The sequence below is a fragment of the Neobacillus sp. 204 genome (assembly GCF_046562815.1).
Classification (GTDB): Bacteria; Bacillota; Bacilli; order Bacillales; family Cytobacillaceae; genus Neobacillus.
Genome location: NZ_JBJORY010000002.1, coordinates 461373 through 576715 on the forward strand (window position 1 = coordinate 461373; position 115343 = coordinate 576715).

Consider the following 115343-nt stretch of genomic DNA (forward strand, 5'->3'; position numbering starts at 1 on the left):
ACCCAACAAGTCTCTCGGCACAACCAAGGGAAGGCTCTGGCTCGACATCAGAATATACACTAACAGCCAATTCTTCTTTCAATGGTCCTAAGAATTTATCGACCAAACCAATATTAACAAGGGTTTGATCAGTTACAATCAGTATCTTTTTTAAGTTCCAATTCCGTACCTCTACAAAGAGTTTTTCAATCGAACCCAAACCTGTATGCGATCGTATTGGAAATCGTAAAGTAGAAATCATCCTAAATAATCCCCCTTTTCCTTTATTCCCTCAAAAAAAAATGTAAATTTCGTAAAAGAACTTAGACGGTACAAATCTATACATATTTATTTTTCTTTTTCTAATTAAGAATCCCTTCTTAAAAAGGAAAGAAAAGAAATGACAATATCCAGGGGCCTGACACCAATTTTGACACGAATTTGTAATAAAATCTGGTATTTGTCGAATATTTTTCCAAATAGTTTGAAGGAGATTGTCGAAAAAGAGAGAATCAAGTTAAAGAGAGTAAATAAAGGAGGAGAAACGATGAAGAAATTATTAACTGTCTTAGCTGGAGTAGTTATTGCATTATCATTGTTTTTGACTACTGGGAATACAGTGAAGGCTGAAGAGCCAGATGAATGTGGTTGCATAGTTTCACCAGTTTTAGGAGCTGAAAAGAATAAAATTGTTGCTAATTTATTAAGTAGTCAAGAATTTAAGAACGTAAAACATTCTCTTAAAGGCAAAGGATATAGCTATAGAGGGGCAAAAAACATTGAAGTAGTTATCAATCATTCTCAGGGTGATATTACAATGGTCGCAGTACCATTTTATAATCAGGATGGCTTTATAGAGATGGCAGTTTTTTTTGAAGGACAATATATGGGCCAGGTCCCTATGTAATAATAAAGAAAACAAAAAAATCCTTCCCAGCGCGGAAGGATCTTTATTTATCACTAATATTCTTTTCACCCAAACTGCCAAACACTATGACTTAAATTTCCATAACGGAAACTACGATACAGTAACTTTGCTTTTTGGCTATCATCAGCTGCCCCCATCGCATAGAAAATCGGGATGAAGTGTTCATTGCCATAACGGGGTACAGCATATTCCGCATTTGGAGCCAGTGATTCATACTGAAATAAGGAATCCAGATCCCAAGCATTTAAGTGCTGAGCTAACCAATCGTCAAACTCTAGTGCCCATTGGTCGACGTCGTTATCTGTCCATTTCACTGCCCGGAGGTTATGAACAGTTCCACCGCTTCCAATAATTAAAATATCATTAGCTCGTAATGATGATAAGCCTTTCCCAACTTTATACTGCTCTTCTGGCTTAAGTTTTGGATTAACTGACATCGAAATGACCGGGATATCTGCATTCGGATACAGTAGTCGTAGAACGACCCATGCCCCATGATCAAGGCCGCGTTTCGATTCAACTTCGAAGGGAACACCATTTTTCGTGAACAAATCTTTAATTTCTTCTGAAATCTGCTCGTTCCCTTGAGCCGGATACTTAATCCTGTATAATTCTGGATCGAATCCACCAAAATCATAAATAGTTTCATAGGTGTCGACCTGGCTTACTTTTTGCATTGATGATTCCCAATGAGCTGAAAACAAGATAATTGCCTTTGGCCGGGGCAATGTTTGCTCGAGCTGAGTTAGAAACTGAGTATATTCATTTTTCTCAATTGCTAATAACGGTGCTCCATGAGCAATAAAAAAAGATGGCAGCATTGTTTCTTCCCCCAATTTAGTTAGATTAAATTCTTGAAAATGATGTTGTTTCTTCCTGCTTGCCTTTGAAAATGAGTTGATCGAGTGCAAACATTTTACTACCATTAATCGCAATAAACACAGCCATAGCTAGTAAGGCCAAATCCAATTCGTACCCAGCCATTTGTCCGTTTCCTAAAAATCCTCCAGCTAGTTTCACTTTGACGATCGCACCAATCATTAACAATGATAATATAATGGAGACAATTCGGCTGCCTAAACCAAGAATTAATGCAGCACCACCAATCATTTCTACTGTAGCAACACCATACGCTAAGAATCCTGGTAAACCGATACTGTCAAACCAGCCAACGATATTTTCAATTCCGCCTTGAAATTTAACTAACCCATGAACAAAGAACGTCATACCTAACATGACTCTTATAATTAATGTACTAGCTTCGAATTTTTTTAACATGATTATTTTCCCCTTTTTAAAAATTTATTGGTCAACATTATCCATTAACCAGTTCATAAAATCCTGATGGTTTTCCATCGAAACGGTATGTCCCTCTTGATAGGTTTTAAAGGTCACATTTGCTCCTAATCCACGAAAATACTCATTATTTGCCAATCCCCAATCAAAGGGAAGAACCTGATCCATCTCCCCATGGGAAATAAATAACGACAGTTTATCAACTGGCTGTATCTTGTACTCTTCTTTTACGAAAGCAGGAACGTAGCCACTTAGTGCAATAATCCCCTTTATTCGGCTGCCCAGTGTTAACCCAAGCGTCATCGACAAAATTGCACCTTGACTAAATCCGAGTAAGAACAATTGACTCACATCTATTGGATATTCATCGCAGGCATAATCAATAAAGCTTGTCAGTTTACGGATCCCTTCATCGAACACTTCCCGATGCGGTTTCCCGTATCCTTGAATAGAAAAAAACGCAAAGCCTGGTGGCTGTGGAAGATGGCCACGAATACTAAAAATGTAAAAACGGTCTTCTAATCCGTTTACTAGTGACAGCATATTCTGTTCATTACTGCCAATCCCGTGCATTAAAAACAACGCAGGATAGGTTCTTCCTTGTTCAATCTGTGCTGGTCGACGAAACTCATAGATCATCGGTGAATTCATTTCCATCATCCTTTCTTTTGATCCCGTTACCAATAGGGTGGCTGGTTATATGGTTACTAAACCTAAAAAGTAACTAATTATTAAGATTATAAATCTAAATAAATAAAAATTATTCATATAAGGAAACTACAGGACAAAAAACAAATTCACATGTTTCTTAATATGAATATTTGTTGTTTATAGAATACCAAGCAACTAGTTTAATTGTCAATAATTATTTTCCAATATATAAATATGTTTTATATTAGAATACTCCTATTAAAAAAATAGGAACCTAATCGGTTCCTATTTTCCACCTTATAACGACGCTAAAAATCCTTGTATCTCTGAAATAAGTTCCAAGGGATTTTCAAACATACTCATATGGCCGGATTTTTTAATTAATGAATGCTTAATATTGGACTTGTTGACCGAAAATGTTTTTTCTGCTGGGATGATTTGGTCTTGTTCTCCGGCAACTAATAGCACGGGCAATGTTGAAGATTCTAATACTTGATTCCGATCTGGCCGGTCCTTCATCGCATGGAGGGCATCGATCGCACCTTGCGCAGAGGTTGAATAGCCTATTTCCATGGCTGTACCTACATAATTCTCATCTTGGTTTTCTGGCGAGAATAGTTTCGGTACCAAGCCATCAATTAGCGAATAAATCCCGGACTGGTTTATTTTTTCAATATTTGTTAATCTACCTTTTTTCGCTTCCTCCGAATCAGGAAAGGCAGTGGAGTGGATTAGAGAATATCCTTTTAATTGGCTGCTGTACTTTTCAGCGAAAGCTAATGTGATGTAACCGCCTAATGAGTGACCAAACATCGTGACATCTGATAAATTTAATGCATCTAAAAGTTTTTTCACTTGATCCGCTTTATCCTCAATCGAACTATTGCCTTTTAATGGTTCTGACTGCCCATGTCCAGGAAGATCTAGTGCAATCACCCGGAAGTCAGCGGACAATGTTGGGATAACAAACTCCCAATAACTTGAACTCCCACAAAAGCCATGTAGAAGAACGATTGGTCTCCCTTCCCCACTATCTATGTACGCCACTGTTGAATCTTGTAAAATGAGTTTCTTCATGTCCATACAGGTATCACCCCAGAGTTTGTTCAGCTAATTTGCTCTTCACTATTTTCGTTGCTAAGTAACATTCTTTTATTTGGGATTAGCGTTAAGTTAGATTTTTTCAATAAATAGTTTAAATGATCAATTGGCATGGAACCATGACCTTTACTATCTGCAAGAGTAAATTGAACTGTAACTCCATTATAACTTTTGACTGTTAAGGATTCAGCAGAATTGAAAAAACTTTTAATCCCTTGAGATATTTGATATTTTGTACCTTCTTCAATTAGCATTACATTGCTCCTTTATAGATGTTCTACAAATGTAGTATGCCAAGTATGGTTTTATACATACATAATTTTCCCAATTGTAATCTTTGTAACAAAAAAGAGAGATATGGATTCATCCCTCTCCGACCGCGTTATTTATTCTTCCATTCCCTCTTCTTCATCCATCATTTCATCAAACGCTGCAGAAACCTTGTCGAACTCTTCATCACTTTCGATAGCGGCTAAATCACCGTCTTCATCTACTTTCATAAAAAAGATATCAATATCTTCATCTGATTCTTGCCTAATCTCATCCGCAAATCCAACCGCAACATAGTCTGTTCCTTCTATAGTCATGACTCCTAACACTTCAACTTCTTGTTCCTCACCGTTATCATCAGTAATAGTAAAAATTTCTTGGACTTCTACTTTACTCATTATTTGTTCCCCTTTCTAAAAAAAGTCTTTTCTTAACACAGTATCCCTAAATCGAAGGAGTTTCATTCGAAAACATGTATTTCCACTATATATTCGCCAAAAATCTTATATAATTAGTTCATAATGCTTTCTAAGGAGAATCCCTAATGAATCAAAAACAGTTAGAAGAAAAGATAATCGAAAACTATCGTGGCGAGGAGAAAATGATGATTCTGATTTTTGCTCAATGGTGCGTGAATCATGATCTAAATCCAGAAGAGTTATATTTGCGAGCCTATCCGAATCAATCCTCAAATCCTGCTTTAAAGGAAGCCATTGAGCTAACCGTACCTAAAGAAGAAGCTGGAGAAGTCGATAACCAAACATTGCTTGGTGTGTTATCGTTGTTTGGCAACGATGATCTTGCATTTGTTGTTACGGAAGAGATCAACAAACTGAAAAAATAAGTTTTGTACGATTTTGGAGAGGTTTTGTGCAGATTTCGGGTCATTTTGTACGATTTTTTGAAGTTAAGTACAAGTACCAATTAGTTTTGTACAAATTTTAAAGTGTTTTGTACAATTAGACATTTTCTTCCAATATTTTCTCAAAAAGGAGACATAGTCTACGAGCTATGTCTGCTTATTTTCATTAATAATGATACTCCCTATTAACCGGCGAAGGCTTCATTAAGAAGTCTTTTAAAGCCTCTCTATTTTCCTCCAAATTAATTTCAAGGACAGCCCCAGAATGCGGGTAGGTTTTATTTACATAACTATTTTGGACCGGGATCCGTAAACTATCGATATTCTTAATCGGATAAAAGACCAGTTTAGATAGGACTGATAATATCTCCCCTTTATCCATATCAGAATCCACATGATTTAAACTTTCCTCCACAAAATCTGGCAGCGCTGCTAACGACTCCATATGACTAAATTATTTTTTAATTGTTCCTTTACCTTGACGATGACTTCCTGTTGTCGTTTGACACGGCCAAAATCACTTTCGGCATCATGTCTAAACCGGACATATTTTAACAATTCTCTGCCTTTTAACGCATTTTCCCCGGGCTTCGCGTTCATTTTGAAATCGTCAATCATCCTTTGACTAACATTGACAGTAATTCCTTCCGGTGCAATAAGGTCAATAAAGTTAGCAAACCCTTCAAAATCAATTGAAATGGAGTGATCGACTTCCATTCCGAAATTTTGATAAATCGTCTTTTTTAATAATTCATTTCCACCGATAAAATAGGCCTTATTAAGCTTGTCGTACCCTTTAGAATAGCCTGGAATTTTGACATAACTGTCTCTCATCAAACTAATTAACTTAATATTACCTTCTTTTGGAACATATTGAGCAATAATGATTGCATCTGAGAAAGATTGCGGTTCGCCTCTTGAGTCATTCCCTATTAAAAGAAAGTTCATGGTTCCTTTTTTATCTTTATGATTTTTATGATCTTCTATTTTGGATGGTGAAGAAGGTTTGACTTGATTTAGATCGCTTAAATTTCCAGCTGAACAGCCTCCTATTAAAATAGACAATAAAATGATCATGAATATTCTCAAGCTTTTCACCAACTTTCAATAATATTCGCTCAAAGAAATAAATTGCTGTCTACTTAATTTCTCATTTTTCACTTTTGTTTATTCTTCAATACCATTATCTTTCCTATTTTCTATCCTTACATTTGTAAAAGAACATTGGATAATTTGCATAAAAATTCCTATTCTACAAATAATGAGAAAAAATATTCTGAGGGATACCAATGACACCTAAGGCAGAACAACCTGACAAGGAAGCAGGCACACAAAAATCTGAAGATCAAAATTGGCTCCAAAGACTATCTAAATCAAATGACTTCGTTCATGAGCACACTTCCATTAAAAAGGAGATTCCTTTTTGGCTTTCGTACTATCGGACACTGATTTCATCTGACATCCTCCATCAGGATGTTTTGCCTTTTTTGCAGGAGCAGCTATCATTACAGGAATTAAAAAGTATCATTCCTGTCCAAGAAATTATTTTTACTAAAGAACCAAAGGAAATCATTCAAAACCTAATGCGGGGATTCTTGGCTCTTCAAAAGGATGAACAAGATGAAGAATGTCTATTAATTAATATTGCTAACAGTAAATTCCGTGATGTTAGCATATCAATGATGGAATCCTCGGCTGTTGGACCACAAGTTGGTTTTATTGAAGAATTAGACACCAATATTAATCTTATTAGAAAGAGATTACCTGTACCTGAACTGCTTGTCATTGAAATGAAAGTCGGCGAACTCTCAAAAACAAATGTTGCAGTTATCTATATGGATGGGATTGCTGATCCGGAAAATGTGAACACGGTTGTTCAAAGAATAAACGATGTTCAGTATGACCATATCCAGGACAGTTCTTATCTTTCTTCAATGATAGAGGACAATACGAATTCCTTGTTCCCTCAATCCATATCAACTGAGCGAGTCGATCGTGTGGCTGCAGGGTTAACGGAAGGCAAAATAATCATTGCAGTGGATGGATCACCAAATCTAGTCCTTGTTCCAGTTACCATAATTGAATCGTTGATTGCGATGGAAGATTATAGTTATTCCTGGATTATTGGAAATTTCTTTCGACTCTTACGCATTGTTGCTTTGTACATTTCTTGTTTTGCTAGTCCATTGTATGTGGCGATCATGACGTATCATTATGAATTGATTCCTGCCCCTTTGCTCGAAACTCTAGTTGGTTCAAGAGTAAATGTTCCCTTTCCTCCTTTTTTAGAGGCTTTAATATTAGAAATCATGATTGAAATGGTAAAAGAGGCAGGTATTCGGTTACCATATAAAATCGGACAATCTCTTGGGGTTGTGGGTGGTATTGTTATCGGACAGGCAGTGGTTGAAGCGGGATTAACTAGTAATGTATTGCTTATTTTAGTAGGGCTCGGTACCTTAGCTTCCTATACGGCGCCGGTTTATAAATTTAGCAACACTGTTCGGTTTATTAAGTTTCCAGTTATTTTTCTTTCCCTATGGTTTGGATTGTTTGGGGTGTATTTAGGATACCAATTTACAATCGTTCATTTATTACGGTTAACGTCTCTCGGACGTCCTTACTTAAGCATGTTCCCAATTCGAACAACATCATTTCAAGATCTTTGGTTCAGACTTCCTTTTTCAAAGCAGCAAGAAAACCCGACCTCCCTTAGACCACAAAAGAAAAGAAAAGCAACTGGGAATCGAGAAAACCCAGAACCAGTGAACGATTTTTATGAATAAATCGTAAAGGGGTATTCATTTGCAAGTGAATAAGAGGCATCAAGTTTCTCCCTATTTAGTTTTCTTTATTATTTACAATTCACAGGTTGGAGTTGGTATTTTAGGATTCCAAAGGACTATTGCTGCGAAAGCAGGTTATGATGCATGGATTGGTGTTATCGTGGCAGGGTCGTTCGTTCAAGTGTTCATATGGATTATGTATAAGCTGCTTGAAAAAGCGGATGATGATATTGTTGATGTCCATTCAAAGGTGTTTGGGAACATTCTCGGAAGTGTTTTGAGCTTTATCATTATGATTTATTATTGGCTGGCAAGCGTCTCAGTCTTACTGGGATTTATTGAGATTATTCAAGTATGGATGTTCCCTACCTTACCTTCATGGATCATTTGTTCATTAATCCTAGGATTAGTTTATTATTGTGTGTCTGGAGGATTTCGGAATGTAGTCGGTGTTTCTTTTTTATCATTTATTTTTCCACAAATTATACTAATCGTCCTTTATATTTTCCCATTAAGGGAAGCACATTTTACCAATTTGCTGCCAATCATGAATCATTCTATTAAGGACATGTTTGATGCAGTGAAAAGCTCAATGTATACATTAGCTGGAACAGAAGCGTTACTCATGTTTTATCCATTTATTAGAGATGCTAAATCTTCAAAAAAATTCGCACACTTAGCTGTCCTGTTTACTACCCTACTTTATACGGTTTCTGCGATTGTTTCATTTACGTTTTATAGTGAAAGTCAGTTAAAAGAAACAATTTGGCCAGAATTATCTTTAATAAAAATTATTCGACTTTCTTATTTGGAGCGCTTTGAGTACTTATATATATCAATGTATCTCATCATTGTTTCATCATTACTTGCCCTTCTATTATGGTGTTCTACCAGAGGTTTAAAGAGAATTTTTAATAAGAAACAAAAGTACTTTTTAATCATATTAAGCCTACTTAGTGTGGTTATATCACAATTAATAAACGAACAATTGAAAGAAACACTGGATAAATACGTAACCCAAATGAATTTATGGATCTTTTATGGATATATTCCAATCCTCCTGATTATTTTCACTTTGCTAAAGAGGAGTAAACAAAATGGATAATCGAAACACAATAGGATTATTAGTCATTATTTTCTTATTATCCGGTTGTTCTATGATACCCACCAATATCGTCAATCAAATAAACATGACCCAGGGTGTAGGTTATGATTGGGCAGGAAAGAAAATGATAAAAGGATCCGTTACCTATCCAATTTATAAGAAGGATCAGCCTTCTACCACGGAAGTCAAAATAGCCATAGCTGAAACGAGTAAAGAAATGCGGAGCAAGGTAAATAATGAGTCACGGTATCCATTAGTCAGCGGTCAATTACGGGTTGCACTATTTGGAAAATTACTAGCAAAAAAAGGGATTACTGATGTGGTTGACACCCTAAACCGTGACCCTTCCATTGGCAGTGTTATTCAAATGGCTGTCGTCGATGGGGATGCCAGTGAGCTACTTAAAATAGAGAAATACAAAACAGAAAATGTTTCGTTGTTTGTACAAGAAATGCTGGATCAATCCATGAAATCAGATAATCTTCCTGAATCAAATTTGCAAACATATTTATTTCAATTTAACCAAAATGGACAGGATCCCTACTTGCCATTAATCAAACAGATAGAAGAAAATATTAAAATTATTGGTATTGCGATATTAAAAGATGATCGATATGTCTTTCCTATTTTTATGGAGGATGCATTCACTTTTAAATGTTTAGTTGATAAATATAAACAAGGCTTACAGCGTTTCACTTTAGAAAATGGTGAAAAGGCCGTTCTAGATAATCTTCATTCAAAAGCACATTATCAAGTAAAAATAAAAAAAGGCCGACCGGAATTTACGATTAATCTTAAGATAAAAACAAGGCTTCAAGAATTCACATCTCCAAAGAAAAAAAGGGTAGCATTGGATAAAAAATATCTCCAAAAAGAAATTGCCGAGCAATTAGAAGAAAACTCATTAAAACTGATCAAAAAGTTTCAAAAACATGGCGTGGACCCTTTAGGTCTAGGTGAAAGATATAGAGAGCATGATCGCAGTTTTAATGAAAAAAAATGGAAGAGATTCTATCCAACAGCAAAAGTTCATGTACATGTAAAGGTGAATATCAAACAAACTGGGACTGTAGATTAATTTATTAAAAAGAACCGGATAATTTAATGGAACATGGTTAAAATAAAATCAGGGCTTGTAGCTCAAGTGGTAGAGCAACCTGTAGTCCTTCTTGTTGACTGCAGTGTGTCTTGTGGGTTCAAATCCCACCAAGCCCCTTTCTAAATTGACCAATAAAAAAGGTAAGCCAGTTAAAAATCACTGACTTACCTTTTTTCTGTTTGGATACTTTTTATTTAGTTTCCGATGTTTACAGCTTTGCTTGGGTCCATTGACTTCATGCCCCTCGTTTATAACTTTACCACGATAGAATCATGACTAGTAAACTGTGGCAGCCAATCTCCGTGTGCCTCGATTAAGTCATCGCACATGGATATAATGTTATCAATCGATAGTTCTGAAGCTGTATGTGGATCGAGTAACGCTGCCTGATAGATATATTCCTTCTTGCGTGTCACCGCTGCCTCAATCGTAAGTAGCTGTGTATTAATATTGGTTCGATTCAGTGCGGCCAGCTGCTCCGGCAGGTCACCAACGTATGTTGGAATAATTCCACTTCTGTCGGCAATACATGGTACCTCTACACAAGCTTTCTCTGGCAGATTACTAATCAGCCTTCCTGTGTTCAAAACATTGCCCCCAAATTTGAAGGGGATATTGGTCTCCATCGCTTCGATTATCCGTGATCCATATTCTTTGGAACGCACATGTACCAAGGATTTATTATTGACCAGGTCCTCCCTCATCGTTTCCCAGTCCTTGATTTGCTTTTCACATCGACGTAGGTATTCATCAAGGGGAATATTATACTTTTCAATCAGTTCAGGGTATCTTGATTTAATAAAATAGGGATGGTACTCGGCATTATGTTCCGATGATTCTGTAACGTAATATCCAAACTTATCCATTAGTTCAAATCTAACCATGTCCTTATGCTTCGTCTTTTGTAATTCTCTTGCTCTTCTCTTAATCTCAGGATATAAATCTTCACCATTTCTCTTGACTTCTAATAACCATGCCATATGGTTAATACCTGCAATCTTTTCTTGAACACCTTCTGGATCCATCCCAAGTGCTTTAAATAAATTTTTTGTACACACTTGGACACTGTGGCATAAGCCCACTGTATTAATAGACGTGAAACGGTTCATAACTCCAGTAAGAACAGCCATTGGATTTGTATAATTTAAGAAAAGTGCATCAGGGCAGACTTCATCCATATCGTGCGCAAACTCAATCATCACAGGAATAGTTCTAAGATTCCGGAAAATCCCGCCAATGCCAATCGTATCAGCGATTGTTTGTCGTAACCCATATTTTTTAGGAATTTCGAAATCAATGACAGTACTAGGTTTATACCCGCCTACTTGAATAGCATTAATCACGTATTTTGCGTCTCTCAACGCTTCCTTTCTATTTAAATATGCTTTTATCTCGATTTTTTTGTTTAAACTTTCTTTTAAATTAATGAGCATTCTCTCTGAATCTCTTAATCGTTGTTCGTCAATATCAAATAAAGCAAATTCAAAGCCTTCAAGTGCAGGGACAAGCATACAGTCACCAAGAACATTTTTTGCAAAAACCGTACTTCCAGCTCCTAAAAACGTAATTTTGGACATTATTATTCCCTCCTAAACCAAAGGAAGCAGTTCTTGAAGAATTATTTCGTAAGAACTGCCTCTAGTTATTTTTTCTTTCTATTGAACCCTTTTTTCTTCCACAAAGCGATTTGTTAATGCACCTAATTTCTCGATTTCTACAGTGACCACATCACCAGGTTTTAAATACACTTGTTCAGCTTCAGGTAGTCCTAATACAACTCCTTCAGGTGTTCCTGTTAAAATAAGGTCGCCCGGTACCAATGTCATATGTTGAGATATGTAGCTAACTATTTCAGCACAAGTAAAAATCATATCGGACGTATTGGAGTTTTGTCTTACTTCGCCATTAACGATTGTTTTTAACTGCAATTTCTGAGGATCGCCTACTTCATCTGCAGTAACTAAATAAGGACCAATTGGACTGAAATCATCACATGTTTTTCCAAGCAGCCACTGATGGGTACGAAGTTGTAAGTCTCTAGCAGATAGATCATTTACCGTACAATACCCAAATACATGATCGAGCGCTTCCTCTATCGTCACATATTTTGCCGTTTTGCCAATGACAATCCCTAACTCGACTTCATAATCCAGCTTATCGGTTACTTTCGGAACTGCAATCGTACGGTTATGAGCCGTAATTGTATTATGAAACTTGTTAAATAGGATCGGCACTTCTGGGTACGGTGCATTCGTCTCATCCGCATGTTTGCGGTAATTAAGGCCAACACAAATGATTTTCTTCGGTTCTGTCACACATGGTCCCCATTGTACATCCTTTTCATTAATAACATAGACAGGATTAGCAAGGTCTAGCTCATTTAGATATGACTCTAATTGGGAAATTACTGTTGGACCAGCTTCAATTACTTCCATGATACCCGTTGGAATGTTTGTGCCCGAAGTTGCTGATAGTGCTGCAGCTATATCCACAATACCATTATCAGTTTTAACCCCTAAAGTTGGTTTTTCATTTTTAAATATTGTTACTAGCTTCATAGATTTCAAACACTCCACTTCTTATAAAATTAAAAATCTTTTCAAAGTTTGTTTCTTAATTCAATAAAACTTAACCATTTCCCTTCTTGGAAATTTAGTTTTTTCTTAATAAGTTCGGACACCCCTATTTGTTATTATCTAATGAAAATCGAACGTAACAAAGGGACTGACCCAAATGTGTCAGTCCCTTTGTTCATTGAATTATAATAAGCCAAAATATCTCACAGTTTGTGTAATAATGAGTGGTACAATAATCGCGATAACCGTCGGGATCAAAAAGGCAAGGAAGGTCCATTTCTTACTCTTTGTTTCTTTATAAATATTAAGCAAGGTCGTGCCGCACGGATAATGAAGTAGCGAAAACAGCATCATATTTAAAGCTGTAAGCCACGTCCAACCGTGATCAAGAAAGATTTTCTTCAAATCTACCATGCTATCAACTTCGGTTAAAGAACCTGTTGATAAATAACCCATTAAAAGAATCGGAAGTACAATTTCGTTAGCCGGTAACCCTAAAATAAATGCCAACATGATGTAACCGTCAAGACCAAGCATTTTACCAAATGGGTCCAAGAACTCAACCATGTACATCAAAATACTTGTATCACCAATGTAAATATTAGCGATGACCCAAGTTAAGATTGCTGCAGGTGCTGCAACTTTGACTGCACGCATTAATACCGACCATGATTTAGATATAGACGAACGAATCACGGTATCAAATATCTTCGGTTTACGGTAAGGCGGCAGTTCTAATGTGTAGTGAGTTGGGACTCCTTTAAGGGCCGTTTTCGACAGAACCCAAGAAACAAAAAAGGTAACCACTATACCAAATAATACAATTCCGACAACGACCCCTGTGGTAACAAGTGATGCTGCCCCACCTGTAAAATTGGCAGCCATGAATAAAGAAGCTAAAACAATTAAGGTTCCCCACCGGCCATTACATGGAACAAAGTTGTTTGTAAGGATGGCCAGCATCCGCTCTCTTGGCGATTCAATAATCCTTGTTGAAATAACAGCAGCAGCATTGCAGCCAAATCCCATGGCCATTGTTAACGACTGCTTACCATGTGCCCCAACCCTTTTAAACAGACGATCCATATTAAACGCTACGCGTGGGAGATAACCATAATTTTCAAGGAGTGCAAAAGTTGGAAAAAAGATGGCCATCGGCGGTAGCATGACGCTGATAACCCAAGTCGTTCCCCTATATAAACCGAGAACAAGAACTCCATGAAGCCAATCTGGAGCATGAAGGAAGCCAAAAAATGATGTTAAATACCCTTCTAAGAAACCAAAAAACTCAGCTAACATGGAGGATGGGATATTTGCCCCAGCGATTGTTAAATAAAATAGGACTCCTAACAAGGCGATCATGATGGGAAAACCAAATATAGGTGAAGTAAAAATCGCGTCCAGTTTTTCCGTCCTTGTGTCCCTTTTCGATTTTGTATAGGAAATTCCTTCATGACACAATTTTTGACTGCGATCGTAAAGGTTTTGAACAATATCATCTCTCAGCTTTGGTGTCGACAGCTCCTGAGCTTCAGCATAAAGCTTTTGAATACTCATTCTCAATACCACCTCCTGCAACCAATCGGTTACTAATTTCATTCAGTAATGTTTCGTCTCCATCTAGCAATCTCAAAGAAACCCAACGAGCGGATAATTGATCTCCAACAAATTCACGGACTTTAGGTTCAATTTTTTTAATCTTGTCTTCGATCTCAGCAGGATAGGACACTTGAACTGGGTTGCATTCAATGGCCCCCGTTATAATCCGGTCAATCGTATCGAGGAGCATTGGAAACCCTGTTTTGTTCCGAGCTGAAATTTTGATGACTGGAACCCCTAAGCGATTAGTTAATATCCGCTCATTAATGTGGATCCCTTGTTCTTCTGCCACATCAATTAAGTTAATACAAATAATAACGTTTGTTGTCATCTCTAATACCTGTAAAGCTAAATTGAAATTCCGCTCTAATGATGTCGCATCAAGCACGACAATGGTTAAATCTGGTTTTTCAAAGACAATATAATTTCGCGCAACTTCTTCATCCGTTGAATTCGAAAAAAGCGAATAGGTTCCAGGTAAGTCAATAAAATGAAAAGTTTTATCTTTAAATTCAACACTCCCCTGTGCCATGGAAACAGTTTTACCTGCCCAATTCCCTGTATGCTGCCTAAGACCGGTTAAGGCGTTGAACAAGGTGCTTTTCCCCGTATTCGGATTTCCTGCTAAGGCGATTCTATATTCAGTCCCCATTAGCTATCAGCTCCCCCTCTATTTTTGAACTTTCTTCTCTTCTTAGTGCGATAGTTGTTTGACTGACACGAAAAGCAATTGGATCTCCCAATGGACTTTTCCGGATAACCTCTACGAGCGCTCCGTTCACAAACCCCAAATCTAATAATCTTCTTCTCATGACACCCTCAAGATTTAAATCAGTTATTTTTATCAAATTTCCTTTTTGACCATTCACCAGTTTAATAATATTAGGTTTATCCATCTCTCTTTCCCCACCTTCAAAGTTTTTACCGTGTGCAACTTTTGTTTAATTATATGTAAAAATTCTAAAAATGTCTCCTATTTTGCAAAAATAAATATTATTTGTGTGTTGGAAACTTGACTTTTAGATAAAAAAAGGAAAAACACCCATTTTTTATTAGTGAAATAATGTGTATCACTTGAATTTTTATCAAATTATGGAAATCTAAAATTAATTTTTATAATATTCAGTCTTTTAGAAAGATATTGATTGGGGTGGGTAAAATGTTTAATCCTCCAGGAGGATCTTACGAGGTAGTCAACACGAATATTTGTCAGAGTTGTGGGAGCGTTACTTTTCAGCAGGAGGCATCTTCCTCTTCTAAAAAGTTTTTTATTTAATAACCACAAAACCCTTATGGAAAGGATTCCATAAGGGTTTTTAAATGTTTCTCCCTATCATCAATGTTTTTGGGGAGAACCAACCGTATACAGCTTCCATTCAAGCGGAAGGAGTTGTTGATACTGACGCTGTAAAAATCGATCATCGATTAATACGATCGTTCCATGATCTTCTTCCGAGCGAATTAACCGCCCTCCTGCTTGAAGTACCTTATTCATGCCAGGATACACATAGGCATAGTCATAACCATTTTTGTTTTTTTGATTAAAATGATCTTTAATGAGATTCCGTTCAAAACAAAGCTGCGGCAAGCCGACACCGACAACCACCACCCCGTTTAACCGATCGCCAATTAAATCGACACCCTCAGAAAAAATGCCGCCGAGGACAGCAAAACCCAGTAAGGTTTCTGATTGATTGGGCTGAAAGGCTTCCAGAAAGGCTTCTCTTTCTGTTTCGGTCATTCCTGTTGCTTGGATGATCGTATGTGTATCTTCGTCTTTTTGTTTGAACTGATCATAAACTGCCAGTAAATACTGATAGGATGGGAAAAAAATCAAGTAATTCCCGGGCCGCCTTTTAATCAATGTTTGAATGACCGATACGATGGACTCCTTCGTACGGTCTCGATCCCGGAAGCGAGTGGACAATGGATGGATATGGACGTCGACCTGATCACTGGAAAATGGCGAAGGGATCGAGAGCGCATAATCATCCTCCTGCCCACCGAGAATATCTTGATAATAGGATAAAGGCGAAAGAGTTGCTGAAAAAAAGATTTTGGATCGATATCCCTTTCCCATTTGTTGGAGAAGCTTAGCAGGATCCATACAAAAAAGCTTTACAATAAAATCATTTTTCACTTTTTCCACATAAATGACATAGTCTTCATCGAGTAATTCAGTAACTTTCAAAAAATTATTGACCATAAAGTACGCTTCCAAAAGAGTCTGGGACGTTTCCGTGAGAAGAACTTGTTCTGTGATTTCAACAAACTGCATCAGGTGTTCCATCAATTCTTCATCAAGATGATCAAGCGTGAACTCATGTTTATCCTGATGTTTTTTCTTCAATATCAGAAACCATGCATTTACCTTATTTGCCGCATCAAATAAGGATTTATTAACACCTTTAAATTCCTTTTTCAATTGCACAAATATATCTTTGTTTAGGGAGGATGAAAACATCTCCCGGCCACGGTCCACAAGATTGTGGGCCTCGTCAACCAATAAAGCAGTAGACTTCTTTTGTTCTTCAAACAAACGCTTTAAGGAAACGCGCGGGTCAAAAACATAATTGTAATCACAGATGATGGAATCAACTGCATAGGCAAGGTCAAGTGAAAATTCAAACGGGCAGACAGTATGTTTCTTTGCATAAAATTCAATTACTTCTCGGGTCATTCCCTCTTCATTCGTTAAGATATCAAGAATCGCATCATTGATTCGATCATAATAGCCGTTGGCGAACTCACAATAATCCTTTTGGCAATTGGTTTCATCCTTTAAGCAAATTTTATCTTTAGCCGTTATCGTAACGGTACTCATACAAAGCCCGCAAGCACGCATTTTCTTAAAAGCCTCTTCAGCTGTTGTACGAGTGATCGTTTTAGCCGTAAGGTAGAATACTTTGTCCAAATGACCTTCTCCGATTGCTTTTACCGAAGGAAAGAGTGTCGATATCGTCTTCCCTATTCCTGTAGGGGCTTTAGCGAATAGATTTTTTTTATCTAAAATTGACTTATACACCACTCCAGCTAATTTCCGTTGTCCCGCACGGTAGGAATCAAATGGGAAGGCAAGCTCTTTACAGCTTTCATTCCGGCTTCTTCGATGTTCATGGAGAAGATTTGCATAAGGGGAATAGTCCTCGATTACCTTTCCAAGAAAGACCTCGAGTTCTGTGAAGCAGCAGATTTCTTTAAAATATGTCTTTTCAAGTGTATCAACCTGAACATAGGTAAGTTGAACAGCGATTTTCTCTAAATCATTTTCCTTCGCATACATATAGGCATACAGCTTAGCTTGTGCCCAGTGGACAGGATATCCTCCTTGTTGGATCTGCTCTGATGGCTGGGAATACGATTTAATTTCGTCGATGACCACTACGTCATCACGAAACAACAATCCATCACACCTTCCATCAATAATGAAGGAAAGATCCTTAACTTTCATTTCAGTCCGGAGGTATACTTCTTTTCGATCGGATTCTTGATACGTTTTCTGGATCAGTTGATGAATCCTTGTTCCATCTAGCAGCGTTGATTGTGAACGGAAGCGTGAATCAATACTGCCGCTTCGAAATACATGTTCAACGAGCGTTCTTACTGATATATAAATAGCGTCAAACACTAGACCACCAACTTACTAAATAATCAATCACGAGAATATATGTTTGCTTTTTATATTATAGCAAATTTTCCTCTTGATTGGATAGTCTTCACCCCTGAATTGAAAAAACAAGTAAAGATGACTACCACCCTTACTTGTTTTCTAGTTTTGGAAACACTATGAGCGAATTTGTCCAGAGCCTCGCACAATCGCCTTGGTCGTGGTTAGTGCACGGAGTCCCATTGGTCCGCGGGCATGAAGCTTTTGTGTACTAATTCCGATTTCTGCCCCGTAGCCAAACTGCTCGCCATCCGTAAATCGGGTGGAGGCATTATGGTATAATACCGCGGCATCGATTGCCTGGAAGAACAAACGAACGTTGTCAGGATTTTCACTGATAATCGCCTCAGAATGTTTTGTTCCATATTGATCAATATGGTCAATCGCTTCCTTTACGTCACTCACCATTTTTACTGCCATTATCGGAGCTAAAAATTCACTGTACCAATCTTCTTCCGTTGCCTGCTTAACAAACGGATGGGCAGATGCTAATTCTTCATCCCCACGCAGTTCCACTCCCTGGTCATGAAGCGCATGTAAAATTTCGGCTGCATGCGGCCATGTTTTGTGAATTAGTAGGCTTTCGGCTGCATTACATACGGATGGACGATGTAATTTTGCATTAATCGCGATATCGATGGCCATGTTTTCTTGGGCAGTTTCATCAATAAACACATGACAATTGCCTACACCTGTCTCCAAGACTGGAACCGTAGCATTTTGGATAACGGATTGAATTAACCCTGCCCCCCCTCGAGGGATGAGGACATCGAGGTATTGATTCAACTTAAACATTTCGGACGCCGTTTCACGGCTCGTGTCTTCTAAAAGTTGAACAGCATCGGCAGGAATGGCGGTTTGAGCCAGTGCCTTGCGCATGACATGAACGAGCGCTTTATTGGAATGAATCGCCGATGAACTCCCTCTTAGGAGAACAGCATTTCCAGCTTTTAAACATAGACTTCCTGCATCCACAGTAACATTGGGACGTGCTTCGTACACCATTCCAATCACGCCAAGTGGGACTCGGATGGTTTCGATTTGTAACCCATTCGGACGCTCCCATGCTTCGATGGTTTCGCCAATTGGATCCTGCAATTCAATCAACTGACGAACTCCATCGACAATCTGTTCGATTCTTTCCTCCGTTAAAAGCAGGCGATCCAACAGTGAAACGGATAACCCATTTTCTTTTCCCGCTTCAATATCCTTGGCATTTTCAGCGATTAACCATTCTTTTTCATTTAATAAATGGTCTGCTATTATCAACAACGCCTTGTTCTTTTCCTCTGCTGAAAGCATTCCCAATTGTTTGGCAGCTTGCTTTAATTTACTAGCTTTTTCTACTAATTCACTCATTCGTTATCACTCCTTTGGTATTGTCACCCAATTATCTCGATGAATCACTTCTGCTTTTTTATTAATCGAATAATCCTTTGACTGATCACTTGGCTTCCCTTTTACCTCTAGTAGATTCTTAGATGAATAGTAACTTTGTCCTTTTCCAACAATTTTTCCTTTTTGATTACGGACTACGACAACATCTAAAGCGTTAAACTCTCCTATCACATTAGTCACTCCAACAGGCAGTAAACTTTTCCCCTGGAACAAAATCGCCTTTTCCGCCCCGTCATCAATCTCGATTACACCACCGACTTGTGAATGGTAAGCAATCCATTGCTTCCTCATTTGCATTTGCGTTTGAAATGGTCCGCCAATATACGTCCCATCCCCTTTCCCAGCTAAAATATCGACTAGTTTTTCCTTTCCCTTTCCAGTACCGACAAAAACGCTAACACCAAGGGAAAGAGCTTTCTTTGAAGCTAGTAACTTTGATTTCATTCCGCCCGTTCCTACTGCAGAAACGCTTTCTCCTGCCACTCCTAGCAGGCTATCGGATATTTCAGAAATAAAATGATATTTTTTAGCTTCTTTTTGGTGTTTCGGATTGCCATCATATAAGCCATTGACATCCGTTAAAATCATCAGTGCGTTCGCGTGCAAAAAGCCACTTACCAATGCTGATAACATATCATTGTCGCCAAATGTCAATTCGTCTATGGCTACCGAATCATTTTCATTTATGATCGGTATGACATCTTTTTGCAGTAACTCATGAATGGTATTAAAGAGGTTATGAAAGCGGACTTGGCTATAAAAATCTTCACGAGTTAATAGGATCTGGGCTGGTACTATCGAAAACTCGTTAAACAACTGAATATAATTTTGCATCAACAGCCCTTGCCCCACAGCTGCGGCTGCCTGTTTCCCTGCCACAGTTTTTGGACGAGTGGGATAACCAAGTAAGCCAAATCCTGCTGCAACCGCTCCAGAAGAAATAAGGATGACATCATGCCCCTGCTTTTTTAGAAAAGCAAGCGACTCTACATGGTCACGGATCTTTTCTCCCGAAATTGTCCCTGAGGCATTCGTGAGTGAACTGCTCCCAATCTTTACAACCACCAACTGTTTTTTCATTTCCCTCGAACCCTTCTTTTAAAAAATAAAAAAAACGACTCTTCTGTCCTTAAAAAAAGGACGGAAAGTCGTTTCCGCGGTACCACCTTTATTGATGCCATGCACCCACTTTGAACCCGTAACGAGGGTGACGGCTTATGTTTGCATAAGCAGCGTTTGTCTAGGGCAGGTTCAAACTTTTTTCCGTGAGAAACCTTTCAGCCAGGCGGGTTTCACTCTCTAACACGTTCCAAAGATTTACTAATCCCAAACTGTTTTTGATTTATAATTTCTTTGATTATCCTTAGAAAATGATAAAAAGTCAATAGAATATTTTAAATTTTACATAAAAAGTGGAGCGCCCATATAGCGGCACACCCACTTATGTGATTACTATCTTTAACAAAATACCTAGGGTAATTCCTAGAAACATCGAAGTTAGTGTTCCCAGTAAAAAATATTCTGCCCAGTCCCGGTCATCCATTTGTTTAAAGCGAGCAATGGATTTGGCAGCCACAATAAACCCAATCGCTGGGTATGCACTATAAAATGTTAACAATAATACTAACAATCTCTCAATATAGCCGATTAATTTCCCGCGTGAGAGATCATGTTTACTAAAAACAGTATAATTGTATTCTTCAATTAATCCTTTTTTACCCTTTTGTATAAACTCAGCTTCTTTTCGTTCATTTTTAAACGAATATTTTCCCTCAAAGGTTAATAGTTGATTCGGCAGGGAACCGAGGAGAATCTTGATCATATGCCCGCTTACAGTCGTTGCCAGGATAACAATGATAATGAAAAACAGAACTGAATCAATAAAGCTTAATCCCCCTTCACTTTGAAAAAAACCTTTGATTTCAAACTGAAAGCAGTACATACAGACTAACGTAATCATACCTAGATGCAGGACTTGGTCCAAAACAAAGTAACCTAGCCGCTTCATGTTTTCTTCGTTCGTCAGCTTCATTTTTTCAAGCAGCTTAATCTTCATCCAGTCCACGATTAGATGTGACAACACTATAACGATTAATGGGATAAACAGGTTTTTAAGAATATTTTCAAAATTATCCTCGAGGATCCAGAATCCGATTAAAACCAGTGCAGTCATGAATAAATGGTGAATGACATGTTTCCAAAAGTACTTGCGTTTTTCAACGACCATGTCATCTGTTTGTAAATAAAAATCAGCAATGAAGTGTGCCAGAACTAGACTGAAAAATAACATGGTTTCTCCTCTCTCTATTCTGGAATCTAAGAATTAAGTAATGTTTTCAAAATCGACTTCAAATGATTACGGATGCTCTTTGTTAGGTTCTCATTTGTATCTTGGGGATGGATTGTTCGTTTTGGATACGCTTTTACTTGTAATGAATGCAGTATACTAATAATTTTTGAAAAAGTATCTAGGATTTCTTCACTATTTCCCTTTTTAAAATGGCTCGATATCGTGGGAGCCGTTCTGCCAAGGAGAGTAGCAATCTCCTTTTGTTGTTTCAAAATAAGGAAGAGCGAACAGACGAGCTCCTGAATATCTGTTTGATTTTGAATAAATTTCAGCTGTAAATGTAATAATGCATTGATTAGTGTCTCAAATTCATTTCTGAATTGATGATAGGGTAATGATGGATTGCCATCACTTGGGTAGAACTGATCCAGCTCGAACTTAAAGAGCATTCTATTTTTTTCTTGTTTGATTAAATCATTCGCATATCTTGCTTGTTTGATTAAAGGATGGATCCATTTTTCAAGATCCACTTCCTTTAATTCCTTTTCAATATCACCAAAGGCCAAACCAAAATAAGGCATATGATCTTTGTATTTCCACACCCTGCTGACAAAAAAGGCAATCGTATAAGCGGTTGAATAGCCAGGACCCACAAAAATAATTTCATCACCCGCACGATGCTTTATTTGGATTGGACCAATATTCTTTGTCCAATAAGTAATCCAGTCGACTACTTCATCCAAATAAACGGTAAGTTCCTCTCCCATTTTTTCAGTGGAGGAATTGCTTACATCTAGAATAAAAATCGAAATAGGATCCTTCATTTTTTATCCCCTTCAACTAAAATTATTAGATTATATAATCTAATTTTATTTAAATTAGATTATTATGTCAAACTATCATCTAATTAGTCCATTTAGCAAAACTATCTCCTACAACTCTACCAAATACTACTTCCTATCTCGAACTGTCCGATAAAATACTCACATACCCTCTCCGAATCGAGTCTAGCCGCAATATAGGGTGGGTGGACACCTTTTGCCGCCTCTAATGGTAAACCAAGCCACAAAAGCTGCTCATCGATGATGATAAATGGAAAGGACATGTTGAGGTTTATTATTTGATTTGGTTGCAGTTGTTCCCATGCTTCCCCTGCCAATATCGTTAATTTTACAAACTGGCTCCTTTGTTGAAGGTAATTCTTCCATTGTTCAGATAGGATTGTTTGCTCGGGTAAAGAAAGAATGATGGATTTTTTAGCTGTTTCAATGTCCTGGAATACTTTCTCTAACTTACGTGCATGCATCCATTGTAATCTTGGGTGCTGATCCTTGATCCATTTTCCAATATCCTTTGTTCCGATTGTTTGCTGTTTACTAACCTGATGTTCCACCAGCTGTCGAAGGGTTTTACGATTATAGACATGTTTGCGAATAAAAGATTGATTGCTGACATGAATGAATTTTCCTTTCGTTCTGGTGATAGCGACATTGATCAATCGTTCACTATCCTTACCGGTTAAAAGCATTCCTGCCCTTGTCTGCGGTTCACTATCCACGGTATCAAAAACCATGACATCTCGCTCACTGCCTTGAAATCGATGCACGGTCGCAGCGATAATATCCGCCGCTGTAAGTTCTTTTTCATATAAATCCGTAAGTAGTAAATCCATTAAATTAGCTTGCGCGCGATATGGTGTCACATAACCAATCGATCGTGCCCCTGCTAGGTACGATTCATGAATTAATTGAAAAGACAATATCGCCTGCCAAATATTCATGCGTGAATTAGACGCCTTTTCTGTCATTCCATGTGCACCAGTGAAGCTTGTATCAAGCAGCACTGCTGCCTTACCTGGAAAGGGTGCACGATCGACAATTGTTTTTCTATTTTTTAAAACACTCTTATGATCACCGACAAGCGAATGATAGATATACTGATTCGTAAAAGCGGATATATCCGGATGCATTCTCCGTTGCTCTCTTAATAAAAAAAGATGGGGATGCAGCATCCCATCATTAACCCAATCGACAACACCGGCGCGATGGAAGATGTCCTCTTTTAACCACAAGGTAACTAATGGATCTCGAGAAGATGCAATCGGTGGTAATTGTTTAAAATCCCCGCAAATAATGACGCGCTTTCCGAGTGTCGCAGCGAAAGCAGCTTGAGGAACATAAGCCATACTGGCTTCATCAAGGATAACCAGATCAAATTCTTTTTCATAGATTGCCGCATCACCTGCAGCTTTGGCTAGTGTTGTCCCCACAATATACGCATCTTTGATAAATTCAAGTTCCTTTTGGCGGATTTTTTCAAGGACCCTGGCAATTTTGGTCTCTAGTTCTAGCAACTGATTTGTATCCCGTTTGCTAAAGGAGCGGGCAATATCTTGCTTTAGGTTCCGTCGTTCCTCTTGTAACAGTTCTTTCTCTTCTGCAAGCTGAGGATCATCTTTTTGAAGGAGTTGACTGGTGGTAACCGCTTCATGATTGGCGAGCGGCTCTCCCGTATTAAATCCATAGCGGAGCACATCCCCTTCACGGAAACGGTCTTTCTTTTTTATAAAGGTGGATATTTCATGAATGAGAACATCAACCGCTTGATTACTGTGGGATAATATCAGCACTTTCTTTTCCTGAAAATACTTATTAGCTGCTACGCGCGCCAAGGTATAGGTTTTCCCCGTTCCAGGCGGTCCCCAAACGAAGGTAACTGGGTTGTATTTGGAACGTAAAACAAGCTCATGAATATTGCTTTTACTTTTTTCAACCGGATGCTGCGCAGGCATGGATGGGTCCATCAACCTTTTGACTCTGATTCGCTTTTGCTTACTTTTTTTCATCTCATCGAGGCGTTCAATGAGCTGTTCGAGCAGTTCCCATGGGTCATGAAAAAGATGCGCTTCATGGATTAAATCTCCGAATGATTGTTCCATAGCGAGCATCACGCCTTTACCTTCTGAAGAAAGAACCCGTCCATTTTGTTTCATGCTTCCCCACTCGAGTCGAACCTGAGAACCGATGGGTACACGGATAGATGTAAAAGTATCGAAATAATATGTATAAGATCCTTCTGTGGATAATATCCTGCCATTGGAAACAAGAAATTTATTACTGCCATATTTTTTTAAATGGAGGATTTCATTTTGTAGAGCCCGCTGCCATTCTTTAATAAAATTTATCACTTTCATAAAAATAATCCCTTCTATATGCATATTATGTACATATCATTAATAAAAAAGGAGAATTGCGCTGATTCCAAACATTATACATTAATTATATATGGAGGGATATTTCTAATGAGTAAATTAGAGTTCCTAGAAATAAGCCGGAATTTTAAGAGTTATTATCGAACACTACGGGACATCCATTATTATCTGAGTAATGATTCTGAATTAAACCAGGAAGAATTACAAGCAGTTTCCAAGGTATTGAGTAAATTAATTTACGGATTTATTCGGATCAAAGGAACCTTTTTCCGAGAAATGGACCGCGAACAATTCGAGCAAGAATTTAATCTATTTCATCAGGATTTTCTAAATGTCATCCAAAACAGCGGTGAAAATAATGTGGATTTCGATCAATTTACTGCCCTAGTTGATGAACTAATTGGAATTGCATATAAGAGGACAAATACTCTTGGAAAAATTAAAAAAGTAAAACAAGTATGGTCATTCGATGATGACGAAATCGCTGAAATAACTGATGATGAATCTCAATCAGGTAATGAAGATGAGGACAATTTTACCTTTGATAAAGTGGTTGATGAGGTTGTCGTTGATGTAAGCGAGGTAAATGATGAAATAAAAGAGGTAGTCGTTGATGTGAACGAGGTAAATGATGAAATAAAAGAGGTAGTGCCGGAAGTTAAAACCATTAGTAATGAGGTTAAAACTTTTAGTACTAATCTTAAAACATTTGATTCTAATTTTAAAACTTTTAGTACGGATGTTAAAATTTTTAGTACTGATGTTGAAACTCTAAGTAATGAAGTTGAAGTTGTCCTAGATCAAATTACAAATGCTGAGGCCAAACAGCCAAAACCGGAGAATAAAGTTGTAGTTTCCGATGTGGCTAATAAGGTTGAAGAGGCGCCTAAAACGCCTAAAAAAGTGAAACATAATTTTGTTGATGCTGCTCCAATTGTTAATAAATATAATGATTATGAAAGTAGCGATAATTTCCGATTTAGACCTAGAAGGAAAAAAAACAGATAACATAACAAAAAATCGCCTGCCACGGCGATTTTTTGTTGAAATTAATTAAATAGACACGTCACCAATCGAGAAGGAGCAATTCAAGACATCAGATATCTTTGCTAACGTGGAAACCTGGACATCGAGTTCGCCCTCTTCAATCGCTGTTATCGTTCCAGCACTTAATCCTGAAAGAAAAGCTAGTTTTTCTATATCAATTTCACGATTTAATCTCATTTTTTTGAGTTGATGTCCAATATGGTTCATAGTAAGCCTCCTCATAATGTAAGCGATTTCATTTTGCTGATTTTAATATTAAACTATTTTAAATTTTACAATCCTTTAATAGTAGAGGAAAAAAGAAATCTGAGAATTCCATGCCGCGAAAATCGCAACATGAAATGCCCAAATTCCCACTAAATGATATCCTATTAATAACCAGTGCCTTGACCGCCGGTAATAATCGCAATACTAGAACTTGCACCGATTCTTGTTGCACCGGCTTGAATTAATTTTCGGGCTGTATCTAAATCTCTCACACAAGCAGAAGCTTTCACACCCATGTCTGGACCAACTGCTTCACGCATTAGTTTGATATCCTCAGCCGTGGCACAGCCAGGGCCAAACCCAGTTGAAGTTTTCACGAAGGTCGCACCAGCCATTTTTGCTAGAATACAGGCTTTTTTCTTTTCTTCGAATTCAAGAAGGCCCGTTTCAATAATGACTTTTACAGGTGCATGACCATTTGCCGCTAATACCACACCTTCAATGTCTTTTTTCACTGTCTCAAAGTCGCCAGTCTTAAGAGCACCAATGTTCATGACCATGTCGATTTCCGTTGCCCCGTTGGCAATGGCGTCACGAGTTTCCGCACTTTTCACAAATGTGCTAGTTGCACCAAGCGGAAAACCAACAACCGTGGTAATGCCTACTCCAGAACCTTTTAATTCCTTGGCAGCCGTTGCAACCCAATATGGATTCACACAAACAGTCGCAAACTTATGTTCTTTTGCTTCTTCACAAAGCTTTACAATTTGGTCTTTGGATGCTTCAGGCTTCAATAACGTATGGTCAATCATCCGCGCAACCGATGGCCCGGTAATAATATTAGATGATGATCCTTCTTTATAGGTCACGTTTCCAGAAGTTTGTGGCTTCACTTCGTTCAACATTTCTTTATTCGTTAATTGCTGCATAATTTGATTCGTAATTTGTTCTACCAATGCTTCCATTTGCATCGTGCTCACCTCACATTAATGTAATCGATCAACGATTCCGGCAATGACGGCATCAAAAGAACCGTTCGGGTCTTCTAAAATGTCTCTTGCCGATCCACCTTCTTCTAGGATCAGGACATAATCGCCAACCCCTGCAGAAAAACGATCGAAAGCAATCATGGCATCACCGCATTCATTACCTAAAGTATCCACAGGAATGACAACCATAAGCTTTTTATTTTGATGACTCGGTGTTTTGATCGTTGATACGACATTTCCAACCACTTTTGCTAGTTTCATTATTTTGCAACAGGAAGAATTTTCTCGATATCTGAGTGTGGTCTTGGAATAACGTGAACCGATAAGAATTCACCCACACGCTGGGCTGCATCCGCACCTGCTTCAGTTGCTGCCTTTACAGCCCCAACGTCACCGCGAACCATTACACAAACTAACCCACCGCCAACATTCACTTTCCCAAGTAATGTCACGTTTGCTGCTTTTGTCATGGCGTCCGCTGCTTCAATTGCCCCTACTAAACCTTTAGTTTCGATCATTCCTAATGCGTTGCTCATTTATATTTCCTCCATTCGATTAATCACATTATAGTAGTCGATAATCCCTAAGATTCCAGCATCTGAAGGAACCAAATCTTTATTAAGCGGTAAGGAAGATTCCCTGCTTTTTGCTAAGTAAACAAGATCTCCTTCTCCTGATTGTCCAATCGTATCTATAGCCACAAGTGGTTTACCTTTATGCTTCAATTGATCATCTACTGGTTGGACAATCAGCAGCTTTAAACCTATGAGATTCTCATTTTTATGAGTACAGACCATTTTTCCAATCACTTTGGCTACAAACATTTTTTAAACCTGCTTTCTATTCTATAAATCTCTGTATTAGACACTCCTATTTTTCTTTCAAAACTGTTTATCAGCGAATTGAACCTTTTATCAGCGGTAATTCACTTATATCAGCGATAAATCACTTTTATCAGCGATACTGAAGGTTTTATCAGCGAATCTATATTTCAGACCTAATTACGTCCTATAAAACGACTTTCGATTTCCATAATTTTCGTCACTCGACGATCATGTCGGCCGCCGGCAAATTCTGTTGCCAACCATGTTTTTACTAATTGCTTGGCAAGGCCTTCGCCAATAAATTGACCGCCGATCGATAATACGTTTGCATTATTATGTTCTTTACTGTTAATAACAGAGGACAGATCCCAACAGACGGCTCCACGTACACCTGGAATTTTATTCAATACCATCCCGCTTCCAATTCCGACACCATCAATCATAATACCAACATAGTTATCATTCGTTGCCACCGTCTCACCAACAAGAAAGGCGATATCGGGATAATCAACGGATTCATTTGCTTTACAGCCAAAATCTAAATATTCGTAACCTAATTCTGTTAAATAGGCTTTTAAGGTTTCTTTTAGTTCGTATCCACCATGGTCGCAACCGATCGCAACTTTTTTCATGAATTCTGTTCTCCTTTGGCAAATACATTGATAATTGCATCAAAGACTTTGGCGTCTAAGCTCGCACCACCAACCAGTACACCATCAATATCTGGCATCGCATGGTATTCAGCTGCATTGTTTTCATTAGCCGATCCACCATATAAAATTGAAACATTTTCTGCTTTTTGACCCAGTATTTGTTTTAAAACGGAACGAATGTATGCGTGTGTTTCTTGAGCAAGTTCAGCTGTTGCTGATTGTCCTGTTCCTATCGCCCATACCGGTTCATAAGCAAGAATAAATTGGCTTGAATCAATATCCGTCAACGCTCCAAAAAGTTGTTTGGATAAAACCTGTTCTGTTTGCATGGCGTTCTTTTGTCCTAATGTTTCGCCGATACAGATGATCGGGGTAAGCCCAGACTTGAGCGCCTGCTTAACCTTTTTGTTTACTAACTCGTCATCTTCAAAAGAATATTGTCTTCTTTCAGAGTGACCAATAATCACATATTCACAGCCAACATCCATCAACATCCTAGCTGATGTTTCTCCAGTGAACGCACCTTTGTCCGTCCAGTGAACATTTTGCCCACCCAGACCAATCGGCTTTCCCGATTGTTTAATAAATAAATGAGCTGGGTACAGCAGTTGGGCTGGCGGACATATAACAACTGACACGTCCTGGCTGCTGCTTATGTTTTGAAAAAATTCAGCGGTCTCATTAAGGGTTTTATTCATTTTCCAATTAGCAATCACATAGGTTTGCCGATCACTTTGGAGCTGAAGTTCTCCTAGAGTTTGACCAATAACATCTCTGACAAGATTTTTGATATAGCGTTCAATGGATTGTTCCATTTACATTCACCTTATTCTGCTTTCGGTAAAATACCTTCTACATCGCCGTTAGGACGTGGAATGACGTGTACAGATAGAAGAGTGCCTACACGCTGGGCTGCTTCCGCACCAGCTTCAGTAGCTGCTTTCACTGCGCCTACATCCCCACGGACCATAACAGTCACAATCCCTGCACCCACTAATTCTCTGCCAACTAATGCTACGTTTGCTGCTTTAACCATCGCATCTGCTGCTTCAATTGCACCTACTAAACCTTTTGTTTCAATCATCCCTAATGCTTCTTGACCCATTTTATTTCCTCCTCTAGTTCCCTCTAATTTTGGTTTTTCTTTATTTTTCAGTTGTTCTTCTTGTGAAGTGACTGTTTTTTCTTCTATTGCTTTCGCCATATCCCTAACACCTCACTATATGATTCTTAATCCATCTACTAAAACGCAGCGGCGCTGACGTGTAAATGTTTTCGCACTTGTTAACCCTTCTCCTGTCGGTCCGGCAATTGTCAGTGTGGTAAATCCTTCACTTTCAAAGCCTAACCCTGATACAGATGGACCATTTTTCACAAAAATGGTTGCTTGAATTTCTTGAGCCATCTTCGTTAGATTCGTAATATTTTGTGAGTGCATTATCGCGGTGTGTCGGTTTCCCTTCTCAGCGATCACAGCAAGTTCAATGGCCTGATCCACGTTAGAAACTCTGACGATGGGCAGAATTGGCATTAACATCTCGGTCATAACCAATGGGTGATCTTTGGTGGTTTCAGCGATAATTAACTTCACTTTTGGGCTCGCCTGAATGCCGGCTGCTTGCAAAATTACAGAAGCGTCTTTCCCGATGAAGTCTCTGTTTGGATAAAACTTATCGTTTTTCTTCACAAGTACTTTCTCAAGCAGCTTTTCGAATTGGAAACCTTTAAGCTCGATCGCACCGTTTTTAACCATTTCTGCTTTCAGGGCATTGGCTACCTTTTCAACCACGAACACTTCTTTTTCAGCCGTGCATAATACGTTGTTGTCAAAGCTGGCGCCCTTGACGATATCAGCTGCGGCTCTTGGTAAAATCGCCGTCTCATCAACTACAACTGGTGGATTTCCTGGACCAGCTGCAATGACCTTTTTACCAACAGCCATCGCTGCTTTTACAACAGGTCCGCCTCCAGTCACCACGAGCGCATTCACCTGCGGATGATTCATTACTTGAGCGGATGTTTCAAGATTTGGTGCCGCTACAGATGTAAGTGTGTTTTCGGGACCGCCAGCATCGACAATCGCTTGGTTTAGAAGTTGAAGCGTTTGAATTGAAACCCGTTTCGCACTTGGATGCGGATTGTAAACAACCGTATTTCCAGCTGCTAATAGAGATATCGAATTATTGATGACCGTCGCTGCCGGGTTTGTGGAAGGTGTGATGGAACCCAAAACGCCAATCGGGGCAAACTCAACCAGTGTCAACCCGTCATCACCTGAATAAGCGGTACTGACTAAATCTTCAATACCTGGTGTTTTATTCGTTGCCAAAAGAATTTTTGCAATTTTATCTTCCACTCTTCCTAAACCTGTTTCTTCGACTGCAAGTTGTGCTAACTCTTCGGCATGCACACGGGAAACAGCTCGCATATTCTCAATCATTTTTTCTCTGATGGATAGTGGGAGCTTGCGAAGCTTTTCCCAGGCCACTTTTGCTGCAGCGGCAGCTTCATCAACCGTCGAAAACACGCCATTGCCTAATTTGATATCCTTTTGTGCTGTGATTGTTTCAGCGTCGATTGCTGTTTGGTTCTGCCCTATTTGACTGAGAACCTGTTCAACCATTTTTTTGATATCGGTTTCATTTATTTGCAAGGTTAGTTACCTCCTTTATTAAAGGTTAAGGTCCCTTGGATTTCTATTTGATCAACAATCCCTACGATTGCTGCGTCAACGGGAACACCGTTTGTGATTTCTGTTTGTCTTGCCGAACTTCCACTGACAAGTAAAACCACTTCGCCCACTCCTGAGCCAACTGTATCAATTGCAACAAGCGGTTTCCCATCTTCCTCGATGCTTTTCATATCAAGCGGCTGAACAATCATGAGTTTTTTCCCTTTTAATTTCTCTGCTTTAGTGGTGGAAACAATCGAACCGACCACTTTACAAATGATCATACCGTCCCTCCTTTCGAGGAATCGAACGCTTTAATTTGAATCTTTAATTCTCTTGCCAAATCTTTTGCAGAAGGTGTAACCCGGCTTTTTTCAGGTACCTCAATTTCCCTGAGTCCTTCCTGAAAGGCTCTTTCTACATGTTTTGCTAGAATGAGAGACTGCTTATCATGGTATGCGGCATATTGTTCATCAACTGTTTTAACCAACTTGCTTAGCGGCACCCATTTGACCTGATCTGCCCGGATCCTCCTTATATAGGACTGGATCCGTTCCTGGACAGGATGCGGTGCATGGATTTGTTGATAGACATTTGGTTCAACACCGTTATTGGCGATTACAATCGGTTTACCAAGAAATTGATATTGAATAGCCACCCACACTGCTGTCTCATCATCCATCGTTAAGGCTAGTTTTGACAGCAAACTATACGATGCTTGTGGAATAACGAGAACGGATGATTGATCGATCAATTCTGTTAATTCCTGCTGTGACATATCTTCTATCAACACAGAAAAAAGCCCTTTCATTTTTTCTTGTATAGGGAGCCATTCTTTTGTAAAAAGCAACGTGACGTTATAAGTATCCAACAACGGAGTAACCGCTTCCAAAACTGCGGTTGGATTGGGAGATTGATAACCTAATAGAATAGCAATCGGAACATCCTTCTTCGGGACCATCTTCTCTTTTAAATAGGTTTCAACTGCCTGCTGGACAAGCATTTTAACCTGTGTTTTAACATCCACCAACATTATACCCCACCTACTTGGTTTGGATTTTGGTGGGCTATAATTTCACCTAATTGGCCATTTTTAATCCCAGCTGCATTGGCTTCATCCAGATCAATATGCATTTCAAGCTTGTATTTAGGTGAAACGCGGATTAAAACATTTGAGAAAATAACCCCGCGGACACCATCCGCTTTAACTTGAACAAGGTCTCCACCCTGGACACCAAATGATTCTCCATCACTTGTGTGCATATGAATGTGGCGGGCAGCGCAGATCAAACCTTCATGAATCGTAATTTGCCCCCGCGGCCCTTGAATAGTAATCGATTCTGAACCCTTGATATCCCCCGAGTTACGAATAGGAGGTTTGACACCTAAGGTAAAACCATCAAACAATGATACTTCTACCTGCGTGCTGCCCCTGGCAGGTCCAAGCACACGGACATTTTGAATTTTCCCTTTTGGACCGATAAGTGATACCGTTTCCTTAGCAGCATATTGGTTCGGCTGTGACAAGTCTTTTAACTTAGTAAGCTCATAGCCTCGACCAAACAGTCGTTCAACATGTTCAGGGGATAAATGAATATGACGATTAGATGCAGCAATCGGAACCATCTTAGATTTCTGAAGAGAATTTTTAACAATCTCTTCGACGATCTCTCGAATTTTGTCTTTATTCATTAAGGTGTTCACCCCCCAAATCGAGTAGTGCTTTGGCTGTATATTCATCGGTTATGAGGACATTGGCATGACGCCCCTTAAGAGCACCATATATTCCTTCAACTTTTGAATTTCCACCAGCAATGAGGATGCCGTAATCTTTTTCCGATAAATGTGAGAGTTCGATTCCTATCGTCCGATCGTTTAAGGATTGATGACTAATATTCCCATTGATGTCAATAAATCTGGAACATATATCGCCAACCGTATGATTTGCCCTTAGTATTTCAATGTCGCTGTCTAAAAAATATCCTGCATGCATGAGTGTAGATTGTTCACCAGGATCTCCAACAGTAAATATCGCAATATTCGCCTGTTTGCCTAATTCCAATATTTTCTTGACGTGCCGGTCTGCGATAATCGCCTGCTTGACGACAATGTGGTCAACGACCGCAGGTACCTGCAGGAAATGTGGAATCGTATGAAAGGCATTAGCAAGACCATTAATGATTTCTGAAGCATACGTATTTGATTCTGAATAACTCACCCCACCATTTAGTTGGACAATTGTTACATCCTTTACATTCTTAGGCTGAATTTGTTTCACTAGTTGATACAACGTTGTTCCCCAGGTAATCCCAATCGTATCGCCGCTTTGAACAATCTTATATAAATAATCTGCGGAAACCTCCCCCAGCTTCACCTTGATTAACTCATCCTTATATTCGGGAATAGATGCGACAATGCAATGCTTTAAGTGAAACTTTTCCTTTAATCGCAATGCCAATTCCTGAACATCTTCTGAGGGATCGCAAATTTTAATATGGACTATTCCTTCTTCCACAGCTTGGACTAGTAGCCTAGAGACGGTGGGGCGGGAAATACCTAATTTTTTCGCGATTTCCTGCTGACTGTAGTCTAATTGATAGTACATTTTAGCCACTTCCACCAGGCGCGAAATCCTTTCATCCGCCATAGTTTTATTCACCTAATTTTTAAAGTTATGAAACTCATTTTTCACAAAAAGTAAACGGTTACAACTTTTTGTAAAAACAGAATTTAGCATTTGTTCAATAAGTATTTTTGTGTAGTGAAATTATGTAAAGTCGAAATGAACATTTGCTAATATTATTATAACCGACGTAAAGCATCTGTCAATCATTCTTTCAAAAGATTTCGACATTTATTCACTTGATTCTTAGCACTATGAACTTATTGATCTTTACCCATGAAAAAAAAGAACCTATGTCATTTACAATTGTAAATAAATAGGTTCTTTTAATAGTGGTCATCTAATTTTCTGTAGCGACTCCACAAGTGTTTTCACAAGGAAGGTTAAATCAACCTGTTTAATCGTTAACGGCGGTGCCAGTGTTAAGACATTATTATATCCCGCTACAGTTGCCCCATTTTTCCCGATAATAATCCCTTCCTGCTTACAGTTAGCGATGACTTGATTGACAAGAACATTTCCCAACGGTTCCTTGGTATGCTTATCCTTTACTAATTCAATTCCAATCAGTAAGCCCTTCCCACGAACATCACCCACATATGGGTGGTCTTGCAAAAGATTCCTTAAATCATTTAATAGCTGTGCACCTAAATCACGTGAACGATCAAATAATTTCTCGGTTTCCATAATCTCGAGATTTTTTAAAGCGAGGGCACAGGCTGCTGGATTCCCTCCAAAAGTATTGACATGACGGAAGTAATCATATTCCTCACTGCCTTTAAATGCTTCGTAAATATCTTTGCGAACCGCCGTGGCAGAAAGAGGCAAATAGGCGCTGGTAATTCCTTTTGCCATGGTAATGATATCAGGTTTGACACCGTAGTTCATATAACCGAATGGCTTACCTGTACGGCCAAAACCGCAAATGACTTCATCAACAATGAGCAGGGCCCCGTGTTTTTCACAAACCTCTTTTGCGGCTTTCATATAATCATCCGGTGGAATGAGGACACCGCCCCCAGTAATAATTGGTTCCATAATCATTGCAGCAATGGTTTCACTTAACTCCCAAGTCATCGTCCGGTCAATTTCTTTTACTGAAGACAGTTCCTTTGGATCTGTCACATTTGTTTCATCCCTGTAAGAATCAGGTGGAGAGACATGAATAAAACCTGGTGCAAGCGGTTCGTACTTGTATTTTCGTTGGGCCTGCCCAGTTGCAGCGAGTGCTCCCATTGAATTCCCGTGATATGCCCGGTAGCGTGAGACGATTTTATATCGGCTATGCTCACCCTTTTGCTGGTGGTACTGTCTAACTATTTTAAAAGCGGCTTCATTGGCTTCAGAACCGCTGTTAGAGAAAAAGATGACATACTCATCACCTATTATCTCATTCAACTTTTCTGCCAGTTTTATTGCAGGAATATGGCTTTGTGAAAGTGGAAAATAGGCCATTTCCTTCAGTTGCTCATAGGCTGCTTCGGCAAGCTCAGTCCTGCCATAACCAATATTCACACACCAAAGGCCGGCCATCGCATCTAAATACCGTTTTCCATCAGCATCTGTTACCCAAGAACCTTCTGCCTTTGCTGCGACTAACGTCGCGTTTGGATTATAAGGCTTCATCGAGTGCCATACATACTTATCATCCTGTTCTAACAAAGTTTCCTGGGATCGACTTGTTTGAACCATCCTCTTCCCTCCATTTCTTACCATTGGTGCCTGACACCAATGGTACTCAGGCACTTTTGCTTTTCTATTTTCTACTTATCAAATCTCGAAGTAATCATTTTCTTCCGTGTATAGAAATTCAGACCATCTTTTCCGTTTACATGCATGTCACCGTAGAAAGAATCCTTCCAGCCTGAGAATGGGAAGAATGCCATTGTTGCCGGTACGCCTACATTAATTCCAAGCATCCCTGCATCTGCTTCTTCACGGAATTGACGTACAGCCTTAGCATTGTTGGTATAAATGGTTGCGCCATTTCCATACCTGGATTTTCGGATATATTCCAATCCTTCATCTAAATCATTGGCACGAAGCAGACTCAATACTGGTGCGAAGATTTCCTCTTTCGCAATCGTCATGTCCGGTGTGACGTGATCAAAAATAGTTGGCCCTAAGAAATTTCCTTCAGGTAGATCATCCATTTCTCTGCGTCCATCCCTAATTAAGTCCGCACCTTCTTCAAGTCCTTTTTCAATATACCCAAGAACTTTTTCACGATGTTCCCTGCGGATAATTGGTGTTAATAGCACCTCATCATCCATTCCATTGCCAATAATTAATTCATCTGCCTTTTTCTTTAGCGCAGTTACAAATGGCTCGTTATCACCGACAACTATAACTGCACTACATGCCATACAACGTTGTCCTGCACTTCCGAACGTGGAACTGATAACATGTTGGACCGCTTTATCCATATCGGCATCTGGCATAACAATATGATGATTTTTTGCACCAGATAGAGCTTGAACCCGCTTTCCTTCAGCAGCAGCTCGTTGATAAACATACTTGGCAACTGGTTGTGAACCTACAAATGAAATCGCCGCAATGTCTTTATGCTCGAGTAAACCATTGACAACATCATGGGCACCGTGGACCACATTCAACACACCTTTTGGTGCTCCAGCTTCTGCGAACAACTCAGCTAATCGATTGGCTAATATTGGTGTGCGTTCAGAAGGTTTTAGTACAAATGTGTTTCCACAAGCGATAGCAAGCGGGAACATCCAAAGCGGCACCATCATCGGGAAGTTGAACGGAGTGATCCCGCCGACAACGCCTACAGGATAACGAAACATTTCAGAATCAATATCTTCAGCAATTCCTGATAACGTTTCACCCATCATTAACGTTGGCGCACCAGAAGCAAATTCTACACACTCAATTCCACGCTGGACCTCTCCAAATGCTTCTTTGTATGCCTTTCCATTTTCTAAAACAATTAATCTTGCTAATTCTTCATGGTTTGCAGTTAACAAGTGATGATACTTAAATAGAATTCTTGCTCTTTTTGGGACTGGGACGTTTTTCCACTCTTTAAATGCTGTTTTTGCTGCTATAACTGCTAGATCTACATCCTCTTTTGATGAAACAGGAACTTTGGTTAACAGCTCGTTCGTGGCTGGGTTTGGAACATCTAGTGTTTGGACACTATTGGAATCCACCCATTCTCCATTAATGTAATTTTTTAAAACCGCCGTATCCTTTTTTGTTACACTCATATATTCAACCTCCTAATATTTATCTACTGTTTAGAATTTTCTAACTTTATTTGCCTTATAAACTCATTATCTCGTATCTAACCCCCGCTTTCATTAGACACTTTGTAAGATGAAGCGGGGTATTTCTTTGACGATATGAGTAACCGTCCATCATTATTCCAGTTTTCGGAATCTATTTTTGCTTGTCGGGGATTGGGATGATTCTAAATAATCTTGGACCAGCAGCATAAATTCAATAGCCACTCGTTTTTCATGTTCCATAAAATCATCACCAAGGATGTTTTCAAGCTTTTGCAAGCGATGGTACAGTGTTTGCCTGACGATATAAAGCCTGCTCGCGGCTTCCTGTTTTGAACCATTACACTCTAAATAGACTTTTAACGTCTCTAGCAACTTGCCATTATATTTCTGATCATAGTGAATCACTGGCTGTAAATACTCTTCTGCAAACTCTTGTAGATTGATATGTTTACTCATTTGAGAAATCAGACGATATAAATGCAAATCTTCATAAAAATAATAGTCAGCTTTGTTAGACATTTTTTGCTGGATTCGCTGCGTTTCCTTTGCTGATTGATAACTTTTATGTACGTCATTTAAATTCCCGATAAAACTTCCAGCTGCAATCATTATTTTCGCTGAACATTGTTTTCTAATAAACTCAGATTCGATTATGGATTCGATTGCCGTTTTAATTCGTTCCTTTACATTTTTCTTCGTCCGGTTGTTAACAAGAATAAACGTGATTTCATTTCTTTTTTCAACCGAAAACACTGTAAAGCCATTTTGTTCAAGTACAGAACGAAATAATAATTTTAGATACGTAACATCTTGAGTTATTTTCTCTTTTAGGGGAATAAGCTTGGTAATTAAGACCACGGCTTCATTGGTTTTTGTTTTGATCCCATTCTGGACAAAATATTCACCAATGCCTTCGAGTGAATGCTCACCTTCAAGCCAGCCATACAGCCACTCAAACTCCTCCACGCGCTTTTTTTCTTCGACATACATTTCCCTTAATAAATGCTGGGCAAGCGCTGTAGCGGTTCGATCTAAAATTAATGAATCGTATTCACTAATTGGAAGATCTTTAGAATAAATAAATAACTCAGCGCATTCTTGCCCAAACAAGAAAATTGGGTGTGAGGCAATATGTTCACATGGGTATGTTTTATATGCTTTGAGTCGGTTAATCAATGTTTTTTGTTCAAGTTGATTGATTTCTGGAACAAATTCATATTCTTGACTTTTTAAACGGAAAATAATTTGTAAATCCAAAGTGGAATACATACAGTGCAGAATATCTTCATAACTTTCAATCGTTAGCAGTCGTTTATTTAAGCTTTGGGAGTAATTCTCTAAATCAGATATCTTCTGGTATTGCTGGTTAATGATTATTGAGTGGATGTCTTGAGTGATTTGTACAAACGGAACTTCTTCAGAAAAAACGATGATGGGAAAATGATGATCATTAGCAATTTCAATGACTTCGACTGGTATCTCTGTCATGTAAGTTCCCATTTCAATACATAAGCCTGCAGCTTGGTTTTCAAGAAATTCCTTCACCATCGATACAAATAAATCAGTATTTTCCCTCCAGGCAACACCAGTAGAGAGAATAAGTTCATTTCCGTTGAGGAGATTTCGAATACTCGTGACCTCGACAACATGAACCCATTTGACAAATCGATGAATTCCTTTTTCCCCGGCAATAACCTGTGCATTTTCAAAATTCTTTCGCTTTAAGATATCGGCCACTGTTAAATGAAAATGGTCTTTGATCATTTGACTCTCCTTGGAAAAATAGGATCAGAAAAAATGGTTGAAAAAGGATTGGTCTTGCAACCAATCCTTTCATTTATATCTAGTGAATGATCGGGAAGTATACTTTTATTACACTAAGCATTGACTCAAATGCGTCACGATCGAGAAAATCCTCAGAGTGCCAATTTTCCATGATCCATGCCACTAATTCCTTTGCAGTGTTAAAGTACTCACCGCTCGAGTCAGATTTTCGAATCGTATAACGGCCATTGTCTTCATCAATTGTAACTTCACAAGGATAGGCATTATCTTTGGATCTTAAATAAAATTCCATCCTTCCCACCCCTTTATTACTTTTTCAAACATGTTCATCTTGTATGGTTCTGCTTTAATAGTAGACTTGTAAAATACTTACGGGCATTTGCTGTTCCGATCTTTAGTATTTCGGTGACATTTCCTTTTGGATGTGCAAACTCAACAGTTGCTCCGTTTAGATGTTCATTCACACCACTGATCCGATACCCTTTTTGGATTAGAAAATCAATTTTATCTCTTTCATCTAAAAATTGCTGATAATCTGACATCAAATCCCCCCTTTTTTGAATTCATTTTATTTCTTATCGTATTTAGGCCATTTACTAGAATTATTAAATGGATAATGTCTCGCTTTGATTTACGAGAGCATTTTTATTATATTTCGCACGCTTTAAATATTGGCCAGATCCTGGTTTACCCACAAACTGCTTGTCGCGGACAACAAATTCACCACGGGATAACACGGAAACAGGCTCGCCAGTTATTTTCATTCCTTCAAACGCATTGTAATCGACAGCCATATGGTGTGTTTCAGCCGAGATCACACGTTCTATGTTTGGATCAAAGATAACAAGGTCTGCATCTGCACCAATAGCGATTGTCCCTTTATTCGGGAATAAACCAAAAAGCTTTGCGCTGCGCGTAGAGGTAATATCGACAAATTGATTTAGACTAATCCGTCCTTTCTTCACCCCTTCAGAGAATAAAACAGACAAACGATCTTCAATAATTGGGCCGCCATTCGGAATTTTGGTGAAATCATCTTTACCTAAGTCCTTTTGCCCTTTAAAATCAAAGGAGCACTGATCGGAGCCGATGGTTTGCAGTAGACCGCTCTTTAAAGCATTCCATAAAACGTCTTGATTCCACTTTTCTCTTAGTGGTGGAGACCAAACATATTTTGCTCCTTCGAAATTAGGTTTTTCTAAATAGCTTTGGTCCAGAACTAAGTATTGCGGGCATGTTTCACCCCAAACATCAAAGCCCTTGCTGCGTGCTTTAGCAATTTGTTCAACAGCATCCGCACAGGAAACATGGACTACATATAACTGTGAATTAGCAAGGCCCGTGAAATTTGCGGCACGGCCTGTAGCTTCTCCCTCTAACTCCTGCGGTCTTGTTAAGGCGTGGTAAATTGGGGCTGTATTTCCTTCATCAAGGGCTTTCTTTGTTAAGAAATCGATGACATCCCCATTTTCAGCATGGACCATAACTAAGGCACCATGTTCTTTTGCAGAGATTAGTGTCTTAAACAATGTTTCATCATCGGCTTGAAACACATTTTTGTACGCCATAAACACCTTGAAGGAGGTAATTCCTTCTTCACTAATCACTTGTGGAAGTTCACCCAGGACCTCCTCGTTGATTTCAGAAATCATTAAGTGGAAGCCATAATCTATAACGGCTTTTTCTTTTGATTTATCATGCCAGGTTTGAATGGCATTTTTCAGTGGCTCACCCTTATTGGTTAAGCAAAAATCGATCACTGTTGTTGTGCCGCCAAAGGCAGCAGCGATAGTTCCTGATTCGAAATCATCCTTCGTTACCGTCCCTCCAAAAGGCATATCGAGATGGGTGTGTGGATCAATCCCTCCTGGAAATACAAAACAGCCCTTCGCGTCAATGACCTCCGCTCCAATCGCTGATAGATTTGTCCCAATTTGTGTGATCTTGCCATCCTCAATTAATATTTCTCCTTGATACGTGTCAGCAGCAGTGACGATCGTGCCGTTTTTAATAATTTTTTTCATTTTATTTTCCTCCAATCTATTTACTTAGTAATATCTGCTTTACATTCGACGACTCCACTAAGTGCAGCCTGACGCTCATTCCAGGTCATCGGTGAAAATTCGCTTGGGACTTCCACCATGTCAATTGCTCCATCAACTGGACAAACAATCGAGCATAAATTACAGCCGACACAATCCTCTTCTCTCACTTTAAGGATACTCTTTCCATTTTCGTCCGTTAACATATCAATACATTGGTGCGAGGTATCTTCGCAGGCAATATGGCACTTGTTGCAATTAATGCAAACATCTGTATTGATTTTTGCAACGATATTGTAGTTCAAATCCAAGTTGCCCCAATCCGAGTATCTAGGGACCGATTTCCCGATGATTTCAGAAACGGAGGCAATTCCTTTACTATCGAGGTAATTGCTTAATCCCTCAATCATGTCCTCAACAATGCGGAATCCATGGTGCATGGCGGCGGTACAAACTTGAACACCTGTTGCACCCATCAACATAAATTCAACGGCATCCTTCCAGTTGGAAATACCGCCAATTCCTGAAATTGGGACGTTAATATGTGGATGTCTTGCACATTCCGCGACCATATTTAAGGCAATCGGCTTTACTGCAGGTCCACAATACCCGCCGTGTGCCCCTTTTCCGGCAACATGAGGAATCGTATTCCATGAATCAAGGTCAACGCCCATCAGGCTATTAATCGTATTGATCATACTAATCGCATCCGCACCGCCATTGCAGGCAGCTTCGGCCGTAGCCGTAATATCGGTTATATTTGGCGTTAATTTTACAATAACGGGTGTTTTGGCAACTTCCTTCGCCCAATAGGTTTGCCGTTCAACAAGGGCAGGTACCTGCCCGGAAGCCGCACCCATACCACGTTCAGCCATCCCGTGCGGACAGCCGAAATTTAACTCGAGTCCATCAACCCCTACATCCTCGACACGTTTTACAATCTCATGCCACTTTTCTTGCTTTGGTTCCACCATCAGAGAAGCAATAATGGCATGGTTTGGAAACCGCTTTTTCGTTTCATAGATTTCTTTTAAATTGACATCCAACGGTCTGTCGGTAATAAGTTCAATATTATTGAAACCTGCCACCCTATGTCCGTTGAAACTTACCGCAGCAAATCTTGAAGATACATTCAAAATAGGATCGCCCAACGTTTTCCAAACTGCCCCACCCCATCCTGCTTCAAAGGCTCTCTGCACTTGATAGCCAGAGTTGGTTGGCGGTGCCGATGCCAGCCAGAACGGGTTAGGAGATTTAATCCCTGCAAGATCGATACGTAAATCAGCCATCTATTTTTCTCCCCTTTATCAAATAAGAAGTTAGTTTACCGTTCCTACAACAGATAATTGCTTATGAATCGCATAGGCAACATCTTTTCCTTGTTGCGCAGCTGTTACGACCATGGCGTCTCCATTTCCTTTGCCAAACACGACATCACCACATGCGAACACGTTAGGATTGGAGGTTTGGAACGTTTCTGAATCTACCTTGACAACCCCACTAATATGCTGAAGACCAAATTCTTCAATCAGTTTTATGTGTCTCGTTTGTCCAATGGCTTTTACCACGGCATCAACTGGAAGCACATATTCAGACCCTTCAATAGCTATAGGGCGTCGACGTCCATCTTTTTCAGGCTCGCCAAGTTCCATTTTGATACACTCAATGCCCGTTACCTTTCCAGTTTCATCACCGATAATCCGTTTGGGTGCTGTTAACCACCGGAATTCCACACCGTCTTGTTTGGCGAATTCATATTCAAAGTCATAGGCGGTCATTTCTTCTTCCGTTCTTCGATATAAGATTTTGACATTTTCAGCTCCTAAGCGGACGGAACAGGTTGCACCATCAATCGCGGTATTCCCAGCGCCGATAACAACCACTCGTTTTCCAACAAAGTCTTCGGATAACTGTCCGCTTTTTGTTGCCTTAACAAATTCAATGGCATCATAGACACCCGCTAGGTTTTCACCTTCTACACCAAGATTTGGTACATGTGCCATTCCAACTGCCAAGACTACATAATCGAAATTTTCAGTAATTTCTTCTGCTGAAATATCCCTGCCGACTAAAGTGTTTGTTCTAATTTCTACATTCAGTTTCTCCACTTGATCTACTTCCCAGAAAGATACCCTTTGAGGTAACCGGAAAGAGACAATTCCATACGTATTTAAACCGCCCGCTTTCTCGGCCCCTTCAAAGATCGTAACCGCGTAACCTAATCTAGCCAGCTCCCTTGCTGCTGATAGTCCAGCTGGACCACCACCGATGATCGCCACTGTCCTTCCGTTGGGTTGGCCTGTTTGAAACAGTGTTTGACCATTTGCCATTGCCCAGTCAGTAGCATATCTTTGTAAATTACCAATCATAATTGGCTGGGTTGAGTGATTTAGGACGCAAGCCCCTTCACATAGTTCTTCTGTTGGACAAACCCTCGAACAACTTGCTCCGACAGGGTTGGATGACATAATTGTTTTTGCGGATCCTAATAAGTTTCCTGAGGCAATTTTTTTAATAAAGGTAGGAATATCAATACCTGTCGGACAGGCTTTAATACACGGAGCATCATAGCAATAGAGGCAACGATTGGATTCTTCAACAGCTTCTTGGTTTGTCAGCGCCTTTTCCACTTCTAGAAAGTTCTTTTCCAGATGTGATAAGGAAATGCGCTGCATTTTTTCATTCGCCATAGAGAAACCCTCCTTTTTTTATATGGTTTTTTCAAAACTTTTGGTTTAATTAAAGTTGTCCTTTTTTCTGAATTCACTAATGTAAGCGCTTTAATAATTGGATATTATCAAAAAGGGACCAACTCCTTTAGTGCAATTATTAATTTAGCAGAAAATTCTGCATCTTATACTAATTTTACAGATAGTAAATAAGCTTTTCACCTGACAATCTGTAAAATGATGCATGCAATAATTTAACCATTATGTAAAAAAGAAAGTTGTTTTCTAAGTATGTTGAATCCTAGAGGAGTATAGCTGTAAGTAAGTATTGATAGGGAATTGGGACAAAGTGTTAAAAGAGGGCTAGCTTTTCTTGTACTCTTTTCTGAATACTTTTTCAATTTAACATAATAATACCAAAAATAATGTAATAATATATCGATTTGTCAAATTTTCTTACATATTTTATTTGTCCGCATTGTAAGGCTTTTTCACCCTGATTATCTCTTGTATAACTGGACTTCTGCACGCTTACAAAAACATAATTCTCAACGAGACCCTAGTAAATACTTCTCGACAAATTCTTCCATGGGGATACCACCCTTTCGATAAAAAAAGTGTACTAACCGTAAAGTTAGTACACTGGAACTTGTTTAACTGAGATAATATTTAGCTAATTCGATAACCATTGCACCCATTCTTTCATTTTCAGGAACAACGACTCTCTCAATTCCTTCTTCCTTAATAGCTGCCTCAGTCACTTTGCCTACCGCAACAGCAACCACCTTTTCCTTGAAAGCGGCCATGATTTCTGGATAGATATTATTTTCTCGTGCATACTCAAAAAGCGAGTGTACCTGGGTAGCTGTGGTAAAGCACACTGCGTCACACTTACCGAACTGCAGTTCATGTATTAACCGTTCAACTGTCTCATTATCAGGTGCAATATGCTGATAAGGAAGGATTTTTTTTACAGTTGCTCCGCGCTCTTCTAAGAATTTTGTTAATTCCGGTGCTGTTTCACCATGCAGTTGTACCATAACTCTCGTTCCAGAGAAATCTACGTTTTCGAGTGCTAGTGCTAATCCCTTTGTTGTGCCATCCACATCGACCAAAAGTGGTTTCAGTTCATATTTTTTCAAAGCAGAGAGTGTCTTGTATCCTCTCGAGGCGATCTTGGCTTCACGAATAATCTTTAAAAATGAATCTTGTAAACCAAGTTTTGCTGCTAACTCCACAAGCGTCTCAAAGCCAATACCAGTGGTGAAAATCACCCAATCGGCCCCATTTTCCACGAATTCACGTATATCTGGTTCTACTTCTTTCTCTGCTAAAAATACTGTCCCTTGAAGGGGTCGAACGAGAGGAACGCCTCCCTGCTTTTCAATTAATGTACTTATTTCTTCTATCTTTCGCGAACCACAGATAACGACTTGCTTTCCGGTCAAACCCTTTTCCATCGTACTTACCTCTCAGACTAAAGTATAATATTTTTTTCTTTTGCAATTTGATCAATCTTATGCGAAGGATAAATATTCATCCCGCTGTTACCAACTTCGGCTACCGCTGCCATTGCCGTTGCGACGTTTTTAGCTTCAATAGCTTTATATGGGTGTAATGGACCCACCATGAGTATATTGATAAAAGAACTTGCTTTTGCGGCAATTTTTTCACTGAAACGAAATTCTTCTCTTTCCCCTAATAAAAGTGATGGCCTAAAAATATGTACAGATGGTAAACTTAACTTACCTAAAGATTCCTCAACTTCACCCTTCACTTGATTATAAAAAATACTTGATTTAGCATTTGATCCCATGGCGGTTATAATTAGAAATTTCTCTACCCCACTTACATTCGCTATTTTAGCGGCCTCGACTGGGTATTCATAGTCCACTTTTCGAAAAGCTTCTTTGCTTTTTGCTTTTTTAATAGTGGTTCCTAAACAGCAAAAGACGTCCGTTACCTGAAATAATTCTTGGTATGTATGAAGTTGCTCAAAATCAACAACATGCACTTCACATGCAGGATCATGACTTACAATTGGTCTTCGCACTAACAAATGGATTTTTTCATAATTTTTTTGTTGGATGAGGATTTTTACCAATTCATTTCCTACTAGTCCAGTAGCACCTAAAATCAGGGCTGTTTTTTTTCTGTTTTTCACATCTAGTCCCCTTTCAGTCCAACAATTTAAATCAATTTCGATAATAATCAGTCTGCTTGATTAAGATTATTGCACAATCCCCAGGAATAATGAAGAATATTTATCCTCCTAAGAATAATTTTACCTATATGTATTAACCTAAAAAGTGATGATATAAAATTCATGAGATACATGTGGAAAATCTCGAAAAAATTATCAATATACTAGAATAAAAATTAAATTTGTTTTTATGTTCAATTATTTTCTCATTGGACATACTGAAGAATGTGAAATTTTTATATAGGAGGAACATAGATGCCTAACGATTTCCAATTCAGTAATTTTATTAATGATGTTTCACTGCAAACGAAAATGGAAAATGTTTTTAGCTATACTTGTGGGTCATGGCAAAATTGCAATGAAGAAACAATCCAATCTTTCTTAGCCCAGTGTCTCGATTATAATATCGACCCACAGTACTGTATGAGTTGGGTCGAACAACATAAGGAAGAAATACCAAATTGGACGAATGTTTCGGAAACCTCATTAGGATGGGTGAACGAACACACCTCAACGGGATCAGCGATTTCGATTTCAGAACAGGATCTAAGTTGATAAATGGGGAGGGGAAACCCTCCCGGTTCATTTACCCATGAACAATAAAAAAAGCTTTGTTATCATTGATCTCCATGGATTAACTCTACTAACCTCTCTAATCCATCAAGAAGTCGTGGGGAAGGTCTGCAATATAACTCTTCCTCAAGAATCAGAATTCGGTCATCATTATTAAATCCTAGCTGGTTAAATCCAGACCGCTTTTTAACGATGCTTTTTTGAATCTTTTCCTTCCTCACTCCAACCCAAGCAAGACAAATAAAATCGGGCTTACGACTTATTACATCCTCCCAATCTGTCTGAACACTTGCTAGATCAACATCCTGAAAGATATTCCCTGCACCAGCTGCCTCGGAAATCTCAGTGAGCCAGTTTATTTTTCCGGGTGTAAAGATCGGTTTTGGCCACCATTCCCAATATAACCTAGGTTGGTAACTTAAATTCGCACACTGATGTTTTACTTTTTCAAGCCGGAAACGAAATTCCCGGGTCGCTTCTACTCCCCGTTCAACTTCCCCTAAAGCTTCAGCGGTTGCCTTTAAATCATTTTCAATATCAGTCAGTGATTGCGGATTTAAAATAAGATGTGGAATTCCTCGTTCTAGTAAAGCTTCCACGTTTTTCTCCATTCCTGGAACACTTAAAGAAGCAAGGACCAAATCAGGCTGCAATTGTTCAACTAAATCCATATTAATGGACAAATCTGGACCTAACTTTGGGAGCCCTTCGATTGTGGCTGGCCAATCGGAGAAGTCGTCCACACCTACTAATAAGTGTGTTAACCCCAGGTACTCCATAAGTTCTGTATTACTTGGGCACAAAGAAATCACTCGCATCATTTAGCCTCTCCCCTATTTACAGATAAAACGCATGGATGAAAACATTATCCATGCGTTTTGGTCGTTTTTATTTCCGTTCCCCTTCTACTGCTTCCCCCAACTGAAACAAAAAACGATAAATGAGTTGGAACGCCTCACCAATCGTTATCTCCTCGTGAAATCCCTCCACATAATTTAATGCAAAGTTCAAATTCCATAACCCATCCTCTAGACTGAACATTAAATCAAATTTTGCTTCATCTCCGTGTAAGAGGTTATTCAAATTTTCTTTTAATGCTTTTTCAAATTTCTTTTGCTGCTTCAAACCTAACATAACATCGTAGGTTCCGAACACATCATCTGCTTCTAAAGAAACAGCCTCAACACTAATTAGGTCAAACCAATTCGATTCCATATAGATAAATTCATTTTTATGCTTTTTTAAGTAATCCAAACGCTCATTTAAAAATGATGATGATTCATTCTTCAGCATGTTCTCTGATTCTTTGTCACAACGCTCAATATAGGCATCAGAGAATCGTACACTAGGATCCATCTCGGAAAATTGCAGATTATCTGCTAATTGGTTTCTTTCGACATACTCTTTTTCTTCTTTAAAAATGGTAATACTTTTTCCGTTGGGGTTATTTTGTTGTTCGGTTATGTATTGTTTGATTTGGTCTTTTAACATCAGAATATCCTCCTATGATTCACTTATCTGCTCTAATTTTGATTGTTTATGACTAAAAAAGCAAATGTTTAGTAAGGTTTTGTTAAACTTGCCTGAAGAATTCCGCTCAAGGTTCTTGCTTTCTATGGGTAGTTTAGATAAAAAAAGAGGCGACTTTTAGTCACCCCTCACTTACTTTTTAGTTCTCCGCTAATTTTGCTTTTACCTTATGAGTAGAAGGTTTTACATCTCCTGGATCTTCCGCTTGCTTCGCTCGTTTAATAAAAAGGGCAAGAACCAAAGCAAGACCGGCGATAAAGACAGTAACAAAGAATGCGTCATTAATTCCTTCTAACATGGCTTTCATCTGAATATCATGCTGCATTTTTAATTGCATGGCTTCCGTAATTTTTACTGACGGATTTGGTACAGCCTTCTTGGCAGCTTCAATCAGTTCAGTAGCATGTGTTTTCGCACGGTTTGTCATCACTGTTACCAACAATGCCGTACCAATCGCACCAGATACCTGCGACATCGTATTGTTCATCGCTGTACCGTGTGGATAAAAGCGTGCTGGTAACTGATTTAATCCATTAGTCGTTACTGGCATATTCACCATCGACATCCCAAACATGCGGATTGTATATAAAATGATTAAATGAGTATACGTTGTTTCAAGAGTTAATTGACTAAACATATAACTAGTTACCACGGTAATCCCTAATCCAATAATGGCTAAAGTACGTCCACCAAATTTATCGAATAATTTCCCTGTAATTGGCATCATAATTGCCATTGAAATGGCACCTGGAAGCAACAATAAGCCTGCATCTAAAGGGGAAATTCCTCGAATCGTTTGGACATAAATTGGCAGGAGGATCATCCCTGAAAACAGCGCCATTGTAACAATCATAGAAATAGCAGATGATAAAGCAAACATTGGGTATTTATAAATCCTGAAGTTAAGCAGTGGTCGTTCTTGACTTAATTGACGTAGGATAAATATTACCAAGCAAATAACCCCAATAGCAAGAGTACCATACACTTGAGGGCTATCCCAACCTTCTGTACCTGCTTTACTAAAACCATAAAGAATTCCGCCGAAGCCGATACTTGATAAAACCACAGCTAGGAAATCCAGGCTGATATCGACTTTTTCCTTTTTATCTTTAAGTAAGAAAACACCAAGTAAAACAACGATAATCGCGATTGGTGTGACAAAATGGAAGAGCATTCTCCAGTCGTAATGTTCAATTATCCAGCCCGATAAAGTCGGTCCAATGGCCGGAGCAAACATTAACACTAAACCAAAAACCCCCATCGCCATTCCACGTTTTTCGACTGGAAAACTAGTTAACATAACATTCATTAACAACGGCATCATGATCGCTGAACCGGAAGCCTGAACCATCCTGCCAGTTAATAACAATGGAAAGGCATGAGCAAATCCAGCTAAAACTGTTCCGAACGTAAACAAAATCATTGCAGCTAAGAATAACTGACGAACTGAAAATTTTTGAATTAAATAGGCTGATAAAGGAATGAGAATTCCGTTCACTAACATAAAACCAGTCGTTAGCCATTGAACAGTTGCTGCTTCGATGTCTAAATCCTTCATGATAGACGGTAGTGCAATATTTAGTAATGTATTATTTAAGAATGCAATAAAAGCTCCAACCATTAGGACAGCAAGAATTCCGTAGGGTGGTTTGCTAGTCTTTTTTATTGTTTGGTCCATTAAATCTCCCCCTATAATATATGTTCATTTTTTTATACCCCTGTTTCACACTTAAATAATAATATACGCTCAGTTTAATTTTTGCAATTAAAAAAACCTACAAAATTATGGGTTTGTATTGTTGCTTTAAATAATGGTACTATATTTTTATACTAATAGTACAAATTGAAATAAAGGTGATCTTATGAATGACCGGAAGCAGCATGTAGTAAATATGGCTCATCAATTATTCATCGAAAAAGGATTCCAAGCCACGTCTATTCAGGATATTTTAGACTATAGCGGAATTTCAAAAGGGACATTTTATAATTATTTTTCATCTAAAAGCGAATTATTAATCGCGATTTATAAAACAATTTATAAGAAGCTGGAAAAAGAGCGAAACGATTTATTAATCGGTCAAAAACCTTCAAGTATTGAGATTTTCATTAAGCAAGTGGAAATGCAAATGATTACTAATAGGAAATATAAATTAATTGCCCTATACGAGGAGGTATTGTCCTCTAATGATGCCGACCTCAAACAATTTGTCCAACGGAGTCGTTTAAATTCGCTGCGTTGGTATTACAATCGGTTTATCGACATCTTCGGCGAAGAGAAAAAACCTTTCCTGTTAGACTGCGCGATTATGTTTCAAGGGATATTACAACATAATGTGCAATACAATAGAATGGCCCATGAATCTGGCGAAAAAGTAAGCAGTGTTGTTCGCTACAGTGTGGCGCGCTTGGTTAAAATTGTTGATGAGGTTTCTGAATCTGGCGATCAATTAATTGAACCTAAAACGCTAGAAAAATGGGTCCCTGGCTGCCAAAAAAACAATCTAGAGATCATCACCCAGTTGATGAAAATAGCTGCGACCATGAAGGCATCGATAATGAAGAGCATTCAGGTTGTAGAAGAGCAAAGCAAATACAATGAACTTTTAGATTTTATTCAAGAAGAAATCATCCATACAAGATCACCAAGAAAGTTTCTTATTCAAAGTGCCCTGTTATCTTTAAAGGAAAACCCTGAACCAGTTTGGAAAAAAGAACTCGAACAACTTAATGAACTGATTGAGGCTTTTTATAATCTATCAGAAGAGGATGACACAAACCCCTAATCCAAGGATTAGGGGTTTGTGTATGTAACTTTTTGATTATTTGACCAGCACTTTGCTGGATTTCCCAAATAAAATAATTCCTTGAATATTGTTTTACCACAACGATGGCATCTTCACCAGTCTTTGTAAAGATTAACCCTGATCCCATTTGTTCTTGAAACTTCCACCCTTTTGATTTCATATATTTTTTTACCACATTATAGCTGCTATTTCCACTACTTTCGGACAAGTATCTGCTTCGTTTTTCTGTTTTTGAGAACAGCTCAAATTCAGAATCGGAAAAGTGAAGCTTCATGGCAGAAATAATTAATGGTAATGGATTCCCCTCCTGAAAAATCGCAGAACCAAAACTGCTAACAACTAGACCAAATCCTATGACCAAAACAATCAATAGGGTAACAGCTATTTTTCTAATCCCCTCCACCCGTTCGCCTCCTTATTTATCTATTTCTATATAATAAGACGACGGATGGGTATTTTTGGTTACGGAAAAGAATATTACATTTTCATTAAATTTAGTTTTAAGATGACGGTATTGAAATTATTTTTATGGGAGTAAGAAGTTTTTAATATAGGTAAAGCTGCATTAATAGGGGTATTATAATGGACATAATCAATGCGGAGGCAATCATCGCTATACTCCCCATGACCCCTTCTATTTCTCCCCATTCAAATGCACGGTTGGCACCAATTGCCTGTGCTGAGGTTCCTAACGCTAAGCCTTTTGCAATTCTACTTTTAATCCGAGTAAAATTTAAAAGAAATGGCCCAATCATTAAAGAAAATACCGCCGAAATACAGACAAACAAAATCGTAAGTGACGGAATTCCACCTAATGACTGGGATACTGATAAGGCAATTGGAGCCGTGACCGATTTTGGAATAAGCGAAAACATAATTTCCTTACTCATGTGTAAATATTTCGTCAGCAAGAGAATTGAAATGACACCAGTCACTGTACCTGGCATGACTGCCCAGAAAATAATTAAGAAGTTTTTTCTAATAATTCTTACATGAGTATATAAGGGAACAGCAAGTGATACAGTAGCAGTTCCTAATAAAAGTGAAAAAATTCCTGTTCCAGATGAATATTGGGTCACTTGAATATGAGAAAGCGTCAATAAACCAATGATGAACACAGTCACAGTATATAACGGATTTAACCATGCCTTGTTATAAGTTTTAAATACCTTATTTCCTACTGCATAACTCAAAACAGTTATGCTGGTACATAACAATAGATTAGAAATCATGGTTCCCATTTTTTTCACTCCTTTTTCTTCTAGTTTCTAAATACTCAGCAATAAATGCTGTAACAAGAAGAACAACCAAGCTGCTTGCTACTAGGATGATTGCTAATTTTATTCCTTCTACTCGAAAAATCCCTGCAAAATGCCAAACACCTACTATAAATGGAATAAATAGAAGAGTTATATGTTTAATATGCAGCTGGGCGGCTGCTTCGACCCATTTGAGCTTACAAACACCTGACAGCAATCCAATGAATAAGAGAGCCATCCCAACAATACTTCCTGGGACAGGAAGATTAAGCCAAGTAACGAGCCTTGTTCCAATCAAATATATCCCTAAGATTGTGATAAACTGAGCAATAGTACGAACCATTTGGCTCACCTCCCTGCTTTTAGACTAATAACCTATGATTCTTTTAATAAATGTGATCTCAATTTATTTCTTTAAGTCAGTATTGCATACCTTTTTGAGTTTTTCTGTAAATATGGAATGGTTTCTAACATAAAAATTTTAAAATTGATTTCATTCATGTTAGAATAACTTACTTTTTTTTTCAAATTGCACCTCATAAAGCAAAAAAAGCCGATTCCCACTAGTAGGAACGGCTAAAACTGCATATTTAAATACCTATTTAAGAAAAGATTTAGGCATGACAACAGCGACGACCTCTCCACGGGCACAGAGAATATCATTCGCGTAAACCTCTGTCTCGATCTTAAACTTTTTAGGATGTATTTCATGTACGGTTCCAATTGCTTTTAAAGGTATACCATGTGGTGTGGGTTTGAGAAAGTTCACATTCAATGAAGCAGTCACGAACCTTGGGGGCTCTGCTCCATCCCCTGCTTCATGTCCATTTTTCCGATGGAGTGCGAGTGCAGCTGAACCAGTCCCATGACAATCAATTAATGAAGCAACAATTCCTCCATAAACAAAACCTGGCAATGCAAGGTGGTTGTTATCTGGTGTAAAGATCGTTACCGTCTGTTCCCCATTCCATCCTGTCCGAAAATGATGCCCCTCTTCATTTAACCGACCACAGCCATAACACCAGGCAAAATCATCCGGATACACATCTTGAATTGCATTTACTACCTTTTCTACCATTAAATTCTCCTCCTCTTCCGAAAACGCTTTCATTGACATGATATCATTGAAAATTTTCTCCGGTCAATTAATTGACTTATTATTTAAACTATGAACTTTTTTCACATGGTGCCTGACACCAAAATAATTGACTAAATTTTCAAATAATATAAGATATTAATTAGGATTACGAATGAATAAAAAGGTGGAGATTTGATGGAAAGAACGGTTGAGAAACGGCTTACTCGCTCAGAAGTCCCCGAAGAATTAACATGGAACCTTGCTGATTTATTTCTGTCCGAAGAAGCATGGGAAGCTGAAATAATAGACATTGAAAAAGCAATTGTAGAGTTTGAACAATTTAAAGGTACCTTACATACAAGTTCTGAAGCTTTATTGGCTTGTTTATGTGCTCAAGAAGTGTTATCAATGAAAATCATCAAAGCGTGGACATATGCTAGTTTAAAGCAATCAGCGGATGGCTCTGATCCTGAAAATCAGGCAAATATGGCAAAGTTTTCTGCCTTACGGACAAAAAGTTTGGCTAGTTTATCATTTATTAACTCAGAAATCCTTGCTTTTGAAGAAGGAATCATTGAACAATACCTGCAAGAAGAACCTAAACTCGCCGCTTATAAGAAAAACTTAATGGAGCTTCTTGAAACAAAAAAGCATAAGCTTTCACCTGAAACGGAAGAAGCCTTGGCGGCACTTGGAGAATTACAAGGGGCTCCTTATCAAATCTATCAAATGACAAAGTTAGCGGATATGCAGTTCGCTCCGATTCAAGATGCGGATGGTAACGAATTACCCGTATCGTTTGCATTGTTTGAAAGTCGATATGAATTCTCACCTGATACAGATGTCCGCAGGAAAGCCTATCAATCTTTTGTCTCAACGTTAAAGCAATATAAAAATACCATGGCAGCGACGTTTGCCACCGAGGTCAAAAAACAAGTGACCCTGGCAAGCTTACGAAGGTATGACTCAGTGATCGATATGCTTCTCGAGCCGCACCAGGTAACCCCTGAAATGTATAACAATCAGATCGAAATTATCTATAAAGAATTAGCACTGCATATGCGCAAATTCGCGCAGTTAAAGAAGCGAATTCTAGGGCTGGATCAGATGAAATTTTGTGACTTAAAGGCACCATTAGACCCTGATTTTAATCCGGAAACAACATATGAAGAAGCAAGTCAAATCATTCTGAATTCGTTAAAAGTAATGGGACCTGAGTATAGCAGCATCATTGAAAAAGGCATTAAAGAGCGCTGGGTCGACCTTGCCGATAATGTAGGGAAATCAACGGGAGCCTTCTGTTCCAGCCCTTATGGTTCACACCCATTTATTCTTATTACTTGGCAGAATAATATGCGCGGTTGTTTCACCTTAGCCCATGAATTGGGTCATGCGGGACATTTCTTTTTAGCAAATAAAAATCAACGAATCATGAATGTGCGTCCATCGATGTATTTCATTGAAGCCCCTTCAACGATGAATGAAATGCTATTAGGTCAGCATTTGCTATCCACAACCAATGATAAACAAATGCGCCGCTGGGTCATCCTACAATTGCTTGGAACCTATTATCATAACTTTGTTACACACTTACATGAAGCAGAATATCAACGCAGAATTTATGCTCTCGCTGAAAGTGGAATTTCGTTAACCGCCAAAACTTTAACGGAAGTAACGGGTGAAGTCCTATCGGAGTTCTGGGGAGACACCGTGGAAATCGATGAAGGTGCCAGCTTAACATGGATGCGTCAGCCACACTATTACATGGGCTTATACCCTTACACCTATTCAGCAGGATTGACGGCATCGACTACAATTGCTCAATTAATTCAGGAGGAAGGTCAGCCTGCAGTTGACCGGTGGCTCGAGGTTCTCCGTGCCGGTGGGACATTGAAACCAATTGAGTTATTAAAACATGCAGGGATAGATATGTCGAAGCCGGATCCAATTAAGAAAGCAGTAGAATATGTCGGATCCTTGATTGAGGAACTAGAAATGTCTTATCAATAATTAAGTGAAATACCGGGTATTACTGATTGGGTCCCGATTTCCATTAAATAGGTAGTCAATCCATTGATTGACTACCTATTCTTTGCCTTCTGCTTAATTCATTTACAAAAATATTCACAAATCTTTGGCACTTAACCATATCATTCCTTTGTAAGCTAAGCTCAAGCTTCAGAGTAACCATTAAATTTGTGTGTACGTACAGCATATCCTTAAATTCATCAACCGCTCCACAAAACTTCGGGTAACCACTATCCCCTGTGCCAATTACACCTGTCAGTACCGTCTTTACATCCTGTGTTTCGAAGGCACGATAAAGCTTCATCATTTCATAAGGAATTTCGCCATTTCCCCACGTGTAAGTTCCAATCACAACGGCCTCGTAATTAGTTAAATCCATGATAGGAAATTCTTCAACTCGAAAAAGAGTGACATCAATCTTTTCCTCTAAAAATAACTGCCAAATCAAATGAACTACTTCTTTTGTATTTCCAGTTTTTGAGGAATATACAATGGCCATTGTCATAATTCATCGAAACCATTTGATTGGGTTACCTTTGCATAGGTCCTTGACTTCTGTTCAAAAAAATCGGATTTTGTTTCATTCATCATTTCATCACTAAAAACATGGATCCACGGCATGGGGTTCTCTCTCTCTTTAAATAAGTTCTGTAATCCAAGCTGGCGCAACCGCTTATTTGCAAGGTATTCGGTGTATTCTTCGTACTCGCTCAAGTCAATACCATCGATATCCTTCAAAATCACATGGGCCCATTCTTTTTCAAGCTGGACAGCTTGTCCTACCGTTTTATACACATAATCAATATTCGCCTCTGTATTCAATTCCGGATTTTCTGTTAACAGAATTCGTAGAAACTGTGCCATAAAATAGGCATGCTGCATTTCGTCTCGTTGAATATAACTTATCATCGTACTTGTCTTTAGCATTTTTTGCTGACGGGCAAGGTGATAGAAAAAAGCAAAGCCAGCATAAAAATAAATGCCTTCAAGATTAATAGAGTTCACACCTAGTTGAAATAAATTTTGCGGTGTAGGATTGTCTCGGAAACTCTCATATGCATCTAGAATCAATTGGTTTCTTTTTCGTACGATTGGATCATTTTTTGCTTGATTAAAACGCTCTTTTTGCTCACTTATTGGTACAAGTGAACTTAATATATAGGAATACGATTCATTATGTACCGCTTCCTGCTGGGCAATAACCGCAAATATTGCCTTAAAACTAGAATCAGTCACATAGTCCATCACCTGACACATGGTAGGTGTCTGCAGGCTATCTAATGAAGCAAGTTGTGTATTAATTCGCAAGAACACATCTTGTTCTATTGAACTGAGAAGGTCCCACTGTTTAATATCATCTTGCATATTAATCTCCTGGGCCTTCCAAAAATTTGACAATAAAGTCTGATATAAATCGTATATCTGAGGGTAGGCAATATCGTTCCAGTTGAGCAGACCTGATGAATGTCCGTTGATGATCCCCGTTGATTTATTAGGAAACTCAGGATTTAGTAGTTTAATTCTTGACATTGGTAAATGAATATCCATATTTTACTCTCCTTCAATCTAATCTAAAAGCAGTTTTCGTAAAGAATGTTGTTAATTAACCCGCAGCCCGAATACACTTCGCTTTCCGCGGGTGAGGTGTGAGCCTCTTCGCTCGTACCTCGCAGTGGGGTCTCACCCTGCTCACTACTCCCGCAGGAGTCTTCGTGTATTCGGGCTGCTCAGTACTACTTAGAATGTTTTCCATCTTATTTCAAGAACAACAAACTTTTAGAAAACAGTGATCTAAAAGGGTGTTAGCTATGGCATGCCTCACATTCGTCGATTTCTGTTTGCGAGGTGCTTCTCACATAATAAGTGGTCTTTAACCCTTGCTTCCAAGCTTCCATATGAAGATTAAGCAAGTCTTTGGCTTTAATATCGTGTCTTACATAAAGGTTAAAGCTAATCCCCTGGTCAATATGGCGACCGCGTGCTGCATTCTGTTTAATACTCCAAATCTGATCTATTTCATGTCTCGAACGACGATAATACTCGTAGGTTTTATGATTTAAATCAGGTGCCGTCACTTTAAATTTAAAGTTCTTTTTTTCCTCTGCATATTCAACCGAATAGATAGGATCGATACCATCTGTCGAGCCTCCTATTTTCGCCGTTGATGAGTTAGGAGCGATCGCCATTAACCAGCCATTCCTAATGCCATGAGTACCTACAGCACCCTTTAACTCATTCCACCTTTCTGATAGGTAACCTTTTCGTTCGAAATACATCCCAGTATCCCATTCAGACCCTTTAAACTGGCTGTAAGCCCCTTTCTCCTTTGCTAGTCCCATTGACGCACGGATCGTATAATACGCAATTTCTTCATATAAACTATTTGCATATTTAACCGCCGCTTCAGATTCCCAGTATATCCCTTTCAAGGCTAAAAGGTGGTGCCAGCCAAACGTTCCCAGACCCACCGCTCTGTACCGTTTATTTGTTAATTGCGCCTGTCCAACCGAAATTGTATTTAAATCGATAACGTTATCGAGCATCCTTACTTGGATTTGAATTAATCGCTCTAAGACATCTGCAGGAACTGCTTTTGCTAGATTTATAGAAGATAAATTACAAACTACGAAATCACCTGGCTTCCGAACCATCACGATATGGCCATCTTCATTCTGGTACTCGTTTATAATTGTCGTTGCGGACATATTTTGAGCTATTTCTGTACATAAGTTACTGCAGTAAATAGAAGTTCGGCCTTTACCTAAACCATGCTTATTTGGATTTTGCCTGTTGACTTCATCACGATAGAACATATATGGCGTGCCTGTTTCTAATTGAGCCACCATGATCCGTGTCATAATATCCATTGCTCGGTAGGTTTTACGAGGTAGAAGCGGGTTTTTAATGGCTTCTTCATATTTCTCAGAAAAATATTTAACATCCGTTTCATCATAAAAATCCTCAAGTCCTAAATGGTTACCATGTTCATCCTTCCAACCCATCATTTGTTTTACTTGATGGGGACAAAATGTATGCCACTGTCCAATACTTCTTCCCTGCTCATCTCTCTCTTCCAATTTTTTCATAAAAAGATCGGGTATAGAGACACCTGTGAAAATATCATGGGCTTTACGGCGTTCATCTCCATTATTTGTTTTCAAATCGAGAAACCCGTTCATAATATCTCTATGGAACAAATCTAGGTACACCGCAATGGCACCTTGGCGTTGTCCTAACTGATCGACACTGACAGCTGTATCATTCACCAATTTTATCCACGGCACCACACCTGAAGAGTTTCCTTTGAATTTCTTAATATCGGAACCAAGTGCACGAACTTTACCATAATAGATCCCAATCCCTCCGCCATCCTTACTTAACCGAGCAATATCCCAATTATTTAAATAGATGCTATCAAGGGAATCATCAACTGTATCAATAAAGCAGGAGGAAAGCTGCCCAAAGCTTTTCCCTGCATTCGCTAAAGTCGGGGTTGCCACCGTCATATATAAATTACTTAATGCCCAATAAGCTTCCTTCACAAGTTGGAGGCGGATCGGCTGCTTTTCATACTTCATAAGAGTCATGGCAATAATCATGAACCGTTCCTGCGGGAGTTCATATACATTTCGGTTATGATCTTGAGCAAGATAACGATCCGCCAGTAAAAATAAACCTATGTAATTAAATAAAAAATCTTTATCTGGATCAATCTCTTTTGCTAATTCATCGATTTCATCTTTACTATATAAGTTTAATAGATCATTAGAATAAATCCCGATATCGGTTAATACTTTTAATAATTTATAAAAGTCACCATATTTTAAAGAACGGTCATATCCGCGGCTTTTTGCAGATTTCCCATATAATTCATTTAAATAAAAGCGGGCAGCAATAAATGTCCAATCCGGTTGGTCCATAGCAATTTGGTTCACTGCATAAAGTAATGCTTGCTGGTTTGCTTCTAACTCTGTTACATTCAGTTCGCTTATTCGGTTTTTTAGTTCTGTTGTGTTAATTTGATATTGTCCTGTAACTTGTTCAATAGCTTCTAAAACATAATGAAGTTCGGATTGTAGTTCCTTAGTCATCATTTCAATTCCCCCTATAATAAAAAAATCCGCTCAACGGTAATTGAGCGGATGAAACGATAACTATACAAATGGAAAAAAATCAAATCCCTTTTGTCGCCATCGTTCATCTTCTCAATCCCCGAAGAAGTTGAAACAACTTAAGAAAGACAGGTCTCCTGACTAATACTTCTTCCTACTTTGAACCCTTCCCATATAAGTACCTAATCAATTAGACAGTTTTATACAGTGGTTTGTTCATTTCGTCAGCATTTACAGTTGCGGGGGCAGTTCTGGATTTACACCAGATTCCCTTTTAAGCCACAATGGCATCATCTCTTAAGGCTAACACAATATATAGTTTTATAATTATCATTCGAAACAATATATAGTGAATCAATTAAATTAAATAATAGTATAGTAAATAAAATATTTCAAGTCTATTATTATATAAAAATGAAACTTATCTGGGTTCATATCCGTAAATGAAGAAAGATCAAGTTGAAAAGGGGCATTTATATGGGGAACATATTTCTATTTACGTTGATTATCGGGATTGCTGCGGCACTTATTCTAATACCTATTTTTAAACATGATCAAGCAAGTAAAAAGGAAGGAAAAAAACTAAATATCGGTGTCTCCATTGCTGTTGTTGTGCTTCTCATGCTAGCTGTGTTTTCATTCTATTATTTCAGTAATTTTGATAGAAATTTCACCTCATTATGGCCGTTAGCAATTATTGTTTCCGCTGCTGGAGCCGTTCTTTCCAATGGTACAGAAAGAAAGATCAAAGGACTACTTTTCCTCGCAAGTCTTTGCCTGGGGATTTATTTCTTAACTGCCTTTATTTTTAATGCTGATAAAAAATATGAAGTGGCCAAGATGGCTGAAAAGGTGGAGATTCAAACCTTTGATGAAAAAGAAACACCTGCCAGTGTTCCGCCACAGTTTGCCCGTAACAAAATGAAAAAGGCATTTGGGCAAGTACCGAACACAAGCTACTATGAGCTTGGAAACCTGCAAATTCAAAAGCTGCACGGTGACTATGTATATATAGCTCCCGTTGAATTTTCAGGATTTTTTAAATGGTGGAAAGGAGAAAGTACACCTGGCTATTTTACATTGAGTGCAACTGATTCCAGCGCTAATCCTAAATTCATCAAGTCAGATATGGTATATAACCCTTCCTCTTATTTTAATAAAAATATTGAGCGGCAGATTCGCATGAAATATCCGAAGAAAATTTTCTATGGTGATGTTCAATTAGAAATTGACGAGGATGGAAAACCGTTTTATATCCGTACCTATGGAGAATTTATTTCTGCTCGAAATGGCTTTACAACTAAAGGGCTCGTCGTCGTCGATTCAAAAACTGGGGCAATGAAAGAATACCCGTTATCAGATGTCCCCGAATTTATCGATGGGGCCGTCTCTCCTGAAGCCGTGAGTTTGCAAAACAGTTATTATGGGAACCTCGTTCATGGATTTTGGAATAGTGTATTCGGAAAGTCTGACGTAAAACTCCCCTCTGATGAAGGAACAGAGTCAAATGTAAGTCCGATCTTTGATGAAAATGGAACAATGTATTATTTCACTGATTTCACCAGTCCTAAAGAAGGTGTCGATTCCATGCTTGGTTACTCGCTGACTAACTCACGGACTGGAAAAGCAACCTTTTATACCGGAAACCCAGAGCAATCTTATATGGATTCACAAGGGGCCTTGCAGATTATTGAAAAGAAATTTATTGAAAAGAAATGGCTTGGACAAATGCCGATTCTCTATAATTTTTATGGGGAAGCAAGTTGGTTAACACCCGTATTGGATTCAAACGGTTTTCTGCAAAATTACTTTATTGTATCAGCAGCTAATCCAGAGATTTCCGTATACGCCAACACGCCAAATGAGGCTCTTAGACAATATAAAACAGCCTTACAAAGGGGCAAGGGCACTGTTGACGGAAGTTCTAAAGCAGAAGAAAAACAAATCAGCGGTACAGTGATGAGAGTCTATAAGGAAAAAAGCGGAGATTTCACCGTTGTCTCATTCTTATTAAACAACCGCCAAAACTTTATGATTTCTTCAGAAAAAGAACCACTCGCTATCTACCTAAAAGAAGGAGATAAAGTAACCATCAGCTACTTCGACACCGGCGATGACTTCCTTCCCGCCAAAGAGTTAGCAATAGAAGCCTTACAATAGGATAACAAAAATAGGGTGTCAGGCACCACTTGGTGCCTGACACCCTATTTTTTACTGAAACCTTTGAATACGACTTTGAATTTGATTAGTGAACGGTTTAGGTTGGGCTGAAATATAGTTAACTAATGCATCAAGGTCAACGGGACCAATATCTTTGTTTTGTGCTTGGGTGAATACGGTAAATCCATCGCCGCCTCCAGAAAGAAAGATATTCGCTGTCACTGAATAAGATTTATTTGAATCAATTTCCGTGCCATCTGGAAGCTTAATGCTCACTACCCTTTGCCCGATTGGTTTATTTGGATCCCATGTATAGCTTAAACCAGAAATTTGGAGCATGTTCGTTTTGGTTGCACCCCACTGCTGGTTTAGCAATGCACGAATCTGCTGTCCAGTCATCGTCATTTTGACTAAGTCATTATTAAAGGGTTGAACGGTGTAAACTTCTCCCCAGGTGATCTCACCAGGGTTGATGTCTGCTCGAATACCACCAGGATTCATAAATGAGAATTCGGTATTCAGCGCCTTTCTTTGTGCATCGGCAATGAAATCACCAAGGACAGACTCTCCATTCTCATTTTGCTTAGCGGTCAGACTTTCAGCTGAAGACCCGACCACCCGATTAACAATGGGTTTCACTTTTGCTTCATAGCCCTCGATCATTTGTTTAATGTCTGGATCTGGCTTTACTCCATCCTGGAACGTAGTTACGATCTCTGCTGTCTTTGAAACTATATCCTTGGTTTTTGGATCAATCTCAATATCTACATCTGAGAAAGCTGTGCCATAGGAATAGGATTGAACCACTAATTTATTATCAATCGTTGCGTTCATATAGGCATGATTATGGCCGCCAAATATGATATCCACTTCATCGTCTACACGATTGGCAATATCCACAAGTTGCCCAGTTGGATTTTCTCCATTTGGACCTGATGTACCTGGGTTATGAGCTAAAATGACAATCGATTTTACCCCTTGTTTTTTCAACTCCGCTACATTCCGATTAATCGCCTCTACTTCATCTGTGAACTTTAATCCCGCCACACCACTCGGGACAACCAGCGTCGGAGTCTCAGTGGTCACCACACCGATAAAGCCGATTGGCATTCCATTTACTTTGATCACTTGATAAGGCGGCAGAATCGTTTTTCCAGTTTTTTCATTGATCACATTCGCAACAATCCATGGAAAATTGGAACCTGCAAAATTGCCCGTTTTCGGATGTGATCCTCCCTTAATCAAGCGAAGCAGTTCCGTTAGTCCTTCATCAAATTCATGATTACCAACAGTTCCGATATCAAAACCGATTTTGTTCAAGATTTCAATTGTCGGTTCATCCTGTAAAAGGGCGGAAACGGGCGGGCTTGCTCCGACCATATCTCCAACTTGAACCAGAAGCGTATTTTTATTTTCTGCTTGGCGCTGTTTTAAATAAGCGGCTAAATAATCAACCCGTCCAGCTGGTTTCCCGTTTACGTTCCGGGTAACATTTAATTGACCATGCAAGTCATTAATTCCTAAAAGTTGAATCTGAATGAACCGATTATTCGCTGCAGGTGCTTTTCCCTTTTTAGGATTTTTCGCTTCTGGACGATCCGATTTATGACCATGATAGTCTTCCGATAATCCTTGGTCCTTTCCTTTTGTTGGCTTTTGTCTGCTAGCCTCAACAGACGGGGATTGAAGTATCGATTGATTAGGTTGATCAGAATCTTTAACGTCCCTAGCTGCTGCACTTTGATGTTCAAATCCTCCCAATAAGAAAATGAGAGTCAAAGAAATAAATGCTTTTTTAAGCCATGCCATGTAAATCCTCCTACTATTTTTTCAAAGAACCATGGTATTTTTTGTTTTCCAAGGAAGGAATATACATGTTTTTCATGGCATAAAGTCATGGTACCTGACACCCGTTAATGTTTCGCCATCAGACCTTGGTAGGCAGCTGATGTTCTTACTTCAATTGTTAAAGATCCTTTTTTGTAGATAGATTTGATGATAAATGGGGCCCCGTTCGTATTCTGAAATCTGAAATCGGGACCGCCATAGGATACGGTGGCATCTCTGCCTGCAGGCACATAACCGACTGACAAAGAATGATGATGCTTTTCAATATAACTAACACCTAATTTGTCTACCGCATTAAACAAGGTAGAAGAAGTCTGGCAAATCCCGCCGCCAATTCCATCAACTAACTGTTTATTAACGATTTCTTTCGCTTTTTGATAACCGTGCTTGGCATCACTTGGCCCAACTGTAGTATTAAAAGAGAAAATATCTCCGGCTCCAACAATGAAATTATTAATCGCTTCTGCCGACAATTCGATATTTTTTGACCGGCCGACGACCCCGCTGTTAAATCTTGTGGTGAAGGTTGCAACGACAACTTCCCCTAAATGTTTCACATCCTCCGGTTTATAGCCGCTCTCGGTCACATATAGGGGCAGTTCCACGTCTCCTCCCGCTGCCGATGCTGTTATCACCTTTTCAACCAATTCTGTTTCTTCTAAAATAATTCTCGGTTTTCCTTTAATGATCTGACCATTAGCATCCATCTTATCCAGGACCATTCGTTGGTCATAGCCAGCGGTACTTTCCGTTCCTCTTGCCAGGTCCTGTGCCCACTTCTTTAGTTCCTTTTTATACGCATCGTTATCTGTTCCAAATCCCATATCGACTGGAAGGAAGGTTTTAATAATGGATTTTGTAGTTGGATCAATTACATTGACCGCAATCGGTTTTGGTGCTTCCTCCTTCTGTGGTTCTTCTTGTGGTGTTTGAACTGGCTTTTGTTTAGGCTCCGTAACCTTTTCCTCCACCGCCTTTTCATTCACTGTTTTCCCTGTACAACCAGCCAGCCAAAGTAAACTGCAAATGACTAATACTGAAATTACCCACGAACGTTTTGTCATTTCCCCTAACCTCTTATCCTATATTTTCATGCAGTGACCTAGGACTTCCAATTGCAGTCCATTCATTCTCCGATTTTATTCACATGAACATGGCAATATGATTGATAAGTTTTATTTAGAAAAAAATTCAGCTCCTTTTGACAAAGGAGCTGAATTAATCACAAGAAACTAAATTATTCTTCATGTCATTGATCTATCTAACGCTACTCTTCATCATGGAATGAATCGTTTTCGGTTCAGGTAAAGTCCGTTCATTTTTCTTATAGGCATGCCAATAGGCCATCGCAATAAATACCGATCCGCCCACCGCATTTCCTAGAAAGACAGGGATAAAATTCTCCAGATAAGCTAACCAAGTAAAATGCCCTGCAAAGATCGCTGCAGGAATCACAAACATATTCGCCACTACGTGCTGAAAACCAATCGCGACAAATGCCATGGTCGGAAACCAAATACCGGTAATTTTTCCAACCATATCATTGGCTCCATAAGAAAGCCACACAGCCGAAGCAACGAGCCAATTGCAGCCTATCCCCGAAATAAAGGCTTGGAGAAAAGTAGCTTCTAATTTATGGTCAGCGATACTAATTGTTCTTTCCAAGAACGGTCCTGTTTCCGTAAGGCCAATTATATGTCCAAAAAAGTAAGCCACAAAAATTGCTCCGATAAAGTTACTGACTGTTACAAGAAACCAATTATAAATAACGTCCCTCGTGCTAATCTTATGTGCCATTCGAGCTAGTGGCACAGCCATCATATTGCCTGTTAATAACTCTCCGCCTGCAAGCAATGTGAGGACAAGACCAATTGGGAAAACAGACGCACCAATCAAACTACTCAACCCTTCTAAATTACCTGTGAGAGTTGCCGTTACGCGAATAAAAAGTAAATAACCTAAAGCAATGAAGGCACCTGCTTCAAAACCTAAAATCAGTGTTTGTAAAGGAGGGTAATTTGATTTTTTCACTCCATTTTCGACGGTAATTTCCATGATTTTTTCGGGTTTACTGTATCCCATCAGATGTTCTCCTTTTTAAAAAACTAGAGTGTTTTACTTTGTGATATATTTAACATATTCATTTTATAACAAATTCTTCTAAAATCCTGTGAATATTTCTTTAACTATTTTAGAGCGCTTACAATTATCTTTGTAATCTTGCTTTTATATTCAATTTTACTTACTTCACTCTTTTAATAAAGGTATACTGTTTATCGAGGTGATATGGTGAAAAGTGTAAACAAAATGCAGGAGGTTTGTAATGATAAGAGCAGTCTGACAGAAGAAAGATGGCAGGCCATTATCAATAATGATTGTTCATACGATGATCAATTTTTTTACGGTGTTAAAACAACCGGTATTTTCTGTCGTCCATCCTGCAAATCCAAAGCTCCCAAAATTGAAAATGTCCAGATTTTTTTAAAAGCAGAACATGCATTGGCTGAACATTTCCGCCCTTGTAAACGCTGTAAGCCAAACGGACTTCGTCTCCCAAATGAAGACTGGGTAGGACAGATTACTAATTACGTTGACATGCATTTTAACGAACCGTTAACACTCGAAAACTTAGCAGATATTTGTCACGGCAGTCCTTATCATTTGCAGCGGACATTTAAGCAGATTAAAGGTATAAGCCCCATTCAATATATCCAGCAGACACGAATTACTCATGCTAAGCAGAATCTAGAAACTACAGATAAAACGATAAATGAAATCAGCATGGAAGTGGGAATCCCGAATTCAGCTTATTTCGCCACTCTTTTTAAAAAAATAACCACCTATACGCCATCAGAATATCGTCATTTGAACCGAAAGAAATAAAGATTGGAGATTTTTTTCAATGGATAAGAAAATAATTTACTGGAGTCTCTTCGTTCATGGCCCATGGAAAATGTACCTTGCAGCAACAGCAGAAGGACTTTGTTATGTTGGGTCCAATTATAAAGAATTTGAGGAACTAAAAAACTGGGTGCAGAAAAAGTTTCCCCAGCACCAATTGGAGCAAGATGATAATCGATTACAGATATATGCTGACCAATTCGCTGAATATTTTCAAAGAATGCGGATGTCGTTTACTTTTCCAATCGATTTTTACGGAACTCCCTTTCAACAATCTGTTTGGAACGCCTTAAATGAAATTCCTTATGGGTGCACACATCATTACACGGAAATTGCGGAAATCCTGCAAAAGCCTAAATCGGTTCGTGCCGTGGCCTCTGCGATTGGGGCTAATCCGATCTTAATCACTGTTCCCTGTCATCGCGTGATTGGGAAGAATGGGAAACTCACTGGTTTTCGGGGTGGTTTAGAGATGAAGGAATCGCTATTGGAATTGGAAAAAGAGCCTGCCCACACGAAGGGAATGACCATTCATGCCAAATAGTATTTCCGACCGGATCGCAGCACTTGACTGGGAGGAATTGCAGCAAATCCTAGATACGCAGGGCTTTGCTAAACTTCCTCCATTATTGGATCCGGATCAATGCCAGGAACTGATCCATACCTATGAGAATCCAGCTAATTTCAGGAGCACCATTAATATGAAGAGATACAGGTTCGGGGAAGGAGAGTACAAATATTATCAAGCTCCCCTCCCGTCAGTACTGCAACAGCTACGCACTGACTTCTACCCGGAACTTGCCAAAACAGCAAACTGCTGGTTAGAGCAGCTTAGAAAAGAACCCACTTATCCACCCAGCCTGTCAGAATTTCTCGAATACTGTCACGTTCAGGGGCAGACTCGCTCTACACCGTTAATTCTTAAGTATGAAACCGGCGGTTATAATTGTTTGCACCAGGATTTGTATGGTGAAGTGTACTTTCCATTCCAAGTGCTTTTTGTACTAAATCAAAGGGAGAAAGATTATACCGGTGGTGAATCCATTCTTGTCCAACAACGGCCACGGGCTCAAAGCCGCGGGCATGTCATTACACTGGAACAAGGTGAAGGACTCATCTTTCCAACGAACTATCGTCCCATCGAAGGAACGCGTGGCTATTATCGGGCGACTATAAGGCATGGGGTCAGTACAGTGACATCGGGTTCTCGCTATGGTTTAGGAATTATTTTCCACGATGCGAAATAATTGTAGAAATGACAAAATAAGCAAAAAAAGAATGGCTGGAAGAAATCTTCGAGCCACTCTTTTCATGTATTATTTCCCAAATAATCCTGAGATTTTTACTGTTTACAACTGGACAAGGATATCCAGTTGTTTTATTTTATATATGATTTTGATACATAACCTGTCTTTTTACCATATTTGATTTTATTCCATGAGCCGGTTGTTGAGATAATCGTTACTGTTTGATTTTTCTTTAATGTACCAATTACTTTACTTTTTGTAGTGGCTGAGGCACGTACATTCAGTCGTGTTACCTTCACTTTTCCGGTTTTTGTTTTGATTACTTTTTTTACAATGAAGGATGATGTTGCACTTGAACGATTCTTACTGAAGTCAGTAGCTGACATCACCACTGAATACTTCCCATTTGTAAGGGATGCGGTGCTGTATCCTAGGTTGATGGTACCCGCTTTTGTTAATCCATCTTTTTTTAAGTAGCTGAGGATTTTACCTGCGCTGTTTTTAATATATACGGTTACTTTAGCCGTCTCGTTTGTTTTGAAAGAAATAGCTGCTTTATTTTTCTTGTTATCTACACTTGCCTTAACGCTGCTAAATTTAGGAGCGGTCGTGTCTTTTTTTACTTCAAAGGATGGTAATGCTGAAGATTTGTTATTACTCAAATCGACGGTAATGATCCCTGCATAATATTTTCCATTGGATAAAGAATAACTGTTATATTCTTTGGTAATCGTACCTACTCCTGTTAGAGCATCTTTTAATAAATAAGCGAAGATCTTGCCATTGCTGTCCTTTAAATAAATAGTTACTTTTGCTTTTTCGTTAGTCTTAAAGCTTATAAAAGTTTTATTTTTCGAATTATCGACATTTATTTTGACTTCACTTATTTTTGGGGCGGTTTTATCTTCAATCGGTGTTGGTACGGCTGGTTCTACTGCTGTTTGTTCATCTGTTTGCCCTGCAGGAGTTGATGCTGATGGCCCTCCTTGTGCTTGTTCATCCGTCGGCCCAGCTGTTTGTTCTGTCGTTTCTGTTTGTTCGGTTGGTTCAGCCGTATCTTGAACCACCGGCTGTGGTCTGTCACCATATTCTTTTACAATAGATGCGCCTTCATAATAAAAGGCGAGAATCTCATTGTATTTTTGCTGTCCGATTTCAGCACGGTTCTGGGCACCCCATTGACTTAAACCTACGCCATGGCCATCACCAAATCCTGATACTGTAATGGTTTCGTCCGTTTTTGCAATGCTTGAAACAAGATAACTCAACATCGTCCGAATGCCAACCATGGCTCGAATTTGTGACGCTGCTACATTTTTGTATTCTTTTTTTTGTGGGATATACGCACCATTTTCGTCAACTTGATCTTTTGTAAAAAATTCAACCGTTATATCCCCTTTCGATACACGACCACCTGATGTTAGTGTGTATAAACTTAGGATAGGAATGGCTGTAATTTTTATTTCTTTACCAGCAAAGCCATGAGTGGACATCCACGCTTTTATCGTATTTGTAATGGTAACATCTTTTTCTTTCATTTGACTCCATGATAAATTGGCTGGATTAAATTGTTGTTTACTTACAAAGAATTTCCATGGTGTTTTAGCATCGAAAGGATCATCGTTAATCGGCAAATAAGAGAGAGGCGAAGAACCCCAGACATTGGCATTTGATTCTGTTTTCCCGCCATTACTTGCAGAGAAAACAGCACTAATAAGTCGACCGCTTACCTTAAGGACTTCCCCTTTTGTTTCATCCACTGCCGCTGAGCTATTGGGTTGCCAATTGTAACCACCATATACTTGATAATTAATCGTATCATCGATAGTTATCGATTTATAGGATAGTGCATAGGTTCTAGCCGCTACCGCTTGCGTTTTTAAGGCCTCACGGTTCCAGCTCATATACATTTCAGAAGGGACTACGCCTTTTAAATAATCTTCTAAATAAATTTCATTAATTGGTCGAACATACTTTGAATTTTCAGGAACAAATTGAAATGAACCCAAATATTTCAGATTGTTAATAGATAAATAGTTAGTTTCGTTAGCTGGTATTATTTGTACGGTTTCTGAGGAATATAACGGTATGGTTCCATCTAGGATCGTAATTTTATTATTATCGTATTTTACGAGATACGACTTACCAGTTGTTAATTGGACTGTTGAATCTTCAACCAAATAAGTACCAGTTGGTTTTATAGTAATCTCGGTTTTGTTACCAAGATTATTTACCAATTTCACTTTTATTTTTGGTTCTAAATTTTCAGCTGACACACCTATTTTCAGCATGTTAAACAATAAGAGGAAGGCCAAGAAACCTGCAGTCAATTTTTTCAAATTTATTCTCCATTCATAAGAGTATAAAGTCCTAATAAATAGAATCATACTTTATGAATCTATTTATTAACAATATGATAATATTGGTAAATCAAAATTCCCGTTGTTACCCACTGGACTGTTCAAGTGCAATATTTTCCGACAAATATCTACATACATCGAGTTAAGTCAGCAAGCATTGTGAAAATATGATATAATATAAATACTTACTGATATTTTAGCGAGTGACCGAATAAGAAAAACTCCTTATCATTTCAAAAGTTCTTACGTTTCTCCATCATTGCCTCAATGAAATTCATTATCATGTATCGACAATAGAATTATTAGGAAGGGTGTTTTCATGGAAGATTTTATCGAAACTGTTTATTGCTTGGAGAATCCTGAAAAGAAGATCATTAAATTCGCAACTGGCACCCAGCTGCGCTATGAGGACGTTATAAAAGAGGTTTTTGGCGTAGCGTGTATTAATGATGTACACATGATGCTTCAATACAATAAGAGTTTTCAAACAAGCATTTGTAACAGCCATGGGATTAGTGAAAAGAAGATAACTTTAGATAAAATTATTCGTATAGCTTCAAAGCTAGACATGCTTCGTCTCAAGAAGCAATTAATCGATCAAAAGAAAAACAGCGTTGATGAAACAGCTCAAGACAATGATTTTCCCATTACCCGCCCATTCGATGCAACAATCAAGCTTCAAGAAGGAATCTTTGAATGGGACGACACCGATTTCTCCTATAATGCAGTTAAGCCAGGTGCCTAACACCTTTGTGGTTACTAAAGTAACCAACAAAGGCTAGGTGCCTTTTTTTTCTTCTGTAAGGGTTCAGGCACCATAACCGCAGGTTTTCATTCTACCTAAAAAACCTCCCATCAGGATTAATGGAAGGTTTAAGCATTTGTATGCGTTTTATTTTCTTAGCGGCGTTTTTTCTTGTCAGCCTTAGTCAATCTTCCTAATAAGAATGCCCCTGCTGCAACACCAAGTACTGTATTCGTTTTTTTGTTAAAGACTTGCTTGGCGACAAGATTTAAGTTTTGAGGTCGTTCGGCTAGACGTCTCATAAAATAACCATACCAATCATTGCCGAAAGGAACGTACGTACAGAAGTTGTAGCCCTCACTGGCCAGTTGCAACTGCATGTCTTTTCTAAAACCATAAAGCATTTGGAATTCGAATTTATCATTCGGAATATCGTGCTTCTTTACAAATTCTTTCATATGATTAATGATGCGATGGTCATGTGTTGCTATAGAGGTGAATTTTCCATTTAACAGATGCCATTCAGCTATCTTAATAAAGTTCGCATCAATATCCTGCTTATCTTGATAAGCAATTTCAGCTGACTCTTTATAGGCACCTTTGACAAGACGAATCCGGAAATTTTGATATCTTTCAAGATATTCTTGTGCATTGTGGAAATAGGATTGAATAACTGTACCAACATTACTATACTCCATCGAAAGGTCGTCCAATAAATTAAAGGTTGGTTCTAAGTGTTTAAAGTCCTCCATATCAATATTGACAAAAATATCATATTGATGTGCTTTATCAACAATTTCTCTTACATTATTTAAACAGAATTGATAGTCAATATCTAAACCTACTTGCGTCGGTTTTAAGGAGATATGTGCATCCACTTTACTCTCATGAATTGCCTCAATAACCTTAAGAATTTGTTCTTTCGCCTCAGTGGCTTCTTCTTCTTTAAAAACGAATTCCCCTAAATTATCGACCGTACATGAAATTCCATGTGCGTTCAACTCTTTAATACTTTGGATTACCTCGGGTATATTTGTTCCGGCTACGACACTTTGTGCACCTAATTTTAATCCGTATTTTTTAGCTGTATTATTCAGAAATTGATTTTGTGATAAACCCATAAAAATGTCTTTCAACATAGCGATTACCCCTTGCTGTCGTTTTTACAATCATTATAGCATACGCTTTCAATAAAATTTATTTTGCGAATTTTCCAACTTAAAGTGCCTGACAACACTTTCCAAAATAGATGGTTTTCGTGTGTTTTGGATTTTGTTAGGACTACTGACATTATATCTATTTTCGACTGTAAACTAAAATTGATATAACAATAAAATGAAAAATTCAAACCTTAACTAAAATGCATCATTAAAAAAATTCAGATGAAATAATATTTTCTGAGGTGTTATTGATATTAACCCTATTTATTTGTTATAATAAAGTGGTTTTAACATTATTGAGGAGGAACATTTTTTTATGTCAATCGAGGTAGGTACTAAGGTACAAGGTAAAGTAACAGGCATCACTAGTTTTGGGGCATTCGTAGAATTGCCAGGTGGAACAACAGGGTTAGTCCATATCAGTGAGGTAGCGGACAGCTATGTTAAAGACGTTAATGATCATCTTAAAGTTGGCGACCTAATTGAGGTAAAAGTAATTAGTGAGAAGGACGGAAAGACTGCCTTGTCCATCAAAAAAGCTATAGATAAGCCCGAAGGACAAACCTCGTCTTATTCCCAACGTCCACCACGTCAGGGAAGAGTAGATAACCGTTCGAAAGATTTTCGTTCAAAGAGCAATTTTAAACCAAAGGAAAATTTCGAAGATAAAATTGCGAAATTTTTAAAGTCTAGTGAAGAGAATTTGTCTACCTTAAAGCGCAGCACTGAAACTAAACGGGGCGGCAGAGGCGGAAGACGCGGATAACGCATCGTTTTTAAATACTTCAAATATATTCACGAAGGCAAACATGGCATATCGCACATGTTTGCCTTTTTTACGCAGTTTCTTTCTGGAACACCCTGTTTCTTGCATAATAAAAAGACAGGAATGCCTCCTGTCTCTTTAGGATTAATATTATTCGTGAAAATTGGTACCGTCAGTTGTAGCTTTAATGATTCCAGCGCGAATGACAAAATCACCGAAGTGCTCACCATCTTCACGTTCTTTTGCATAGCGAGAAAGTAAAACACGGAGTTCACTTAATATTTCTTCTTCGCCGATGTTCTCTCGGTACATTTTATTTAGACGGCTGCCATCAAAAGCAGCACCAAGGTACATATTATACTTCCCTACGGCTTTACCCATAAAAGCAATTTCACCTAGTCCCGGACGAGCACACCCATTCGGACAACCTGTCATCCGGATGGTAATCTCTTTGTCACGTAGGCCATTTTCATCGATGATCGTCTCGATTTTATCAATCAGTTCTGGTAAATAGCGCTCTGCTTCAGCCATTGCTAATCCACAGGTTGGCAAGGCCACACAGGCCATAGAGCTGCGGCGAAGGGCCGATGTATGCTTGCCATCGGTCAAACCATATTGTTCAACCAATTCGTTAATTACTTTCTTTTTCTGTGATGATACATTAGCAATGATCAAATTTTGATTGGTAGTCAAACGGAATTCACCCGTATGAACTTTGGCAATTTCACGTAAAGCAGTCATCAGCTTATAGTCTTCAAAATCTGCAACTCGGCCGTTTTGAATAAATAGCGTTAAATGCCATTTACCTTTTACGTCCTTTTCCCATCCATAACGGTCACCGTTATGGTCGAAATGGTACGGCTTCGCCTCTTCCAGTTTCCAGCCAAGACGGTGTTCCAATTCTTCCTTAACCGTTTCAAGGCCAAGACGGTCAACGGTGTACTTAAACCGAGCATTTTTTCTAACAGAGCGATTCCCATAATCTCGCTGAATGGTGATGGTCTTCTCTGCAACATCATAAATTTGCTCAGGCTTACAGAATCCGATTACCTTAGCAAGCTGTGGATAGGTAGCTTTATCCCCGTGGGAACTGCCCATTCCACCGCCAATCGCGACGTTAAAACCAATCAGTTTTCCGGCCTCGACAATGGCAATCAATCCTAGGTCTTGTGAAAAGACATCAATATCATTTTCTGGTGGGACAGCAATTCCTATTTTAAACTTACGCGGCAAATAAAGCGGGCCGTACATTGGTTCAACTTCTTCAATTTCTGGTGTACCTGCAACCACTTCTTCATCAAGCCATACTTGATGATATGCTCTTGTTCTTGGCAATAAGTCATCACTTAGTTTTTTGGACCAACCATATACTTCCGAGTGGATTTCAGATTGATACGGATTAGATGTACACAAAACATTCCGGTTCACATCTCCACAAGCGGCAATCGTATCTAAAAGAGTGGAATGAATTTGTTGAATCGTATTTTTCATGTTCCACTTTAAAATTCCATGCATTTGAAATGTCTGGCGTGTTGTTAATTTTAAAGTGCCATTACCATTCTTTTGAGCAAGATCATCCATAACGAGCCATTGTTCAGGTGTAGCCACCCCGCCTGGTAAGCGGACACGAAGCATAAACTGGTATGCTGGTTCAAGTTTTTGTTTGGCACGCTCATTGCGGACGTCCCGATCATCTTGTAAGTAACTGCCGTGATGTTTCATTAAACGGTTGTCATCTTCAGGAATCCCGGAAGTTATCCGGTCTAACATTACTTCTTTAAGTGTCCCACGCAAATAATTACTTCTTTCTTTAATACCTTCAACATCACTTGGCGGGCCTTCAGGCGCTTTTAAAATTTGATTAACCATGGTGAAACTCCTTTCCATCCCAAATCAGTATACGTCACGCTGATAACGTTTTTGCTGCTGCATCTCGGCTATATATTCTACCGCTTTTTCACGGCTCAAGCCGCCTTCTTTTTCAATAATATCAATTAACGTGTTATGAACATCATGGGCCATATGTTTTTCATCCCCACAAATGTATAGGTACGCACCTTCTTCAAGCCATTCAAATAATACTTTACTATTTTCAACCATGCGGTGCTGGACATATACTTTTTCAGCTGTATCACGTGAAAAAGCTACATCCATTTTCGTCAATACACCGTTTTTAAGCCACTTTTGCCATTCTGTTTGATATAGGAAATCCGTCACGAAATGCTGGTCTCCGAAGAATAACCATGATTTCCCTTCCACGCCACATTCTTCACGCTCTTGCATAAAGGAACGAAACGGTGCTGCACCTGTCCCTGGACCAACCATAATGATTGGGGCATCTGGGTTCTTTGGCAGCTTAAAGTTTTCGTTATGCTGAATATACACAGGCACAGTATCGCCAGGCTGCAATCGTTCCGCTGCCTGGATCGAACAAACGCCTTTTCGTTCGCGTCCGTGTGCTTCATAACGGACCGCTCCGATTGTCAAATGGACTTCTTCAGGATTTGCCGATAAACTGCTCGAAATTGAATACAGTCGGGACGGCATTTTCCGAAGAATCGAGACAAACTCCTGCGCCGATCCAATCCAAGGGGTAAAATCTCGGACTAAATCAAACAAGTCACGTCCATCTATATAAGTTTTTAAATTTTCTTCATTCCCAAGTGCGAGAAGTTCCTGTAAATTCTCATTTGCTGAAAGGCGTGCAGCCTTTTCAATCAACGGCTTCGTTAACGTCGTAATTTCAAAGTGAGAGGTCAATGCATCTTTAAGTGGGAGACTCTCTCCTTTTTTATTTACAGTCACCATTTGTTCTGGATCCCAGCCCATTTCTTCCAATAGTAAGTGAACAAGTGCGGGATCATTTTCAGGGTAGATGCCTAAACTATCCCCAGGCTCAAAGGTGAGTCCAGACCCTTCAAGCGACAACTCGAGGTGGTGCGTTTCTTTATTCGAGCCGCGCCCGTTCAGATTGATATTTTCAAGAACTTCTGCTCTAAACGGATTAGATCTTGAATACGATGATTCGACTACCTGTGTTACCTGTTCCTGTTCTGGAACTTGGCTTGCTCCATCTGTAATTTTTAAGTTACTAAGCACACCTGCAAGCCATTCAGATGCTGGTTCATCGTAGTCCAAGTCACAGTCAAAGCGCGGGTAAAGCCTTGTTCCACCAAGTTCCTCCAAGCGTTTATCAAAATCTTTTCCTGTTTGACAGAAAAACTCATACGAGCTGTCACCCAACGCCAAAACGGAGAATCGCAGATGATCCAATTTCGGAGCCCTTTTACCGTGTAGAAACTCATGAAATGACAGGGCATTATCCGGCGGGGTGCCTTCTCCATGAGTACTTGCGACAATCAGCAAGTTTTCAACCTTCTTCAAATTGTTAGGTTTAAAATCGCTCATTGATAAGACTGTTACTTGATAACCATCTGCCTCAAGCTTCTTGCCCGTTTTCTTAGCAAGACCTTGAGCATTACCCGACTGTGAACCATAAAGGATGGTCACATCTTTTGAAATGGTCGAAGCTGTTTTAGCTCCAGTAATTTCAGATACCTGTACATTTCCAGGTCCCGAAACCGAAGAAAATTGGGCTGCTGCTAAAAAACCGCTCAGCCAGACTTTTTGTGATTCTGTCAAAGTAGGCAGAATACGGTTTAGAAGCTCTGCCTGCTCCTGATTAAAAGGACTGTTCAATACTTGAAGTTGCACCAAAATCCACCTCACAAAGGATTATTAACTTATTGTGATCATTTAATTATCATGACTTCTTTCAAGATTTCTTATAATACATATTTTTCAGTCAAAAAATGATTAATATAATAATAGTTTTACTATTCCTATAAGTCAAGTCGGTTTTAACGATTTAATCCATTAAAATCTGATAATATCCTCGTTTACCTAAGCGATATTTTTTTAACTTTTCCTTTTAATAAAAAAAATGCGCAATGTTGCATCGAGTCGGGACATTCTCTAATGCTTGGCTGTTGTCACGTTACTCAGTCCTCATTGCGCCAGATATTAGGATATATTATCTATTTCTTCTGTTTCGGTTACGCAAAAATGTCGGTATGTCGATTGATTCCTCTACATCCTGTCCATAATCTCCATGAGTATGAGATGGTTCTTCATGAATCACCTGTTCATGTTTAGGTTGGGATTGTAATGGTATTCTTGACGGGCCTTCCTTTTGGATAGGTTTAGCCGGGCTAATAGGTCGAGCCAGTTTATCAACAAAGCCAGTAGCGATAACTGTGATCATGATTTCATTTTTAAAATTCTCATTAATAATTGAACCAAAAATCATATTTAATTCTTTATCCGCGGCAGAAGCGACAAGATCCGCTGCCTCCTGGACTTCATAAAGACTTAAATCTTTACCACCTGTAATATTCATAAGGATCCCTTGGGCACCGTCAATGGATGTTTCTAATAATGGACTCGAAATTGCCTTTTTAGCTGCCTCGACCGCGCGTCCATCCCCTTTTGCAATCCCAATGCCCATTAACGCTGTGCCTTGATTGCTCATAATTGTCTTAACGTCTGCAAAGTCTAGATTAATTAATCCAGGGACAGCTATTAAGTCAGAAATACCTTGAACACCTTGGCGAAGAACATTATCAGCTTCACGGAACGCTTCAATCATCGGCGTTCTTTTATCAACAATTTGTAATAAGCGATCATTTGGAACGATGATTAAGGTGTCTACCGCTTGACTCATTAACTCAATTCCGTTTGCTGCATTAGAGGCACGTTTACGGCCTTCAAATCCAAACGGACGAGTCACAACCCCAATGGTAAGCGCACCAAGCGCACGGGCTATTTCAGCAATAGCAGGTGCAGCACCAGTTCCAGTTCCTCCGCCCATTCCAGCTGTGACGAAAACCATATCTGCCCCTTTTAATACATCCTCGAGCTGCCTTTTGCTCTCTTCAACAGCTTTTCTGCCGACTTCTGGATTAGCACCAGCCCCTAATCCTCGTGTCAACTGCGCCCCGATTTGCATTTTAATTTCTGCTTTTGATAGGTTTAAAGCCTGCGCATCTGTATTGACAGCAATAAATTCGACACCTTGTACTCCGCCTTCAATCATCCGATTGACCGCATTATTCCCGCCGCCGCCAACACCAATTACTTTTATTCTTGCTACTTGATCTATATCCATGTCAAAATCCCACATATTATTCCTCCTGCTCATCCGTTTAATTTATTTGCCTCACTATTTAAAAAAATCTTAGATTTTTATAGTCTAGCAATCCTAACAAATAATCTTTTGTAGTATGTATATAATTTTTTTCCTATTCATATTTTACCAAAATAATAGCAGATTTAATATAGTAAGCTAACACTCAATTCAGATAAATTTGTTGAATTTTGTAGAAAGTTTTAGCATAAATGTTAAATTTATAAAACCAATTTGTTAATTAGTTCTTTGGAAATACATCTATTGATAGATAAAATGCCAATTGATAGGATAGTATAAACATATGGATATCAAATTGCTAGCATAATGATAGGGAGGACTAGCTTGGTTCTAAATAAAAAAATACCCTTAATGCAGCATTAAGGGTATTTTTTAGAAAGATGATTGGTTATTAGAAAGCAAACTAGTTCAATGTCCTTGAGTGGAAACAGTATGTACTTTTATAATGCAGGAGCTTCCATCCCCATGTGGCTCCATTCTTCTCGTGCAGGACCATATACTCCAGGGACAGTCAATCCAGCTTGGCGCATTAAGACTGTCATTTGGCCGCGATGGTGGATGATATGTTTAATTAAAAGAGAGAGTGTCACTCCTTTTGGCATTTCCATACCAAACACATTTTTCATTTCTTTTAAGGATGCATCCGTCCATTGCTGCTTTACTGCGTCAATGGTGTCAGCACTTACCTTGCGAAACGTGTCAGCAATTGCTTTTGCTGTGGTTGGTACCACTTCTCCATTCTCCACATTTTCAACAGTTACGCCAAACTCGTTAAGCATTCCTGGAGTACTTGCTACTACATGCCACGCAATTCTCCCTAGTGTCCTGTCATCTGGGGATACCGCTTGTTGTAGAGATTGGTCTGTTAAAACATCTAACACCTTTTGCGTAGTGGATGCTTCTTGATTCCATTCCGCAATAAATTCAGATATAGAAGTATACATAATTCTTGCCTCCATTTTTCATAAATTTAACAGTAAAAGTATATCATTGTTGAGATAAATAGCGAAATTAATACTCCTCTACTGTTGAAATATGTGGTAAATTTCTATACATTTGCGCATAATCAATCCCGTAGCCGACAATGAATTCATCCGGAATTACAAAGCCTACATAATCTACAGGCAATTCGACTTTTCTTCTTTCAGGCTTGTCTAATAGCGTGCAAATTTTTATTTGTTTCGGTTTATGTGCTTGCAAATGCCCGCGCAAGAAATGCAATGTAAGACCACTGTCAATAATATCCTCAACAACGAGGACATTCTGATCGGTAATATTCGCATCTAGGTCCTTTAATAACCTTACTTTCCCTGTAGACTCTGTTTCATCCCCATAGCTGGATACTGAGATGAAATCAATTTTTATATTCCCCTTCAACTCACGCATCAAATCAGCAGCGAAGATAAACGATCCTTTAAGAACAACAATGAGTACAATTGCTTCATTATTAAAATCATTTTCAATTTGCTCCGCTAATTTCTTCACTCTGTCTTTAATATCTGTTTCAGAAATCATCACATCTTTAATTCTATAAGCCACAAAATCCACCCTCTTCTAAAATAGGCATTGTTAAAGGTTATTGTTGATATTTCCACTCTGTTGATTGGAGCGGATGGTGCGAAGACTCCTGCGGGAGTACGGGGCAGGGGAGACCCCGCAGGCGCTAAAAGCGCCGAGGAGGCTCCCCGCAACGCCCGCGGAAAGCGAAGCGCCTGGAGCGGAAATCAACAGACCAGTCTAACACAGCCAAAAAATAAAAAGCCAATACGAAAAACCAATTAGTTTGATTTTTCGTATTGGCAGAGATTATTATACACCTTTAAAAGCTTTACGGTAAATTTCAGCTAATTCAGTTACTAATGGAAGTTTAGGATTTGCTGTTGTACATTGATCTTCAAATGCCCGATCCGCTAGATAGTCAACCTTGCTTTCGAACTCAACTTTATTTATATTATTTGCTTCAAGACTCATTGGAACTTCAAGTTCTTTCGCTAGTTTAATAATTGCTTGAACTAGACTTTCTACACCTTCCTCAGTGGTACTTGCAGGTAAACCTAGTATTCTAGCGATTTCAGCGTAACGTTTGTCAGCTTTGAAATGGTTGTACTTCGGAAAAGCTGTAAATTTCTTTGGCTTGGTGGCATTATAGCGTATCACATGCGGCATCAGCACAGCATTTGCCCGGCCGTGTGCAATATGGAATTCGGCGCCTAACTTATGTGCTAGACTATGGTTTATGCCTAAAAATGCATTTGCAAACGCCATGCCGGCAATAGTTGAAGCATTATGAACCTTTTCACGCGCTTCCTCATCCTGACCATTTTTGTAGGCTCGTGGCAGGTACTCAAATACGAGCTGGATGGCTTTAATGGCAAGGCCGTCTGTAAAATCATTCGCCATACAAGAGACATAAGCTTCAATTGCGTGCGTCAATACATCCAACCCTGTATCGGCGGTAATATGTTTAGGCACCGTCATCACAAACTGCGGATCGATAATGGCAACGTCAGGAGTCAATTCATAATCAGCAAGCGGATATTTAATATTTGCTTCTTTATCAGTAATTACTGCGAATGAGGTGACTTCCGAGCCTGTTCCAGAAGTCGTCGGAATAGCCACAAATTGTGCCCTTTGTCCGAGATTTGGATATTTAACAATTCTTTTTCGAATATCTAAGAATTTTTGTTTTAAGCCAAAGAATTCTGTATCTGGATGTTCGTAGAACAACCACATTCCTTTAGCCGCATCCATTGCGGAACCACCGCCAAGAGCAATTATTACATCAGGCTGGAAGTTTGCCATCATTTCTGCACCCTTCATCACCGTTTCAATTGAGGGATCCGGTTCTACCTCTGAGAAGATTTCGCAGTGCACATAATCTGGACGTTTTCTTAAATAATATAATACTCTATCTACATAGCCTAATTTCACCATTCCAGGGTCAGTAACAATAAATGCTTTGGAGACCTTCGGCATTTTTGCTAAGTACTGCGTAGAATTCTTTTCAAAGTAAATCTTTGATGGGACTTTAAACCACTGCATATTTACATTCCTTTTGGCTACTTTTTTAATATTAATTAAATGAATGGTACCTACGTTCGTAGAGACAGAGTTTCCACCATATGTTCCACAACCGAGTGTCAATGACGGCATATAGGCATTATAAATATCACCAATCGCACCTTGTGAAGAAGGAGCATTGACAATAATACGTCCAGCTCTCATCCGCAGGCCAAACTTTTTAATTACAGTTTGGTCAGTGGTGTGAATAACAGCTGAGTGACCTAATCCTCCGAACTCCAGCATTTCTTCTGCTCGTCTTAGTCCTTCGTCAAGACTGTTTACCTTGTAACAAGCAAGCACAGGGCTTAATTTTTCCCTGGAAAGCGGGTAGCCTGGTCCGACACCTTTTATCTCAGCGACAAGGATCTTTGTATGGTCTGGTACCTTTACTCCTGCCAACTCCGCTATTTTAGAGGCAGCCATCCCAACAATAGCGGGGTTTACCGCACAGGACTGTTCATTAATGACTAATTTTTCCACTTTTGCTTTTTCTTCTTCATTTAAGAAATAACAATTATTAGCAATCATTTCTTGTTTTACATTGTCGTAAATTTCTTTATCAATGATGACCGCTTGTTCAGATGCACAAATCATCCCATTGTCAAAGGTCTTTGATAAAATTAAGTCATTCACTGCTTGATGAAGATTCGCCGTTTTTTCAATGTAGCATGGGACATTTCCTGGTCCTACGCCTAGAGCGGGCTTACCTGAGCTGTATGCAGATTTAACCATCCCTGCTCCGCCTGTGGCAAGAATCAATGAAATTCTGGAATGATTCATCAAGGCTTGGGTTGCTTCTAGAGATGGTGTTTCGATCCATTGGATGCAATTTTCTGGGGCTCCCGCCTTAATTGCTGCTTCTCTAAGCACTCTTGCTGCTTCACTACTGCATTTTTGTGCGGATGGATGGAAAGCAAAAATGATTGGGTTTCTTGTCTTTATTGAAATGAGTGCTTTAAACATCGTGGTCGATGTTGGGTTGGTTACTGGTGTTACACCCGCAATAACCCCCACTGGTTCCGCAATTTCAATCATTCCTTCATGTTCATTTTCGTTAATGATCCCAACGGTTTTATCATATTTAATATTATGATAAACATATTCAGTAGCAAACATGTTTTTGATGATTTTATCTTCGTATACGCCTCTTCCTGTTTCTTCAACGGCTAATTTCGCAAGCGGCATATGCTGGTCAAGACCCGCTAAGGCCATTTCTTTGACAATTTCATTTATCATGTCTTGGTCAAAGTTACGGAATTCATCCAATGCTTTTAGACCATTTTCCACTAACCCATTAACCATCTTCGTTACATTTTGCTTTTCTTTAACTGCCTTTTCTACTACTGCCATCGTAATACCTCCGTTTGTTTAAATGTTTGTGATACATTTCACAAATTGTTAGAAAAAATAAACGTTCAAGCTGGTATTTTTCTCTGGATGTCGGTTTTTTGTGAATAATTTCACATAATTGTTTAAAAAAAATGATTTTCGTCTTTGATTCTTTTACAACTGGTTATTCACAAACTGGATTGCGGGGAATCTTTTCAAATAAAATGTCTGTTAGAACTTTTGAATACTTTTTAACGGCGATCACGTAATTTACGGTCCAGATATAGGAGGGAATTTCTTCATTTTCTTTAAAATACATTGCCTCAAATTCGTCCCCAACTGCTTCTTCGAATGTTTCTAGGGTATAAGTTTCAGAATCTGTAGAGAAGATTTTCCATTCACAAACCATCATGTCTGATCACTCCTTGTTTGTTTATGAAATTATCATAACATGAAATTCGGATAATAGTTTGTGAAGTATTGAACAAAGTGTGAATTATGGTTACTTTTACTGGAAATAGTACAATTTCATTATATAGTAATGATTACAAATGATTCTATTGTCATAAGTTGGATGAAATACTTTCATGTTTGAAAGCGTTTACAATTTATTGCTATATTAGAATAATATTTAATAGGAGTTTGTATACTTTCGGTTTAGTAAACAGGCTCTAAGTGACCGTAATTTTATAATAAACTGGGGTCCAGTCAATTAAGAGCCCTCTTTCTTATTATAGCCCTTCACGAAACCATATCTCGGACATTTAAAAGTATCTACATCAATTCAATCCCTTTTGGAGGTTTAACCGAAGTTAGGATGTCCGTCTCTTTTACACGTTCCACTGCATAAGAAGAACCATTCAAGATCTCGAGATCCAGATAACCTGGATGGCACATCACTTCGACCGTTTGCCCATCCTGAACATGGGTTACCACCTTTTCAAAATAATCGTAGGTCGCGCCTTCACCATAAAAATCATGTAAAAACACATCTGAGAATGAAGCGACACCTTCTACTGCATCTTCTGCTAATCGTCTTGCACTTAAGTTATATTTTTTGGCCAGCATTTGCACCACTGGTAAAAATTCTGGAATGGTGTGGACATGATGATGGCTGTCAAAATGGGTCGGAGTAAGCCCTGTTTCTAGAAACCTTTCGATTTGTGCACTCCATTCTCTTGCAAGTTCGTTAAGTGAGATTACTCGTTGACCTTTGAGTTCAGAAAGTCTTTTGAAACTGCCAATCTCGTTAACTAGCGATGGAACGTCTGTTAAAAGCGGTTTCCCGCATGTGAGCACCAGGTGAACCCCGACTTGAAGTCTAGGATTTGCTTTTGCCAATTCCACTGCATGCGTTACTCCCGGCATGTTCATCATCATCGTAGCGGAATTAACAATTCCATGTTTATGTGCATCAATAATGCCATAATTAATTCCTCTGGAATATCCAAAATCATCCGCATTCACAATTAATTTTATCAAGCTTTTAACCTCCTCGTTAACCAGAGAAAAGACAGCTGATTCACTGCCTTTCTGTCAATTTTTAAAAAACTGAGGTAAATATTTCTTATGAGCTTCTAGCATCTCGTCGACAATTTGTTTCGCTATCGTATCAGAGGCAACCAAAGGATTAATCGCTAAGGCAAGGATTGCTAGGTTATAATCACCCGTTACAGCCGCTTCCGCTGCGACCCGTTCAAATGATTTAATTTGTTGTACAAGCCCTCGAACTGGAACAGGAAGGTCGCCCATCACGAGTGGCTTTGGACCCTCTTTTGTAATGATACAGCTAACCTCAACGGCAGAATCATTTGGAATGCTCGCAATTGAACCATTATTTAACGTATTAACGGGTTGAATGTCCCCTTTATCATTATAAATAGAAGATATCAAACGGACAGCGGCATCACTATAATATGCGCCCCCGCGTTTTTCGAGTTGTGGAGGCTTAATCGAAAGATTGGGATCCTTGTAGAGTTCAAAGAGATCCTCTTCTAACTTTTTCACCACTTCCGCGCGTGTCCCGACCGTTTCCGCATGTTTAATGTCTTTTTCGACCATTTCACGACTTTTGTAATAATAATTGTGATAGGGACATGGAAGAACCCCTAAGGCCCGGATAAATTCAGGCTCCCAGCCCTGCCCTTGAATATTCTTTACAAAACTAGAATTCTCAGGATTTGTTAAAAATTCGATGACTTGGTCTTTTACACTGACACCATCCACGAATACATCTAATCCATAAACCATATGATTTAATCCAGCAAAATCAATGCGGACGCGGGAATGTTCGACTTTTAGCAGTTTAGCAATCCCCATTTCCATACCAATAGGAACATTGCATAGTCCAACTACTTTCCGATGGTCACTATACCGAAGAACCGCTTCAGTCACCATCCCTGCTGGATTCGTAAAGTTAACCAGCCACGCTTCAGGGCATAATTCCTTCATATCTTTGACAATATCCAAGATGACAGGTATCGTGCGAAGACCTTTAAATAGACCGCCCGGACCATTGGTTTCTTGGCCAAGAACTCCATACTTTAATGGGATTCTTTCATCTTTTGCCCTTGCGTCTAGGAGCCCCACGCGGAACTGGGTGGTCACAAAATCTGCATCTTTTAATGCTTCCCTTCGATCGAGTGTTAAATGAACTTCGACAGGAAGTCCTGCTTTTTGAAACATCCGCTTTGCTAGACTTCCAACAATTTCTAATTTCTCTTTTCCTTCTTCGATGTCCACGAGCCAAAGTTCACGTAACGGAAGTTCATCGTACCGTTTGATAAATCCTTCGACCAGCTCAGGGGTATAACTCGATCCACCGCCAATTGTGGTAATTTTAATCGATTTAGTCAATTTCTATGAGCCTCCCACTTTATTGATTGTTCATTTCTTGACGAATTTCAATAATCTCTCTTGCTAAATCTATTAATGTGATTGCTGTCATTAAATGATCCTGTGCGTGGACCAAAATAATCGGTATGTCGAAATCCTTGCCTTCCGCTTCCGCTTGAATCAATTGTGTTTGAAAGCGATGCGCATTGATGATTTCACTGTCTGCCTCTGTAAGTTTCTCAAGTGCAGAAGAGAAGTTTTTTTCTTTGGCTGTATATATCGCCTCCATGGCGAGACTTCTGGCGTTTCCACTGTGTAAAATCAATCGAAATGAAAGTTGGTACAATTCTTCTTTCGTCATCTAGTTCCCCCCCACCTAAGATACATGCCAAGAGCTTGCCAGAAGGCAAGCTCTTGTATTCTATTGTTATTTATTAGCTCCTTGTTCGACCTTGAAGTTTTGCTTATCCCACATTCTAAAAAATGGATAATAGATCGCAAAAGCTACGGCCAAATTTATTACTTGCATTAGCGCCCCTCTGATATTCCCCCCCGATGCTAGGTATCCACCGATAATTGGTGGAGTAGTCCAAGGCACGGCAACACCGGCAGTTTTCGGAGCAAAACCCGTACTCATTCCAATATAAGTCGTAATAACAAGTGCCAACGGTGTTAAAATAAATGGAATAATGAGCAGTGGATTCAATACAATAGGCGCTCCGAAAGTAATTGGTTCATTAATATTAAATATTCCTGGTCCGATCGCCAGCCGTCCCAATTGCTTGGATTGTTGACTCTTCGCCATAAATAACATCATGAGTGCAAAGACTAATGTGGCACCAGATCCACCCATATAAATGAAAATATCAAAAAATTGTTGGGAAATGATATTTGGAATTTCTTTTCCAGCTTGAAGTGCCACGCGGTTTGCGTCCGTTTGTGCTAACCAAATAGGTGCCATAACGCCGCCGACAATACTTGCGCCGTGCAAACCTGTAGACCATAAGAGTTGTACAAAGAAAACGGCAATTAGTGCACCAATTAATGTTCCACCAAGCGCACCCAGTGGTTCTTGTAGTAATTGTCCAATGACATTGTGTAAGCTTTCAAAGGGGGTCTTCTCAATAAGTAAACGAATAATCCATACGCAAAGAATGACTAAGAAACCAGGGAATAAAGCCACAAATGATTTACTTACGCTAGGCGGTACACCATCCGGCATTTTAATAACAATATTTTTTTGGATAATGAATCGATAAATTTCAGTTGAAAACATTGCTAGAATCATAGCAACAAACAAACCTTTACTTCCTAAGAGAGCCATTGGCAATACGCCGCCCACTTGTACAGCTGCAGTTGCTCCTTCTGGGGTAAACAATGTGAAATAGGGAGTGGCAAGAATGAAAGCCGCGACAGATATGGCACCAGCATTCAAGGCATCAACTTTGTATTGTTCGGCAAGACGGTAAGCTACACCGAACGCAGCAATGAGAGCCATAATATCAAAGGTTGCGTTGACAGGATAGAGAAGTTTGGTTAACCAATTATCTCCAAATGTTCGGGCCATAAATTCCGGATAGCCATCAAAAGGCAAAAATCCTAAAATTAAGAATACCGAACCAATGATGAGCAGCGGCATCGTTAAGATAATACCATCACGCAAAGCTTGTAAGTGTCGTTGACCTGCGATTCTACCTGCGACCGGCATTACCTTCTCTTCTAACATCTGGTTAAATTTGCTCATATCTTTTCACCCCTATGTGAAATTATGAATCTAGTAGACTTTTGGCAAATTTTAATACTTCCGCTCCATTGCACATCCCATAGTGAACCGAATTGATTAAATCAACTGGAATCCCTTTTTCTAATCCTGTTTTTTTCAATTTAGGCAACAGGTATCGAACCTGCGGACCTACTAATAACACGTCGGCTTGGTCAATATGATTATTTATTTCGCTAGCACTTACAGCCCATATCTTCGCAGAAATTCCTTCTGCTTTTGCTGCTGCTTCCATTTTTGTTACCAATAAACTGGTAGACATGCCTGCAGCACAGCATAGTAGGATGTTCATTAAATCCCTCCTTTTTTGTAACCGCTTACAATTTAGCTCACAAAATTTTCCCATTGCGATTAAACAATGTTCTTACTTTTAAAAAACTAATGTGTATAAAAGTGTAAATTTTGGCCTCCATGTTAGAATATTTATCTCGCATTAATATATATTCATTACTCTTAATATTAGGACAAAATATAAAAATTAGCTTAAATACTGAACGTTCTTTCATCAAGGCTATTTTCGCATAGATTGTTGTTTTTCTTATAAGTTCATCAACCCGTAAAACTATATGCTTCGTGGCATCTTTTCGTAAGAACATTTGCGAAAATTGCCCATGAACTTAGTAAATGACCCTTAAAAAGCTCCTAAAGCAACAAAGTTTACGAAAAGAGCCTACATCAAATATCGAGCAATGTCAGGAACCGGAACAAGTGTTAAGTTTTTCTCTTATACAAAACATAATCCTTTATCCAGAAAACAAAATAAAGAGGTCAGTACCGTCTGCCTGAAAGTATTTTTCCATTCTATCACCATTTGTTTTTGTTCATTATTCCTTAGTGAAGGTAAAAAAATACAAAAATAAAAGCAGTGGATTTCACGGTAGAAATCACACTGCTTTTAACATTTAAATCTCTATCCAATTTGGATAGTAGATTTTTGTTAATATTACACTCTATAATAATCTGCTTTCCAATTAGTAATCTGTTTCTTAATTTCATTTGGGCTTAAATTTTGTGAAGCTGCCTTTTCGCTTAGTTCAGGTAACTCGGCATCACTAGCAAACCGCAGTGCAATAATTTGACCCATAGTTAGTCTCGCATCCAGTAATTTTCCAGTAAAAACATAATGACGAAGATTCTCTTCTGCTCTAATCGCTCGATCTTGTGCCTTTAATGGATACTGTCTAATTAAAAGGAACATGATGGTCAAGATAATTACGATGGCTAAAATAAGGATAGTCGATAGACTGATTCCGTTTCTAATGACAAACCATATAGCTCCTACCAATGTAAGTACTAATAATAACGATAAGATATAATGAAAAAGTGGGTGAAATCTACGGTGATTCTGGTAACTTTGATTCATTTGTTTTCCTCCTGTAATTGGTTTTTTACTCCCATTTAAATGTATAACTAGCAATCAGAAATGCAGCAATTAACCAACCGCCTAAAACGGCTGCTTCCATCCCTAAACTGGACCAGGTTGCCCCGACATTCATAATTTCACGCAATGCCGTGCTTAAATGAGAAATCGGCAGGAGCTTGACGATAGGCTGAAGAAACTCCGGCATATTTTTTATTGGGAAGAAAACTCCCCCTAAAAATAACATTGGAAATGATAGAACACCTGCGATTGGTGCAGCACTTTCAGGTGTTTTGGCAATTCCCGCAATGATAAACCCGATTGCCATAAAAGCTAGTGTTCCAAGGACGATAAAACCTATCAAGGTAAGCCAAGAACCGCGAACTTCAACTCCAAATACGAGATGGGCAACGAGTAATACGATCAGCGCTTGCAATCCATTCATCAACAACCGTGCTGTAATTTGTGCTGCTATGAAAGTGGAGGCTTTGAGTGTAGTCCCTTGCATCCTGCGTAAAATCCCACGCTCTCTCCATGAAGCTATCTGACCAGCTACCCCATTCATGTTGTTACTCATAATCATCATCGCCACTATACCTGGTACCAAGAAATCAATATATTTTAAATGAAGAGCTTTGATGCCGTGAGATTCCATTACAACAACAGGCTCATAGGAAACTCTTTGTTTACTGATCTCATCTATTACTCCATTAACTAGAGCTAATCCTACTTGTGAAACTGCAAAATTCGTATCATTAAAATAAACAGGGATGGTGAATGGCTTTGCTTGTGATCCACTATTATTCAAACTAGATTCATAGCCCTTAGGAATGATTACGACGAGTTGCAAATCACCATTTTTCAGACTAGTTTTTGCTGCCTCTTCATCTTTTCGTATCTCTAGATGAATGGCTTCATTTTTTTAAGTGCTTTGACAAACTCACTTGAAAACATAGAGTGATCCTCATCAATCAGTCCGACTGATAGGGAGAGTCCATTTCCTTTACCTAAAAATAAACCTAGCATGGTCATGAGGAGGATTGGAAAGATTAAAGTCCACATCAGCACTTGACGATTCCGTAGAAAAATGCGCAGCTGTGCTAGAGTTAACTGCCAGTAAGCATTCATGCTTCTCTTAATCTCCTTCCAGTCATGTGTATAAATACATCTTCAAGTGTCGCTGTCCTTGTTTGCAGATCAACGATTTGCAGGTTTTTTTCAGTAGCAAATTGGAATAAACTTGTCAATGTGTTCTGTAAATGATCCGTATAAAGTACATGGACATCTGTTTGATTTCCCACTTTCTTAACACCGTCAATACTAGAGAAATCAATGAAGTCTTGTTGTTGTAAGACTCTAAACTCCAAGGCGCTATCGGACTGGAGACTTTTCACTAATTGAGAAGGGGTATCCAAGGCAATCAGTTCCCCTTGATCCATAATAGCAATCCGATCGCATAGAATGTGTGCTTCATCCATGTAATGAGTGGTTAATACGATTGTTTTGCCTTTATTTTTCAATTGAAGGACAATATCCCATAATGTTCGTCTAGCTTGAGGATCTAGTCCGGTTGTCGGTTCATCCAAAAAAACGACCTGTGGATCGTGAACCAACGCAAGAGCAATCGCTAAACGCTGCTTTTGACCACCTGAAAGACCTTTTACCCGGCTTTTGCTTTTCTCAGTAAGCAAAACATCTTCTATGAGTTGAGAAATAGAAATATGTGATGGATAAAAGCTTGCGTACATGTGCAGAATTTCCTCTACTGTCAGCAGTTCAAAAAGCGAAGTTGATTGTAACTGTACCCCAATGATTTCCTTTACTTTCGTAAGCTCACGTAAGATATCGTGTGAACCAATTATGGCGGTTCCTTTATCTGGTTTACGTAGGCCTACAAGCATTTCTAGCGTAGTCGTTTTTCCTGCACCATTGGGACCTAAAAGACCGAATATCTCTCCACTAAGTACTTGAAAATGGACACCACTCACTGCTATAAAAGATCCGTAGCTCTTTACAAGTCCTTTAACATCAATAATCGTTTCTTGAGAAACATTCATATTAAAGCTTCCTGCTCACAATTTGAACAGAATAGGAAGCGTCAGTCCCCCCCTGCCAACCTATTTCTAAAGACTTTCTTCCAAATCATAACTTACCATGAAAAAAATGTTAAGTCTAATTTATTGGCTGGTCTTCTTCGAACCGAAGAATTAACTTTTCCGGGATAAGAAAAGCGGTCGACATAAAAGGAGACACATTATCCATGTATCTCCTTTTTACTCTATCAAAATATAATTTTTGTGCTTAATTAATGCGCAGATATTTTTCCAGCATCCCAGGTATCCTCTCCAACAAGGACCAATAGTATAGTAAATATAAATAAGCCATCAAATACTAGAATCATTCATACTCTAGTATTTAATGGCTTGTATATGCTTTTCCTAATTGAGGAAAAATGTATTAACACGTAATTTGAAAATATGTTTTCCTAATTCAGGTAGGAAAACATGTTGTAGTTTAAAGTACCTTGCTTAAGAACGCTTGGGTTCGTTCATGCTGAGGGTTACTGAATAACTCATTCGGTTTATTTTCTTCAACAATGTAACCACCGTCCATGAAAATGACACGATCGCCGACTTCCCTGGCAAAACCCATTTCATGGGTAACTACAACCATTGTCATACCTTCTATAGCAAGTTGTTTCATTACTTCTAAAACATCACCAACCATTTCTGGGTCCAGTGCAGATGTCGGCTCGTCAAATAACATAATTTTTGGATTCATAGCTAGTGCCCTTGCAATTGCGACCCGCTGTTTCTGCCCCCCAGATAATTCTCCCGGAAAGCTATTCGCTTTTTCTCTTAGACCCACTTTGTCTAAGAGCTCAAATGCTAATTTTTCAGCTGTTGCTTTCTCATTAGCGTGAATTTTAATAGGTCCCATGGTGATGTTCTCTAATACAGTTTTATGAGGAAATAGATTAAATTGCTGAAACACCATTCCTACTTCTTGTCTAACTTTGTTAATATTGATTTTTGGGTCTGTTATATCCTGTCCGTTAATGACTACCTCTCCACCTGAGATTTCTTCAAGGCGATTTAAACAGCGAAGGAATGTACTCTTTCCTGAGCCAGAAGGACCAATAACACAAACTACTTCTTTTTCTTTTATTTCGGCATTGATATCTTTTAATACCTCTACCTTACCAAACGATTTTCTTAGGTTTTTAACAGTGATCATGCTCATCTCAGCTGAATTCTCCTTTCTATGAAATTAGCAAGCAGTGTTAATAAATAAATAATAATAAAGTAAATGATCCCTACAACAAGCCAAATCTTAAATGCTTCGAAGGTGGCAGAAGCTTGGATTTGTCCTTGCTGAGTTAAATCTGCAATCCCAATAACAGATAAAAGAGACGTATCCTTTAAACTAATAATTGATTGGTTTGTAATCGTAGGAAGCATTCTTCTAAAGGCCTGTGGAAGTACCACATATCGCATGGTTTGTGCGCCTGTAAAACCAATCGATCTTGCTGCCTCTGTCTGTCCTTTATCAATTGATTGAATTCCAGCTCTGATTATCTCAGCAAAATATGCCCCCGCATTAATGGCAACAGTAATGATCCCAGCTGTTGTGCTGTTTAAGGAAATCACTTGTAGTGAGTTTACACCGAAATAGATAAAAAACAATTGTACGATAAATGGTGTTCCACGAATGGCATCAACATAAACCTTAGCAATCCAGTTTAAAATCTTTACTGGAGCTAATCGGAATAAAGCAATGACTAAACCAATTAAAAAACCTAGAATAATGGCAATTACAAATATATATAGGGTCACTTGAAGCCCTTTTAATAACATCGGCAAAGCTGCAGAAATAATATCCATCCAGTTCATCCCCTTTCAAAAAGAAAGCGCGCATTAAGCGCGCCTAATCATCACATATTCTTTATTCACCTAGATACGTTTTAATAATTTTATCATACGTTCCATCTTTCTTTAATTCAGCAAGACCATTGTTAATTTTTTTCAAAAGATCCGCGTTTTGACCTTTTAGAACAGCAATACCATATTGATCCCCATTTAAACGATCACCCACGATTTTTAATCCAAGGTCTTTTTGGGCAATTGCATAAGAAATTACAGGATAATCTTCAATAAGTGCATCGGCATTTCCGTTAGCTACTTCTTGGAACATAGCAGGACTATCATTAAATTGAACAACCGTAATTCCTAATTTTGCAGCATTATCAGTTGCATATTTTGCACCCGTTGTACCTTTTTTAACAGCAATTTTTTTACCTTTAAGATTTTCGACTGATTGAATACTTGAATTATCTTCTTTAACAACGATTGTTAAGCCTGCATCAAAATATGGTGTCGAGAAATCTACTACCTTTTTTCTATCATCTGTGATACTCATTCCTGCAATGGCCACATCCAGCTGATTTGCTTGCATTGCTGGGATAATTCCACCGAAATCCATTGGAGAAAGTTCGATATCAAAGCCTTGGTTTTTCGCGATTGCATTGATTAGCTCGATATCAATTCCCTTATACTCGTTACCTTCTTTAAATTCAAAAGGCGGATAAGTGGTATCAACACCAACTTTATATACTTTTCCACCGTTTTCTTTCTCGTCTGCTGTCTCTTTGCTTCCACATGCAGCGATAAAGATTGAAAGAATTAATAACAAACTAAATAGACCAAACTTTTTCATTTCATTCTCCCCTTAATTTTCAGATTGTTCTCACTTGCTGAATATAGTGAATTTACTTATCTACTATATCACATAAAGTTAACAAAATTAAAAAAATTAAACTATGTGAATATACAAATAATTTTAATAATTACAAGACAAAACCACTTGGAAATTAGGTACCAAGTGGTTTTGTGTAAATTATCCAACCATTAATTTACATCTTCGAATTCTCTTGCAATCCTTTCAAACGCTTCCTGAATCAATGGTCTTGGTGAGGGGATACATATTCTTTGCCACTGTAACCCTTCTTCGCCAAACATCTTTCCATCTTCCAGAAGAACATTTGCCTTATTATAGATTCGTTCATGGATTTCTTCAGGCGTGAGGCCATAACCACTAAAATCCATCCACATGATATAGGTACCCTCTGGGATCCTCACTTTAACTTTTGGCATTTTTTCCGCTAAGAATTGGACAGCCCATTCCATTGTCCCATCAATATAGTCCTTCAACTGCTCTAACCAATCTTCTCCTTCATTGTATACTGCAATGAGCGCAGAAACGGTAAAGGGTGAGGGCAAGTGCATCCCCATAACCTTATTGTAGGTATTTCGAAGCTCTGGATTCGAGATAATCACATTTGTACAATGCAGCCCAGCCACATTAAATGTCTTATTAATCGCTGTAAATGTAATTATCCGATCACGATGTTCGGAAGCTTTGGCGATTGGAACAAAGGTCTGATTGCGGCGAATTAAATCGCCATGAATTTCATCAGCAACAATAAGAACATCATGTTTCGCACAAATATCGGCTAATTCCCTTAATTCGTCTTGAGTAAACACTCTTCCGGTTGGATTATGTGGGTTACATAAGATGAACATTTTCGTGGTTTCTTCTTTTGCCTTCGCTTCAAAATCGTCAAAATCAATTTGAAAGTAGCCTTCGCTATTCGCTTTAAGGGGATTATTCACAACTTTTCTATCATTTGCTTCAATCGCCGAAGTAAACGGCGGATAAACAGGCCGTTGAATAATAATCCCATCTCCAGGCTTAGTTAATGCCTTAACAGCAACATTTAAAGCATGGACCGTTCCTGGGCTAAAGCTAATTTCTTCCTGTACTATCTCCCAATCATGTCTCTTTTTAAACCAATGCTGAATGGCTTCAAAATATTCTTTAGGAAAGATGGTATACCCGAAAATCCGGTGATCAACAGTCCTATGTAAAGCATCCACTAACGGCTGGGGTACAGGTAAATCCATATCAGCAGTAAACAACGGAATGGTCTCTTCATCATAGCGATCAGTCAGACCAATCTGTTTAATTAACTCTCCCCCATCCCATTTAATTGAATACGTTCCTCTTCGGTTAACCATTTCATCAAAGTTATACTTCATTTACATCCACCTTTCCATTTTAATGATCTCTTTTGAAAATTTTATTGATTACTTTAATTATAACGATAATGAGAAGTGATTAAAAATTTGAAAGATCAATTCATTTAAAATGTCTACAATGACTCAAAAAAGAGCAGGCTCCTATTGCCCTGCTCTTTGCTGTGTTGTCATCCTGCAAAATTTCGTTATTTAATTGGTCCATTTCGATTAAAATGGGAATTAATTTGACCAATAATCATCTTATGTCTTTCCTTTTTGGCTATATCTCTACGAATCTCGAGTGTTTGTACGCCTTCTTCTATTTTTTCCGCTATTTCTATGAGTCTTTCAATATCCGCAAATGAATATTTACGCGTCCCATTTGGGGTTCTGTCAGGAAAAATTAACTTGCGTGTTTCATAATAGTGTATTTGCCTGCTCGATAAACCCGTTAATTCCATCACAATTCCAATCGTGATAACCTTTTGTTCACGATAGGATTGGTTTTCATTTCCCAAGATACCGCCCCCTTTTTAGTTTATTTTAAAAAGTGTGAATTTTATAATAATGCTACTGATGTTATATATTCTAACATAACATGTAATAAACTAAAACAGGAAATTCCTTTCCTACAAAAATTTTTATCTTAAGTTTCCACAACTATTATCTTAATAAAGGTAACGGTTAAGAATGTAAGCGAGTACAATCTTTCGCTTTATTAGTGACGATGAATCGTTCTGATTAATTCTTATCCTAACAGTGGAAACGTGTAATAATCCGGCAACCGTTTTCAAAAAAAGAACATCTCTAATATTTTAATATAATTAAAAAAATTCAAGAGAATTACATTAGCTTGTTGGAAGCCAAAGGGATCAGCAACTTATATGGTTGACTCATTAAAAATTCTATGTCACTTTAGAGTTATATTCCTACATTCTGATACAAAAGGAGAAGGATTCATTCCCTTATGAAAAGAAAAATACTTGCTTATAACTTTGAATTCTCTGAGACTCTAAATCGTTTAAGAAACACGTATGACGTCGAAATTTTTGAAGGGATCAATCCCAAAACAGACCCGACTTTTTTGCAAGCACTATCAAAGGCCGCAGGAATTGTCGGGCTAGCACTACCTGTCGATAAAGAATTATTGGATCGGGCCCCAAAATTAAAAATAGTTTCCAATAACTCGACAGGATTTAATAATCTATCCCTTGAGGAGATGACCAAGCGAGGCGTTATGGGAACCAACACACCAGGCGTTCTTGAGGATACCACAGCCGATGCGATATTCGGCATTCTGCTTGCTTCAGCTAGACGCATCCCTGAGTTGGACCAATTCGTGAAGACAGGAAATTGGAAGCAGCATTTAACCAGAAAAGAATATGCCATTGATGTTCATCATAAAACCTTAGGAATTATTGGGATGGGGAAAATTGGGTCATTAATTGCGAAACGCGGGCATTTTGGCTTTGACATGGATATTCTTTACCACAATCGAACCCGCAATCTTCAGGTTGAGGAAAAATATAACGCTGTCTACTGTTCACTTGATTCCTTACTTATGGAATCCGATTTTGTTTGTTTAATGACTCCACTCACACCTGAAACAGAAAATATAATGGGTGAAAGAGAATTTAAATTGATGAAAAAGTCGGCAATTTTCGTAAATGGTTCGCGTGGAAAAACAGTGGATGAAAAGGCATTAATTGAAGCAATAAGGGACAAGGAGATTTATGGCGCTGCTTTAGACGTATTTCAAAATGAGCCAGTCACAGCGGATCATCCACTACTGCAGTTTTCGAATGTGGTAACGACCCCTCATATTGGCTCATCCACCCACGAAACGGAACTAAAAATGGCCAAACTTGCGGTCGAGAATTTAGAAGCGGGACTTTCAGGAAAGCGTCCAAAGAACCTCATTAACCCTGAGGTATTGAATAAATTTAATAAAGGAGTCTGACAAAAAGCGGGCAAAGTGAGCAGGGTGAGACCCCACTGCAAATCAAGTATTTTTCCCCGCAGGCATATTACTTATACATTTCCTCTAAATTGGCTACAATTCTAATAGAAAAGGAGGAACAGAACATGGTACGATTTTTAGCAATTATCTCATTTATACTTTTATTTAATTTTTCACTGCCTGTTATAGACAAACAGCTGGAAAATAATAATATCGAACAGAAGATTGATTCCATTCAATCTGAAATAAATGTAAAAGACAACCCTGCAATATTAGAATCATTAAATGGTTTTTTTGAAAAAGTTCAACAATTAGTGACACAGATTGGCTCACAATTAGGAGATCTCCCGCTTCCTAAACAAAATCCACAACCGGAAGAAAAAGAAACAAAGAAAGAAAAAGTAGAGTTAACAGTCCCATCTGAACAAGTATTCTCGATTCATAATGTTGAAATCGGAAATCTAAAAGAAGAGATTGAACATAATTTAGGTAGGGCAAACCGTTCATCTTTAAATGAATATGGGACTGATTGGAATACCTATCATCAAGATTATCATGATTTTTTTATGGTTATGTATGACGAAAACAACAAAGTGGCCGGATTATACACTAATCAGGATTTAATTGCCTCAACTAACGGAATTAAACTCGGAAGCACGAAGAAAACAGTTCGCGAAAAACTTGGGGAACCATTAACCAAAATTCAAAAAGGTTTCACTGTGTACCAACTACAAGAAAATAGCGACAATGATATATTCTTGATTGATGGAACTTATGTAACTGTCTTTTATGATAAGCATGAAAATAATACGGTGACCGCAATGCAATTGGTTAACAAAGACTTTGAAGATGAAAAAACAGATTTTTACACAAAAGGAAATTCATCTTTAAAAGAAGGCTTTGAATATCAGTTATTTGATTTGACCAATGCTGCACGGGTCAACCACCAGCTTCCAGTCTTGACATGGGATGAACATGTTCGGGAAACAGCGCGTAAACATAGCACCGATATGGCCGTCCATCAGTACTTTGATCACACCAACCTTAAAGGACAATCCCCGTTTGACCGGATGAAAGAAGATGATATCAGTTTTCATTTGGCTGGCGAAAACCTTGCCTATGGGCAATTTAGCAGCATTTTCGCTCATGAGGGTTTAATGAATTCACTCGGGCATCGGGAAAATATCTTGCGTGAGGGTTATGAGTATTTAGGAGTGGGTGTCGCTTTTAATAATGAATCTCAGCCTTACTATACTGAAAACTTTTTTGCAAACTAGGGAAAACCACAAAACCTTCCTGTCATATAAGGAAGGTTTTGTTCGTATTCATTCTATTAAGAATCCGTTCCAGCAATAACTCTAGATAATTCATCTTCCAAATAGAAACCTTTGATACCTGGTTTATTTTCAAGATAAAGATAGATTTTTTCGTTGGTATACGCTTTTTTTAATCCCTTAATAATTGTTGCTAAGTAGTTATGGGAAGGTTTCTTCATTTCCACGTCGTCTAGATCCCACGGGGCTGTAAAGGTGAAAATGGGATAACCATTGTCCTCACCAAGATAAATAATATTTCCATACCAAGCATTGTGACGAAACATTATTGAGCCTTTTTCTTTTACCGCATTTAAATCTATATCAAAAAATCCCCCACTATTCTCCTGCTGGACCACATCTAAAAACTGCTCCTTTGTGATTAAATATTTTTTGCTGTAGGTTACAGTTTCCCTTCCACGGTTTAATCCAATAAATGCCACGCCTTGAGATTGCCATCCAGCTGCCTCTTCTGCAAAGTAAAGGGGATAATTGATAATAAAAGTAGACTCCGCAAGCGGCAATGATGGATCTTTACAGCCTGCCTCTAACCTCGTTGACCCCGCTGGACTCCCGCCCTTGATATAGCATAAAAATCGCTCAGAATTTAGATTTGAACCATAACTTGCATACCATACATATTGCTGGCTATCACTCACTCATACCACCGCTCTTTTTCTGAATATTAAAACAACATTACCTTATTTTCCTATTTTTGTACAATCATATGTATGTAAAGATCAGGATTTAGCTTCAATATAGTTCATGAGACTCGAAAATACATAGAAAAGCGATGAGTAGAAAAATCTCATCGCAGTGTGTGTATTTTTAATTCCTTGCCTGTCCCCCACTACTTTATACCTTTAAAGCACTGGGGGGCAGGTAATAGCTCTAAGCAAAGGCACGTAATTTTTTATTCTTTTTCAAATGTAATGGTTTATGTGTGTAATAGATTTTTGCCTGTGCATGATTATCGCACAGTGAGCATTTAATTTGATAGGAAGCTTTACTAATATGGGGAGTTTCTAAGAAGGTAAGAATTTCTTTCATATGTTTATCACAGGCCCACATGATCTCACCTCAAATTCATATTTTTTCCATCGTTTACTAAATTGTTGATACTTCTTTCTGGATTTTATCCGGTTTTCTCTTTTTGACTACTTCTGTAAACGCATCATCCCAAGAAATCGAAATATCACCGTTTGTCACGAAGGTCTGACACCCGAGGCGATACCCTTCTTTTAACCATTCTTCACCTAATTTTCTTCTTTCCTGGACCTTGACTTTATCAAGGAATTCAGCGCCTTCCTCTGTTTTAAAAACACAGCTGCCGCAAATTCCACCGCCACATCGGTTTGGGAGTTCTCCATCGTAACGAAGGGACATCCTTAATATATTCGAATCCTCTGGTACATCTAATTGTTTATTGCTATTTATGAAATTTATTTTTGGCATGCCTCGTTTCCTCCCTTTAATTTATCTTCTTGGTATACAATATACCATATTTAAAATTTTCAGACAATATGATTTTTTTAAATATTTTCATTTTTTAGGCTTTGTTAAACTTGCCTGTTGATTTCCGCTTCAGGAGCTTCGCTTTCCGCGGGCGGTCCGGCGAGCCTCCTCGTCCTCCCGCAGGAGTCTTCGCACCTTCCGCTCCAATCAGCAGGGTGCCAAAATCAACAATAAGCTTTAACATAGCCATTTTAAAAAAAAGGTAAATATAAGACCACATCGAGGAGCCGGTGTGGTCATTACATAGATAAAACTCACTCCAAGATCTTTCATACTAATGGATCAAGTTGTCAGCAGCTTTTCCTTTTTATAAAGCTTCTCTTTTATATTTTCAATATAAGTGATATATGCTTTTTTCGAGTTTTCAATATGAATTCTCATTAAATACTCAGCCATTTCTGCTTCTTTATCCCGCAAGGCTTTCATGATATCGATGTGTTCCTTTAATGATTCTTTTCTTCTGCCTGGTGTCTCGTATCCCATATTTGCAGCCATATGTATATAGTCAATCAAACCAGAGAGAATCTCAAATAATTTAGGGCTCTTCGATGCTTTATTTATGAGACGATTCATTTGAATATGTTCAGAATTAAAGTTTTCTTCCGCTTGATCTTTTAACTTCATTAGTTCTTCGATCTTTTGATCCAATTCTAGTTGTGTTTCTTTATCCATCCGCCCCGCGGCCAATTTAACGGCTAGCACTTCTAGTGAGGCAAGTATCGTAAATACCTCGATAACTTCATGTTCGGAAATATTCGAGACGACGACACCTTTTCTGGGAACTGTTTTGACAAAACCCTGGGATTCTAGCCGGAACAAGGCTTCGCGAATAGGTGTCCGGCTGATCCCTAATTTTCCAGCTAGTTCTCGTTCAATTAACCGATCTCCCGCTTTTAATTCGCCCTCAAGAATCATTTCCTTTAAATAGTTATATGCATGCTCACGAATCGATAAAAGATTGTTTTCCTCCCATCTTAAGTCCATAACTTCCACCCGCTTATTTTTATATTATTTTCTAAGATTCCGTCTTACGATAGAAAAACTCCACCATAGATCAAACAACAAACAATTAACAGGGATGGGTGCATTTTAATTCGAATTAAAGCAAAATAGCTAACCACTGCCAAAAAGACTAAATGAAAAATACCACTTTTTTCGTAGGCTGTTAAAAAGAACTGATAGGCCATCACAGCAAGTAATATAAAAATAATCGGCTGGACAGACTTTGTCATCAGTGCTACTTTTGGTGACCCTTTAAATAGATTTACAAATTTAAATAATAAAATAACAGCAAGCGCAGAAGGAAGGACCGTTGCAATTAGTGCAATAATTGCACCAAGAACTCCCCCTAGTTGATATCCAATATAGCCCCCCATTTTGGTGGCAATGGGTCCAGGCAGTGCATTCGCGATCGCTAATACATCCCCAAACTCGGAAAGACTCATCCAATGGTAATGGTTGACCACTTCATTTTGGATTAATGGAATGGTTGCAGGCCCGCCGCCGTAACCCAATAAATTAGCAATAAAAAACGACCAAAAGATATGCAAATAGATCATGAACTTTTTTCCTTTCTCTGAAGAAGCAACTCAGCCGCAGCTTTTGCCGCTTTCTCTTTTCGGTCGGCAATAATATAGGCAGCAATGAGAAATACCGCAATTAAGATTCCGGGATGCAATCCAAGGAACTGAACAACGATTAAAGAAACGACCGATAATGTAAGCATGATTGGAAAACCTAAGCCTTTGCGTCCATTTTGGAAAAAACGATACGCCATTTCCAAGAGCATAAATCCAATCACAGGTGTAACCCCCTGAACCATACCGCTGACAATCGGCGATTCCTTATAGGAATAAAGCACACCCAATAAGGCAATCATCGCGATAATTGAAGAAAGAATGTGGGTAAGGATGGCCACCGTTGCCCCTAAATACCCCTTCACTTTATAACCGATATATGCCGCCATTTTGGTGGCAATCGGCCCTGGCAATGTATTGGCTAATGCCAAGATTTCTACAAATTCTTGTTCATTCATCCACTTGTATTTTTTTACAGCTTCATATTCAATCAGTGGTATCGTCGAGGGTCCGCCCCCATAACCAGTTACACCGGTGCGGGCAAATCCAATAGCTAACTCAACATATGTTTTCAGTTGATTCTCCCCCTTTTTATACCAATATAACATTTAAATCCTTTTTTTATAGAACGATAGATTAAGATAGACCCCATTCTGCTACAAACAATGCATGAATGAGGTCCGGGTCTAATTATTTTTTTATATCGGCTTCGGTAATTACTTTCAGCCCATCGCTTTCTAGGTAGGTTTGCAGTGCTTGCAGTGCAGCTGTACCTACGGCCGTGTCTTGCTCGCCGTTTCCACCACTTACACCAATTCCTCCAACCACTTCACCATTAATCACAATGGGAAATCCACCAACAAAAATGGCGAACTTCCCAGGCAGCATTTGCTGAATTCCGAATGCTTCATTTCCAGGTAGTGCAGGTCCATTAGGCTCTTTGTTAAATAAGTGGGTTGAGCGTTTATGGCCAGCCGCCGTGTACGCTTTAGCAATTGAAATATCTGGTCCAGTGATGCGTGCTCCGTTCATACGCTCAAGCGCAATCAGGTTTCCGCCATCATCAACAATTGCAATCGTTTCAAGGACATTGATCTCTTCTGATTTTTTCTTTGCTGCCTCAATCATTAACTTTGCTTCTTCTAGTTCTATTTTTAGCACTGATTTCATAATTGGAATGTTCTCCTTTATCTATCGAATGATATTAATAGCCCATATAGACTGTTTTTAATTGGGTAAAGAACTCTAAGCCGACTCTTCCGGATTCACGGAAGGTAGACGTACTTGATTTTTTCAAGCCTCCAAATGGGGCATTCATTAAGTTGCCTGTTGTGGTTCGGTTTACTTTGACTGTTCCCGCCTGGATATCTTTTGTAAATTGGTTGGCGACTTTGAGATTATTGGTAATAATCGAAGCAGACAAACCATACTCGACGTTATTCGCCACGGCGATGGCTTCTTCATATGTATCTACTTCAATCACAGCCACCACCGGGCCAAAGATTTCCTCTTTCGCTATCCGCGAATCTGCTTTTACATTTGTAAAAATGGCCGGTTGAACATAGTAACCTTTTTCGAATTCTCCTGTTAATAATGGCTCACCGCCATAAACCAATTCAGCGCCATCTTCTTTGCCGAATTCAATATACTTTAAAACATTTTTCAATTGTTTTTCGTTCGCAAGAGGGCCAATTTTCACCCCTGCTTCAAAACCATTCCCTATTTTTAATGCACTCGTTTTTTCAACGAGTTTTTGTACATATTCCTCTTTTACGTTTTTCAAAACGATAACACGGCTCGTTCCCGTACAAGCCTGCCCTGTTAACGAAAAGCCCCCGTTTACCGTCAAAGTAGCGGCAAGATCAAGATCGGCATCATCCATAACAATGATTGGATTTTTTCCGCCCAGTTCCATTTGCGTACGTGTGGTAAAGCTGGCCTTTTTATGGATGTCTTCACCAGCTGCAGTTGAACCTGTAAAAGTAACTGCCCTTACAGCAGGATGGGTTACCAATTGATCTCCCACGTCTGAAGCTTTTCCCGTAACAAAGTTAATCACGCCTTTAGGAATTCCTGCCTTATCTAGTGCTTCGACTAGACGAAAAGCAATCAATGGAGTATCAGAGGAAGGTTTAAAAACAACCGTATTCCCCGTGATTAAAGCGGGAGCGATTTTTCGAGCTGGTATAGAAAGTGGAAAGTTCCAAGGAGTAATGACACTTACTACTCCGAGTGGTTCTCTTTCCGTTGAAACTTTCATATTTGCATCATCATTTGGAAAGGTTTCCCCCGTAAAACTTTGTCCTTCTACAGCATAATAGCGGAGCGTTTGTGCAGAACGTATGATTTCATTCTTCGCATCATCGACATGCTTGCCTTCTTCCCTTGTTAACTCTTCAGCAAGGGTAGCAACATTTTGCTCGAGAATACTGGCAGCTTGATTTAAGATAGCCGCACGTTTGGATGGTGCAGTTTGGGACCAACTAGGAAAAGCATTCTTAGCTGCTTCAATCGCAAGTTGTACATCCTGTTCGTTTGAAGCCTGGAATTCTCCAACCAGATCTTCTGTATTCGCAGGATTCACACTAAAAAAGGTTTTCTTGCTTACCGATTCCTGCCATTCTCCATTAATATAATTATTGAATGTCTCTACTTTTGTAGTAATCACCACTATCACCTTTTTTCATTTATTAGGTCCCACTATTATTTGAAAATTTGATTCTATAAAAATGGCCGTCACTTAACCCTTTAAAATACAAGATTAATATGACGGCCGGTAAACGGGTGCTTCCGCTTATCTATTTACTTCGTTTCTACTAAAGCCCCTAAATCTTGCTCACAATATTCTCTCCATAGACCATCCATGTACATCCGGCGCATTTTAGCTCCTGTACGAACAACTTCTAAGCAACGTTGTTGTAATTCTGGTGTGTCAGCGTGGTCAAGAACGATTTTGTAACCACGCTCACCATGGATTTCATCTGAAACGATGTGTAAGTCAAAGAATTCAATTTCTTCATCTGTAAAATTGTATTTTTCACGTAAAGCCGGAGTTTGTTTACGATAAATATCAGGAACTTGTGATTCTAATCCAACAACTAGTGCTGCAGTTGCTACGACAAAATTCTCACGAGCTGCTACTGCGAAACACCAACTTTGAAGCCCTAGTGTCGTTGGAGCCATATTGTTAGGATCGATAATTCTTTCGGCAGTTGTACCACATGCTTCAGCAAATCGAATCAATAAATCTGTGTGGCGGTCGGCAGCGATTTCTTCTTCATACATATTTTGAAGAGTGAAATCCTTTGCCGCTGCAAACTTAGGATCTGATGGAGTATTATGGTAAATATACGCTAAGTAATCTGCGAATGGTCCTACATAATGGTAGTGATTTTCAGCCCATCTAGAAAAGTGTTTTCTTTCAAGTTTCCCTTCAGCCCAAGCTACTGTAAATGGAGCCTTCTGGCTATGGTTACCTTTAATTGCTTCCTCTAATTGTCTGCGAAATTCATCTTTAAATAATTCTGTCAACTGAAACTCCTCCTCTAATTTTATGTAGGTACCCAATTTAAAATTGGTATTTGATATTTTGTATACCAAGTTAGTTTAAAAATAAAAAGATGTGGGAATATTTCTCTTTCCAGCACTCTTTTATTCAGTGAATATATCGTTTTGGTATACCTTACGTTTATACTACCAATATATTGTTTATTTGTAAATATAATTTTTAGAATTTTTAAAAGATTGATAATCTTTTTTCTACCTCAATATTATTGATGAACATCCACTTTCAAATCTAATAATTTGTAGAGTTCTTTCGATAGATTTTCTAGTGATTCTTTAACGATCTGCTGGCCTATCTCCCAGCTGGCTTTTGTGGCATCCCCGATACAGCCATTATTGGTCATTTCTTCATATAAATAAAATCCTTGAATGGCTTTTCCAGGTCGAAGCTGCTTCCACCTACCATCCTCTTGAATATCACCTTTTTCTAGACTTTCCGGCCGGACAAGTTCGGGAGCTAAATAAAGCGCTTCAGAAACTTCTCGTTCACAGCTATGACCAAATAATGACGAGGTAACATTTGCCTGAATTGCCTTTTTAGCAGAAGCAGTTGTTTTTGCATAATAAATTTCTACCTCCAGTTCTTTCGTTAACATCATCGAGGCCACATTAAGCGTTGACTGATTCCCGCCGTGAGAATTTAGAAACAAAAACTTTTCAATCCCGTGATGCTTTAAGGATGAGACAACATCCTTTAAGACCGCGATTAATGTAGTCGGCTGTAAGGAGATTGTTCCCGGAAAATTCAAATGGTGCGGCGAAACTCCCATATTAACGGTTGGTGCGACCACTGCATAAGGAAACATCCTCTTTCCTAGCTTCTTGGCCATCTTCTCTGCTAATACTGCATCACAGCTTTCAACCATATGGGGACCGTGCTGTTCATGGGCACCAATTGGTATAATAGCAAGTTTAACTGTCTTAAGAGCCGATTCTACTTCTTTCCATGTCATACTGGTAAGATCATAACAATCCATTCCTTTTCACCTTCTTGGATTCATTGTATTTTGTATACCGTTTATAAAAATAAAAAAATTCCCTATTAAGATTGAATTGCCGATTGCTTCTTCGGGACCTGGATTGAAATATTTTCTTGAGAGATTTCAATATCTTCTTTTATCGTTAATTGGCATGTTAAGCGGTATCCCTCATTTACCTTATCCCCAAGCATTTTTTCTTCTTTCCAATTCGGTGGTGCCAACCCTTCTGCTCCATTCACTACGATACAAGTGCATTTCGTGCAGCGTCCCATCCCGCAGCCATACTTTAATTTAGGTAATTGGCGTGTGCCAGCTAAGACGACTAAATTGGCATTATCTTTAACCTCTTGTTCTATTGTGGTTCCATCCACATGAAGGATCAATTTTGGCATACTGTTACCCCTTTCTGTTTATTCTAAAAATTTTGATACTTTTCTGAAGTATACAATCTTTTTGACAGAGAAGCAAACTAGAATTTAATAATGGACCAATTTTTTCAAATCAAACTCCTAGTCTAGCAACTGTTTTGGTAATTATTTAAATATTTAGAATATATCCTTGAACATTTTAACAGCATGAGATAAAATACACATAAGAGTTTGGTATACAATATTCCTTTGGAGGTGAGTAAAGACAAATCTTACTGTCATAAGTTTTGATACTTAACGCATGGCAAGACAATCCATACTTACCTGAACGATTTTTTTAATAGGATAAAAAATTACTTTAAGGAGTGTTCTGCATGGGGAAATATATTGTGCTAACAAATAAAGATACCTTCCAAACGATTCTTGAAAACGATGGATTAAAACCGATTGAGACCTATCATTTCTATTTCTTTGACTCTCTAAAGGCGAAATACACCATTGCCGAAGTTCTTGATGAAACGATTAAAATTCAATTATTCGAGAGCTATGAAGGAAAAGAATATGTTAATCAGATCGCTGTTAAGTTTTTTGAAAAGTTTGATACAATTGAAGCAGCACGTGAAGAATTAAATGAGATCGTCAAAGCATCCGGAAACAGTCAGGATTCTGTAAACTCCAAACTGGTAAAATCAACTGAAGTAGCCGTTTAAGAATTTCATCGTGTCATTTAATTGCTTCTATATATATGAAATCCGGAGAGATAACCGTGTCTCTCCGGATTTTATTCTTTAAAAGTGCAACAAAAAACCGTCACTTGGTAGTGGCGGTTGAATAAGTATCATTAAAATTTAAGCGTTTTTCTTAATGAAGCAAGTTTTTTTTCAGCTTTTTCTGCAGCTCTTTTTGATCCAAATAGAAAGTTAAACATGGATATATCCCCCTATTAATTGAGTTATTTGATAATGTAATTGTATAATGGGAGGAACAAGAAAACAAGTTTTTGTATACCAAATACCAAAATAAATTGGTGTTTATGGCTAATTTGTGACATTTCCCAGTCTGAAATACGTGTTTGGTATACAATATTTAAAAGATAGGGTGGTTGATATGCTTAGATATATGTTTTTTATCGTTATTATATTGTATTTATTCTCTGTGCTCTTACCAGGGCTCAAGCTCGGTGTACTAATCTCCTGTTTAAGTCTTGCGATTGTCCTTATTACCCTATTTCAAGCTAAACGGTTTGTTCAAATTTTAGGTGGGACATTCTTGCTTTTTGGAGTGGTCTTACTGTCAACAAGCGGAGCTTCTTGGCAGCAATACATCCTTTCTTTCGGATCGATGCTGGACTTGTTAACCATGTTTACATTGATTCCGATTTTAGGGATTCCTATTAAATTAGGAGGCTACAGTGGAGGCATACAAACGATTATTCAAAAGAGAGTAAAAACTTCTGGTCAACTGTACATGATCACTTCAGGCATTTCGTATTTTTTTAGTATTTTTATGAATTTGGCCACCTTACCCATGACATATTACTCGATTAGGCCTGCATTAGATGTCATTCCCGTTGAGAATAAAGAACGGTTCATGAGTAGAGCGATTACGCGCGGTTTTGCCATGCCTTTACTCTGGGCACCTGTTACCCCGATTGTCGGGATTGTTATCACAATGACAGGTGTAAGCTGGGTCTCCATTCTTCCATATGTAATTCCCTTAAGCATCGTCGGAGTAGGTGTGGATTGGTATATTGGCTCACGAAGGGCAAATATTATGATTCATAACAAAGAGAACCTATCTGTCCATGAAACCGCAGCAACCATTGAACCAACGGGTAAAATGAATCGAACTGGTAGAGTCTTTCAAATTTTCCTGGCCATCATCATTTTTAACCTTGTCATTTCATTAGTAGAATCAAAGTTTCCCTATCCGTTTTTAATTTTAGTATCCTTGCTGGTAATTCCGTTTTCCTTTACCTGGTCACTTCTATTAAAACAAGGTAAAGAGTTTGGTGCCCATTTGTTTAAACATTTTCAAACCTTTTCTGTAAGTATGAAGGATCAATTCTTCATTTATTTATCGGCAGGTTTTTTTATCTCAACGATTAATGTTTCTCATGCGAATGTTTGGTTGGATGCCTGGGTAAACAAATTTATCGATTTTGCTGGTGTTGAGATCTTTCTGATTTTATTACCGTTAATCCCGTTGGCTTTTGCGTTTTTAGGACTACACCCTGCGGTATCACTAGCATTAATGACCGAAGGCTTGAATCCAGAGGTAGTTGGAATCTCGCCACATATCTTGACAGTCGCAATGTTAGCCGGAGCAGTATCTGCTTTTCTTGTAGGTCCTTATAATGCCACGCTAGGCCTAATGTCAAGCATCGTCAAGGAAACCTCCTATAAAGTGTCCAACTGGAACCTTTCCTTTGCAAGTATTTATATCGGCTGTGTCATGGCGTATCTATTTATTTTACAATTGTTACTATCCTAACGATATAATCGCATAATTAAAGGTGTCAATCCATAGGGTTGACACCTTCAGCCATTTTATGGGGTTTTACGTTCATCTATTTCACTAGAATTCTCTGCTTTTATTTCTGCAGCTATTTCCTTCGCAAAATGGCCTAGACTCCCCTCACTATACGAACGGATCACTTCAGGAGCTAACGATGTTAAGGCTCTTTTCAGGTAATCTGGAGATAACCCTCTGTTCACAAATTCCATCTCGATTGATATGGCTGTCTTAATGGCAAAATACGTAGCTAATTTATTTACCTCTGTTAAACAATCCTCTCTATCTACCTTTACCTTGCCAAGTATATGAAAAAGTTCACCGATGTTCTGGGGTAACGCTGATTCGCTAATAAATAATCCATTTCCATGTTCTAATAAATCCTTTGAATGCCCCATATATTTGACCCCATGTACCTGTAAGTAGGGTAACTTGACTGTTATTTCTTTGGTAAGAAGGTTCGTTGCCATATTAATGATCCTTGGAGTATGTGGACCATTGTTTGGCAGTTTTAACGATGTGATAAACGGAATAACCTCCGTTGCTGGCAAGGCTAGGATTAAGATATCAACTTTTTTCAATTCACTTTCTGTTAAAAGATATCCATTTTGAAATGACTGCAGAAACTGTTCCGCTTTCGTTTGAACAGGATGGTAAACTCCTAGTGCAATCTGCTTTTTATCCCAATGTGTCATCATTGCTTTCCCTAATTTACCGAGTCCTACTAAACCAATCTTTAGGTGTACCATCTTCTATCCCCTCTCTTCCTCTTCAACCTATGTCGAATCTCATATCAAAATAACTATTTTTAAACAAGGCTATTTTCGCATAGATTGTTGTTTTTCGAATAAGTTCATCAACCCGTATACCTATATGCTTCGTGGCATCTTTTCGTAAGAACCTGTGCGAAAATTGCCTAGAAACTTAAGTTATGACCCTTATAAAGCTCCAATAGCAACAAAGTTTACGAAAAGAGCCTTAAACAACAAATAATAAGGCTATCCCAAAAATCAGTTCGCTGCTGACTTTTGAGATAGCCCTTAAATTTATTAGCGACCCCTAATTTGTTTCTAGTCTAATGAAATAGTTTAGTACAAGGAGCTGCTCAGTTACCAGATGATAACTGCCAAGATCGTCGCAATGAAAAGTCCGGTTATTACCGGGAAGAAATTCTTTCTGGCCAGCTCTAACGGTGAAACTTGTAAGAAGCCTGCAACGGCAACAAGTGATGACCAGGCAATCAGCGTGCCTCCACCGCTCCAAACGGCACCCATTTGTCCAATCGCTGCAAGAACGGAAGGATCGATGTTGCTTCCAGGTCCAATCGCTCCAGACAAAGCACCCGTTAACGGAAGTCCCGCAAACCCAGAACCATCTAACCCGGTAATAATACCAACAATTAAGATACTAAATGCAGCAATAAATGGGCTGTGTGGAATATAGTTTTGACCTGCTTGGATCAAATCAAATAGAAATCCTGGCTTCGCTGCATCTTCACCTAACGAAAGGATCGACGCTGAAAAGTCTCCACTTCCCATAAAGAAGTAACCTGCAATCGGAATAACGGGAGCCATAGCTCTAAAAGCGAAAACAAAACCTTCAGTAATATGTTCGCTAATTTTATCGAGTGCATGAATTCGGTTAAAAGCGATCGTTGCTAAAACTAAGAGAATCGTAGCAACACCACCAATAAAGGCTGCACCGTCGCCTCCCTCGAATCCAGCTCCGCCGCCAATTTTGGTCTGGAACATAAAAATCATAACTGCAAGCATGGCTAATGGAACAATGATCGCGAATATTTTACCCCATTTTGCTTTTATCTTAATCACTTCAGCAGTCTCTTCTACCGTAGCAGCAAGCTCCTCGGTAACTTGAAAGAATGCTTTTTCTGCATTGTTATTTTCACTTACAGATCTTTTGGTTATCGATTTACGATGTGTAACATACACAATTGCAAGAGAGCTAATCCCAGTAAAGAGAGAAAGAATAAAGGCCTTATCTGAAACTAACGATTTATCAATTCCTGCGGCTTTCGCACTTAGCATTGGGGCTACTTGCATTATATAGTCTGATGAAAGGGCCATACCTTGACCTGCAATAACAATAACCATTGCTGAGGTCATAACTGGTAATCCTGCACTTACTGCAGCGGGTACTAATAAAGCACAAATTAATGGAACAGCTGGGGTTGGCCAGAAAAACAGTGAAATCACATACGTCGTGACCATTAAGACTAGAAAAGAAACGTGTCCGTTAACCATTATTTTTTGGATTGGTACGACCATCCTTTTATCTGCACCTAAATCCTTCAAGGAATTAAGGAGACCGATCATAATGGAAATAATTAGGAAAATACTAAATAGTTCCTTTGCCGCAACGAGGTTAGCATTAAATACGGCTTGAAATCCCGCTATTACGCTGCCTTTATACACGGCTGCCACTAAAAAGGTTCCAACAATAAGGGGTAAAACAACACCTTTTCTAAAAAGCATGATAATAATAACGGCTACAGTGACAACTAGATAGACCCAATGAGCTGCTGTTAATTCCATATTTCCCCTCCGTTGTTTTAAAATAGTTTAAAACGATTGTAGCGAAAGATTTCCTTAATTGAGGAAAAGATCGTAGGAGAGGAATGTTCGTCATCATGGTGAAAATCCTCTACTTCTGATTTTCTTTTCTTCATCACATAAAGGATAAACAATGGCAATTTTCATTAGAAGAATAAATTAGAGAGATCACATTTTGCATTTTGTGGATTGTATACCATGGTTTTATAAAATTTTTTTACGGAATTACATATAACCACCATCACTGAATAGCAAGTCCCTTCATTACCAGACCACATACTAGCTCCTACATCATTCAATCTACAAACCAAGAAAATCTGGTCTTACCATGCTGTTACCTTTGTTGTATGTAGTTTGATAGATTAGGAATGATCAAGATCCACCCCTTCCTTTTCACTATGGACACCTTGTTTTCATTAAGGTTGAAAATAATATAACATTATTCTCTATTCTTTGCAAACTATTTTGAAAATTTAGAAGTTTATATAAATTCAGTTGATTACTCTTGCTTTTGTGGGTCTAATCGGCTAAAATGTAGAAAATTAATGGTATACGGTATACTAAATATTTTTTATACATAGATTGAGAGCTTTATAGTTAATGGGATAAACAAAAATTTAATCCGAGGAGAATGAATATGTTAAGAGCTGGTATCATTGGATTTGGAACGCTTGGAAAGAGTATTAGCGAATTAATTGAGTCAGGACAAGCTGGTGATGTCGTTCTTCAAGCCCTTTTGGTTAGAACCCCGCTTGGCCCTTTGGACCAAACGCCAAATCAATGTACAGTAACTACGAATGAAGATGTTTTTTTTAACCAAGATTTAGATATCATTATTGAAGCAGCTGGACACCATGCTCTTCAACTATACGGGGAAAAAGCCCTTTCCATTGGTTGTAATTTAGTCATCCTATCCGTTGGTGCTTTAGCGGATAAAGATTTTTATGGGACATTACAGGCAGCAGCGAAAAAATACAAGACACAAATGATTATCCCGTCTGCAGCCATCGCTGGTTTGGATCGAATAGCCGCAGGGGTATTAGGTGAAATTGATGAAATAACGCTGATTACGAGGAAACCGCCAAAAAGTTGGTATGGGACGATTGCTGAGGAAAAAGTAAATTTGGAAACCATTAAAGAACCATATTGTATCTTTGAAGGCAATGCTAGAAATGCCGCAAAGTTATTCCCTCAAAATGTGAATGTATCGGCAGCGTTAAGCCTTGCCGGGATTGGCTTTGAAGAAACCAAGGTTCAAGTGTATGTTGATCCGACGATTCAAATGAATACCCATACCATTGTTGCCAAGGGCTATTTCGGTCAAATGGAAACCACCATACAAAACAATCCTTTTAAGGAAAATCCTAAATCTAGCCCGATTGTCGCAATGAGTGTTGCAAAAGTGTTGCAAAACCAAACCACCTCTGTTGTGATTGGTGTTTAATACCTTGTAGACAGAAAAAGAGAAACTCCACTTGGGATGGAGTTTCTCTTTTTATTTCTTCTCTTTTCCTTGATTGACTGCCTCAATATACGCTTTTCGAGAATTTTCAATATGAATTTTCGTCAAATATTCGGCCATTTCTATTTCTTGATTTATAATAGCTTCCATTATTCGTAGGTGTTCTTCCATTGACTGTACCGGCCGGCCCGGATTTTTATACCCTGTCTTGGCAAAGGCCCGAATATAGTCCGATAAGCCGCTTAATATTTCATAAAGCTTTGCATTTTTAGCGGAACTGTATAAGAGATGATTCAATTCACCATGTAAATTAGAGAAATCATGATCATTTTTATTCTTTAAACAGTCTTCCACTTTTTTACTGTACTCGATGAACTTACTTTTGGTTTCATCGTCCAGCTTTTGAACAGCTAATTTGGCTGCCAAAACCTCAAGCGAAGAAAGAATCGTAAATACTTCAATAACTTCCTTCTCTGAAATATCCGCAACAATAACACCTTTTCTTGGCACGGTTTTGACAAACCCTTGAGATTCTAATCTAAATAAAGCTTCGCGAATCGGTGTCCTGCTTATATTTAATCGTTCGGCTAGTTCCCGTTCCACTAAACGATCACCGGTTTTAAATTCACCTTCTAAAATAAGATCTTTAATATGAATAAAGACCCTTTCTCGTAAAGATATTAGATCTTCCTCGGCCCAATTATTCCCCACAATTTCTCCTTCTTTCTAGGTATACATTGTACCAATTATAACTCACTCTATTTGTAAACATCAAATTCTTTGGTTGGAATTACCATTAAAAAGATAGGTTATAAGTAACTTTACCATCTACGAGGATTTTCTACAGGTCTTTTCAAGTTGTCCCTTCTCCTAATACTGCTTGCGTAATAATTTTTGTCATCGCTTCGGCTATCATCATGACCGTATATAATCGGGTGTTATTTAAGGATTGTGCCGGTGATAGCGGGTCTAGGTAATTCACAACAGCTTTCATATGGTATTCACCTACATGAGGGAGCTTTTTATTGACAGCCATGCCAGGAATTAATGAACCTTCTTTTAAAAATATAAACCCAATTTGCTTTTCATCACCTAAACAAGCATCGATTCCCAAAATAAACGGATCGTTGTGAGTTTGATTAATTTCCTTAAGGATCTTGTTTATATTTAAGGCATGAACTGGTTTTTCGAGAGTTCCATATACAGGTAATAGAATGTCAGTTTCTTTCAGCATCGTCCCAACGATTGGTCCGAGAGAGTCTCCTGTTGAACGGTCGGAACCCACACATAAGAAAATGACTTCCCTTGAGGTATTAGTAAGAACTTCTGTCAGTTTATTGACAAATTCATTAAACTCGTGTCCCTCTGAGGTCTCTTTTACGGAAAAATAGCATGACCTTCCTGCCTTTTCAATCGTCTTTTTCTTGCCGTCAAAAGGCCACATTAGCATCAACCCTCTTCTCAAGTTGTAGTTCCTAATTCCTGCCCATTTTTCCACTGTCATGTCCCTACACTTCTCTCGAGAAATTTTACACGTCTTCCTATATTTTATGATAGCGATGAATAAACCTTCCATATCATTACTTATTAAAATCACAAAAAACAGATGACAGTTCACATCTTTGTAACAAAATGGTGCCTGACACCAACAAAATAAAAACTCTGTGGTTTAGTTCCCAACAGAGCTTCATTCTAATAATTTATCATTTAAATTCCACCACCATCATCATGTATGGTGCTGTTTTCCTTGCGGATGGTCGATGAAAGACTTAACGCCCCCACAGTTGCAATCAAAGTACTTAAAATGATAATGATATTATAAATATTAATCTTCACTAAAAGGTTAATAAGTATATAAGAAATGACCAGTGAAGCTAACGGGGAGATAAGCCAAACTTTTAGGATCCTTTGTATGACAGATTTCTGCCAAATTCCAAACCCTTTTTGCGAAGCGCCTACACCTAATATTCCGCAAGTCGTAACTTGGGTTAACGGAATGGGGAGTCCAAATATTGAAGCCAGAATAACGAGGGTTCCTCCTGTAAAAGAAACAGCGCTTCCTTCCAGTAAAGACAGTCTGGTAATCTTCTTCCCATTCGTTTCAAGAACCCTGTTTCCTAATAAAATAGCTCCAATTGAAACGAATAGCCCCCCTATCCAAATTCCTTTAGTCGTGGAAATCATCCCAGCCCCAACCAGCGGCCCAACAGCATTAGCGACATTATTCATCCCTGCAGAAAAAGCTTCTAAACAGCCCCCCACGACAAGTAACACGGCCAGCCATCTTTTCCATTTTCCATTCTTCGTCAATCCAACCCATCGTTTCTCAGCCTTGGCAATCATTTTTCCAAGAAAAAATGTAATGAGAAAAGAGACGATTGGAACTAACACCCAAAATAAAACAATGACCAACAGGTTATTTATGTACAAACTTTTAAAAGCGATCCCTGCTCCAACAATCGATCCAACGGTAACTTCACTTGTTGATAAGGGAATTCCGATTATATTTGCAATAAATAACGTCAATGTAGCACCAGCAAGGATTAGAACGACTAATTTTATCGTTAGGAGATTAGAAGGAATAATTCCCTCGCCAATTGTTTTCACAACCTCCCCACCACCAAGCACGGCCCCAAGAAAAGCTGCCACAGCAACTAGCACCATTGCCAAGCGCTTACTCTTTATTGCATCTGCACCATAGGCCGACCCCATCGATGCTGCCGTCCCACTTGCTCCAATATTCATCGCAAAGAAGAAAGCAATAATAAAAGCAATCGACGTCCAAACCATGTAGAATCTCCCCTTATGTTACCTATCTATTTTCCTGGTAAACTATTATCTTATTTTTCTCCTTCAATAATTCACACTATTCAGGTAGGAATAATTTAGTATGTTGATTATTATACCGTTCAAAACCCCATTAATCAACCAATTATTTCAGATGTCTTTGAATTTTCTAAAAAAGACTTTGTCAAATAGATCAAAAATTCGTCTCATCAAATATCGGACAAAAAAAAAGAGTCCGCAGACTCTATTATCGAAAATTATTTGCCCCTTTAAAGCCGTGTCACCTCGATGCAGTCTTTGATGAGGATATAAATGAAAAGCCCTCATATCCATTCGCGGCAATCTCTGTACATCTTTGGCGATAAGCCCCGACTCCACCTAAATAAATCAGGAATCCTCGCGGTTTGCCAGGTATATTGGCACCGGTGTACCATGAGTCAGTTTTCGTAAAGAGCGTCGATTCAGCTACTTCTCGGCAATGCTTACTCCAAGCTTCTTCCGCTTCAACCTTCGCCTCAATCGTTTCTACACCTTGGCTGCGCATATATTCAATACAATCAGCAATCCATTCGACATGCTGCTCGATTGATACAGGCATGTTACTTAGAACGGATGGACTTTCGGGACCAGTAATCATGAACATGTTCGGAAACCCAGCATTTGCAATTCCAAGGTAGGTCCTTGTCTGTGCTCCCCCTGCCCATTTCTCCTTCAATCTTACAACATCAAA

General features: G+C 38.7%; 113 protein-coding genes, 1 tRNA gene, 1 pseudogene and 1 riboswitch (1 of these 116 only partly in view). Of the genes and pseudogenes, 21 read left to right on the top strand and 94 right to left on the bottom strand.

All coding sequences use genetic code 11. The features are described from left to right. A protein-coding gene (locus ACJ004_RS06330; RefSeq protein ID WP_410891876.1) for an iron-containing alcohol dehydrogenase crosses the window boundary here: on the bottom strand, nucleotides 1-241 show its beginning. 938 nt of this gene lie to the left of the window's left edge; 241 of the gene's 1179 nt are visible here — the first part of the coding sequence; the start codon lies at nucleotides 239-241; the stop codon falls past the left edge of the window. A 285-nt stretch (nucleotides 242-526) separates the two neighbouring features. Here ACJ004_RS06330 and ACJ004_RS06335 point away from each other — a divergent pair, with 285 nt between their 5' ends. Continuing rightward, nucleotides 527-886, top strand: a complete 360-nt coding sequence (locus tag ACJ004_RS06335) for a hypothetical protein (RefSeq protein ID WP_410891878.1) — start codon at nucleotides 527-529, stop codon at nucleotides 884-886. 65 nt (nucleotides 887-951) lie between these two features. On the opposite strand, the gene ACJ004_RS06340 is transcribed toward ACJ004_RS06335, so the two are convergent. From ACJ004_RS06340 to ACJ004_RS06365, 6 genes are all read right to left on the bottom strand, one after another. Continuing rightward, entirely contained in the window at nucleotides 952-1728 is a 777-nt protein-coding gene (locus ACJ004_RS06340; RefSeq protein ID WP_410891880.1) for a DODA-type extradiol aromatic ring-opening family dioxygenase, read from the bottom strand. A 25-nt stretch (nucleotides 1729-1753) separates the two neighbouring features. Next, nucleotides 1754-2185, bottom strand: coding sequence for a DoxX family protein (locus ACJ004_RS06345; protein ID WP_410891881.1), 432 nt, complete (start codon nucleotides 2183-2185; stop codon nucleotides 1754-1756). Between the two features lie 24 nt (nucleotides 2186-2209). Next, complete coding sequence (locus ACJ004_RS06350; protein ID WP_410891883.1) at nucleotides 2210-2854, bottom strand: alpha/beta hydrolase; 645 nt, start codon at nucleotides 2852-2854, stop codon at nucleotides 2210-2212. 297 nt (nucleotides 2855-3151) lie between these two features. Further along, nucleotides 3152-3937 carry an alpha/beta fold hydrolase gene (locus tag ACJ004_RS06355; RefSeq protein WP_410891884.1) on the bottom strand — a complete coding sequence of 262 codons (786 nt, stop codon included), beginning with the start codon at nucleotides 3935-3937 and terminating at the stop codon, nucleotides 3152-3154. A gap of 23 nt (nucleotides 3938-3960) precedes the next feature. Next, nucleotides 3961-4209 (bottom strand): hypothetical protein, encoded by a 249-nt coding sequence (locus ACJ004_RS06360; protein ID WP_410891886.1) that lies wholly within the window; start codon nucleotides 4207-4209, stop codon nucleotides 3961-3963. Nucleotides 4210-4341: 132 nt separating this feature from the next. After that, nucleotides 4342-4623 carry a DUF1292 domain-containing protein gene (locus tag ACJ004_RS06365; RefSeq protein ID WP_410891888.1) on the bottom strand — a complete coding sequence of 94 codons (282 nt, stop codon included), beginning with the start codon at nucleotides 4621-4623 and terminating at the stop codon, nucleotides 4342-4344. A gap of 146 nt (nucleotides 4624-4769) precedes the next feature. Between ACJ004_RS06365 and ACJ004_RS06370 the strand changes: the two genes are divergently transcribed. Continuing rightward, nucleotides 4770-5069, top strand: a complete 300-nt coding sequence (locus tag ACJ004_RS06370) for a hypothetical protein (RefSeq protein ID WP_410891889.1) — start codon at nucleotides 4770-4772, stop codon at nucleotides 5067-5069. Nucleotides 5070-5253: 184 nt separating this feature from the next. On the opposite strand, the gene ACJ004_RS06375 is transcribed toward ACJ004_RS06370, so the two are convergent. Beyond that, nucleotides 5254-5532: an LCP family protein gene (locus tag ACJ004_RS06375; RefSeq protein ID WP_410891891.1), complete on the bottom strand. Its 279-nt coding sequence runs from the start codon at nucleotides 5530-5532 to the stop codon at nucleotides 5254-5256. Continuing rightward, on the bottom strand, nucleotides 5520-6164 hold the full coding sequence (locus ACJ004_RS06380) for an LCP family protein (RefSeq protein ID WP_410891892.1): 645 nt from the start codon (nucleotides 6162-6164) through the stop codon (nucleotides 5520-5522). The genes ACJ004_RS06375 and ACJ004_RS06380 overlap by 13 nt, the downstream gene beginning before the upstream one ends. Before the next feature lie 212 nt (nucleotides 6165-6376). Here ACJ004_RS06380 and ACJ004_RS06385 point away from each other — a divergent pair, with 212 nt between their 5' ends. From ACJ004_RS06385 to ACJ004_RS06400, 4 genes are all read left to right on the top strand, one after another. Beyond that, the gene (locus tag ACJ004_RS06385; protein WP_410891894.1) at nucleotides 6377-7873 is read left to right on the top strand and encodes a spore germination protein; all 1497 of its coding nucleotides are present in this window, start codon (nucleotides 6377-6379) and stop codon (nucleotides 7871-7873) included. A gap of 25 nt (nucleotides 7874-7898) precedes the next feature. Further along, nucleotides 7899-8978, top strand: coding sequence for a GerAB/ArcD/ProY family transporter (locus ACJ004_RS06390; RefSeq protein WP_410892134.1), 1080 nt, complete (start codon nucleotides 7899-7901; stop codon nucleotides 8976-8978). Continuing rightward, the gene (locus ACJ004_RS06395) at nucleotides 8971-10056 is read left to right on the top strand and encodes a Ger(x)C family spore germination protein (RefSeq protein WP_410891895.1); all 1086 of its coding nucleotides are present in this window, start codon (nucleotides 8971-8973) and stop codon (nucleotides 10054-10056) included. Before ACJ004_RS06390 ends, ACJ004_RS06395 begins: the two co-directional genes overlap by 8 nt. A gap of 51 nt (nucleotides 10057-10107) precedes the next feature. Then, nucleotides 10108-10193 (top strand) — tRNA-OTHER (locus ACJ004_RS06400). 132 nt (nucleotides 10194-10325) lie between these two features. On the opposite strand, the gene melA is transcribed toward ACJ004_RS06400, so the two are convergent. From melA to ACJ004_RS06455, 11 genes are all read right to left on the bottom strand, one after another. Beyond that, the gene (gene melA / locus ACJ004_RS06405) at nucleotides 10326-11654 is read right to left on the bottom strand and encodes an alpha-glucosidase/alpha-galactosidase (RefSeq protein ID WP_410891897.1); all 1329 of its coding nucleotides are present in this window, start codon (nucleotides 11652-11654) and stop codon (nucleotides 10326-10328) included. 78 nt (nucleotides 11655-11732) lie between these two features. Beyond that, nucleotides 11733-12635 carry a fumarylacetoacetate hydrolase family protein gene (locus tag ACJ004_RS06410; protein WP_410891899.1) on the bottom strand — a complete coding sequence of 301 codons (903 nt, stop codon included), beginning with the start codon at nucleotides 12633-12635 and terminating at the stop codon, nucleotides 11733-11735. A 201-nt stretch (nucleotides 12636-12836) separates the two neighbouring features. Continuing rightward, nucleotides 12837-14210 carry a nucleoside recognition domain-containing protein gene (locus tag ACJ004_RS06415; protein ID WP_410891901.1) on the bottom strand — a complete coding sequence of 458 codons (1374 nt, stop codon included), beginning with the start codon at nucleotides 14208-14210 and terminating at the stop codon, nucleotides 12837-12839. Continuing rightward, nucleotides 14185-14904: a FeoB small GTPase domain-containing protein gene (locus ACJ004_RS06420; RefSeq protein ID WP_410891903.1), complete on the bottom strand. Its 720-nt coding sequence runs from the start codon at nucleotides 14902-14904 to the stop codon at nucleotides 14185-14187. Before ACJ004_RS06420 ends, ACJ004_RS06415 begins: the two co-directional genes overlap by 26 nt. Continuing rightward, nucleotides 14894-15148, bottom strand: coding sequence for a FeoA family protein (locus tag ACJ004_RS06425; RefSeq protein ID WP_410891905.1), 255 nt, complete (start codon nucleotides 15146-15148; stop codon nucleotides 14894-14896). Before ACJ004_RS06425 ends, ACJ004_RS06420 begins: the two co-directional genes overlap by 11 nt. Nucleotides 15149-15588: 440 nt before the next feature. Further along, a complete protein-coding gene (locus ACJ004_RS06430; RefSeq protein WP_410891907.1) occupies nucleotides 15589-17880 on the bottom strand; it encodes an ATP-dependent DNA helicase in 2292 nt (763 codons plus the stop codon). A 156-nt stretch (nucleotides 17881-18036) separates the two neighbouring features. Next, nucleotides 18037-19278 carry a glutamate-5-semialdehyde dehydrogenase gene (locus ACJ004_RS06435; protein ID WP_410891909.1) on the bottom strand — a complete coding sequence of 414 codons (1242 nt, stop codon included), beginning with the start codon at nucleotides 19276-19278 and terminating at the stop codon, nucleotides 18037-18039. A 6-nt stretch (nucleotides 19279-19284) separates the two neighbouring features. Beyond that, a complete protein-coding gene (gene proB / locus ACJ004_RS06440) occupies nucleotides 19285-20397 on the bottom strand; it encodes a glutamate 5-kinase (protein ID WP_410891911.1) in 1113 nt (370 codons plus the stop codon). 361 nt (nucleotides 20398-20758) lie between these two features. Further along, on the bottom strand, nucleotides 20759-21607 hold the full coding sequence (locus ACJ004_RS06445; protein WP_410891913.1) for a DUF3307 domain-containing protein: 849 nt from the start codon (nucleotides 21605-21607) through the stop codon (nucleotides 20759-20761). 26 nt (nucleotides 21608-21633) lie between these two features. Beyond that, nucleotides 21634-22431, bottom strand: a complete 798-nt coding sequence (locus tag ACJ004_RS06450; protein WP_410891915.1) for a hypothetical protein — start codon at nucleotides 22429-22431, stop codon at nucleotides 21634-21636. 116 nt (nucleotides 22432-22547) lie between these two features. After that, on the bottom strand, nucleotides 22548-24800 hold the full coding sequence (locus ACJ004_RS06455; protein ID WP_410891917.1) for an AAA domain-containing protein: 2253 nt from the start codon (nucleotides 24798-24800) through the stop codon (nucleotides 22548-22550). Nucleotides 24801-24908: 108 nt separating this feature from the next. Here ACJ004_RS06455 and ACJ004_RS06460 point away from each other — a divergent pair, with 108 nt between their 5' ends. Next, nucleotides 24909-25826, top strand: coding sequence for a hypothetical protein (locus ACJ004_RS06460; RefSeq protein WP_410891919.1), 918 nt, complete (start codon nucleotides 24909-24911; stop codon nucleotides 25824-25826). A gap of 45 nt (nucleotides 25827-25871) precedes the next feature. Here ACJ004_RS06460 and ACJ004_RS06465 read toward each other — a convergent pair whose 3' ends face one another. The 23 genes from ACJ004_RS06465 to ACJ004_RS06575 form a co-directional block, all read right to left on the bottom strand. Next, nucleotides 25872-26072 (bottom strand): helix-turn-helix domain-containing protein, encoded by a 201-nt coding sequence (locus tag ACJ004_RS06465; protein WP_410891920.1) that lies wholly within the window; start codon nucleotides 26070-26072, stop codon nucleotides 25872-25874. Between the two features lie 164 nt (nucleotides 26073-26236). Beyond that, nucleotides 26237-26884, bottom strand: a complete 648-nt coding sequence (deoC, locus tag ACJ004_RS06470; protein WP_410892136.1) for a deoxyribose-phosphate aldolase — start codon at nucleotides 26882-26884, stop codon at nucleotides 26237-26239. Between the two features lie 174 nt (nucleotides 26885-27058). Then, the gene (locus ACJ004_RS06475) at nucleotides 27059-27322 is read right to left on the bottom strand and encodes a EutN/CcmL family microcompartment protein (protein ID WP_410891921.1); all 264 of its coding nucleotides are present in this window, start codon (nucleotides 27320-27322) and stop codon (nucleotides 27059-27061) included. After that, nucleotides 27322-27597, bottom strand: coding sequence for a BMC domain-containing protein (locus tag ACJ004_RS06480; RefSeq protein ID WP_026567441.1), 276 nt, complete (start codon nucleotides 27595-27597; stop codon nucleotides 27322-27324). The genes ACJ004_RS06475 and ACJ004_RS06480 overlap by 1 nt, the downstream gene beginning before the upstream one ends. Then, nucleotides 27598-27885, bottom strand: coding sequence for a EutN/CcmL family microcompartment protein (locus tag ACJ004_RS06485; RefSeq protein ID WP_410891922.1), 288 nt, complete (start codon nucleotides 27883-27885; stop codon nucleotides 27598-27600). It abuts the gene before it with no gap. Nucleotides 27886-28058: 173 nt separating this feature from the next. After that, nucleotides 28059-28517, bottom strand: coding sequence for a ribose 5-phosphate isomerase B (gene rpiB / locus ACJ004_RS06490; RefSeq protein WP_410891924.1), 459 nt, complete (start codon nucleotides 28515-28517; stop codon nucleotides 28059-28061). Continuing rightward, a complete protein-coding gene (gene tpiA, locus ACJ004_RS06495; RefSeq protein WP_410891926.1) occupies nucleotides 28514-29353 on the bottom strand; it encodes a triose-phosphate isomerase in 840 nt (279 codons plus the stop codon). Before tpiA ends, rpiB begins: the two co-directional genes overlap by 4 nt. 11 nt (nucleotides 29354-29364) lie before the next feature. Next, a complete protein-coding gene (locus ACJ004_RS06500; protein ID WP_144548608.1) occupies nucleotides 29365-29643 on the bottom strand; it encodes a BMC domain-containing protein in 279 nt (92 codons plus the stop codon). Nucleotides 29644-29757: 114 nt separating this feature from the next. Further along, nucleotides 29758-31191: an aldehyde dehydrogenase family protein gene (locus tag ACJ004_RS06505; RefSeq protein WP_410891927.1), complete on the bottom strand. Its 1434-nt coding sequence runs from the start codon at nucleotides 31189-31191 to the stop codon at nucleotides 29758-29760. 2 nt (nucleotides 31192-31193) lie between these two features. After that, on the bottom strand, nucleotides 31194-31493 hold the full coding sequence (locus ACJ004_RS06510; RefSeq protein ID WP_335500755.1) for a EutN/CcmL family microcompartment protein: 300 nt from the start codon (nucleotides 31491-31493) through the stop codon (nucleotides 31194-31196). After that, a complete protein-coding gene (locus ACJ004_RS06515; RefSeq protein WP_410891929.1) occupies nucleotides 31490-32242 on the bottom strand; it encodes a hypothetical protein in 753 nt (250 codons plus the stop codon). The genes ACJ004_RS06510 and ACJ004_RS06515 overlap by 4 nt, the downstream gene beginning before the upstream one ends. Further along, complete coding sequence (gene pduL / locus ACJ004_RS06520; RefSeq protein WP_410891931.1) at nucleotides 32242-32901, bottom strand: phosphate propanoyltransferase; 660 nt, start codon at nucleotides 32899-32901, stop codon at nucleotides 32242-32244. The genes ACJ004_RS06515 and pduL overlap by 1 nt, the downstream gene beginning before the upstream one ends. Next, nucleotides 32894-33856, bottom strand: a complete 963-nt coding sequence (gene deoR / locus ACJ004_RS06525; protein ID WP_410891932.1) for a DNA-binding transcriptional repressor DeoR — start codon at nucleotides 33854-33856, stop codon at nucleotides 32894-32896. Before deoR ends, pduL begins: the two co-directional genes overlap by 8 nt. A 312-nt stretch (nucleotides 33857-34168) precedes the next feature. After that, nucleotides 34169-35524 carry an aspartate aminotransferase family protein gene (locus tag ACJ004_RS06530; RefSeq protein ID WP_410891933.1) on the bottom strand — a complete coding sequence of 452 codons (1356 nt, stop codon included), beginning with the start codon at nucleotides 35522-35524 and terminating at the stop codon, nucleotides 34169-34171. 71 nt (nucleotides 35525-35595) lie between these two features. Further along, nucleotides 35596-37062: a CoA-acylating methylmalonate-semialdehyde dehydrogenase gene (locus ACJ004_RS06535; RefSeq protein WP_410891934.1), complete on the bottom strand. Its 1467-nt coding sequence runs from the start codon at nucleotides 37060-37062 to the stop codon at nucleotides 35596-35598. Between the two features lie 153 nt (nucleotides 37063-37215). Then, complete coding sequence (locus ACJ004_RS06540) at nucleotides 37216-38847, bottom strand: PucR family transcriptional regulator (RefSeq protein WP_410891935.1); 1632 nt, start codon at nucleotides 38845-38847, stop codon at nucleotides 37216-37218. Between the two features lie 79 nt (nucleotides 38848-38926). Further along, nucleotides 38927-39160 (bottom strand): hypothetical protein, encoded by a 234-nt coding sequence (locus ACJ004_RS06545; RefSeq protein WP_410891936.1) that lies wholly within the window; start codon nucleotides 39158-39160, stop codon nucleotides 38927-38929. A gap of 34 nt (nucleotides 39161-39194) precedes the next feature. Further along, nucleotides 39195-39410 carry a hypothetical protein gene (locus ACJ004_RS06550; protein ID WP_410891938.1) on the bottom strand — a complete coding sequence of 72 codons (216 nt, stop codon included), beginning with the start codon at nucleotides 39408-39410 and terminating at the stop codon, nucleotides 39195-39197. Between the two features lie 63 nt (nucleotides 39411-39473). After that, the gene (hydA, locus tag ACJ004_RS06555; protein WP_410891940.1) at nucleotides 39474-40892 is read right to left on the bottom strand and encodes a dihydropyrimidinase; all 1419 of its coding nucleotides are present in this window, start codon (nucleotides 40890-40892) and stop codon (nucleotides 39474-39476) included. Between the two features lie 20 nt (nucleotides 40893-40912). Next, nucleotides 40913-42199 carry an NAD-dependent dihydropyrimidine dehydrogenase subunit PreA gene (gene preA / locus ACJ004_RS06560; RefSeq protein ID WP_410891941.1) on the bottom strand — a complete coding sequence of 429 codons (1287 nt, stop codon included), beginning with the start codon at nucleotides 42197-42199 and terminating at the stop codon, nucleotides 40913-40915. Between the two features lie 30 nt (nucleotides 42200-42229). Continuing rightward, a complete protein-coding gene (locus ACJ004_RS06565) occupies nucleotides 42230-43600 on the bottom strand; it encodes an NAD(P)-dependent oxidoreductase (RefSeq protein ID WP_410891942.1) in 1371 nt (456 codons plus the stop codon). Between the two features lie 632 nt (nucleotides 43601-44232). Next, complete coding sequence (locus ACJ004_RS06570) at nucleotides 44233-45039, bottom strand: uroporphyrinogen-III synthase (RefSeq protein ID WP_410891943.1); 807 nt, start codon at nucleotides 45037-45039, stop codon at nucleotides 44233-44235. 17 nt (nucleotides 45040-45056) lie between these two features. Then, the gene (locus ACJ004_RS06575) at nucleotides 45057-45743 is read right to left on the bottom strand and encodes an oxidoreductase (RefSeq protein WP_410891945.1); all 687 of its coding nucleotides are present in this window, start codon (nucleotides 45741-45743) and stop codon (nucleotides 45057-45059) included. A gap of 294 nt (nucleotides 45744-46037) precedes the next feature. Between ACJ004_RS06575 and ACJ004_RS06580 the strand changes: the two genes are divergently transcribed. Beyond that, nucleotides 46038-46337 carry a hypothetical protein gene (locus tag ACJ004_RS06580; RefSeq protein WP_410891946.1) on the top strand — a complete coding sequence of 100 codons (300 nt, stop codon included), beginning with the start codon at nucleotides 46038-46040 and terminating at the stop codon, nucleotides 46335-46337. Between the two features lie 62 nt (nucleotides 46338-46399). On the opposite strand, the gene ACJ004_RS06585 is transcribed toward ACJ004_RS06580, so the two are convergent. The 3 genes from ACJ004_RS06585 to ACJ004_RS06595 form a co-directional block, all read right to left on the bottom strand. Then, nucleotides 46400-47173: a cobalamin-binding protein gene (locus ACJ004_RS06585; protein WP_410892137.1), complete on the bottom strand. Its 774-nt coding sequence runs from the start codon at nucleotides 47171-47173 to the stop codon at nucleotides 46400-46402. 70 nt (nucleotides 47174-47243) lie between these two features. Beyond that, the gene (locus ACJ004_RS06590) at nucleotides 47244-47846 is read right to left on the bottom strand and encodes a branched-chain amino acid aminotransferase (protein WP_410891947.1); all 603 of its coding nucleotides are present in this window, start codon (nucleotides 47844-47846) and stop codon (nucleotides 47244-47246) included. A 178-nt stretch (nucleotides 47847-48024) separates the two neighbouring features. Then, nucleotides 48025-49563, bottom strand: coding sequence for a DHA2 family efflux MFS transporter permease subunit (locus ACJ004_RS06595; protein WP_410891948.1), 1539 nt, complete (start codon nucleotides 49561-49563; stop codon nucleotides 48025-48027). Between the two features lie 184 nt (nucleotides 49564-49747). Between ACJ004_RS06595 and ACJ004_RS06600 the strand changes: the two genes are divergently transcribed. Further along, entirely contained in the window at nucleotides 49748-50668 is a 921-nt protein-coding gene (locus ACJ004_RS06600) for a TetR/AcrR family transcriptional regulator (RefSeq protein WP_410891950.1), read from the top strand. Here the strand turns inward: ACJ004_RS06600 and ACJ004_RS06605 are convergent. The 4 genes from ACJ004_RS06605 to ACJ004_RS06620 all read right to left on the bottom strand — a co-directional run bounded on the left by ACJ004_RS06605 (nucleotide 50610) and on the right by ACJ004_RS06620 (nucleotide 53026). After that, nucleotides 50610-51092, bottom strand: a complete 483-nt coding sequence (locus ACJ004_RS06605) for a hypothetical protein (RefSeq protein ID WP_410891952.1) — start codon at nucleotides 51090-51092, stop codon at nucleotides 50610-50612. The two genes, ACJ004_RS06600 and ACJ004_RS06605, sit on opposite strands and share 59 nt — an antisense overlap. 142 nt (nucleotides 51093-51234) lie before the next feature. After that, entirely contained in the window at nucleotides 51235-51930 is a 696-nt protein-coding gene (locus ACJ004_RS06610; protein WP_410891954.1) for an LrgB family protein, read from the bottom strand. Beyond that, nucleotides 51911-52291: a CidA/LrgA family protein gene (locus ACJ004_RS06615; RefSeq protein ID WP_410891955.1), complete on the bottom strand. Its 381-nt coding sequence runs from the start codon at nucleotides 52289-52291 to the stop codon at nucleotides 51911-51913. The genes ACJ004_RS06610 and ACJ004_RS06615 overlap by 20 nt, the downstream gene beginning before the upstream one ends. A gap of 255 nt (nucleotides 52292-52546) precedes the next feature. After that, on the bottom strand, nucleotides 52547-53026 hold the full coding sequence (locus ACJ004_RS06620) for a PaaI family thioesterase (protein ID WP_410891957.1): 480 nt from the start codon (nucleotides 53024-53026) through the stop codon (nucleotides 52547-52549). Nucleotides 53027-53221: 195 nt separating this feature from the next. On the opposite strand from ACJ004_RS06620, the gene pepF reads away from it, so the two are divergent. After that, entirely contained in the window at nucleotides 53222-55036 is a 1815-nt protein-coding gene (gene pepF, locus ACJ004_RS06625) for an oligoendopeptidase F (RefSeq protein ID WP_410891958.1), read from the top strand. A gap of 55 nt (nucleotides 55037-55091) precedes the next feature. Here pepF and ACJ004_RS06630 read toward each other — a convergent pair whose 3' ends face one another. The 3 genes from ACJ004_RS06630 to ACJ004_RS06640 all read right to left on the bottom strand — a co-directional run bounded on the left by ACJ004_RS06630 (nucleotide 55092) and on the right by ACJ004_RS06640 (nucleotide 59148). Then, complete coding sequence (locus ACJ004_RS06630; protein ID WP_410891960.1) at nucleotides 55092-55559, bottom strand: flavodoxin domain-containing protein; 468 nt, start codon at nucleotides 55557-55559, stop codon at nucleotides 55092-55094. Beyond that, nucleotides 55556-56602, bottom strand: a complete 1047-nt coding sequence (locus ACJ004_RS06635; protein ID WP_410891961.1) for a ribonucleotide-diphosphate reductase subunit beta — start codon at nucleotides 56600-56602, stop codon at nucleotides 55556-55558. Before ACJ004_RS06635 ends, ACJ004_RS06630 begins: the two co-directional genes overlap by 4 nt. 254 nt (nucleotides 56603-56856) lie before the next feature. After that, a complete protein-coding gene (locus ACJ004_RS06640) occupies nucleotides 56857-59148 on the bottom strand; it encodes a ribonucleoside-diphosphate reductase subunit alpha (protein WP_410891962.1) in 2292 nt (763 codons plus the stop codon). A 129-nt stretch (nucleotides 59149-59277) separates the two neighbouring features. After that, nucleotides 59278-59476, bottom strand: a riboswitch (cobalamin riboswitch). Nucleotides 59477-59643: 167 nt separating this feature from the next. Here ACJ004_RS06640 and ACJ004_RS06645 point away from each other — a divergent pair. After that, on the top strand, nucleotides 59644-61326 hold the full coding sequence (locus ACJ004_RS06645; RefSeq protein WP_410891963.1) for a hypothetical protein: 1683 nt from the start codon (nucleotides 59644-59646) through the stop codon (nucleotides 61324-61326). A 51-nt stretch (nucleotides 61327-61377) separates the two neighbouring features. On the opposite strand, the gene ACJ004_RS06650 is transcribed toward ACJ004_RS06645, so the two are convergent. The 3 genes from ACJ004_RS06650 to ACJ004_RS06660 all read right to left on the bottom strand — a co-directional run bounded on the left by ACJ004_RS06650 (nucleotide 61378) and on the right by ACJ004_RS06660 (nucleotide 65256). Then, nucleotides 61378-63135, bottom strand: coding sequence for a bifunctional metallophosphatase/5'-nucleotidase (locus ACJ004_RS06650; RefSeq protein WP_410891964.1), 1758 nt, complete (start codon nucleotides 63133-63135; stop codon nucleotides 61378-61380). Nucleotides 63136-63239: 104 nt separating this feature from the next. After that, the gene (locus ACJ004_RS06655; RefSeq protein ID WP_410891966.1) at nucleotides 63240-64238 is read right to left on the bottom strand and encodes a VanW family protein; all 999 of its coding nucleotides are present in this window, start codon (nucleotides 64236-64238) and stop codon (nucleotides 63240-63242) included. Nucleotides 64239-64431: 193 nt separating this feature from the next. Next, complete coding sequence (locus tag ACJ004_RS06660; RefSeq protein ID WP_410891968.1) at nucleotides 64432-65256, bottom strand: formate/nitrite transporter family protein; 825 nt, start codon at nucleotides 65254-65256, stop codon at nucleotides 64432-64434. Nucleotides 65257-65460: 204 nt separating this feature from the next. On the opposite strand from ACJ004_RS06660, the gene ACJ004_RS06665 reads away from it, so the two are divergent. The 3 genes from ACJ004_RS06665 to ACJ004_RS06675 are packed head-to-tail and all read left to right on the top strand — an operon-like array spanning nucleotide 65461 to nucleotide 67322. After that, complete coding sequence (locus ACJ004_RS06665; protein ID WP_410891970.1) at nucleotides 65461-66057, top strand: bifunctional transcriptional activator/DNA repair enzyme AdaA; 597 nt, start codon at nucleotides 65461-65463, stop codon at nucleotides 66055-66057. Between the two features lie 19 nt (nucleotides 66058-66076). Next, complete coding sequence (locus ACJ004_RS06670; protein ID WP_410891972.1) at nucleotides 66077-66619, top strand: methylated-DNA--[protein]-cysteine S-methyltransferase; 543 nt, start codon at nucleotides 66077-66079, stop codon at nucleotides 66617-66619. Then, entirely contained in the window at nucleotides 66609-67322 is a 714-nt protein-coding gene (locus ACJ004_RS06675) for a 2OG-Fe(II) oxygenase (protein WP_410891974.1), read from the top strand. Before ACJ004_RS06670 ends, ACJ004_RS06675 begins: the two co-directional genes overlap by 11 nt. A 131-nt stretch (nucleotides 67323-67453) precedes the next feature. Here the strand turns inward: ACJ004_RS06675 and ACJ004_RS06680 are convergent, their stop codons facing one another. Continuing rightward, nucleotides 67454-69661, bottom strand: a complete 2208-nt coding sequence (locus ACJ004_RS06680) for a SpoIID/LytB domain-containing protein (RefSeq protein WP_410891976.1) — start codon at nucleotides 69659-69661, stop codon at nucleotides 67454-67456. Between the two features lie 340 nt (nucleotides 69662-70001). Here ACJ004_RS06680 and ACJ004_RS06685 point away from each other — a divergent pair, with 340 nt between their 5' ends. Continuing rightward, on the top strand, nucleotides 70002-70427 hold the full coding sequence (locus ACJ004_RS06685; protein ID WP_410891977.1) for a hypothetical protein: 426 nt from the start codon (nucleotides 70002-70004) through the stop codon (nucleotides 70425-70427). 155 nt (nucleotides 70428-70582) lie between these two features. Here ACJ004_RS06685 and ACJ004_RS06690 read toward each other — a convergent pair whose 3' ends face one another. Further along, the gene (locus tag ACJ004_RS06690; RefSeq protein WP_410891978.1) at nucleotides 70583-71566 is read right to left on the bottom strand and encodes a proline dehydrogenase family protein; all 984 of its coding nucleotides are present in this window, start codon (nucleotides 71564-71566) and stop codon (nucleotides 70583-70585) included. Between the two features lie 337 nt (nucleotides 71567-71903). On the opposite strand from ACJ004_RS06690, the gene ACJ004_RS06695 reads away from it, so the two are divergent. After that, on the top strand, nucleotides 71904-72353 hold the full coding sequence (locus ACJ004_RS06695) for a S1 domain-containing RNA-binding protein (RefSeq protein WP_218347309.1): 450 nt from the start codon (nucleotides 71904-71906) through the stop codon (nucleotides 72351-72353). Nucleotides 72354-72503: 150 nt separating this feature from the next. Here the strand turns inward: ACJ004_RS06695 and cysI are convergent, their stop codons facing one another. From cysI to ACJ004_RS06795, 20 genes and pseudogenes are all read right to left on the bottom strand, one after another. Beyond that, entirely contained in the window at nucleotides 72504-74222 is a 1719-nt protein-coding gene (gene cysI / locus ACJ004_RS06700; RefSeq protein WP_410891979.1) for an assimilatory sulfite reductase (NADPH) hemoprotein subunit, read from the bottom strand. A 24-nt stretch (nucleotides 74223-74246) separates the two neighbouring features. Then, on the bottom strand, nucleotides 74247-76067 hold the full coding sequence (locus tag ACJ004_RS06705) for an assimilatory sulfite reductase (NADPH) flavoprotein subunit (RefSeq protein WP_410891980.1): 1821 nt from the start codon (nucleotides 76065-76067) through the stop codon (nucleotides 74247-74249). Between the two features lie 319 nt (nucleotides 76068-76386). Further along, entirely contained in the window at nucleotides 76387-77535 is a 1149-nt protein-coding gene (ftsZ, locus tag ACJ004_RS06710) for a cell division protein FtsZ (RefSeq protein WP_410891981.1), read from the bottom strand. Nucleotides 77536-77999: 464 nt separating this feature from the next. Further along, nucleotides 78000-78503 (bottom strand): DinB family protein, encoded by a 504-nt coding sequence (locus ACJ004_RS06715; protein ID WP_410891982.1) that lies wholly within the window; start codon nucleotides 78501-78503, stop codon nucleotides 78000-78002. Between the two features lie 67 nt (nucleotides 78504-78570). Further along, the gene (gene hpt / locus ACJ004_RS06720) at nucleotides 78571-79098 is read right to left on the bottom strand and encodes a hypoxanthine phosphoribosyltransferase (RefSeq protein WP_410891983.1); all 528 of its coding nucleotides are present in this window, start codon (nucleotides 79096-79098) and stop codon (nucleotides 78571-78573) included. A 270-nt stretch (nucleotides 79099-79368) separates the two neighbouring features. Continuing rightward, on the bottom strand, nucleotides 79369-81972 hold the full coding sequence (adhE, locus tag ACJ004_RS06725; protein WP_410891985.1) for a bifunctional acetaldehyde-CoA/alcohol dehydrogenase: 2604 nt from the start codon (nucleotides 81970-81972) through the stop codon (nucleotides 79369-79371). Nucleotides 81973-82135: 163 nt separating this feature from the next. Next, a complete protein-coding gene (locus ACJ004_RS06730) occupies nucleotides 82136-82363 on the bottom strand; it encodes a hypothetical protein (protein WP_410891986.1) in 228 nt (75 codons plus the stop codon). A 362-nt stretch (nucleotides 82364-82725) separates the two neighbouring features. Next, a complete protein-coding gene (gene chbG, locus ACJ004_RS06735; RefSeq protein ID WP_410891987.1) occupies nucleotides 82726-83433 on the bottom strand; it encodes a chitin disaccharide deacetylase in 708 nt (235 codons plus the stop codon). 54 nt (nucleotides 83434-83487) lie between these two features. Beyond that, nucleotides 83488-84807 (bottom strand): 6-phospho-beta-glucosidase, encoded by a 1320-nt coding sequence (locus ACJ004_RS06740; protein WP_410891988.1) that lies wholly within the window; start codon nucleotides 84805-84807, stop codon nucleotides 83488-83490. A gap of 19 nt (nucleotides 84808-84826) precedes the next feature. Then, nucleotides 84827-85147, bottom strand: coding sequence for a PTS sugar transporter subunit IIA (locus tag ACJ004_RS06745; protein ID WP_410891989.1), 321 nt, complete (start codon nucleotides 85145-85147; stop codon nucleotides 84827-84829). A 66-nt stretch (nucleotides 85148-85213) separates the two neighbouring features. After that, a complete protein-coding gene (celB, locus tag ACJ004_RS06750; RefSeq protein ID WP_410891991.1) occupies nucleotides 85214-86530 on the bottom strand; it encodes a PTS cellobiose transporter subunit IIC in 1317 nt (438 codons plus the stop codon). A 22-nt stretch (nucleotides 86531-86552) separates the two neighbouring features. Further along, nucleotides 86553-86858 (bottom strand): PTS sugar transporter subunit IIB, encoded by a 306-nt coding sequence (locus ACJ004_RS06755; protein ID WP_410891992.1) that lies wholly within the window; start codon nucleotides 86856-86858, stop codon nucleotides 86553-86555. A gap of 651 nt (nucleotides 86859-87509) precedes the next feature. After that, nucleotides 87510-87929, bottom strand: coding sequence for a DUF6526 family protein (locus ACJ004_RS06760; protein ID WP_410891993.1), 420 nt, complete (start codon nucleotides 87927-87929; stop codon nucleotides 87510-87512). Nucleotides 87930-87954: 25 nt separating this feature from the next. Continuing rightward, nucleotides 87955-89054 (bottom strand): annotated as a pseudogene (locus ACJ004_RS06765) (ABC transporter permease). Further along, nucleotides 89051-89983 (bottom strand): ABC transporter ATP-binding protein, encoded by a 933-nt coding sequence (locus ACJ004_RS06770; RefSeq protein ID WP_410891994.1) that lies wholly within the window; start codon nucleotides 89981-89983, stop codon nucleotides 89051-89053. The pseudogene ACJ004_RS06765 and the gene ACJ004_RS06770 overlap by 4 nt, the downstream one beginning before the upstream one ends. 457 nt (nucleotides 89984-90440) lie before the next feature. After that, nucleotides 90441-91169, bottom strand: a complete 729-nt coding sequence (locus ACJ004_RS06775; protein ID WP_410891995.1) for an amino acid ABC transporter ATP-binding protein — start codon at nucleotides 91167-91169, stop codon at nucleotides 90441-90443. Continuing rightward, nucleotides 91166-91810: an amino acid ABC transporter permease gene (locus ACJ004_RS06780; protein ID WP_410891997.1), complete on the bottom strand. Its 645-nt coding sequence runs from the start codon at nucleotides 91808-91810 to the stop codon at nucleotides 91166-91168. Before ACJ004_RS06780 ends, ACJ004_RS06775 begins: the two co-directional genes overlap by 4 nt. A gap of 61 nt (nucleotides 91811-91871) precedes the next feature. After that, nucleotides 91872-92642 carry a transporter substrate-binding domain-containing protein gene (locus ACJ004_RS06785; RefSeq protein ID WP_410891999.1) on the bottom strand — a complete coding sequence of 257 codons (771 nt, stop codon included), beginning with the start codon at nucleotides 92640-92642 and terminating at the stop codon, nucleotides 91872-91874. 191 nt (nucleotides 92643-92833) lie between these two features. After that, nucleotides 92834-94024 carry a MalY/PatB family protein gene (locus ACJ004_RS06790; RefSeq protein WP_410892000.1) on the bottom strand — a complete coding sequence of 397 codons (1191 nt, stop codon included), beginning with the start codon at nucleotides 94022-94024 and terminating at the stop codon, nucleotides 92834-92836. 185 nt (nucleotides 94025-94209) lie between these two features. Continuing rightward, entirely contained in the window at nucleotides 94210-94521 is a 312-nt protein-coding gene (locus ACJ004_RS06795) for a MerR family DNA-binding transcriptional regulator (RefSeq protein WP_410892001.1), read from the bottom strand. Between the two features lie 449 nt (nucleotides 94522-94970). Between ACJ004_RS06795 and ACJ004_RS06800 the strand changes: the two genes are divergently transcribed. Together ACJ004_RS06800 and ACJ004_RS06805 are read left to right on the top strand one after the other, a co-directional pair. Then, nucleotides 94971-95963 carry a 2-hydroxyacid dehydrogenase gene (locus ACJ004_RS06800; protein ID WP_410892002.1) on the top strand — a complete coding sequence of 331 codons (993 nt, stop codon included), beginning with the start codon at nucleotides 94971-94973 and terminating at the stop codon, nucleotides 95961-95963. Between the two features lie 125 nt (nucleotides 95964-96088). Further along, on the top strand, nucleotides 96089-97240 hold the full coding sequence (locus ACJ004_RS06805; RefSeq protein WP_410892003.1) for a CAP domain-containing protein: 1152 nt from the start codon (nucleotides 96089-96091) through the stop codon (nucleotides 97238-97240). A 56-nt stretch (nucleotides 97241-97296) separates the two neighbouring features. Here ACJ004_RS06805 and ACJ004_RS06810 read toward each other — a convergent pair whose 3' ends face one another. From ACJ004_RS06810 to ACJ004_RS06855, 10 genes are all read right to left on the bottom strand, one after another. Next, nucleotides 97297-97935, bottom strand: a complete 639-nt coding sequence (locus tag ACJ004_RS06810; protein ID WP_410892004.1) for a hypothetical protein — start codon at nucleotides 97933-97935, stop codon at nucleotides 97297-97299. Nucleotides 97936-98383: 448 nt separating this feature from the next. Beyond that, entirely contained in the window at nucleotides 98384-98731 is a 348-nt protein-coding gene (locus tag ACJ004_RS06815) for a 2Fe-2S iron-sulfur cluster-binding protein (protein WP_410892005.1), read from the bottom strand. 342 nt (nucleotides 98732-99073) lie between these two features. Continuing rightward, nucleotides 99074-99775 (bottom strand): GntR family transcriptional regulator, encoded by a 702-nt coding sequence (locus tag ACJ004_RS06820; RefSeq protein WP_410892007.1) that lies wholly within the window; start codon nucleotides 99773-99775, stop codon nucleotides 99074-99076. A gap of 44 nt (nucleotides 99776-99819) precedes the next feature. After that, nucleotides 99820-100350: a chromate transporter gene (locus ACJ004_RS06825; RefSeq protein ID WP_410892008.1), complete on the bottom strand. Its 531-nt coding sequence runs from the start codon at nucleotides 100348-100350 to the stop codon at nucleotides 99820-99822. Further along, nucleotides 100347-100976: a chromate transporter gene (locus ACJ004_RS06830; RefSeq protein WP_410892009.1), complete on the bottom strand. Its 630-nt coding sequence runs from the start codon at nucleotides 100974-100976 to the stop codon at nucleotides 100347-100349. The genes ACJ004_RS06825 and ACJ004_RS06830 overlap by 4 nt, the downstream gene beginning before the upstream one ends. Nucleotides 100977-101058: 82 nt before the next feature. Continuing rightward, entirely contained in the window at nucleotides 101059-101538 is a 480-nt protein-coding gene (locus tag ACJ004_RS06835) for a GlcG/HbpS family heme-binding protein (protein ID WP_410892010.1), read from the bottom strand. 34 nt (nucleotides 101539-101572) lie between these two features. Then, nucleotides 101573-103039, bottom strand: a complete 1467-nt coding sequence (locus ACJ004_RS06840; RefSeq protein WP_410892139.1) for an aldehyde dehydrogenase family protein — start codon at nucleotides 103037-103039, stop codon at nucleotides 101573-101575. Between the two features lie 131 nt (nucleotides 103040-103170). Next, nucleotides 103171-103899, bottom strand: coding sequence for an iron-containing redox enzyme family protein (locus tag ACJ004_RS06845; protein WP_410892011.1), 729 nt, complete (start codon nucleotides 103897-103899; stop codon nucleotides 103171-103173). 239 nt (nucleotides 103900-104138) lie between these two features. Continuing rightward, on the bottom strand, nucleotides 104139-104885 hold the full coding sequence (locus ACJ004_RS06850) for a creatininase family protein (protein WP_410892013.1): 747 nt from the start codon (nucleotides 104883-104885) through the stop codon (nucleotides 104139-104141). Nucleotides 104886-104974: 89 nt separating this feature from the next. Then, complete coding sequence (locus ACJ004_RS06855) at nucleotides 104975-105304, bottom strand: 2Fe-2S iron-sulfur cluster-binding protein (RefSeq protein ID WP_410892014.1); 330 nt, start codon at nucleotides 105302-105304, stop codon at nucleotides 104975-104977. Nucleotides 105305-105654: 350 nt separating this feature from the next. Here ACJ004_RS06855 and ACJ004_RS06860 point away from each other — a divergent pair, with 350 nt between their 5' ends. Together ACJ004_RS06860 and ACJ004_RS06865 are read left to right on the top strand one after the other, a co-directional pair. After that, nucleotides 105655-105990, top strand: a complete 336-nt coding sequence (locus tag ACJ004_RS06860) for a hypothetical protein (protein ID WP_410892016.1) — start codon at nucleotides 105655-105657, stop codon at nucleotides 105988-105990. 397 nt (nucleotides 105991-106387) lie between these two features. Next, nucleotides 106388-107773 (top strand): hypothetical protein, encoded by a 1386-nt coding sequence (locus tag ACJ004_RS06865; RefSeq protein WP_410892017.1) that lies wholly within the window; start codon nucleotides 106388-106390, stop codon nucleotides 107771-107773. Between the two features lie 56 nt (nucleotides 107774-107829). Here ACJ004_RS06865 and ACJ004_RS06870 read toward each other — a convergent pair whose 3' ends face one another. Both ACJ004_RS06870 and ACJ004_RS06875 read right to left on the bottom strand, forming a co-directional pair. Further along, nucleotides 107830-108543, bottom strand: a complete 714-nt coding sequence (locus tag ACJ004_RS06870; RefSeq protein WP_410892018.1) for an NAD(P)-binding domain-containing protein — start codon at nucleotides 108541-108543, stop codon at nucleotides 107830-107832. A gap of 360 nt (nucleotides 108544-108903) precedes the next feature. Then, nucleotides 108904-110346, bottom strand: coding sequence for a hypothetical protein (locus tag ACJ004_RS06875; protein ID WP_410892019.1), 1443 nt, complete (start codon nucleotides 110344-110346; stop codon nucleotides 108904-108906). A gap of 655 nt (nucleotides 110347-111001) precedes the next feature. Between ACJ004_RS06875 and ACJ004_RS06880 the strand changes: the two genes are divergently transcribed. Beyond that, nucleotides 111002-111808 (top strand): aspartate dehydrogenase, encoded by an 807-nt coding sequence (locus ACJ004_RS06880; protein WP_410892020.1) that lies wholly within the window; start codon nucleotides 111002-111004, stop codon nucleotides 111806-111808. Between the two features lie 51 nt (nucleotides 111809-111859). Here the strand turns inward: ACJ004_RS06880 and ACJ004_RS06885 are convergent, their stop codons facing one another. From ACJ004_RS06885 to ACJ004_RS06900, 4 genes are all read right to left on the bottom strand, one after another. Beyond that, nucleotides 111860-112537, bottom strand: a complete 678-nt coding sequence (locus ACJ004_RS06885; RefSeq protein WP_410892022.1) for a GntR family transcriptional regulator — start codon at nucleotides 112535-112537, stop codon at nucleotides 111860-111862. Between the two features lie 142 nt (nucleotides 112538-112679). Beyond that, nucleotides 112680-113330 (bottom strand): spore protease YyaC, encoded by a 651-nt coding sequence (gene yyaC / locus ACJ004_RS06890; RefSeq protein ID WP_410892024.1) that lies wholly within the window; start codon nucleotides 113328-113330, stop codon nucleotides 112680-112682. A gap of 203 nt (nucleotides 113331-113533) precedes the next feature. Further along, nucleotides 113534-114616, bottom strand: coding sequence for a sulfate permease (cysP, locus tag ACJ004_RS06895; RefSeq protein WP_410892025.1), 1083 nt, complete (start codon nucleotides 114614-114616; stop codon nucleotides 113534-113536). A gap of 277 nt (nucleotides 114617-114893) precedes the next feature. Beyond that, on the bottom strand, nucleotides 114894-115328 hold the full coding sequence (locus tag ACJ004_RS06900; protein WP_410892026.1) for a hypothetical protein: 435 nt from the start codon (nucleotides 115326-115328) through the stop codon (nucleotides 114894-114896). Nucleotides 115329-115343 lie beyond the last annotated feature (15 nt).

Excerpts from the sequence above, each read along its gene's own strand:
- ACJ004_RS06570 (WP_410891943.1), bottom strand. The coding sequence starts at position 45,039 with ATGGAAAAGGGTTTGACCGGAAAGCAAGTCGTTATCTGTGGTTCGCGA.
- ACJ004_RS06410 (WP_410891899.1), bottom strand. The coding sequence starts at position 12,635 with ATGAAGCTAGTAACAATATTTAAAAATGAAAAACCAACTTTAGGGGTT.
- cysI (WP_410891979.1), bottom strand. The coding sequence starts at position 74,222 with ATGGTTAATCAAATTTTAAAAGCGCCTGAAGGCCCGCCAAGTGATGTT.
- ACJ004_RS06685 (WP_410891977.1), top strand. The coding sequence starts at position 70,002 with ATGGAAGATTTTATCGAAACTGTTTATTGCTTGGAGAATCCTGAAAAG.
- adhE (WP_410891985.1), bottom strand. The coding sequence starts at position 81,972 with ATGGCAGTAGTAGAAAAGGCAGTTAAAGAAAAGCAAAATGTAACGAAG.
- ACJ004_RS06745 (WP_410891989.1), bottom strand. The coding sequence starts at position 85,147 with ATGACGAAAGAAGAATTGTACCAACTTTCATTTCGATTGATTTTACAC.
- ACJ004_RS06460 (WP_410891919.1), top strand. The coding sequence starts at position 24,909 with ATGAGTAAATTAGAGTTCCTAGAAATAAGCCGGAATTTTAAGAGTTAT.
- ACJ004_RS06695 (WP_218347309.1), top strand. The coding sequence starts at position 71,904 with ATGTCAATCGAGGTAGGTACTAAGGTACAAGGTAAAGTAACAGGCATC.
- ACJ004_RS06850 (WP_410892013.1), bottom strand. The coding sequence starts at position 104,885 with ATGACATGGAAAGAAGTAGAATCGGCTCTTAAGACAGTTAAACTTGCT.
- ACJ004_RS06450 (WP_410891915.1), bottom strand. The coding sequence starts at position 22,431 with ATGAAGGATCCTATTTCGATTTTTATTCTAGATGTAAGCAATTCCTCC.
- ACJ004_RS06475 (WP_410891921.1), bottom strand. The coding sequence starts at position 27,322 with ATGAAACTAGCAAAAGTGGTTGGAAATGTCGTATCAACGATCAAAACA.
- ACJ004_RS06830 (WP_410892009.1), bottom strand. The coding sequence starts at position 100,976 with ATGTTATATTGGTATAAAAAGGGGGAGAATCAACTGAAAACATATGTT.
- ACJ004_RS06780 (WP_410891997.1), bottom strand. The coding sequence starts at position 91,810 with ATGGATATTATTTCTGCAGCTTTGCCGATGTTATTAAAAGGGCTTCAA.
- ACJ004_RS06785 (WP_410891999.1), bottom strand. The coding sequence starts at position 92,642 with ATGAAAAAGTTTGGTCTATTTAGTTTGTTATTAATTCTTTCAATCTTT.
- ACJ004_RS06600 (WP_410891950.1), top strand. The coding sequence starts at position 49,748 with ATGAATGACCGGAAGCAGCATGTAGTAAATATGGCTCATCAATTATTC.
- ACJ004_RS06415 (WP_410891901.1), bottom strand. The coding sequence starts at position 14,210 with ATGAGTATTCAAAAGCTTTATGCTGAAGCTCAGGAGCTGTCGACACCA.
- ACJ004_RS06355 (WP_410891884.1), bottom strand. The coding sequence starts at position 3,937 with ATGGACATGAAGAAACTCATTTTACAAGATTCAACAGTGGCGTACATA.
- ACJ004_RS06820 (WP_410892007.1), bottom strand. The coding sequence starts at position 99,775 with ATGGACTTAAGATGGGAGGAAAACAATCTTTTATCGATTCGTGAGCAT.
- ACJ004_RS06530 (WP_410891933.1), bottom strand. The coding sequence starts at position 35,524 with ATGGTTCAAACAAGTCGATCCCAGGAAACTTTGTTAGAACAGGATGAT.
- ACJ004_RS06545 (WP_410891936.1), bottom strand. The coding sequence starts at position 39,160 with ATGGAATTTTATTTAAGATCCAAAGATAATGCCTATCCTTGTGAAGTT.
- ACJ004_RS06870 (WP_410892018.1), bottom strand. The coding sequence starts at position 108,543 with ATGGTACACCTAAAGATTGGTTTAGTAGGACTCGGTAAATTAGGGAAA.
- ACJ004_RS06865 (WP_410892017.1), top strand. The coding sequence starts at position 106,388 with ATGCTTAGATATATGTTTTTTATCGTTATTATATTGTATTTATTCTCT.
- ACJ004_RS06500 (WP_144548608.1), bottom strand. The coding sequence starts at position 29,643 with ATGGGTCAAGAAGCATTAGGGATGATTGAAACAAAAGGTTTAGTAGGT.
- ACJ004_RS06675 (WP_410891974.1), top strand. The coding sequence starts at position 66,609 with ATGCCAAATAGTATTTCCGACCGGATCGCAGCACTTGACTGGGAGGAA.
- ACJ004_RS06445 (WP_410891913.1), bottom strand. The coding sequence starts at position 21,607 with ATGTTATTTTTCAGTCTAGTTCTGGCACACTTCATTGCTGATTTTTAT.
- ACJ004_RS06670 (WP_410891972.1), top strand. The coding sequence starts at position 66,077 with ATGGATAAGAAAATAATTTACTGGAGTCTCTTCGTTCATGGCCCATGG.
- ACJ004_RS06835 (WP_410892010.1), bottom strand. The coding sequence starts at position 101,538 with ATGAAATCAGTGCTAAAAATAGAACTAGAAGAAGCAAAGTTAATGATT.
- ACJ004_RS06875 (WP_410892019.1), bottom strand. The coding sequence starts at position 110,346 with ATGGAATTAACAGCAGCTCATTGGGTCTATCTAGTTGTCACTGTAGCC.
- ACJ004_RS06345 (WP_410891881.1), bottom strand. The coding sequence starts at position 2,185 with ATGTTAAAAAAATTCGAAGCTAGTACATTAATTATAAGAGTCATGTTA.
- ACJ004_RS06540 (WP_410891935.1), bottom strand. The coding sequence starts at position 38,847 with ATGATCAAAGACCATTTTCATTTAACAGTGGCCGATATCTTAAAGCGA.
- ACJ004_RS06800 (WP_410892002.1), top strand. The coding sequence starts at position 94,971 with ATGAAAAGAAAAATACTTGCTTATAACTTTGAATTCTCTGAGACTCTA.
- ACJ004_RS06760 (WP_410891993.1), bottom strand. The coding sequence starts at position 87,929 with ATGAATCAAAGTTACCAGAATCACCGTAGATTTCACCCACTTTTTCAT.
- ACJ004_RS06535 (WP_410891934.1), bottom strand. The coding sequence starts at position 37,062 with ATGAGTGTAACAAAAAAGGATACGGCGGTTTTAAAAAATTACATTAAT.
- ACJ004_RS06715 (WP_410891982.1), bottom strand. The coding sequence starts at position 78,503 with ATGTATACTTCTATATCTGAATTTATTGCGGAATGGAATCAAGAAGCA.
- ACJ004_RS06775 (WP_410891995.1), bottom strand. The coding sequence starts at position 91,169 with ATGAGCATGATCACTGTTAAAAACCTAAGAAAATCGTTTGGTAAGGTA.
- ACJ004_RS06730 (WP_410891986.1), bottom strand. The coding sequence starts at position 82,363 with ATGATGGTTTGTGAATGGAAAATCTTCTCTACAGATTCTGAAACTTAT.
- ACJ004_RS06395 (WP_410891895.1), top strand. The coding sequence starts at position 8,971 with ATGGATAATCGAAACACAATAGGATTATTAGTCATTATTTTCTTATTA.
- ACJ004_RS06650 (WP_410891964.1), bottom strand. The coding sequence starts at position 63,135 with ATGGCATGGCTTAAAAAAGCATTTATTTCTTTGACTCTCATTTTCTTA.
- ACJ004_RS06635 (WP_410891961.1), bottom strand. The coding sequence starts at position 56,602 with ATGGATATTCATTTACCAATGTCAAGAATTAAACTACTAAATCCTGAG.
- ftsZ (WP_410891981.1), bottom strand. The coding sequence starts at position 77,535 with ATGTGGGATTTTGACATGGATATAGATCAAGTAGCAAGAATAAAAGTA.
- ACJ004_RS06770 (WP_410891994.1), bottom strand. The coding sequence starts at position 89,983 with ATGAATGTTTCTCAAGAAACGATTATTGATGTTAAAGGACTTGTAAAG.
- ACJ004_RS06825 (WP_410892008.1), bottom strand. The coding sequence starts at position 100,350 with ATGATCTATTTGCATATCTTTTGGTCGTTTTTTATTGCTAATTTATTG.
- ACJ004_RS06455 (WP_410891917.1), bottom strand. The coding sequence starts at position 24,800 with ATGAAAGTGATAAATTTTATTAAAGAATGGCAGCGGGCTCTACAAAAT.
- pduL (WP_410891931.1), bottom strand. The coding sequence starts at position 32,901 with ATGAATAAAGACAAAATTCGAGAGATCGTCGAAGAGATTGTTAAAAAT.
- ACJ004_RS06755 (WP_410891992.1), bottom strand. The coding sequence starts at position 86,858 with ATGAACATCCTACTATGCTGTGCTGCAGGCATGTCTACCAGTTTATTG.
- ACJ004_RS06880 (WP_410892020.1), top strand. The coding sequence starts at position 111,002 with ATGTTAAGAGCTGGTATCATTGGATTTGGAACGCTTGGAAAGAGTATT.
- ACJ004_RS06425 (WP_410891905.1), bottom strand. The coding sequence starts at position 15,148 with ATGGATAAACCTAATATTATTAAACTGGTGAATGGTCAAAAAGGAAAT.
- yyaC (WP_410892024.1), bottom strand. The coding sequence starts at position 113,330 with ATGACAGTGGAAAAATGGGCAGGAATTAGGAACTACAACTTGAGAAGA.
- ACJ004_RS06335 (WP_410891878.1), top strand. The coding sequence starts at position 527 with ATGAAGAAATTATTAACTGTCTTAGCTGGAGTAGTTATTGCATTATCA.
- ACJ004_RS06590 (WP_410891947.1), bottom strand. The coding sequence starts at position 47,846 with ATGTTAAAAGACCAAATCAAACAATACATAACCGAACAACAAAATAAC.
- ACJ004_RS06515 (WP_410891929.1), bottom strand. The coding sequence starts at position 32,242 with ATGTTGGTGGATGTTAAAACACAGGTTAAAATGCTTGTCCAGCAGGCA.
- cysP (WP_410892025.1), bottom strand. The coding sequence starts at position 114,616 with ATGGTTTGGACGTCGATTGCTTTTATTATTGCTTTCTTCTTTGCGATG.
- ACJ004_RS06565 (WP_410891942.1), bottom strand. The coding sequence starts at position 43,600 with ATGGCGAATGAAAAAATGCAGCGCATTTCCTTATCACATCTGGAAAAG.
- ACJ004_RS06585 (WP_410892137.1), bottom strand. The coding sequence starts at position 47,173 with ATGCGAGTGATTTCTTTGTGCCCAAGTAATACAGAACTTATGGAGTAC.
- melA (WP_410891897.1), bottom strand. The coding sequence starts at position 11,654 with ATGTCCAAAATTACGTTTTTAGGAGCTGGAAGTACGGTTTTTGCAAAA.
- ACJ004_RS06420 (WP_410891903.1), bottom strand. The coding sequence starts at position 14,904 with ATGGGGACTGAATATAGAATCGCCTTAGCAGGAAATCCGAATACGGGG.
- ACJ004_RS06435 (WP_410891909.1), bottom strand. The coding sequence starts at position 19,278 with ATGAGTGAATTAGTAGAAAAAGCTAGTAAATTAAAGCAAGCTGCCAAA.
- ACJ004_RS06805 (WP_410892003.1), top strand. The coding sequence starts at position 96,089 with ATGGTACGATTTTTAGCAATTATCTCATTTATACTTTTATTTAATTTT.
- ACJ004_RS06340 (WP_410891880.1), bottom strand. The coding sequence starts at position 1,728 with ATGCTGCCATCTTTTTTTATTGCTCATGGAGCACCGTTATTAGCAATT.
- ACJ004_RS06615 (WP_410891955.1), bottom strand. The coding sequence starts at position 52,291 with ATGGTTCGTACTATTGCTCAGTTTATCACAATCTTAGGGATATATTTG.
- ACJ004_RS06370 (WP_410891889.1), top strand. The coding sequence starts at position 4,770 with ATGAATCAAAAACAGTTAGAAGAAAAGATAATCGAAAACTATCGTGGC.
- proB (WP_410891911.1), bottom strand. The coding sequence starts at position 20,397 with ATGAAAAAACAGTTGGTGGTTGTAAAGATTGGGAGCAGTTCACTCACG.
- deoC (WP_410892136.1), bottom strand. The coding sequence starts at position 26,884 with ATGATTGACCATACGTTATTGAAGCCTGAAGCATCCAAAGACCAAATT.
- ACJ004_RS06375 (WP_410891891.1), bottom strand. The coding sequence starts at position 5,532 with ATGGAGTCGTTAGCAGCGCTGCCAGATTTTGTGGAGGAAAGTTTAAAT.
- ACJ004_RS06360 (WP_410891886.1), bottom strand. The coding sequence starts at position 4,209 with ATGCTAATTGAAGAAGGTACAAAATATCAAATATCTCAAGGGATTAAA.
- ACJ004_RS06480 (WP_026567441.1), bottom strand. The coding sequence starts at position 27,597 with ATGAGCAACGCATTAGGAATGATCGAAACTAAAGGTTTAGTAGGGGCA.
- ACJ004_RS06385 (WP_410891894.1), top strand. The coding sequence starts at position 6,377 with ATGACACCTAAGGCAGAACAACCTGACAAGGAAGCAGGCACACAAAAA.
- deoR (WP_410891932.1), bottom strand. The coding sequence starts at position 33,856 with ATGGCGGATGAAAGGATTTCGCGCCTGGTGGAAGTGGCTAAAATGTAC.
- pepF (WP_410891958.1), top strand. The coding sequence starts at position 53,222 with ATGGAAAGAACGGTTGAGAAACGGCTTACTCGCTCAGAAGTCCCCGAA.
- ACJ004_RS06645 (WP_410891963.1), top strand. The coding sequence starts at position 59,644 with ATGGGGAACATATTTCTATTTACGTTGATTATCGGGATTGCTGCGGCA.
- ACJ004_RS06485 (WP_410891922.1), bottom strand. The coding sequence starts at position 27,885 with ATGTTTGTAGCCAAAGTGATTGGAAAAATGGTCTGTACTCATAAAAAT.
- ACJ004_RS06655 (WP_410891966.1), bottom strand. The coding sequence starts at position 64,238 with ATGACAAAACGTTCGTGGGTAATTTCAGTATTAGTCATTTGCAGTTTA.
- ACJ004_RS06855 (WP_410892014.1), bottom strand. The coding sequence starts at position 105,304 with ATGCCAAAATTGATCCTTCATGTGGATGGAACCACAATAGAACAAGAG.
- hydA (WP_410891940.1), bottom strand. The coding sequence starts at position 40,892 with ATGAAAAAAATTATTAAAAACGGCACGATCGTCACTGCTGCTGACACG.
- ACJ004_RS06860 (WP_410892016.1), top strand. The coding sequence starts at position 105,655 with ATGGGGAAATATATTGTGCTAACAAATAAAGATACCTTCCAAACGATT.
- ACJ004_RS06465 (WP_410891920.1), bottom strand. The coding sequence starts at position 26,072 with ATGAACCATATTGGACATCAACTCAAAAAAATGAGATTAAATCGTGAA.
- rpiB (WP_410891924.1), bottom strand. The coding sequence starts at position 28,517 with ATGAAAAAAGTTGCGATCGGTTGCGACCATGGTGGATACGAACTAAAA.
- ACJ004_RS06595 (WP_410891948.1), bottom strand. The coding sequence starts at position 49,563 with ATGGACCAAACAATAAAAAAGACTAGCAAACCACCCTACGGAATTCTT.
- ACJ004_RS06365 (WP_410891888.1), bottom strand. The coding sequence starts at position 4,623 with ATGAGTAAAGTAGAAGTCCAAGAAATTTTTACTATTACTGATGATAAC.
- ACJ004_RS06790 (WP_410892000.1), bottom strand. The coding sequence starts at position 94,024 with ATGAAGTATAACTTTGATGAAATGGTTAACCGAAGAGGAACGTATTCA.
- ACJ004_RS06815 (WP_410892005.1), bottom strand. The coding sequence starts at position 98,731 with ATGCCAAAAATAAATTTCATAAATAGCAATAAACAATTAGATGTACCA.
- ACJ004_RS06690 (WP_410891978.1), bottom strand. The coding sequence starts at position 71,566 with ATGTTGAAAGACATTTTTATGGGTTTATCACAAAATCAATTTCTGAAT.
- ACJ004_RS06580 (WP_410891946.1), top strand. The coding sequence starts at position 46,038 with ATGCCTAACGATTTCCAATTCAGTAATTTTATTAATGATGTTTCACTG.
- ACJ004_RS06380 (WP_410891892.1), bottom strand. The coding sequence starts at position 6,164 with ATGATCATTTTATTGTCTATTTTAATAGGAGGCTGTTCAGCTGGAAAT.
- ACJ004_RS06640 (WP_410891962.1), bottom strand. The coding sequence starts at position 59,148 with ATGATGACTAAGGAACTACAATCCGAACTTCATTATGTTTTAGAAGCT.
- ACJ004_RS06510 (WP_335500755.1), bottom strand. The coding sequence starts at position 31,493 with ATGATCATTTGTAAAGTGGTCGGTTCGATTGTTTCCACCACTAAAGCA.
- ACJ004_RS06350 (WP_410891883.1), bottom strand. The coding sequence starts at position 2,854 with ATGAATTCACCGATGATCTATGAGTTTCGTCGACCAGCACAGATTGAA.
- tpiA (WP_410891926.1), bottom strand. The coding sequence starts at position 29,353 with ATGGAACAATCCATTGAACGCTATATCAAAAATCTTGTCAGAGATGTT.
- celB (WP_410891991.1), bottom strand. The coding sequence starts at position 86,530 with ATGAGCAAATTTAACCAGATGTTAGAAGAGAAGGTAATGCCGGTCGCA.
- ACJ004_RS06620 (WP_410891957.1), bottom strand. The coding sequence starts at position 53,026 with ATGGTAGAAAAGGTAGTAAATGCAATTCAAGATGTGTATCCGGATGAT.
- ACJ004_RS06660 (WP_410891968.1), bottom strand. The coding sequence starts at position 65,256 with ATGGGATACAGTAAACCCGAAAAAATCATGGAAATTACCGTCGAAAAT.
- preA (WP_410891941.1), bottom strand. The coding sequence starts at position 42,199 with ATGGCTGATTTACGTATCGATCTTGCAGGGATTAAATCTCCTAACCCG.
- ACJ004_RS06630 (WP_410891960.1), bottom strand. The coding sequence starts at position 55,559 with ATGACAATGGCCATTGTATATTCCTCAAAAACTGGAAATACAAAAGAA.
- ACJ004_RS06665 (WP_410891970.1), top strand. The coding sequence starts at position 65,461 with ATGGTGAAAAGTGTAAACAAAATGCAGGAGGTTTGTAATGATAAGAGC.
- ACJ004_RS06550 (WP_410891938.1), bottom strand. The coding sequence starts at position 39,410 with ATGTCAGATTATCAGCAATTTTTAGATGAAAGAGATAAAATTGATTTT.
- ACJ004_RS06610 (WP_410891954.1), bottom strand. The coding sequence starts at position 51,930 with ATGGGAACCATGATTTCTAATCTATTGTTATGTACCAGCATAACTGTT.